The 115,343-nt window shown below is 71.4% G+C and carries 84 protein-coding genes and 6 pseudogenes (1 of these 90 cut by a window edge); 50 read left to right on the plus strand and 40 right to left on the minus strand.

Going from position 1 to position 115,343, the window contains the following annotated elements; translation table 11 throughout:
* The first annotated feature begins 359 nt into the window (after window positions 1–359).
* A complete protein-coding gene (locus ABZY12_RS03370) occupies window positions 360–899 on the plus strand; it encodes a histidine phosphatase family protein (RefSeq protein WP_356886604.1) in 540 nt (179 codons plus the stop codon).
* A 50-nt stretch (window positions 900–949) separates the two neighbouring features.
* Here ABZY12_RS03370 and ABZY12_RS03375 read toward each other — a convergent pair whose 3' ends face one another.
* The gene (locus ABZY12_RS03375) at window positions 950–1,264 is read right to left on the minus strand and encodes a helix-turn-helix domain-containing protein (RefSeq protein ID WP_356886606.1); all 315 of its coding nucleotides are present in this window, start codon (window positions 1,262–1,264) and stop codon (window positions 950–952) included.
* Window positions 1,265–1,556: 292 nt separating this feature from the next.
* On the opposite strand from ABZY12_RS03375, the gene ABZY12_RS03380 reads away from it, so the two are divergent.
* Together ABZY12_RS03380 and ABZY12_RS03385 are read left to right on the plus strand one after the other, a co-directional pair.
* Complete coding sequence (locus tag ABZY12_RS03380; RefSeq protein WP_356886608.1) at window positions 1,557–1,799, plus strand: hypothetical protein; 243 nt, start codon at window positions 1,557–1,559, stop codon at window positions 1,797–1,799.
* Between the two features lie 212 nt (window positions 1,800–2,011).
* Window positions 2,012–2,317: pseudogene (locus tag ABZY12_RS03385) on the plus strand (lipase family protein); the annotation flags it as partial.
* A 278-nt stretch (window positions 2,318–2,595) separates the two neighbouring features.
* Here ABZY12_RS03385 and ABZY12_RS03390 read toward each other — a convergent pair.
* The gene (locus ABZY12_RS03390) at window positions 2,596–3,783 is read right to left on the minus strand and encodes a helix-turn-helix domain-containing protein (RefSeq protein ID WP_356886610.1); all 1,188 of its coding nucleotides are present in this window, start codon (window positions 3,781–3,783) and stop codon (window positions 2,596–2,598) included.
* A gap of 87 nt (window positions 3,784–3,870) precedes the next feature.
* On the minus strand, window positions 3,871–4,053 hold the full coding sequence (locus ABZY12_RS03395) for a hypothetical protein (RefSeq protein ID WP_356886612.1): 183 nt from the start codon (window positions 4,051–4,053) through the stop codon (window positions 3,871–3,873).
* Between the two features lie 237 nt (window positions 4,054–4,290).
* Here ABZY12_RS03395 and ABZY12_RS03400 point away from each other — a divergent pair, with 237 nt between their 5' ends.
* The 10 genes and pseudogenes from ABZY12_RS03400 to ABZY12_RS03445 all read left to right on the plus strand — a co-directional run.
* Entirely contained in the window at window positions 4,291–5,322 is a 1,032-nt protein-coding gene (locus ABZY12_RS03400; protein ID WP_356886614.1) for a DUF3068 domain-containing protein, read from the plus strand.
* A gap of 248 nt (window positions 5,323–5,570) precedes the next feature.
* A complete protein-coding gene (locus ABZY12_RS03405; protein ID WP_356886616.1) occupies window positions 5,571–6,827 on the plus strand; it encodes a glycosyltransferase family 4 protein in 1,257 nt (418 codons plus the stop codon).
* Complete coding sequence (locus ABZY12_RS03410) at window positions 6,820–7,569, plus strand: class I SAM-dependent methyltransferase (RefSeq protein ID WP_356886618.1); 750 nt, start codon at window positions 6,820–6,822, stop codon at window positions 7,567–7,569. The genes ABZY12_RS03405 and ABZY12_RS03410 overlap by 8 nt, the downstream gene beginning before the upstream one ends.
* 22 nt (window positions 7,570–7,591) lie before the next feature.
* Complete coding sequence (locus tag ABZY12_RS03415; RefSeq protein WP_356886620.1) at window positions 7,592–11,869, plus strand: alpha-(1->3)-arabinofuranosyltransferase family protein; 4,278 nt, start codon at window positions 7,592–7,594, stop codon at window positions 11,867–11,869.
* Window positions 11,866–13,440: a condensation protein gene (locus tag ABZY12_RS03420; protein ID WP_356886622.1), complete on the plus strand. Its 1,575-nt coding sequence runs from the start codon at window positions 11,866–11,868 to the stop codon at window positions 13,438–13,440. Before ABZY12_RS03415 ends, ABZY12_RS03420 begins: the two co-directional genes overlap by 4 nt.
* Window positions 13,437–14,252: a methyltransferase domain-containing protein gene (locus tag ABZY12_RS03425; protein ID WP_356886624.1), complete on the plus strand. Its 816-nt coding sequence runs from the start codon at window positions 13,437–13,439 to the stop codon at window positions 14,250–14,252. The genes ABZY12_RS03420 and ABZY12_RS03425 overlap by 4 nt, the downstream gene beginning before the upstream one ends.
* Window positions 14,253–14,255: 3 nt before the next feature.
* Window positions 14,256–15,161 (plus strand): DMT family transporter, encoded by a 906-nt coding sequence (locus tag ABZY12_RS03430; protein ID WP_356886626.1) that lies wholly within the window; start codon window positions 14,256–14,258, stop codon window positions 15,159–15,161.
* Window positions 15,158–15,385, plus strand: a complete 228-nt coding sequence (locus tag ABZY12_RS03435) for a Trm112 family protein (protein WP_356886628.1) — start codon at window positions 15,158–15,160, stop codon at window positions 15,383–15,385. Before ABZY12_RS03430 ends, ABZY12_RS03435 begins: the two co-directional genes overlap by 4 nt.
* 84 nt (window positions 15,386–15,469) lie before the next feature.
* Window positions 15,470–16,252, plus strand: coding sequence for an SAM-dependent methyltransferase (locus tag ABZY12_RS03440; RefSeq protein WP_356886630.1), 783 nt, complete (start codon window positions 15,470–15,472; stop codon window positions 16,250–16,252).
* 30 nt (window positions 16,253–16,282) lie between these two features.
* Window positions 16,283–17,192, plus strand: a pseudogene (locus ABZY12_RS03445) (transposase); the annotation flags it as partial.
* On the opposite strand, the gene ABZY12_RS03450 reads toward ABZY12_RS03445, so the two are convergent.
* On the minus strand, window positions 17,170–18,498 hold the full coding sequence (locus ABZY12_RS03450) for a M64 family metallopeptidase (RefSeq protein WP_356886632.1): 1,329 nt from the start codon (window positions 18,496–18,498) through the stop codon (window positions 17,170–17,172). The pseudogene ABZY12_RS03445 and the gene ABZY12_RS03450 sit on opposite strands and share 23 nt — an antisense overlap.
* Window positions 18,499–18,679: 181 nt before the next feature.
* Between ABZY12_RS03450 and ABZY12_RS03455 the strand changes: the two genes are divergently transcribed.
* Window positions 18,680–20,020: a tetratricopeptide repeat protein gene (locus ABZY12_RS03455; protein WP_356886634.1), complete on the plus strand. Its 1,341-nt coding sequence runs from the start codon at window positions 18,680–18,682 to the stop codon at window positions 20,018–20,020.
* Window positions 20,021–20,071: 51 nt separating this feature from the next.
* Here ABZY12_RS03455 and ABZY12_RS03460 read toward each other — a convergent pair whose 3' ends face one another.
* On the minus strand, window positions 20,072–21,739 hold the full coding sequence (locus ABZY12_RS03460) for a tetratricopeptide repeat protein (RefSeq protein ID WP_356886636.1): 1,668 nt from the start codon (window positions 21,737–21,739) through the stop codon (window positions 20,072–20,074).
* 226 nt (window positions 21,740–21,965) lie between these two features.
* Here ABZY12_RS03460 and ABZY12_RS03465 point away from each other — a divergent pair, with 226 nt between their 5' ends.
* Together ABZY12_RS03465 and ABZY12_RS03470 are read left to right on the plus strand one after the other, a co-directional pair.
* Complete coding sequence (locus ABZY12_RS03465) at window positions 21,966–22,292, plus strand: hypothetical protein (protein ID WP_356886638.1); 327 nt, start codon at window positions 21,966–21,968, stop codon at window positions 22,290–22,292.
* 145 nt (window positions 22,293–22,437) lie between these two features.
* The gene (locus ABZY12_RS03470) at window positions 22,438–23,523 is read left to right on the plus strand and encodes a hypothetical protein (protein ID WP_356886640.1); all 1,086 of its coding nucleotides are present in this window, start codon (window positions 22,438–22,440) and stop codon (window positions 23,521–23,523) included.
* Window positions 23,524–23,557: 34 nt separating this feature from the next.
* Here the strand turns inward: ABZY12_RS03470 and ABZY12_RS03475 are convergent, their stop codons facing one another.
* From ABZY12_RS03475 to ABZY12_RS03495, 5 genes are read right to left on the minus strand one after another with little or no spacing between them, the layout of a single operon-like run.
* Window positions 23,558–25,003: a cytochrome P450 gene (locus tag ABZY12_RS03475; protein ID WP_356886642.1), complete on the minus strand. Its 1,446-nt coding sequence runs from the start codon at window positions 25,001–25,003 to the stop codon at window positions 23,558–23,560.
* Complete coding sequence (locus ABZY12_RS03480; protein WP_356886644.1) at window positions 25,000–25,623, minus strand: ATP/GTP-binding protein; 624 nt, start codon at window positions 25,621–25,623, stop codon at window positions 25,000–25,002. The genes ABZY12_RS03475 and ABZY12_RS03480 overlap by 4 nt, the downstream gene beginning before the upstream one ends.
* On the minus strand, window positions 25,604–25,969 hold the full coding sequence (locus ABZY12_RS03485; RefSeq protein ID WP_356886646.1) for a DUF742 domain-containing protein: 366 nt from the start codon (window positions 25,967–25,969) through the stop codon (window positions 25,604–25,606). The genes ABZY12_RS03480 and ABZY12_RS03485 overlap by 20 nt, the downstream gene beginning before the upstream one ends.
* The gene (locus tag ABZY12_RS03490) at window positions 25,966–26,373 is read right to left on the minus strand and encodes a roadblock/LC7 domain-containing protein (RefSeq protein ID WP_356886648.1); all 408 of its coding nucleotides are present in this window, start codon (window positions 26,371–26,373) and stop codon (window positions 25,966–25,968) included. Before ABZY12_RS03490 ends, ABZY12_RS03485 begins: the two co-directional genes overlap by 4 nt.
* Window position 26,374: 1 nt before the next feature.
* Window positions 26,375–27,775, minus strand: a complete 1,401-nt coding sequence (locus ABZY12_RS03495; protein WP_356886650.1) for an ATP-binding protein — start codon at window positions 27,773–27,775, stop codon at window positions 26,375–26,377.
* Window positions 27,776–28,319: 544 nt separating this feature from the next.
* Here ABZY12_RS03495 and ABZY12_RS03500 point away from each other — a divergent pair.
* Window positions 28,320–28,628 (plus strand): annotated as a pseudogene (locus ABZY12_RS03500) (transposase); the annotation flags it as partial.
* A gap of 12 nt (window positions 28,629–28,640) precedes the next feature.
* Here ABZY12_RS03500 and ABZY12_RS03505 read toward each other — a convergent pair.
* Window positions 28,641–28,902, minus strand: a pseudogene (locus ABZY12_RS03505) (transposase); the annotation flags it as partial.
* A gap of 199 nt (window positions 28,903–29,101) precedes the next feature.
* Complete coding sequence (locus tag ABZY12_RS03510; protein ID WP_356886652.1) at window positions 29,102–31,066, minus strand: FG-GAP-like repeat-containing protein; 1,965 nt, start codon at window positions 31,064–31,066, stop codon at window positions 29,102–29,104.
* A gap of 225 nt (window positions 31,067–31,291) precedes the next feature.
* Here ABZY12_RS03510 and ABZY12_RS03515 point away from each other — a divergent pair.
* The 4 genes and pseudogenes from ABZY12_RS03515 (at window position 31,292) to ABZY12_RS03530 (ending at window position 36,677) form a co-directional block, all read left to right on the plus strand.
* A pseudogene (locus tag ABZY12_RS03515) lies at window positions 31,292–32,099 on the plus strand (IS5 family transposase).
* Window positions 32,100–32,123: 24 nt separating this feature from the next.
* Window positions 32,124–32,621, plus strand: a pseudogene (locus tag ABZY12_RS03520) (IS5 family transposase); the annotation flags it as partial.
* 76 nt (window positions 32,622–32,697) lie between these two features.
* Entirely contained in the window at window positions 32,698–33,138 is a 441-nt protein-coding gene (locus ABZY12_RS03525; RefSeq protein ID WP_356886654.1) for a hypothetical protein, read from the plus strand.
* Complete coding sequence (locus tag ABZY12_RS03530; RefSeq protein WP_356886656.1) at window positions 33,135–36,677, plus strand: NB-ARC domain-containing protein; 3,543 nt, start codon at window positions 33,135–33,137, stop codon at window positions 36,675–36,677. Before ABZY12_RS03525 ends, ABZY12_RS03530 begins: the two co-directional genes overlap by 4 nt.
* Here the strand turns inward: ABZY12_RS03530 and ABZY12_RS03535 are convergent, their stop codons facing one another.
* Complete coding sequence (locus ABZY12_RS03535; RefSeq protein ID WP_356886658.1) at window positions 36,678–37,583, minus strand: TnsA-like heteromeric transposase endonuclease subunit; 906 nt, start codon at window positions 37,581–37,583, stop codon at window positions 36,678–36,680. It lies immediately after the preceding gene.
* Window positions 37,584–37,926: 343 nt separating this feature from the next.
* Here ABZY12_RS03535 and ABZY12_RS03540 point away from each other — a divergent pair, with 343 nt between their 5' ends.
* The 3 genes from ABZY12_RS03540 to ABZY12_RS03550 all read left to right on the plus strand — a co-directional run bounded on the left by ABZY12_RS03540 (window position 37,927) and on the right by ABZY12_RS03550 (window position 42,901).
* Window positions 37,927–39,108, plus strand: coding sequence for an aldose epimerase family protein (locus tag ABZY12_RS03540; protein WP_356886660.1), 1,182 nt, complete (start codon window positions 37,927–37,929; stop codon window positions 39,106–39,108).
* 242 nt (window positions 39,109–39,350) lie between these two features.
* The gene (locus ABZY12_RS03545) at window positions 39,351–41,339 is read left to right on the plus strand and encodes a hypothetical protein (RefSeq protein ID WP_356886662.1); all 1,989 of its coding nucleotides are present in this window, start codon (window positions 39,351–39,353) and stop codon (window positions 41,337–41,339) included.
* Window positions 41,336–42,901, plus strand: coding sequence for a hypothetical protein (locus tag ABZY12_RS03550; RefSeq protein ID WP_356886664.1), 1,566 nt, complete (start codon window positions 41,336–41,338; stop codon window positions 42,899–42,901). The genes ABZY12_RS03545 and ABZY12_RS03550 overlap by 4 nt, the downstream gene beginning before the upstream one ends.
* A 46-nt stretch (window positions 42,902–42,947) precedes the next feature.
* Here ABZY12_RS03550 and ABZY12_RS03555 read toward each other — a convergent pair whose 3' ends face one another.
* Together ABZY12_RS03555 and ABZY12_RS03560 are read right to left on the minus strand one after the other, a co-directional pair.
* Window positions 42,948–45,383 carry a polysaccharide lyase 8 family protein gene (locus ABZY12_RS03555; protein ID WP_356886666.1) on the minus strand — a complete coding sequence of 812 codons (2,436 nt, stop codon included), beginning with the start codon at window positions 45,381–45,383 and terminating at the stop codon, window positions 42,948–42,950.
* Between the two features lie 236 nt (window positions 45,384–45,619).
* Complete coding sequence (locus tag ABZY12_RS03560; RefSeq protein WP_356886668.1) at window positions 45,620–47,182, minus strand: M28 family peptidase; 1,563 nt, start codon at window positions 47,180–47,182, stop codon at window positions 45,620–45,622.
* A 1,369-nt stretch (window positions 47,183–48,551) separates the two neighbouring features.
* Here ABZY12_RS03560 and ABZY12_RS03565 point away from each other — a divergent pair.
* The 3 genes from ABZY12_RS03565 to ABZY12_RS03575 all read left to right on the plus strand — a co-directional run bounded on the left by ABZY12_RS03565 (window position 48,552) and on the right by ABZY12_RS03575 (window position 52,606).
* On the plus strand, window positions 48,552–49,523 hold the full coding sequence (locus ABZY12_RS03565) for an ATP-binding protein (protein WP_356886670.1): 972 nt from the start codon (window positions 48,552–48,554) through the stop codon (window positions 49,521–49,523).
* Window positions 49,510–50,277, plus strand: a complete 768-nt coding sequence (locus tag ABZY12_RS03570) for a response regulator transcription factor (RefSeq protein ID WP_356886672.1) — start codon at window positions 49,510–49,512, stop codon at window positions 50,275–50,277. Before ABZY12_RS03565 ends, ABZY12_RS03570 begins: the two co-directional genes overlap by 14 nt.
* Window positions 50,278–50,614: 337 nt before the next feature.
* Window positions 50,615–52,606 carry a BTAD domain-containing putative transcriptional regulator gene (locus ABZY12_RS03575; RefSeq protein ID WP_356886674.1) on the plus strand — a complete coding sequence of 664 codons (1,992 nt, stop codon included), beginning with the start codon at window positions 50,615–50,617 and terminating at the stop codon, window positions 52,604–52,606.
* 37 nt (window positions 52,607–52,643) lie between these two features.
* Here ABZY12_RS03575 and ABZY12_RS03580 read toward each other — a convergent pair whose 3' ends face one another.
* From ABZY12_RS03580 to ABZY12_RS03620, 9 genes are all read right to left on the minus strand, one after another.
* Window positions 52,644–53,963 carry an MFS transporter gene (locus ABZY12_RS03580; RefSeq protein WP_356886676.1) on the minus strand — a complete coding sequence of 440 codons (1,320 nt, stop codon included), beginning with the start codon at window positions 53,961–53,963 and terminating at the stop codon, window positions 52,644–52,646.
* On the minus strand, window positions 53,960–54,775 hold the full coding sequence (locus ABZY12_RS03585; protein ID WP_356886678.1) for an alpha/beta fold hydrolase: 816 nt from the start codon (window positions 54,773–54,775) through the stop codon (window positions 53,960–53,962). The genes ABZY12_RS03580 and ABZY12_RS03585 overlap by 4 nt, the downstream gene beginning before the upstream one ends.
* Window positions 54,772–57,192 (minus strand): amino acid adenylation domain-containing protein, encoded by a 2,421-nt coding sequence (locus ABZY12_RS03590; RefSeq protein WP_356886680.1) that lies wholly within the window; start codon window positions 57,190–57,192, stop codon window positions 54,772–54,774. Before ABZY12_RS03590 ends, ABZY12_RS03585 begins: the two co-directional genes overlap by 4 nt.
* Window positions 57,189–58,694 carry a serine hydroxymethyltransferase gene (locus ABZY12_RS03595; protein WP_356886682.1) on the minus strand — a complete coding sequence of 502 codons (1,506 nt, stop codon included), beginning with the start codon at window positions 58,692–58,694 and terminating at the stop codon, window positions 57,189–57,191. The genes ABZY12_RS03590 and ABZY12_RS03595 overlap by 4 nt, the downstream gene beginning before the upstream one ends.
* Window positions 58,687–61,866, minus strand: coding sequence for an amino acid adenylation domain-containing protein (locus ABZY12_RS03600; RefSeq protein ID WP_356886684.1), 3,180 nt, complete (start codon window positions 61,864–61,866; stop codon window positions 58,687–58,689). The genes ABZY12_RS03595 and ABZY12_RS03600 overlap by 8 nt, the downstream gene beginning before the upstream one ends.
* A 257-nt stretch (window positions 61,867–62,123) precedes the next feature.
* Window positions 62,124–63,230: a pyridoxal phosphate-dependent aminotransferase gene (locus ABZY12_RS03605; protein ID WP_356886686.1), complete on the minus strand. Its 1,107-nt coding sequence runs from the start codon at window positions 63,228–63,230 to the stop codon at window positions 62,124–62,126.
* Complete coding sequence (gene dapF / locus ABZY12_RS03610) at window positions 63,227–64,135, minus strand: diaminopimelate epimerase (RefSeq protein ID WP_356886688.1); 909 nt, start codon at window positions 64,133–64,135, stop codon at window positions 63,227–63,229. The genes ABZY12_RS03605 and dapF overlap by 4 nt, the downstream gene beginning before the upstream one ends.
* A gap of 74 nt (window positions 64,136–64,209) precedes the next feature.
* Window positions 64,210–64,896: a 2OG-Fe dioxygenase family protein gene (locus tag ABZY12_RS03615; protein WP_356886690.1), complete on the minus strand. Its 687-nt coding sequence runs from the start codon at window positions 64,894–64,896 to the stop codon at window positions 64,210–64,212.
* A 35-nt stretch (window positions 64,897–64,931) separates the two neighbouring features.
* The gene (locus ABZY12_RS03620; RefSeq protein ID WP_356886692.1) at window positions 64,932–65,909 is read right to left on the minus strand and encodes an iron-containing redox enzyme family protein; all 978 of its coding nucleotides are present in this window, start codon (window positions 65,907–65,909) and stop codon (window positions 64,932–64,934) included.
* Between the two features lie 378 nt (window positions 65,910–66,287).
* Between ABZY12_RS03620 and ABZY12_RS03625 the strand changes: the two genes are divergently transcribed.
* On the plus strand, window positions 66,288–67,118 hold the full coding sequence (locus ABZY12_RS03625) for a pyridoxamine 5'-phosphate oxidase family protein (RefSeq protein ID WP_356886694.1): 831 nt from the start codon (window positions 66,288–66,290) through the stop codon (window positions 67,116–67,118).
* Window positions 67,119–67,125: 7 nt separating this feature from the next.
* Here the strand turns inward: ABZY12_RS03625 and ABZY12_RS03630 are convergent, their stop codons facing one another.
* On the minus strand, window positions 67,126–67,860 hold the full coding sequence (locus ABZY12_RS03630) for a 4'-phosphopantetheinyl transferase superfamily protein (RefSeq protein ID WP_356886696.1): 735 nt from the start codon (window positions 67,858–67,860) through the stop codon (window positions 67,126–67,128).
* Between the two features lie 36 nt (window positions 67,861–67,896).
* Entirely contained in the window at window positions 67,897–69,096 is a 1,200-nt protein-coding gene (locus tag ABZY12_RS03635; protein WP_356886698.1) for a cysteine desulfurase-like protein, read from the minus strand.
* Between the two features lie 110 nt (window positions 69,097–69,206).
* Between ABZY12_RS03635 and ABZY12_RS03640 the strand changes: the two genes are divergently transcribed.
* A complete protein-coding gene (locus tag ABZY12_RS03640; RefSeq protein WP_356886700.1) occupies window positions 69,207–70,133 on the plus strand; it encodes a LysR family transcriptional regulator in 927 nt (308 codons plus the stop codon).
* A gap of 56 nt (window positions 70,134–70,189) precedes the next feature.
* Here the strand turns inward: ABZY12_RS03640 and ABZY12_RS03645 are convergent, their stop codons facing one another.
* Together ABZY12_RS03645 and ABZY12_RS03650 are read right to left on the minus strand one after the other, a co-directional pair.
* Window positions 70,190–71,353, minus strand: coding sequence for a DUF6596 domain-containing protein (locus ABZY12_RS03645; RefSeq protein WP_356886978.1), 1,164 nt, complete (start codon window positions 71,351–71,353; stop codon window positions 70,190–70,192).
* Window positions 71,354–71,361: 8 nt separating this feature from the next.
* Window positions 71,362–71,769: a YciI family protein gene (locus ABZY12_RS03650; RefSeq protein ID WP_356886702.1), complete on the minus strand. Its 408-nt coding sequence runs from the start codon at window positions 71,767–71,769 to the stop codon at window positions 71,362–71,364.
* A gap of 182 nt (window positions 71,770–71,951) precedes the next feature.
* Between ABZY12_RS03650 and ABZY12_RS03655 the strand changes: the two genes are divergently transcribed.
* The 6 genes from ABZY12_RS03655 to ABZY12_RS03680 all read left to right on the plus strand — a co-directional run bounded on the left by ABZY12_RS03655 (window position 71,952) and on the right by ABZY12_RS03680 (window position 78,517).
* Window positions 71,952–72,521 carry a TetR/AcrR family transcriptional regulator gene (locus ABZY12_RS03655; protein WP_356886704.1) on the plus strand — a complete coding sequence of 190 codons (570 nt, stop codon included), beginning with the start codon at window positions 71,952–71,954 and terminating at the stop codon, window positions 72,519–72,521.
* A gap of 100 nt (window positions 72,522–72,621) precedes the next feature.
* Window positions 72,622–74,145, plus strand: coding sequence for an MFS transporter (locus ABZY12_RS03660; RefSeq protein WP_356886706.1), 1,524 nt, complete (start codon window positions 72,622–72,624; stop codon window positions 74,143–74,145).
* Window positions 74,142–74,603: an SRPBCC family protein gene (locus ABZY12_RS03665; RefSeq protein WP_356886708.1), complete on the plus strand. Its 462-nt coding sequence runs from the start codon at window positions 74,142–74,144 to the stop codon at window positions 74,601–74,603. Before ABZY12_RS03660 ends, ABZY12_RS03665 begins: the two co-directional genes overlap by 4 nt.
* Before the next feature lie 80 nt (window positions 74,604–74,683).
* Window positions 74,684–76,039, plus strand: coding sequence for a carotenoid oxygenase family protein (locus tag ABZY12_RS03670; protein ID WP_356886710.1), 1,356 nt, complete (start codon window positions 74,684–74,686; stop codon window positions 76,037–76,039).
* A 250-nt stretch (window positions 76,040–76,289) separates the two neighbouring features.
* Entirely contained in the window at window positions 76,290–76,730 is a 441-nt protein-coding gene (locus tag ABZY12_RS03675; RefSeq protein ID WP_356886712.1) for a hypothetical protein, read from the plus strand.
* 251 nt (window positions 76,731–76,981) lie between these two features.
* Window positions 76,982–78,517 carry an ABC transporter substrate-binding protein gene (locus ABZY12_RS03680; protein ID WP_356886714.1) on the plus strand — a complete coding sequence of 512 codons (1,536 nt, stop codon included), beginning with the start codon at window positions 76,982–76,984 and terminating at the stop codon, window positions 78,515–78,517.
* Window positions 78,518–78,641: 124 nt separating this feature from the next.
* Here the strand turns inward: ABZY12_RS03680 and ABZY12_RS03685 are convergent, their stop codons facing one another.
* Entirely contained in the window at window positions 78,642–80,249 is a 1,608-nt protein-coding gene (locus ABZY12_RS03685) for a family 20 glycosylhydrolase (protein WP_356886716.1), read from the minus strand.
* 222 nt (window positions 80,250–80,471) lie between these two features.
* Here ABZY12_RS03685 and ABZY12_RS03690 point away from each other — a divergent pair, with 222 nt between their 5' ends.
* Both ABZY12_RS03690 and ABZY12_RS03695 read left to right on the plus strand, forming a co-directional pair.
* Window positions 80,472–81,806, plus strand: a complete 1,335-nt coding sequence (locus ABZY12_RS03690; protein WP_356886718.1) for a family 1 glycosylhydrolase — start codon at window positions 80,472–80,474, stop codon at window positions 81,804–81,806.
* A 10-nt stretch (window positions 81,807–81,816) separates the two neighbouring features.
* A complete protein-coding gene (locus ABZY12_RS03695; protein WP_356886720.1) occupies window positions 81,817–82,398 on the plus strand; it encodes a helix-turn-helix domain-containing protein in 582 nt (193 codons plus the stop codon).
* Between the two features lie 243 nt (window positions 82,399–82,641).
* Here ABZY12_RS03695 and ABZY12_RS03700 read toward each other — a convergent pair whose 3' ends face one another.
* On the minus strand, window positions 82,642–84,990 hold the full coding sequence (locus tag ABZY12_RS03700; protein ID WP_356886722.1) for a glycoside hydrolase family 3 C-terminal domain-containing protein: 2,349 nt from the start codon (window positions 84,988–84,990) through the stop codon (window positions 82,642–82,644).
* A 259-nt stretch (window positions 84,991–85,249) separates the two neighbouring features.
* Here ABZY12_RS03700 and ABZY12_RS03705 point away from each other — a divergent pair, with 259 nt between their 5' ends.
* Entirely contained in the window at window positions 85,250–86,218 is a 969-nt protein-coding gene (locus tag ABZY12_RS03705) for an SGNH/GDSL hydrolase family protein (protein ID WP_356886724.1), read from the plus strand.
* On the opposite strand, the gene ABZY12_RS03710 is transcribed toward ABZY12_RS03705, so the two are convergent.
* Window positions 86,208–86,924: a TetR/AcrR family transcriptional regulator gene (locus tag ABZY12_RS03710; RefSeq protein WP_356886726.1), complete on the minus strand. Its 717-nt coding sequence runs from the start codon at window positions 86,922–86,924 to the stop codon at window positions 86,208–86,210. The two genes, ABZY12_RS03705 and ABZY12_RS03710, sit on opposite strands and share 11 nt — an antisense overlap.
* Before the next feature lie 255 nt (window positions 86,925–87,179).
* Between ABZY12_RS03710 and ABZY12_RS03715 the strand changes: the two genes are divergently transcribed.
* The 5 genes from ABZY12_RS03715 to ABZY12_RS03735 all read left to right on the plus strand — a co-directional run bounded on the left by ABZY12_RS03715 (window position 87,180) and on the right by ABZY12_RS03735 (window position 94,087).
* Window positions 87,180–88,124, plus strand: coding sequence for an ABC transporter permease (locus ABZY12_RS03715; protein WP_356886728.1), 945 nt, complete (start codon window positions 87,180–87,182; stop codon window positions 88,122–88,124).
* Between the two features lie 83 nt (window positions 88,125–88,207).
* Window positions 88,208–89,986 (plus strand): dipeptide/oligopeptide/nickel ABC transporter permease/ATP-binding protein, encoded by a 1,779-nt coding sequence (locus tag ABZY12_RS03720; protein ID WP_356886980.1) that lies wholly within the window; start codon window positions 88,208–88,210, stop codon window positions 89,984–89,986.
* Window positions 89,983–90,894, plus strand: a complete 912-nt coding sequence (locus ABZY12_RS03725; protein ID WP_356886730.1) for an ATP-binding cassette domain-containing protein — start codon at window positions 89,983–89,985, stop codon at window positions 90,892–90,894. Before ABZY12_RS03720 ends, ABZY12_RS03725 begins: the two co-directional genes overlap by 4 nt.
* Before the next feature lie 66 nt (window positions 90,895–90,960).
* Window positions 90,961–92,220, plus strand: coding sequence for an SLC13 family permease (locus tag ABZY12_RS03730; RefSeq protein ID WP_356886732.1), 1,260 nt, complete (start codon window positions 90,961–90,963; stop codon window positions 92,218–92,220).
* Window positions 92,221–92,413: 193 nt separating this feature from the next.
* Complete coding sequence (locus ABZY12_RS03735; RefSeq protein WP_356886734.1) at window positions 92,414–94,087, plus strand: sigma-70 family RNA polymerase sigma factor; 1,674 nt, start codon at window positions 92,414–92,416, stop codon at window positions 94,085–94,087.
* A gap of 40 nt (window positions 94,088–94,127) precedes the next feature.
* Here ABZY12_RS03735 and ABZY12_RS03740 read toward each other — a convergent pair whose 3' ends face one another.
* The 3 genes from ABZY12_RS03740 to ABZY12_RS03750 all read right to left on the minus strand — a co-directional run bounded on the left by ABZY12_RS03740 (window position 94,128) and on the right by ABZY12_RS03750 (window position 97,524).
* Complete coding sequence (locus ABZY12_RS03740) at window positions 94,128–95,462, minus strand: sugar ABC transporter substrate-binding protein (protein WP_356886736.1); 1,335 nt, start codon at window positions 95,460–95,462, stop codon at window positions 94,128–94,130.
* 136 nt (window positions 95,463–95,598) lie between these two features.
* Complete coding sequence (locus ABZY12_RS03745) at window positions 95,599–96,594, minus strand: carbohydrate ABC transporter permease (protein ID WP_356886738.1); 996 nt, start codon at window positions 96,592–96,594, stop codon at window positions 95,599–95,601.
* A gap of 3 nt (window positions 96,595–96,597) precedes the next feature.
* Window positions 96,598–97,524, minus strand: a complete 927-nt coding sequence (locus ABZY12_RS03750; RefSeq protein WP_356886740.1) for a sugar ABC transporter permease — start codon at window positions 97,522–97,524, stop codon at window positions 96,598–96,600.
* Window positions 97,525–97,795: 271 nt separating this feature from the next.
* Here ABZY12_RS03750 and ABZY12_RS03755 point away from each other — a divergent pair, with 271 nt between their 5' ends.
* The gene (locus tag ABZY12_RS03755; protein ID WP_356886982.1) at window positions 97,796–98,782 is read left to right on the plus strand and encodes a LacI family DNA-binding transcriptional regulator; all 987 of its coding nucleotides are present in this window, start codon (window positions 97,796–97,798) and stop codon (window positions 98,780–98,782) included.
* Between the two features lie 133 nt (window positions 98,783–98,915).
* Here the strand turns inward: ABZY12_RS03755 and ABZY12_RS03760 are convergent, their stop codons facing one another.
* Window positions 98,916–99,914 (minus strand): LacI family DNA-binding transcriptional regulator, encoded by a 999-nt coding sequence (locus ABZY12_RS03760; protein ID WP_356886984.1) that lies wholly within the window; start codon window positions 99,912–99,914, stop codon window positions 98,916–98,918.
* Window positions 99,915–100,246: 332 nt separating this feature from the next.
* On the opposite strand from ABZY12_RS03760, the gene ABZY12_RS03765 reads away from it, so the two are divergent.
* Complete coding sequence (locus tag ABZY12_RS03765; protein WP_356886742.1) at window positions 100,247–102,712, plus strand: RICIN domain-containing protein; 2,466 nt, start codon at window positions 100,247–100,249, stop codon at window positions 102,710–102,712.
* A 122-nt stretch (window positions 102,713–102,834) separates the two neighbouring features.
* Here the strand turns inward: ABZY12_RS03765 and ABZY12_RS03770 are convergent, their stop codons facing one another.
* The gene (locus tag ABZY12_RS03770) at window positions 102,835–104,601 is read right to left on the minus strand and encodes a beta-galactosidase family protein (RefSeq protein ID WP_356886744.1); all 1,767 of its coding nucleotides are present in this window, start codon (window positions 104,599–104,601) and stop codon (window positions 102,835–102,837) included.
* 234 nt (window positions 104,602–104,835) lie between these two features.
* Here ABZY12_RS03770 and ABZY12_RS03775 point away from each other — a divergent pair, with 234 nt between their 5' ends.
* Window positions 104,836–105,573, plus strand: a complete 738-nt coding sequence (locus ABZY12_RS03775) for a helix-turn-helix transcriptional regulator (RefSeq protein WP_356886746.1) — start codon at window positions 104,836–104,838, stop codon at window positions 105,571–105,573.
* A 251-nt stretch (window positions 105,574–105,824) separates the two neighbouring features.
* On the opposite strand, the gene ABZY12_RS03780 is transcribed toward ABZY12_RS03775, so the two are convergent.
* Both ABZY12_RS03780 and ABZY12_RS03785 read right to left on the minus strand, forming a co-directional pair.
* A complete protein-coding gene (locus ABZY12_RS03780) occupies window positions 105,825–107,465 on the minus strand; it encodes an amidohydrolase (protein WP_356886748.1) in 1,641 nt (546 codons plus the stop codon).
* Between the two features lie 30 nt (window positions 107,466–107,495).
* Window positions 107,496–108,170 carry a TetR family transcriptional regulator C-terminal domain-containing protein gene (locus tag ABZY12_RS03785; RefSeq protein ID WP_356886750.1) on the minus strand — a complete coding sequence of 225 codons (675 nt, stop codon included), beginning with the start codon at window positions 108,168–108,170 and terminating at the stop codon, window positions 107,496–107,498.
* Between the two features lie 68 nt (window positions 108,171–108,238).
* On the opposite strand from ABZY12_RS03785, the gene ABZY12_RS03790 reads away from it, so the two are divergent.
* Window positions 108,239–109,759: a cytosine permease gene (locus ABZY12_RS03790; RefSeq protein ID WP_356886752.1), complete on the plus strand. Its 1,521-nt coding sequence runs from the start codon at window positions 108,239–108,241 to the stop codon at window positions 109,757–109,759.
* Here ABZY12_RS03790 and pstS read toward each other — a convergent pair.
* Window positions 109,726–110,796, minus strand: coding sequence for a phosphate ABC transporter substrate-binding protein PstS (pstS, locus tag ABZY12_RS03795; protein WP_356886754.1), 1,071 nt, complete (start codon window positions 110,794–110,796; stop codon window positions 109,726–109,728). The genes ABZY12_RS03790 and pstS overlap by 34 nt on opposite strands.
* A 295-nt stretch (window positions 110,797–111,091) precedes the next feature.
* Here pstS and ABZY12_RS03800 point away from each other — a divergent pair, with 295 nt between their 5' ends.
* The 3 genes from ABZY12_RS03800 (at window position 111,092) to ABZY12_RS03810 (ending at window position 113,221) form a co-directional block, all read left to right on the plus strand.
* Window positions 111,092–111,313 carry a hypothetical protein gene (locus ABZY12_RS03800; protein ID WP_356886756.1) on the plus strand — a complete coding sequence of 74 codons (222 nt, stop codon included), beginning with the start codon at window positions 111,092–111,094 and terminating at the stop codon, window positions 111,311–111,313.
* 96 nt (window positions 111,314–111,409) lie between these two features.
* Entirely contained in the window at window positions 111,410–111,769 is a 360-nt protein-coding gene (locus tag ABZY12_RS03805; protein WP_356886758.1) for a metalloregulator ArsR/SmtB family transcription factor, read from the plus strand.
* A 96-nt stretch (window positions 111,770–111,865) separates the two neighbouring features.
* The gene (locus ABZY12_RS03810; RefSeq protein WP_356886760.1) at window positions 111,866–113,221 is read left to right on the plus strand and encodes an MFS transporter; all 1,356 of its coding nucleotides are present in this window, start codon (window positions 111,866–111,868) and stop codon (window positions 113,219–113,221) included.
* On the opposite strand, the gene ABZY12_RS03815 is transcribed toward ABZY12_RS03810, so the two are convergent.
* Window positions 113,184–115,343: the 3' portion of a glycoside hydrolase family 38 C-terminal domain-containing protein gene (locus tag ABZY12_RS03815; protein ID WP_356886762.1), read on the minus strand. 897 nt of this gene lie beyond the right edge of the window; only the last 2,160 of its 3,057 coding nucleotides appear in the window; the start codon falls outside the window, past its right edge — the gene reads right to left on this strand; its stop codon occupies window positions 113,184–113,186. The genes ABZY12_RS03810 and ABZY12_RS03815 overlap by 38 nt on opposite strands.

Consider the following 115,343-nt stretch of genomic DNA (forward strand, 5'->3'; position numbering starts at 1 on the left):
AGTCGTCAGAGCAGAAAGGTGCATGGTCGGCGCCGCACGGACGTGCGGCCCCGAGGTCAGGAACGCTATCCGTCACTGCACGACACAGGGGACGGCCGGGTCCCAACCGCGACAGCTTCGTGAACCAATCGGGACACCACACGGGAACTGCGGCCTCAGTCGTCGTCAGCGGGATCGGCCCGCGCATGGCCGAGGTCGAAGTACGGTTGGGGTTGTCCTTGCGGAGGTTGGCGGACACCAACAAGGACAACCCGGAGCGCCAGGTTCGGTTGTCGTTCCTTGGATAGCGGTGCGTACCGCGGCGCTGTACGCGCGATGCCGGGCCGCGGCTCGGCTGTGTGACGCCTACCGTTGAGAGCGTGGAAACCGCCCGCGAAACCGCCCTCCCGCTGCGGCGACTGGTCGTTCTGCGGCACGCCAAGAGCGCATGGCCCGAGGGTGTGCCCGACCATGACCGCCCCCTCGGTCCGCGAGGTCTTCGCGACGCCCCGGCGGCCGGCCGCTGGCTGAGGAATGCCGACTGCCTGCCCGAACTCGTCCTGTGCTCCACTGCCCGCAGAGCGCGCTCGACCTGGGAGCTGGCCGCCGCCGAGATGCCCGGCACGCCGCCCACACGCCACGACCGGCGCGTCTACGCGGCGGACAGCCACAGCCTTCTCGACGTCGTACGCGAAGTGCCGGACGATGTGGGGACGTTGCTGTTGATCGGACACAACCCGGGCCTGCAAGATCTGGTCCTGCTGCTTGTCGGCGAGGCGCTCGACGACACACTTCAGCGCGCGCACGCCAAGTTCCCCACCTCGGCCATCGCCGTGCTGACACGGCGCGGCGCATGGGCCGCCTTCGCGTCCGGCACCGCACTCCTGACCGACCTCGCAGTCCCGCGCGGACAGCGGTGAGCCGGCCCGGAGGGCGGGTGCTCGCAGCGCCGGCGCCAAGGGCCACGGGTTCAGCCCTGGCGCGAGGGGCCGACGCCGGGGTTGCCGCGCCGTACCGCGTCATGGGCGGCGAGCGCGGCGTGCAGCGTGACCAGTCGGCGCCCCGGGACGTCCAGTCCGGTGAGGTCCGTCGCCTTGCGCAGGCGGTAGTCCACCGTGTTCGGGTGGACCTGGAGCCGGGCTGCGGCCTGGCGCCGGTCGAGACTGCAGGCGAGAAAGGTGCGCAGGGTGGTGAGCAGTTCCGGGCGTGTGTCCAGCGGGTGGAGCAGCGCGGCGAGCCCATCCCTGGCGGGGCTCGGACGGCTCAGCTGGGATTCGAGCAGCACATCGTCGAGCAGGTACAGCCCCGGCCCCGGCCGGAAGCCTCGGCCACCTCACGTACCTCGCCCGCCAGCCGGGCGGCGTCCGCGACGCCCCCGGTGGTGCGGCGGTCGCCGCGGCAAGCACCTCGGCGCCGCACATCCGGCCCAGCTCCACGACCAGTTGGGACAGCCGGTCCCGGTCGCCAGGGCCGAAGTCGGCGGCCGGCGCCTTGTGCGGGATGAGGACCAGCCCTCCGCCACCTGACAGCACGGAGAGCGGCACTCCCGCTGTCTGGCGCTGCAGTTCGAGGACGCCTTGTCCAGGACAGCCGTTCGTCTGATCCCCATCGCTGTCGTCACCGCGGCGGCCATGACCGCCGCGCCGGCGGCCACCGCCACCGTGTCCACGCCGGCTGCGACCAGGGCCACGGCTCCACCCATCGCGAGCGACCCGTTCTACACCTACGACGGCAGCGAACCCCTGTCGTCGTTCGCCCCGGGCGCCGTGCTGAAGACGCGGACGCTCCAGTCCACCTCGTCGGCATTCCCACGCCGCTGAAGGCGATCCAGCTGCTCCACCGCAGCACCGATGCCCAGGGACGCCCGACCGCCAACGTGACCACGGTGGTGCGCAGCCTCACGGGCGACGGAAGCAAGGCCGTGTCCTACCAGTCGTTCTACGACTCGCTGAACCCGGAGGACGGGCCGTCCCGCGCCATCGCAGGCAACCTCACCCTCGGCGGCGTGATCCCCAACGTCGAGGCCGTCTTCATGGCGCCGCTGCCGGCGAATGGCTACACCCTCGTCATCCCGGACACCCAGGGGCAGCGCGCCGCCTTCGCCGCGGGACCCGAGTACGGAACGAACACCCTGGACTCGATCCGTGCCGCGACCAGGTTCGCGGAGACGGGGCTGAGCGACAACACCAGGTTCGGTCTCATGGGCTACTCGGGCGGCGCCGTCGCCACGAACTGGGCGGCCGCGCTGGCACCGTCGTACGCGCCCGACGTGAACCGGAAGCTGGTCGGCTTCGCCGAGGGCGGCCTGCTCGTGACCCCGGCGCACAACCTGAAGTACGTGGACGGCTCCCTCTCGTGGTCGGGCGTCATTCCGATGGCCATCATCGGCGTCTCCCGCTCCTTCGGCATCGACGTCGGCTCGACGACCGCTTCGCGGGGCGGACGGCTCCGTCCGACTGCGGCCGCATCCCCGAAGGCAACTCACTGGCACCGGAGGAGCCGACGCCGCTGTCCTGACCCGCGTGTCGTCCTGCCGCGCGGATCCGCGCGGCAGGACCGGGCGAGGCAGCCGGACACGACGGCGCGCCGAGCGTCAGGCACGAGGCCTCGCCCCCTTCAATCAGGCGGCGGGACGAGATCTCCGCGCAGCCGCCTGGTACGGAGCACCAGCTCCAGCTCGAAGCGGCGGTCCGGGTCGTCCAGGTCGTCGCCCCACAACTCACGGAGCTGTCTCAGCCGGTAGCGCACGGTCTGCGGGTGGACCCCCAGCCGGGCGGCCACCTCCGGGGCACCCCCGCGCGTTTCCAGCCAGGCCAGCAGCGTCTCGGCGAGGCGGTGCGCGTGCGCCGGGCCACCGGACTCGTCCAGCTGCGCCAGCCTCCGCCGGGCAAGATCGTCGATCAACTCACTCGCGGGCAGCAGCACCAGGGCTTCGACGTGCTCGCCGCAGTGCAGCAGCCGCCCTCGCGGCAGCAGGCCCTGCTCGATCATCCCGACGGCGGCCTCCGCCCACCGCAGCGACGTGACGGCCTCCGCCACGGGAACCGACGGGCCGATCGCGCCGGACCAGCCGGCGACCGCCCGGTCCAACAACTCCGCGCGTCCGGGGGCGTCCGGCTCCGGTACGACGAGGCGCGGCCGCTCGCCCTCCATGTCGACCAGCACCTCCTCTCCCACGGCAGGGGCGACAGCCTCCGCGGCGGGGCGCAGCAGCACGGCCACCGCCACCTTCTCGGGCAGCTGCCAGCCCACGTCGGCCGCGCGGTCGGCGAGGAAGGCGGACGGATCCGAGCGGTGCTCGGCGAGCAGGAGATCGACGAGAAGACGTTGCAGACGCAGCCGCTCCCCGGCCTGGCGGGCGATGGCTTCGGCGTAGCCGCGTACCGACTGGGCCACCATCACGTCGAGGTACTCGAAAGCGGACTCGGCGAGCTCGTACATGGCCGAGGACGGAATCTCGGCCTGCTGGCCGATCTCCGCCATGCGCCGCCAGGAAAGGCGCACGCCCAGCCGGTAGATCCCCTGCAGGGAGTCCAGGCTGCGCCCGTGAGCGACCTCACCGCGACCGAAGTCCCGGAACACCTCGGGAATTTCGCTCGGCCGGTCCGAGCCCCTGGTCATCTGCTCCACGAAGAGCTCCAGCGCGTGCCGGATCGCCACCAGGGCCTTCGGCTCTCCGGACTCGTCGACGGTGAACACGAGGCCCGGGTACTCCCGCCGGATCGCGGCGAGGATGTCCTGTGCCAGCTCCGGGACCTGCTCCAGGGCCCGGTCGGCGAACTGCTGAATCCGTTCTTGTGGCACGTCGCGCCACGCTGACGAGGCTTCCAAACCACCGCTCCTGGATGTCCGTCTTCATGAGCTCGGTCAGCCGGGCCTGCAAGGCACAAACTAGCCCGCGCCGGGGCCAGGTGTGCTGGAGGGCCCTTGGGTGGGCGGGTCGGGGAATGTGACGAGCGGCACATTCTGCTGCTCGGGTGCGGCGTCGAGAGCGGCGACGATGCCGAAGGCGGCGCCTGTGGCCAGAGCGGCGGCGGCGACGCAGGTCAGGAGGGCGGCGAGCAGTCTGGACATGAGGATGATCGGCCTCTCAGTCGATGAGGTCTGTCACCCAGCGCGCCGGCCCGGTCCGGCGCGGTCAGTATGCGAGGCGCATTGACAGGCGGTCAAGCTCCACCTAGCTTCGCCGTTCACAGCAGTGTTACTACCGGGTAAGTCGCTCATCGCTCCGGCCAGGCTGTGATCCGTGCGCGCGGCCCGTCCCGCACCGCCCTGAACTCCCGCATCTCGCGTCCGTATCGGAGTACCAGAATGCGTCGTTCAATGTCACCTTTGTCCCTGATTCTGCTGGGTGCCGGTGTCTTTCTGCTGGTGTTCACCCAACTGCTCGCCTGGTACGTGGAGCCGCGCGCCAAACGCACGCCGACCGACACGGTCTCCACGACGGTCTTCGAAGGCCGGGGCCGCTACTTCGACACCGGGTCCGTTTCCACGGTGGACGACCAGACGATCACGATCACCCGCCGGGTGCTGGGGGACGTCGCCGCCGGTGAGCGCAGCGGAAACGCGGTCTGGGACGTGTCGACCCAGATCGACACGCCGAAGACGCTGCCGCTGGCCGACCCGCGGAAATCCCTACAGTGGACCACCGAACGCTGGGTGACCGACCGCCGGACGAACCTCCCGGTGCACTGCTGCGAGGAGAAGCCCGGGTTCGAGGGTGAGGCATACCTGAAGTTCCCGTTCGATGTCGAGAGGCGTACGTACACCTGGTGGGACAGCAGTCTCGGCGCCACTGTGCCGCTCGCGTTCGACAAGGCCACCAGGATCGACGGGCACGAGGGCTACCGCTTCGTCGGCGCCGTCGAGCCCACCGCGACGGGCACCCGGCTGGTGCCCGGCGTGCTGGTGGGCAGCAAGGAGCCGGGGCAGGTGCTGGCCGAGGAGTGGTACTCCAACGCGAGGATCGAGCTGACCGTGGACCCCCGAACGGGGCGGATCATGAACGCGATGATCGCGCCGACGAAGACGTTGCGGGCCCCGGGTTCGAAGAAGGACGCGGTCACCCTGCTGTCCAGCGAGCGGCTGGAGTTCACCGAGGCGACCCGGCGTGAGCAGGTGAAGCTGGCCTCCGAGGACAGCGGCCGGCTGGAGCTGCTCGGCGAGACCGCGCCGCTGGCGGGCGGGATCGCGGGAGGTCTGCTGGTCGCCGCAGGCGCGGTGCTGCTGATGCGGGGCCGCCGACAGCCGAACACTCAGGTGAGTGATGAAACAGGGTCTGTCGATCGGTTCGAACTTGTCACCGGCGTGAGTAGCGGGACGAATCGCTTGAACGAACACTGACGTTACCCCTCAGTAAGACCAGTGTTTCCCGGTGGAGCGGGCTCTGCCCCCAGGGTCTCCCGCCGTACTGGTGTCGGACAGGACACCCTCACGTCCAGGTCCGGCACCGCAGCACCCGCTGTACCCGCAACCGCTGCACCCGCACCCCGCTGTACGCGCACACCGAGCCAGCCCAGCGCTTCATCCCGGAAGCCCGGCCGTCCCCCCACCCGCCTGCGTTCCGCAGCCCCCCGAGTTGGAGCACCTCTATGCCCCAGCGCGCGTCCGCCCTGGCCTCCGGCCAGAAGGACTCCCTCTCCCTTCCCGCTCAAGCCCTTCCCGCTCAAGCCCTTCCCGCTCAAGCCCTCACCGGCAGCCCGGTCGCCGACTCGCCGGCCGCCGACCCGCACGTCGCATCCCCCCAGGCGCCTTTGCCGCGCCGGATCACCTTCCTCGCACGCCGCGACGTGGCCAACCGTGCCGCCGGTGGCTCGGAACTGCTCATCGACCGGATCGCCGACGGTCTGACCGCCGGCGGCCACGAGGTCACGCTCGTATGCGGCGGCCCTGCTGCGGCACGCGACTACCGGGTGGTCTCCGCGGGAGGTGACGCAGGCCACTTCCTGCGAGCCAGGGGGACCTTCGCCCGCGAGGTCGGCGACTGCGACCTGCTGGTCGAGGTGTGCAACGGCATGCCGTACCTGGCGCCGCTGTGGCACCGCGGACCGACGTTGTGCCTGGTCAACCACGTGCACACGGATCTTTGGCAGATGCGCTACCCGGGCCCGGCGGCACGGCTGGGACGCAGGCTGGAGCACTGGGCACTGGCAGGCACGCACCGCGACAACCTGATGGTCGCCGTCTCCGAGTCCACCGCCTCCGAGCTGCGCGGCATCGGCGTGGCCGCGGACCGCATCCGGATCGTCCACAACGGTGTCGAGGACCCCGGCCCGCCGCTCCCCGAGGCCAAGGAGCCGCTGTTCCTGGCCGTCGGCCGACTGGTCGAGTACAAGCGCATCGACCTGCTCCTCAGGCTGTGGGAGCGGGTCCGCCCCGTCACCGGCGGCCGACTCGTCATCGTGGGCGACGGCCCCGAGCGGGAGCGGCTCGAAGCCATGGCCGGCCCGGCCGTGACGTTCGCCGGGCGCGTGTCGGAGGCCGAGAAGCACCGGTTGATGTGCGAGGCGTGGCTCCTGCTGCACCCCTCCCTCGTCGAGGGCTGGGGTCTGGTCGTCACCGAGGCGGCCGCCCGGGGCACCCCGGCGATCGGTTTCGACATACCCGGCCTGTGCGACTCCATCGAGGACGGTCAGACCGGGGTGCTCGCCCGGGGCGAGAGTTCGTTCGCCGCCGCGTGGTGCGCCCTGTCCCTCAGTACCGAACGGCGCGCCGCCATGGGCCGTGCCGCCGCGGAGCGCGCCAAACGCTTCCGCTGGAGCGCGACGGTCTGTCGGTTCCAGGAGGTCGCCGCCGAGGCCGTGGCCCGCGCCGCCCTCCAGGGACGCGGCAGGAGCGGCCATGGCTGAGATCGCCGAACGTGGATTCAAGGATCCGTCGCTGAGACGGTCGGCCGCCCTCTTCCGGGCGTTCATGCGCGAACCCAGCGACCCCGAACGGTGCTACACCCTGCTGGCCCGCGACTCGGTCGCACAGGTGGCACGTCATGTGGACCTGGCCGGCAAGATCGTCGTCGACGTCGGCGGCGGCAGCGGCCACTTCACCGAGGAGTTCCGCCGCCGTGGCGCGCAGAGCTACCTCTTCGAGCCCGACCCGCGGGAGCTGAGCGCCCGCGGCCCGGTCACCGAGGACGCGGTGCTCGCCGACGGATATCTGCTGCCGCTCGCCGACGGGGCGGCGGACGTCTGTTTCTCGTCCAACGTGCTGGAGCACGTGTCGGATCCGCAGACCTTCATCAGCGAGATGGCACGGGTCACCCGCCCCGGCGGACTGATCTACCTGTCGTTCACCAACTGGCTCTCCCCCTGGGGAGGTCACGAGACCGCGCCGTGGCACTACCTCGGGGCCGACCGGGCCCGCGAACGCTACGAGCGGCGCACCGGCCGCCAGGCCAAGCACACGCTCGGCGAGAACCTCTTCCCCGTCCACATCGGCCCCACCCTTCGGCACGTCCGTGCCCGCGACGACGTGCAGGTCGTCACGGCGCGCTCCCGTTACTGGCCGTTCCTCGCGAGCACGATCACCCGGGTGCCGGGACTCCGCGAGATCGCCACCTGGAATCTGCTGCTGATTCTCAGGCGAAGCCCATGAGCATGCGAAGCGAGGAACGGTCATGACCACCACGGTCCAGGCGCCCACCCGGGTGCCGCAGCCCGGCCCGACGCCGTCGCAGGCGTCCGGCGAACCGCGCGGACGACGCCTGCTGTTCGGCTTCTGGGCCGTCGTGCTGGTGTCGTTCCTCGCGGTGTCACCGGGGAAGATGACGTTCGAGACCAAACTCGGCGTCGCCCTCGACCCCTGGCGCTTCATCGGCGACCTCGGCTCGCTGTGGAACGGCAACGTGGGCCTCGGCGGCATAGCCAACCAGTACGTCGGCTACGCCTTCCCGGCACTGCCCTACTACGCGCTCATGGACCTCCTCCAGGTGCCGGTGTGGCTGGCCGAACGGCTCTGGCTGTCGATCATCGTGACCGCCGCCTTCTGGGGCGCGCTCCGGCTCGCCGAACGTCTGGGCGTGGGGACGCCCGCGCCCCGTGTCCTCGGTGCCGTCGTCTACGCGCTGTGGCCCACCTTCACGATCGTCATCGGATCGACCTCCGCCGCCGCGCTGCCCGGTGCCCTGCTGCCGTGGGTGCTGCTGCCGCTGACATCCGCGCACGCGAGCCCCCGGACGGCCGCCGCGCGCTCGGCCCTGCTGATCCCCTTCATGGGCGGCGTGAACGCCGCCTCGACACTGGCGGCGCTGCTGCCCGTGGGCCTGTACCTGCTCAGCCGCCCGCCCGGCCGGCGCCGGCGGGCGCTGCTCGGCTGGTGGATACCGGGCGTCGTCCTGGCCACCGTGTGGTGGGTGGTGCCGCTGCTCCTGCTCGGGATGTACGGCGAGAACTTCATGCCGTACGTGGAGCAGGCCGACACCACCACCGCCACCATGTCCGCGACCGAGCTGCTGCGCGGCGCCGGCAACTGGGTGGCGTATCTGAACTTCGGTGAGGCTTGGCTGCCGGCCGGCTGGACCGTCGCGACCTCCGTCGTCACCGTTCTCGGTTCTGCGTTCGCCGCGGCCCTGGGGCTTGCGGGCCTGGCCCGGCGGGACCTGCCGGAGCGCCGCTGGCTGATGCTGACCGTCCTGGCCGTCGTCCTGGTCGCGCTCGCCGGGTACGGCGGAGCCTTCGGCGGTCCGGTTCACGGTGTCGTCCAGGACTGGCTGGACGGGCCGCTGAAGCCGTTCCGCAACATCTACAAGTTCCAGCCGGGCCTCGCCCTCGCGCTCGCCCTCGGACTGGCCCATCTGACAGCCGTGCTGTCCGAGAGCCGGGGGTCCCGCGCACTGGGCGGTCGCCGCTGGGTACCCGCGACCGTGGCGGTGCTGGTCCTGCCGGGTCTGGCGCTGCCGTACGTCAACGGCTCGATCCTGCAGCCCGGGGCGTTCACCAAGCTTCCCACCCACTGGGACAAGGCAGCCGACTGGCTCAAGGACAACGCCCCGAACAGCCGGACACTGGTCGTACCGGCGACGGCGCACGGCATCTACACCTGGGGATCCCCCATCGACCAGCCCTTCGATGTCCTGGCCGAGACCCCTTGGGCGCAGCGTGACTTCGTCCCCTTCGGTACTCCCGGCGCACGCCGCATGACGGACGCAGTCGAGCAGGCGCTGCTGTCGGGCTCCGAGGTTCCGGGCCTTCAGGCGTACCTGGCACGGGCCGGCATGCACGAGGTGGTCGTCCGCAACGACCTCGACCCCGACCAGATCGGCTACGTCCCGCCGCAGACGGTGAAGCGGACCCTGGAGTCGTCCGGCTACCGCAAGGTCACCGGGTTCGGCCCGCTGGTGACCGGCGGACGCATCGCCGCCGACACTCCGCTCCAGGTGCAGGGGCTCTACCCGCGGCTCCAGGCCGTGGAGATCTACGAGCCGCAGGACCGCGAGCGGCCCGACAGGGTCGGTCTCTCGGCCGTGGCCGACACGGCCGTGGTCAGTGGCGGACCCGAGGCGCTGCTCCGGCTGTCCGCCGATCCCTCGATGACCGAGCGGCCGGCCGTACTGGCCGGGGACAGGCTTCCCGAGGGCCTCGTCGCACCGGTGAAGGCGGTCGCGGACGGGCTGCGCCGAGCCGACACCCGGTTCGGCCTGGTCAACAACAACACCTCGTACACGTACACCGCGAACGAGCGCAATCACTCCGGCAGCCTGCAGAACCCGGGTGAGAAGCCCAAGCAGATCCTGCCGTCGGAGGGCACCGATCATCAGACGACGGCGGTGCTGCGGGGCGCCAAGACCGTGACGGCCTCCAGCAGTGGCAACTGGCTGTTCCACCTGCCGCAGTACGACCCGGTGAACGCCTTCGACGGTAATCCGGACACCGCGTGGGCCGAGGGCAGCCCGGGCGAGCCGGCCGGACAGTGGCTCAGGGTGGAGTTCTCCCGGCCGACCGCCGTCCCGGCCTCCATCCAACTCACGCCCCTGCCGGGCGACTCGATGCGCGCGGCGGCCACCCGGGTGCGGATCGAGACCGACCGTGGTTCGGCCGACAGCCCCCTCCAGACGAACGGCCTGCCGCAGACCGTCAAGGCTCCTGCCGGCGAGGCCTCCTGGATGAAGATCACCATCGTCGCCGCGCAGCAGGCGCGCCCGGGCCTCTCCGGGGCCGGGTTCTCCGAGGTGTCGATCCCGGACGTGCAGGTGACGCGCATGCTGGCGCTGCCTGCCGACGCCGAGCGCACCGACGGGGCGGCGAGCGTGTACTCCCTGCACCGCGGCACCGACGCCGGCGGCCTGTCGCCCGTATCGGCCGAGGTGGGACTGCACCGGCGGTTCAGCACCGGGGAACCGGGCGAGTACGAGGTGTCGGCGCGAGCCGTCGCCGTGCCCGGAGCGGCGCTGGACGAACTGCTCGACCGTTCCGCCCCCGGATCGAAGAACCGGGTGACGGCCAGGGTGGACTCCATCAGCCCCGACGGCGCACAACTCAGCGCCCGCAACCTGGTCGACGGTGATCTGACGACCGCGTGGATAGCGGGCGACCGGCCCGTCGTCCACTTGAACTGGCCCGAGAAGAGGAAGATCGACGAGATCATCCTCGCGCCGGCGGGCGGGGTGTCCACCCGGCCCGAGCAGGTCATGATCAGCTCGCCGCACGGCGCCGCGGTGGCCGACGTCGACGAGAACGGACGGGTCCGCTTCCCGGCGATCGAGACGAACCGGCTGGACATCACCATCAGCAGGGTCGCCCCGCTCACCGTCCACAACCCGGTGGCGAACGCGCAGTTGCAGCTGCCTGTCGGGCTGAGCGAGGTGCACGTTCCCGCACTCGCCGACCTGCGGGTGCCGCGCCCGAAGCCGTCCGCGCGCTTCTCGCTGCCGTGCGGCCAGGGCCCGGACCTCGCAGTGGGCGGTGTCCTGCACAAGACGAAGGCCTCCGGACTCGTCCGGGACCTCACCGAACGGCGCCCCGTCACCGTCGCCCTCTGCGCGGGGAAGGAGAAGGACGGCACCCTGGAACTTCCGCCCGGCGATCACGAAGTGGAGGCGGGTGACGCGGGCCCGCTGGCGATCACCGACGTCACGCTGACCCGAGGCACTCCCGCGGAACTGACCGGAGCGGCGGGTCGCGAGGCCACCGTCACCCGGTGGACCGACGACAGCCGGGCCGTGTCGGTGTCGGCCGGCTCCGGCGAGGCCACGTACCTGCGGACCTACGAGAACGCCAACGACGGCTGGAAGGCCACCCTGAACGGCACGGAGCTGAAGCCGGTACGCCTCGACGGCTGGCAGCAGGCGTGGGTGATCCCGGCCGGGACGTCCGGCACGGTGACCATGGAGTTCGAGCCCTCCGGGCCGTACCGGACAGCCCTGATCGGCGGTGCGTTCGCGCTCGTTGCCCTGCTCGCCCTGGCCTTCGTGGGCCGCCGACGTCACGACGGTGGGACCGACGAGGAGCTGTCCGAACCGTCGCCCCCGGGGATGCTGCTCGGAACGCTGGCGCTGACCGCGGTCGTCGCGGTGGCGGCGGGGCCACTGGCCCTGATCGTGCCCGTACTCGCCGTGGCGGCACGGTTCCGGCCGGCCGTGCTGGTGCCGACCGCGGCGGCGGCGATGGCCGGAGCGGGCCTTGTCGCGGCCTTCGGCGCCGGAGAGCCGGTCGCCACTGGGGCTGGCTCGTTCAGCGGCTTGGCGCAGGTGCTCGCGCTGGTGGCCCTGTCCGCCGCGCTGGTGACGGCGGTCGGGCCGGCGTCCGTGGCCGCCGGGCGTGGGCATGGCGACCCATACGAAGACGACGATTCCGACGCGCCGGAAGCCGGACCAGTGGTCACGGCCAGGCCGAGTGGCACCGGCGACGGGCACCGGCCCGCGCCGCCCCTTCGGCCGGAAGGCGGTGGCTCCTCATGACCGCGCCGTGGAATGCCGTCGGCAGGGTCCGGATTCCATTTCCGACCGTCGACGAGGTGTCGCGGCACTGCCTTAGCGACGACGAACCGGAGAGCGTACACATCGAGGTCCACCTGCCCGGACGGGTGGACCCGGCACGGCTGCGGGCCGCCTTCCGGCGGGCGCTGCTGACGCACCCCAGGGTGCTGATGCGGGAGGTGCCCGGCCGTCGGCACCGGCGGTCCTTCGCGTGGGAGCTGACCGGCGAACCGGACAGCGACCCGGTGAGCTTCGCGGGGCGGGGCCCCGACGCGTTGGCCAGGACCCGCGCCCGCGCGCTGAGCGCATGCCCGCCGCTCACCCTGTCGCCGCCGATGCGCCTGGAAGTCGTCGAGGTGGACGAGGGAGCGGTCGCCCCGGAGGTGTCGAGCGTGTCTGCCGAGACGCGGACCGTGCTGCTGCTGACGATGCATCACACGGCCCTCGACGCGCCGTCGGGGCTGCGAGTGCTCGCCACGACCGCCGAACAGTACGGCGGCGCGGACGCACTCCCGGTCACCGGGCGGGTCCGGCCGGGGCGCTCGAGTCCGGCTCCGAGCGGGACCGGCCGCGCCGTACGTGCGCGCCCCGTACGCGTCGCACCGGACTCCCGCCCCGAGCCGGTACGTGCCCGCGCCGTGGGCAACGGCATGTTGCAGGCGGATCTGCCCGTTCCGCGGCGTGTGGCGGGGGCCGGAGGCCTCCCGCCCTGGACCGTCAACGACCAACTCCTGGTCGCCGCATCACTGATGGTGGGCCGCTGGAACGTCTCGCAGGGCCGGCCGGCCGGTCCGGTACGGATCACGATGCCCGTCGACGACCGGCCGCGCGGCACGGAGATGCCGATGGGCAACGGAACCCGGCTCGTCGAGGTGGCCATGACCTCCGAGGACCCGCGCGACACGGACCTGCTGCTCGGTGAGCGGCCGGACCCGGCAGCCGTTGCCCGGTTGCTGCGCACCACCGCTCGCCGCACCCGCGCGCTGAAGTCGGCCCAGGGCGCCCCCATGGGCGCCGGGGCGAGTCTGCTGACCGCACCGCTGCTCCCCGTCGGCATCCGGGGCGTGCTCACCCGTGGCGCACGGCGGGCGGCGGCGCCCTGGACATCGACGGCACTGGTCACCAACATCGGACGCGTGCCGTACGCGCTGGACTTCGGCGACGCCGGCCGCGCGACGGCCGTGTGGTTCTCCGCACCGGCGCGGATGCCGCGCGGGCTGAGCCTGGCGGCGGCTTCCACCGGCGGGCGGCTGCATGTGACGCTGCGCTGGTCGCGGGCGCTGCTCGGTGAGGCGGCCGGTGCGGACCTGGTGGGTTTGTTCGAGGAGTCGCTCTCGACTACGTCTCTCACCTCGACCGGGGCGCATGCTCCAGGGGCGGGGCCGGGAGCCGGAATCCGGAAGGTGGACGCCACCGCCACGGACGCCGAAAGCTCTTCGGCCCGGGATCACGCACGGGGCCCGGGCGGGCCGTACCACCGCGACACACCGCGTCCGGACCCGACACCGGGTGGAGCCCGTTCCACCCAGGACAACCACAAGAGGCCGTCATGACCCTCTCCGCCAGCGGCTCCACAGAAACCGGGAAGTCACCCGAGGCGGCGGTGACTTCGCCCGAGGCTGCGGTGACCTCGCCGAGCCGGCCGGTTCCGGGGCTGCGGGACTTCTACGAGAACCCCACCGTTCCCGTCGCCTCCGGGGAAGCCCGTACGCTGCGCCAGGCCCGGATGCTGGCCGACGCGCTCGGCCCCGTCGGGCCCGGCCGCCCGGCCGCGACCGTGCTCGACGTCGGCTGCGGGGACGGCTCGGCGGGCGCGACCGCCGCCCGCGTCCTGGACGGGCACCGCATCGTGGGGATCGACTGGTCGCAGGACGCGCTGCGCCGGGCGGCGCCGCGCCTGAGCCAGGTCGTCCGCGGCGAACTGACCGGCAACGGGCTGCCGTTCGCCTCCGGCAGCGCCGACGCCGTGCTGTTCAGCGAGGTCGTCGAGCACCTCGTCGACCCCGACAGTGCCCTCGACGAACTGCGCAGGGTGCTGCGACCCGGTGGGCATCTGATGCTCTCGACGCCGAACCTCGCCGCCTGGTACAACCGCGCCCTGCTGCTCGCCGGAGTCCAGCCCGTGTTCTCCGAGGTGAGTCTGCGCCGCATCCACGGCAGACCGGGCAGGGAGGTGGTGGGCCATCTGAGGCTGTACACGGCACGCGCGTTGCGCGAGTTCGTGGCGGCGTCCGGGTTCGAGGTGGTGGCGGTCGCCGGCGCGCCGTTCCACGGAGTGCCGCGCCCGCTCCGCCCGCTGGACCGCCTGGCCTGTGGGCTGCCGTCCCTCGCCTCCATCCTCCTCGTGCATGCGCGAAAGGTGTAGCCCGTGGTGTGGGGTGTGACCGCCGCGCTGGTGGCGAACGTCCTGTACAGCACCGGCTTCGTCCTGGAGAAGCGTGCGCTGGCCGGCATGCCGCCGCTCAGTGCCGCACAGCCGGGCCAGGCCCTGATTCTGCTGGCCCGCAGGCCCCTGTGGATCTGCGGGGCTCTGGCGCTGGCCCTGGGGTTCGCCGCGCAGCTGGCCGTCTACCGCACACTGCCGATAGCCGCCGCCCAAGGCCTCTTCCTGTCCGGCCTTGTCCTCCTGCTGGTGCTCTCGTCGGTGGTGCTCGGTGAGCGCCCCTCCGGCCGTGAGCGACGCGCGGTGGCCGTCATCGGTCTGGCGCTGGTGATGGTGGTGGCCTCCCTGTACGGGACCAGCGAGGAGATCAGCCGCAGCGCGCCCACGGGCATTCTGCTGGCACTGTGCGTGCCGACACTCGCGGCCGGGCTGCTGCTCTACTCGGCCGCGGAGCGGCGCGCCCGCCGACGTCATCGGCAGCCGACCACAGGAGTGGCCTACGCGGTCGCGGTCGGTCTGATCTACGGCGTCAGCTCGCTCGCCATCAAGGGCGTCTCCGGCCGTCTGGACACCTCGGACCTCCTGGGCTCCGTGCCCGCCCTGCTCGCCTCCCCGTACCCGTATCTCCTCCTGGTCACAGGGGTCAGCGGACTGGTGCTGTCGCAGACCGCGCTCCAGCGTTGCCGGGCCTCACTGATCGTCCCGGTGTGCTCGACGGTGACCTGCGTGTTCACCATCGTGAGCGGCACGATCGCGTTCGACGAGCCGCTGCCCGACGACTTGTTGCGGCTGTTACTGCGTCTCGGCGGCGCCGTGCTCGCACTGACGGTCCTGCTCACCCTGCCGCGCCACGACGCGGACACCCCCACTTCCGAAGGAACCCGGCCATGAAGCCTGACAACCCGCTGCTGAAGATCCTCGCCTGCCCGCTCGACAAGGGGCCGCTGATCCTCGACGAGATCGGGGGCGCTCTCTACAACCCGCGCCTGCGCCGCCGCTATCCGATCGTCGACGGCATTCCGCAGTTGCTCCCCTCCTCCGGAGTGCCGGACGCCGAGGAGGAACCTGCCGCCGAGGAGGAACAGAACGCGTCCGCCGGCCGGGACCGCGCTTAGGCCCCAGCCGGCCGGTACGTGTGTGGCGGGGCAATGCACCATAGGCGTAAGGGAGTTGCTCAGACGCTGCGCTACGTTGAAGCAGTGACCGACATCGAATCGCGCATCGACACGTCCCGGCCCCACACCGCCCGGATATGGAACTACTGGACCGGCGGGAAGGACAACTACCCCGTCGACCAGGCGGCCGGCGACCGGATCCGGGAGCTGCATCCCGGGATCGGGGAGTACGCGAAGGCGGACCGGCTGTTCCTGGGGCGGGCGGTCCGGTACCTGGCCGAGCAGGAGGGCATCCGGCAATTCCTGGACATCGGGACGGGGCTGCCGAGCGCCGGCAACACTCACGAGGTCGCCCAGCGCGTCGCCCCCGACGCGCGTGTCGTCTACGTCGACAACGACCCGCTCGTCCTGGCACACGCCCGGGCGCTGCTGGTCGGCACGCCCGAGGGCCGCACCGACTACCTGGACGCCGATCTGCGGGACGTCGACACGATCCTCGCCGCCGCGGCGAAGACGCTCGACCTTTCGCAGCCGGTCGCGCTCATGCTGCTCGGGGTCGTCATCTTCGTCGAGAACGACGAGGAGTCGTACGGGATCGTGCGTCGGCTCATGGACGCGCTCGCACCCGGCAGCCACCTCGTCCTGTCCCATACCGTGGCTCATCCTGACATGCCGGATGTCGACGCGGCTGTGGCCTTCTGGAACGAGCACGGCACCCCGAAGCTCACACAACGGACCCCTGCCGCCGTCGCACGCTACTTCGACGGCCTGGAGCTGCTCGAGCCCGGCGTGGTCTCGTGCTCCGCCTGGCGACCGGAGACGCCCGCCGCCGATGTCGCGATGTACGCGGGCGTCGGCCGCAAGTGAGGGCGGGCACCGGCGGGACGGAGCACTCCGCAGGTCCGAGAGGTCGTCGAGCGCCTGGTCGCCGCCGGGCAGTGGAAGCCCGTCGACCTGGACATCCTTCTGGTCCTTGATGCCGGTTACGACGTTCAGCGGCTGTCGTTCCTGCTGACCGATCTACCGGTCGAGTTGCTGGGCATGCTGAGGTCGGACCGGGTGATGCGCCGGCCGACGCCGCAGAGGATCTACGATCCGAAGGGCGGGCGGCCGCCCAAGCACGGCGGCGAGTTCGTCTTCGGCCGGCCGGACACCTGGGGCGAACCGGGTGTTCGCACGGTCAGGAAGACGGAGCGGTACGGCACCGCGGTGGCCACCGCCTTCGAGACTGACCCGCCGGGCGGCCTGGCTCACCCACCGGGACGAGCTGCCGATCATCGAGGGCACCGTCATCCGGCTCAAGGACGACCGTCTGCCCAACGGTGCGGAGCCGAAGCCGGTCTGGCTGTGGTGGTCGGGCACCGGGGCGAGCGAGACGGGTGTCGACCGGCTCTGGCACGCGTTCCTGCGGAGATTCGATCTTGAGCACACCTTCAGAATGATCAACCAGACCCTCGGCTGGACCCGCCCGAAGCTCCGCGATCCCGAGTCCGCCGACCGCTGGACCTGGCTGATCATCGCCGCTCACACCCAACTCCGCCTTGTCCGTGGCCTGGTCACCGACCACCGCCGCCCGTGGGAACGTCCGGCTTGCCCTTGCCCGGCTGGATGCAGGTCGGGGACCGAGGAGCGCGCTGATCAGCCTGGAGGCCGCCCCGGCGCTCGCCGCGGGGGCGGCGCCGATGGTACCCGCCGGGACCGGCCCGGTCGTACGACTTCCGATCGGCCGGTCACCAGCAGGACAGCCCTCCGGCAGAGGGCCGGCCACATCATGGTCACCGGGCTCAGAGGCGGACCTTCCAGCTGACCGTGGACGTCATCGCCGCGGAGATGCCGCGGTCCCGTACCGAGGGCGAACGGTCCTGCGCGGTGATCGACAGCCGGTGTGTCCGCAGGTCCAAGAGCCGCCCGGTCAACTCGGACACCCGCACCTGCGTGCGGCCCGCGAGGAACTTCAGTTCCCGGCCGTCCAGATACCAGCGGATCGTGAGCCGGCGTCCGTCGGTTCCCGTCAGCTGGGGTACGAGCGCCTTCGCGGTGTCGCGCGCGCGAAGGGTGCGGTCGGTGGGGGTGACCGCGGTGGCGATCTGCGCCTTGCGGTAGAAGCCGGCGATCATCGCCTCGACACCGGGCAGGTTGAAGGGCTTGCCGAGGGAACGCATCAGGGAGTTCTCGGTGGGCCGACGCAGTCCGGTGACGTAGTAGCCCCCGCCCTCGTACGCGCCGACCGTACCTCCGTCCGGAGACGGTTCGCCCAGCCAGTGGTGCCACTTGGCGTGCCGTGAGGCGAGGTCGGCCGCGTCGAGTGTGGTGATGTTGGCATCGCCGGGCTCGGGACCCGTGTAGCGCTCGTAGCCGGGATGGTCGGGGTAGAAGTATTCGTCGGCGAGCTTGCCCAGCGAGTGGCCGGTCTCGTGGATGGCGACCTGGCCGGATTTCTCGTTGCCCGCCGAGGCGGTCGATATGCCCTCGTAGCCGAGGGTCGCGCTCGGCTCGTTGTAGCCCGCGCCGCCGTACTTGGCGCTGTTGGCGAGAACGAGGACCAGATCGGCCTCGGGGGCCTTCGCCACGTAGCCGTCGACCTTGTCCTGGTCGATGCAGAGCAGCCGCTCGATGTCGCCGCACCAGAAGTACGAGCCGAGTGCGGTGTCCCGGACGGTGCCGGGGCCGGGGTCGCCGGAGACGCCGGACTGGTTCGACACGGCGTCGACCGTCCAGACGTTGAAGAGGTTCCGGTAGGTCGTGTACGGCTCGACGGCCGTCAGCTCGGCCCACTTCTCCGCGGCGTCGGCGTGGAACCGGCCCTGTTCGGCGGCGGTGTAGCCGTCCCCGACGACCACGATGTCGAGCCGGTCGGTGGTGGGGCCGTTGTCGACCATCTTGGCGACCTCGCCGTCGGCGGCCGCCTCGGCCGCCGAGAGTCGGGAGGCCGGCCGGTCCTGGCCCTCTCGCGGTACGCGGGTGTGGCCGGATCCGGCCACCGTGCCGTGTTCCGGCCCGGGTATCTCGACCTCGGCGCCGGCCCCGGCGGGTGTCGCCGGGTCGGCGGCCGCACTGCCGGGCTGGGCGGCCAGTACGGCCGCGAGGACCGCGGCCACCGCGACCGCCGTCATGACTCTACGACGTGCTGGACGTACTGGATGCACTGGACGCATGAACTCATCTCCCTGACACGGAAGTTAAGTACTCTGTTAAACAGAGTGAACGGGCCGCTTAAACTAGGGGGAGGGCGGGGGCGTGCGCAATGCCTGCTTCCCTTGAATACTGGGGAGTTCAAGAGCCAGGGGGGTTGCCATGGACGAACCGGCCGAGATCGGGCGCCGCGTGCAGAAGCTGCGCAGTCAACGCGGTCTCACGCAGCGGCAGTTGGCCGAGCCCTCCTATACACCCGCGTACGTCTCGACGCTGGAGTCCGGGAAGGTCAGGCCCTCCGAGGCCGCGCTGCGCTTCCTCGCGGACCGGCTCGGCACGTCGTACGAGGAACTGGCCACCGGACGCCCCGCCCACCTCGCCACCGAGCTGCGGCTCGCCCTCACCGACGCGCACCGGCAGTTCGCGACCGGCGCCGCCGACGACGCCGCCGTCCGCTACCGGAGGGTCCTCACCGACGCGGAACACCTCGGCCTCGCCCCCGAGCAGGCCGAGGCGCTGCTCGGACTCGGTGACTGCGCCCTGGAGAGCGGCGAACTCGCCGACGCCGGCCGTCACTTCCAGGACGCCGAACGACTCCTGGCCGACGCACCGCTTCCCCGCCGCGCCCGCGCGATCCGGGGCCGCGCCGTCGCGCACCTCCTGGCCGGGGAGCTGCGCTACGCCTGCTACCTCCTGGAGTCCGCCATCGACGAGCTCGGCGCGAGCGGGCTGGTCGACCCCGAGGCACTGGTCATCCTGTACGCCGCCGTGATCGGCCCGTACATCGACCTGGGAGCCCACGCCCGCGCCGCGCATGCCGCCGAGCTCGCGCTGGCGCTGGCGCCGCAGGTCGACGACCCGGCGCTGGTGGCGGGCATGCACCGGCAGGTGGCCCGCACCTTCCTCGCCGAGGGGCGCACGGCCGACGCCGACGCCTCGCTGGCCAAGGCGCAGGAGATCTACCAGCAGCTGAGGCTGCGTACCGATCTCGCGCACTGTCACTGGATGCGTGGCTACGTCAAGGCGCAGAACGGAGAACTAGGCTTCGCCGAACGGGAGTTGCGCACTGCTCGGGACATGTTGACCGCCAAGCGCGCGACGCTGTTCACCGCGCAGGTGGAGGTGGAGCTGGCCGACGTCCTGCGGCGGCTGGGACGGTACGACGAGGCGTCGGATCTCCTCATGGCACTCCTGGACCTCGGCGACCGCCACGGCGCGGTGCACGCGGGCGGCGCGCACCGGCTGCTCGGTCTGATCGCCGAAGAGCGGGGGCAGAGCGAGACCGCCGAGGAGCACTACGTCACGGCGCTGGCCCTGCTGGAGCGCAGCGGCGCCAGCGGCGACCTCGCCGACCTGTGCCGTCTGCTGGGCGACCTGCTGCGCCGCGGCGGCCGCACCGAGGCCGCGCTGGACGTCTACCGCACGGGCCTGGGCCACCGTGCCGCCCCCGGGACGACGACGCTGGGCCCGGCCCCGACGGCGCCGGCGCTCCCGCGGCTCTGAGGGCGGCTGGAACCGTTCCGCCCGCTGCCCGGACGTGGCCGGGAGGAGCCGTCACGCGGCCGGCGCCGCCTCCACCTCCGCGAGTTCCTTCGCCGGGTCGGCCGTCCGGGCCAGCACGTCCAGGTCGTCCCTGCTGTAGCGGGCGCGCACGTCTTCGTCCCACCTCGCGGTGGCCGCCCGCAGTGGCTCGACGGCTTCCGCGAGGCGGCCCATGCGGTGCAGGACGAGTCCGTAGTACCCGGCGGCCTCCGTCCCGTGCGCAGAGCCGGTGCCCTCTTCCCAAGCCTTGCGCAGAAACGGTTCCGCCTCGGCGTACGCGCCGCGCTGGGCCTTCAGTCTGCCCGCGAGCATGGCGTTCAGCGGTGACCCGTCGTCGGCCGCGCGCACATACCAGCGCTCGGCCTCCTGGTAGTCGCGGTGGTACTCGGAGAGCCGGCCCATCTGGTTGCACGCGTCGTGGTGCCCCGCCTCGGCGGCCCTGCGGTACCAGTGGTCGCGCGACGCGGGCCCGCGCAGCGAGCCGTACAGCTCCGCGAGGTCGTACGCGGCCTCCGGGTCGCCGGCCAGTGCGGCGGGTTCGATCCACCGGATCAGGTGGCGGTCGCCCGCGCCGGCCCAGTCACCGAGGATCTTCCCGTACGCGTACGAGGCGTGGACATCGCCCGCCTCCGCGCGCTCGCGGAGCCCGGGCAGCCGGCGCAGGTCCTTGCCGGGGGCGGCGCCCGCCTCGCGGATCGCGGTGATCCGGTCGAGCTGCGCGACGACGTCCTCGTCGTCCTCCCCGACCTCACGGAACCAGCGTTCGGCCTCTTCGTACCGCCGCTGCCGCTTGCAGAGGAGGCCAAGGTTCCACTGGGCGGCCGGGTGCCCGTCGCCGGCCGCGAGGCCGTACCACTGCTCGGCGTCGGCGAGGTCGCCGCGCTGCTCGTGCAGGACTCCGAGGACGTACGCGGCGCCTTCGTAACCCTCCTCGTGGGCCTGGACCAGCAGGCGGCGGGCCTCGGGCCAGGAAGCGTCGCCTGCGGTCTCGTCCAGGAACACGGCGTGGTCCACGCGGACGGAGGCGCTGAGCGCGGAGGCCCTGCGGTAGTAGCCCGCGGCTTCGGCGGTCAGTCCCGAGTAGTCGCGGAAGTGCCGCTCCAGATCGAAGAGCGGGCGCAGCGTCTCGGCCGCGGCGTCCCCGTCCCCGGCGCCCTCGGCGGCGTCGAGGGCGGCCGCGACGCGGTCGAAGTCCTCGCGAATCGACTCGAAGAGCTTCACCCAGCGGAAGACCGCGATGTCGCCCAGGCCGATGTCGCTCATCAGGAACTTCGGCGCCTCGTCGAGCCGCCCCTCGGCCGCGAGCAGCTTGCCGAGCTCGATCTTGCAATCCAGGTTGCGGCCCTCTTCCCAGCCGCGCCGGAACCATTCGGCGGCCTCCGGGTCGCCGTTCTCCTTGAGCAGTACGCCGAGTCCGTAGGCGCATCCGGAGTGCCGGTCGGCGGCGGCACGGTAGAGCGCCTCGGCCGCCGGTCGGTCTCCTCGGATCTTCCGGTACCGGGCAAGGGTGTAGTGCGAGAAGGCGTCCCCCGCGGCCACCGCCTGCTCCCAGTACGGGATGCCTTCGTCCACGTGGTGGCCGAGCACGAAGAAGTCGGTGTGCCGGCGGGCGGTCCTCGCGTCACCGGCGCGCGCGGCGGCGACGAGCGCCTCTCCGCGGGTCTGTATGTCCTGCCTCATGATCCGCATCGTGCCAGGTGGGGCCAAGGACCGCCCAGTTGAAGACCGTTGACCGTCCGGGTCGGGTACCGGCGCCGCACCGATCGAACAAGGCGCGGGCCGGTTCCCCACCCGCCCTACGACAAAGGGAGCCTGATGGCGGTTAGTTGATCCGGTTCCGTCCGTCGGGTTGGCTGTCACTGATGCGCGCCCGTACGTCATCACCCCAGGACCCGGAGAGGGAGCCATGGCCACCGACACCCCCGCCCCGGCACCGCAAGGCCCGCCCGCCACCCCCGACCAGGCCGTCGACATCGTCCGCAGCCGCTACGCCCAGCCCAAGCTCCCCGACGGCACGCCGCTCGAACTGAACGTCCACGAGTTCGACATCGGCTACCTGGTGTACGCCACGTTTCCGTCCCGCGCCGACGCGTCGGGCGGGCACAAGCCCGCTCCGCCCGGCGGAGCCAAGATCGTGGTATCGAAGGAGACCGGTGAATCCGTCGCCGTACCCAACCACCCGACAGAGCAGGCCATCGCCCTCTATCGCAAGAACCGCGAGCGAAGGCCCTGAAAGGGTGTCGGCACTCCGGCGTGCCGGGCTCCCCAGGTGAGAGCGAGAGGGAGCGGGTTTCCTTCCCACGGGTGGTACCGCTCGCGACTATGGTCCGCACACCGACGCCGGACCAAGATTCCAAGAGAAGGAAGGGCTGATTCCTATGACAGCGCATGCCGTCACACTCCCCGATCTCTGGATGCCCTATCCCGTACGGACCAACCCGTATCTGCCGACCCTGCACGAGGCGGCCGAGACGTGGGCGCGGGAGATGGGCATGCTGGACAGCGACCAAGCGCCTCCGACCGGCCGTGCCATATGGAGTCGGTCCAGGTTCCATGCCATGACCGTCGACCGGCTGACAGCCTGGACTCTTCCCGACGCGTCACGCACCGCCCTGCTGCTCAACCACCGGTTCAACGTCTGGGCTCTGGCCTGGGACGACTACTTCGCCTCCGCATTCAAGAGGACGGACGACCTCGCCGGCGCGATGTCCTTCACCTCCCGGCTTCACGCCTTCCTGCCGCCGGAGGCCGACGCACGGTTACCCGAACCGCGGAACGCGGTGGAGCGGGGGATGGCGGCCCTCCAGCAACACCTCTTCCCTGCGGAACTGGCGCATTGGCGACTGGAGTTGAACCGCGCTCTGGCGAGCTACATCGATGCGGGAGTGCAGGAGCTGGCCAACAGCCGTGCCGGCCGTGTTCCGGACGTGATCGAGTACGCCCAGTTCCGTCGGGAAAGTTTCGCGGCCTACACGGCCCCCTACTCCGTCGAGCTTGCCACCGGCGGGCGGATCCCCGAGCGGATCCGCCACAGCCGGACCGTCCGCGCCCTGCTCGACGCCTTCATGGACTACATGGGGCTCGCCAACGACATCGCCTCCTACGAGCGGGAGGTCCATGAGGAACGCGACGTCAACAACCTCGTCGTCGTCCTCGGCGCGTCCCTCGGCATCACCCTCCATGAGGCGGTGTCTGCGGCCGTTGATCTGGTGAACGCGCGCCTGCGTCACTTCGAGCATCTCCGGCGGAGCGAACTGCCCCTGCTCGTCGAGCGAGCCGGTCTGCACGCCGGTGAGCGCCTCGAACTGGAGACGTGGCTCCGGGGGGCCTGCGGTTTCCTGTCCGGCCTCCATGCCTGGTACACCGGAGCCCCCCGGTACGCCCCGGCGAACGGCTCGTTCCCGGAGCAACGTCCTCCCTTCTCGACTCCGCTCGCCGGAGAGCGGTACGCCTCGCCGCCATGAGGCGCCCACCGTGCCCGCGTACGACCGGGAACGCCTACCGCCTCCGCAAGAGGCGTCTGACGCGCGCCCGCCACGAGGCACGGGGTTCGGGTGTGCGTGGGGACTCGGGATCGGTCGTCGGCCGCGGCGGTGCGGGAGGCGTCCCGCCGCCCCGGGTGGGCGGGGCCGGCAGCGGTGCCGGAATGTCCGGGGCCTGGGGCGACCGGGGGGCGAAGTGGACGGGCAGCGCCGTCAGATGCCGTGCCCAGGTGGAGGAGCGCCAGGTGAGATCGTCCTCGGGGACGGCCAGGGCGATGTCGGGAAGCCGGGTGAGCAGGATGTCGATGCCGGCGTCGGCGATGATGCGGCCGATGTCCTGGCCGGGGCATTCGTGGATGCCGGCGCTGAAGGACAGGTGCGCGCGGTTGTGGTGCACGGGTGTCGAGGGCTCCGGGCGGATCACCTGGTCGACGTTTCCGGCGGCCAGGCCGAGCAGGAGCATGTCTCCCGCCTTGATCTGCTGTCCACCCAGGGTGGTGTCCCCGTTGGCCCAGCGGCCCGGGCACACCATCAGCGGTGGCTCGTCCCAGAGAACCTGCTCCACGGCTTCGGGCAGGGTCATCTGGCCGCCGGCCAGCGAACCGCGGAACCGGGGGTCGGTGACCACCATGCGGAGGACGTTGGACATGAGGTTGGCGGTCGTCTCGTAGCCGGCGAGCAGGATGAGGCGCAGGTGATGCTGCACCTCCTCGTCGGTGAGGTTGGCGGGATGGGCCATCAGCGCGGATGCGATGTCGTGCCCCGGCTGGGCGCGCTTGGCGACGACGAGCTGTTCGAGGCTCTCGAGCACATAGGCATTGCTGGCGAGCGACGTTTCGGTGGCCTTGAAGAGATCACGGGCGGCGTGCACCAGCTTGGGGCCGGACTCTTCCGACATGCCGAGCAGGTGGGTGAGGGTGAGCATGGGCAGGTGCTCGGTGAACCGACTCACCAGTTCGGCCTCGCCGTCTTCGCAGAACCCGTCGATCAACTGGTGGGCGAAGCGCATGATGTGGCGGCGGATTCCGCGGTGGTCGAACTGATTGAGGCCGGCCGTGACCGCACCGCGCAGACGCTGGTGTTCTTCTCCGTCCGCGCACACGCAGTCGGGGCGCCAGCCGATCATCGGCATGAGCGGCGAGGTGGCGGGGTCGATCTCTCCGCTCGTCCAGCCGTGCCAGACCCGGGGGTCGCGGGAGAACTGGGTGGAGCGCGTGGCCACATCGCGGTTCTCGAGATACCCCAGGACGAGCCAGGCGCGTACGTCGCCGTCGAGCAGGACGGGCGCCACCGGACCGTGGGCGGCGCGCAGCTCCTCGTACAGACCCATGGGGTCCGTCGCGGCGACGGTGCCGTAGAGCCGGGTCGCTCCGCCGGCTCCCGGGGCAGTGTGGGCCGGACAGCCCGGAGGCGGGGAGAGGCCGGGCTCCGTGGCGGTGTTCTCGGCGGGTGGGACGGTCATACGGGCTCCTGGGCGGCGGTGAGGGTGCACAGGTAGACCATCAGCGAGAGCAGGGCGTCGCGGCAGGACGCCCGGTCACGTGCGTCACAGGTGACGATGGGCACGGATTCGCTGAGGGCCAGAGCGGTGCGCAGATCTGGAATCGGGTACTGCGGGGCTTCCGGGAAGGCGTTGACGGCCACGATGAAGGGGACGCGGCGGTCTTCGAGACGGGTGACGACCTCGAAACAGACTTCGATCCTTCGTGTGTCGACGAGGACAACGGCACCGAGGGCGCCTTCGAAGATGCCGTTCCACAGGAACCAGAAGCGCTCCTGTCCCGGCGTCCCGAACAGATAGAGGATCAGCTCCTGGTTGATGCTGATCCGTCCGAAGTCCATCGCGACGGTGGTGGTCTTCTTGCCTTCGGCGCCGGGATTGTGGTCGATGCCGACGCCTGCCTGGGTCATGGTCTCTTCGGTGGTCAGGGGCGGGATCTCGCTCACCGCTCCGACCATGGTCGTCTTGCCGACTCCGAAGCCGCCGACGATCACGACCTTGACTCCCCTGGCGCCGTGGGGCAGCGGCATGTCGGTGCCGCGCGGGCCGGCAACGCCTGCTTCAGAGCTTACGTAGTCCATGGATCACCGCCTCCAGAAGGCCGCGTTCGGGGTATGCCGCGACAGGCACGGGTGCGATCGCCTCCACCCGCTCGTCGTCGACGAGTTGGGAGAGCAGCACCGTGACGACGCTGAACGGAAGGCTGAGGTACGCCGACACCTCGGCCACCGACAGCGGGTACTCGCACATGGAGAGGATGGCCGCCTGCTCGGGCTGCATCGCGGGTTCGGGTGCGGACCGCGCCGCGATGAGCGTGACCAGGTTGAACGTCTTGGCCGTCCTGGCCGAGGAATCCAGGCCACCGGTGATGACGAAGAGCGGAACGGGACTGCCTTCGTCCCATGGGCCATGGTTCTCTGATGTCACATCGCCTGCCCGACGTCATCACGAGGCGGGCTGGTCATGTGCTGACCGATCCGGACCACCAGCGTCCGCATGCGGTCGCCCAGCAGTCCGGCGTCCACCTCCTCGTCGGCCAGCACCGCGAGATAGGCCCCGGGGCCGGCCGCCATCATGCAGAAGTAGCCGCCGTCGGCTTCGATCCCGACCATCCGCGTGGAGCCGTCGCCGTCCGGGAACCGCTGCGCGATGGCCCTCGCCAGGCTCTGGATACCGGAGCAGGCCGCGGCGATCGCGTCGGCGGTGTCGGGCTCGGTGTTCGTCTGCCCGATGCACAGGCCGTCCGACGACAGGACGACCACGTGTCGCACGTACGGGACGCTGCCCGCGAGCTCCTTGAGCATCCAGTCCATGTTGGGCAGTGGCTGCATGTTACTCAACCTCATCTGACGGCTCGCTGTGTGGAGTGGAAGGTGCGGCGCCCGATCTCTTCTCGCCGTTGAACGCCTCCCACATCAGACCCGGCTGGCGGCGTGTGCCGGTGGTTCGCCGGGAGGCGGCCGGAGCGGCGGGGGGCTCGGGGGTCGTGCGGACGACCGGTGTCGGGACCGGCGACTCCCGCCGCCGCTGCGGGAGCCCGTTGACGGTCTTCTTGACCTCGACGGAATCCGTCGCGGCAGGGCTCGGCGGCGTCGGTCGGGGCAGGGCCGGGCCGCCCGAGTGCCTGCGGGCGAGCTCGTGGACTCTCACGACCGGTTGCGGAACGGTGGTGATCAGGTGCCGGGGGACGAGCACGACGGCCCGCACGCCTCCGTACGCGGAGGTGCGCAGGTCGACCTCGCAGCCGTGCTCGCGGGCCAGCCTGCTGACGACCGGCAGGCCGAGCTGTGTCACGTCGCCGAGACCCGCCAGCTCGATACCGGACGACGCCGCCTGCGCCATGACGCGGTTGATGCGCTGCCGCACTTCTTCGGTGAGTCCCACCCCGCGGTCCTCGATCTCGATCGCGATGCCGGAGGGCACCTCGCTCGCGGTCACCTCCACCGGAGTCTGCGGCGGTGAGAACGTCGTGGCGTTGTCGAGCAGTTCGGCGAGAAGGTGGATCAGCGGCTCGGCCCCCGGGCCGACCACCGCCACTTCTGTCACCGCCTGCAGCTTCACGCGGGGATAGTCCACGATGCGTGACATGGCCCCCCGCAGGACGTCGTAGAGCGGAATCGCCTTCGACCACTGCCGGCCGGGCCGGGCGTCGCCCAGGACGGCGATGCTGGCCGCGAGGCGGCCGATCAGGGCGTTGCGGTGGTCGATGTCCTGCAGGCCGCGGGAGACCACGAGATCCGTACCGTGGACGATCTGCATGGTGTGGAGGTCTTTGGCGAGTTGATGCACGATCGCCTGGACCCTGCGCGCGATCGCCACGAGTGCCCGCTGCGAGGAGTCGCGTGTCTGCTCTTCGGTCTCCACGGCTTCCAGGACCGTCCGCAGAGCCGAGCGGAGCGCTTCGGTGAACTCGTCGTCGAGGTGTTTCCCGAAGGTGATGGAGCGCAGGATCTCCGAGGCGGCGTCGCCTTTGTGCAGACGGGCGACAGCCGCGGGGAGCAGCTCTTCGGCGAGCCATACGGTGGTGGCTCGCTGATCGGACAAGCGATCCATCAGCGCGGCCTCGCGTCGCGCGTAGTCCTCCTGTGCCTCGGCACTGGCCCGCGCGCGGCGGGCCGCGTCCGCCGACCGCGTCCAGCGTGCGGTCGCGACCGAGGTGATGACCGTCAGGACGACCGCGGCGAGGCCGCACCAGGCAACCGGTGTCCGTATCTGTGCAGGGGAGAAGAGCAACGCTATCGCGAGGGCTCCGGCCAGAACTCCTGGAGAAATGAGCCATACCGGAGCGACCGCGGGCGGCCGGGCTCTGGAAGTCGAACCTGCACGAACCATCAAGGAGGTCCCTTAAACAGTCTGGAATGAACGGACTGAGGTGATGCGATGCGCCGACAGAAAACGGGTCGGGCTTTTCTCGGGCGAAAACGTGCTCCGAAGAGGCCCCCGACGGGTTGCTTCGGGGTCGCGCCGATGGTCGCTTCCCTCCGCAGCCACGTGCCGTCCGCGCGCTCACAGCGTCCATGACTCGCTGTGAGCGCGGCGCAACACATGTGGGGAGCATAGTCAGTTCGGGTTCGCCGTGTGACTTTGCTGAAAGGGCGGCCTCCACTGAACAATCCGGGCCCATAAAGCGATCAATCGCCGCACCTTAAATGCTATGAATCGATCACATCGTGGCGTCTGCTCATCGTCCCGAGGCCGGCCACACCAGCGGCAAACACCTCGGCTGTCCGTTGGCGATGACGGCAGTCGGGCAGCGTCGGGTCGCCATACCGAGTCTGTGGCCCACTGGGTGGATGAGCCGCTGTTGCCCAAGGTTGAGCGTCGGATGCGGCATCCGGGGCGCAAGCGGCATCCTGACCGGCTGGTGTTCCAGGGCATCCTGTTCGTGCTGCACACCGGGATCGCCTGGGAGCAGCTGCCGCAGGAACTTGGCTTCGGCTCGGGCATGACGTGCTGGCGCCGCCTGGCCGAGTGGACCAAGGCCGGGGTGTGGCCTCGGCTGCATGAGGTCCTCCTTGCCAAGCTCCGCGGGGCGAACGCCCTGGACTTTTCCCGTGCTGCGGTGGACGGCTCCCACATCCGGGCGTTAGACGTCATCTCATTTGGTGAGTCTGCGGTAGCAGATGAGGGTGCAGGCGATGCTGGTGAAGGCGAGGAGGTGCTCGGCTTTGCGTTCGTAGCGTCGGCGAAGGCGTCGGCAGCCGGCGAGCCAGGCCATGGTGCGTTCCATGGTCCATCGGTGTCGTCCCAGCCGCTGTGAGCTCTCGATGCCTTCTGCGGGCGATACGGTGTCGGATGCCTCGGCTGGAGAGCCATTGCCGCAGGTGGCGGTAGTCGTAGCCCTTGTCGGCATGGAGCCGTTCAACGATCCCTGCCACGCTCCACAGGCTACCGAGCCAATTGAGATGGCTAGTGGGACGCCATCGCAGTGCCTGTGCAGTCGAGGCGTCTTGCCGAGACGGCAGACAGAGTCTCTCCGGCTGTGGAGCGGGCATGCGGAAAGCACCGGGCCGCGGGGGAGGCGAACTTCATCGCCTCCCCCGCGGCCCGGTGCGAACGTCAGACGCAGCGTCCGTCCATCCAGTCGGTGAGGCCCGGCGTCCACGAGGTGGCCAGACGGGTCGCATCGGCGTCCAGCGCCCGCTGCCAGGAGGCGTAGTTGCCGGAGGCCGGCGGGGGCGGCTCCTGCCAGTCGACGACGTCGTACCAGTCGGGGAGGCCGGTGAGGGCCGCGGAGAGCCCTGCGGCCCTGACCCGGCTCTGGAGCACCGGATCCAGCTGCGCGTCCGACGTATAGATCATGATCTCCTGTGACGCGATGCGCTCCGCGATCGGTGCGAGCACCTCGTTCCAGGCCGTCTCCCGGATCGACGAGTCGCTGCTGAGAAGAGACTCCTTCGTTTCCGGCTTCACCTCCACCAGCACGACCATGCCGAGGGCCTTGGCACTGTCGAGCCACTCCCGGAACGTGTACACGGTCTCACCCGTGTAAGGGCCGCGCGTGATGGTGCGTCCATCGAGCGGGTTCGGCCCGCTCGCCCACGTCAGCTCCGAGATGGAATCGGACGATCCGGTCAGCCCGAACGTGGTTCTGTTGTGCCACATCACGGCCTTGGTGCCGTTCTTGGTCAGCCGCAGATCGGCCTCCACCCCGGCCGCGCCCCAGCTCTTCTCCTGGGCGAGGCCCCTGGGGTGGTTCGCTGCACGGATCTGGTCTTCTGCCCAGCCTCCCTCCTCCTGGGGCCACCCGCCGTGCCCGAACACCGCGGGACAGTAGGGCAGCAGGGTGGGGCTGGTGTACCCCTCCATCATGTGGACCTGGCCGAAGGTCCAGTTGCCGGGCTCGGACTCCCAGCTGTGCAGGGGACTGTTGAGGTCACCGTCGGTCTTGGCGGTGAAGGTGATCGTCTTCACCCGTCCGTCGGCGTAGCCGTAGAGAGTGGCCAGGTCGTCGCGGCCGTCCCCGTTGAAGTCACCGGTGACGATCTTCATACGCGAACGGTCGTACGAGCCCGCCGGGAGGATCAACATGTCCCGCCGGGCACCGAACTTTCCGTCCGTGCCGAGACGGAAGCCGATCACCGCGTCGTGTCCGTCTGCGTAGTCGTACCAGGCAGCCAGTTCGTCACGGCCGTCACCGTCGAAGTCACCCGCGTGCAGACTGGCCTGCCGGAACGTCCAGCCCGGGGACTCCCAGCCGTGCACGGACTCGGCGAACCCGCCGTCGGTCCGCCCGGCCCAGTACATCAGCTTCACACTGCCGTCCCGGTACCCGTACAGCGCCGCGAGGTCGTCGCGGCCGTCCCCGTTGAAGTCACCGGTGGCGAACTTCATGCGGTTGACGTACCAGCCATCCCCAGGGGCCCGCTGGAAGGAGGAGAAGTGCGCGCCGAAACCGCCGTCCGGGCGGGCGAGCATCGTGAAGAGTTTGTCGCTGCCGTCTCCGTAGGCGTACCAGACGGCGACGTCGTCACGGCCGTCCCCGTTGAAGTCGCCGGCCTGGGCGGTCATGGCGTCGAAATTCCAGTTGCCCGGCGCCGCGGTCCAGGAATGGAGAGGACTCTCGAATCTGCCGTCTCCACGGCCGAGCCAGGTCAGCAGGGTGACCCGCCCGTCCTCGTAACCGTAGAAGGCCGCGAGGTCGCCCACACCGTCCCCGTTGAAGTCGCCGGTGAGGCGCTTCATGTTCTCGACCCAGTAGTTGCCCGCGGGGGTCTCCCAGCCCACCCCGGGCGCGGCGAAAGCGCCGTTCGAGCCCGCGAGGAAGGTGCGTACGGCGTCGTGCCCGTCCGCGTAGTCGTACCAGGCGGCCAGATCGCTGCGGCCGTCACCGTTGTAGTCGTGACGGGCACCGGTGCCGGCCAACCGGACACCGGTGCCCGATCCGGCCGCCTCAATGGTCGGCGCATCCGCCGTGCCGTCGAATGCCGTGGCCGTCCCTGCCGGTTGCCCAGGCGCGGCGGTCGCGCTACCGGCGCCCGTGGACAGGCCGAGCAGAGCGAAGCACAGCACGGCCGAGCCCACTGCTATGGAAGGTCTCCTCATCCAGCTCTTCACATCCCTTGCCGTCGAACGAAAAAATGCACCCCTCGGCGGGGGTGCATGGGGAGCGAGCCTCGCCCCGCCGGATCGTTCATCTCGCCACAGCCATGGCGAAGACGACGACCGACGCCTGCGGAGCCGTCGATCATTAGACCATTCAAGATCCTTCCACAGAGCCATCTCCATTGGCTCGGGAGCCCGCGGAGCGTGGCAGGGATCGTTGAACGGCTGGTGCCGGATGAGTCGTGGGAGCTGTTCCAGCGGGGCGCCGAAGGCGCCGTCACGGCCCCAAGGTGGTGGCCGGCGTCGGCATGGTGACCGTGAGGCGCTGGCCGCGATCGTGTTCGTGGCGACCTCCGGGTGCACGTGGCAGCAGCTGCCCGCCGCATCGTTCGGACCGTCCGGGGCCACGGCCCATCGTCGGTTCACGAGTGGTCGAAGGCCAGGGTCTGGGCCAAGCTGCACCGCCTGGTGCTCGACGAGCTCGGCTCCCGGGGCGAGCTGGACTGGTCGAGACGTGCGATCGACTCGGTGAACATGCGGGCTCTGAACAGGGGGACCTGACAGGTCCGAATCCTGTCGACCGGGGCAAGTACGGGTCGAAGATCCATCTGATCACCGAGCGGACCGGTCTGCCCCCGGTCCGTCCGCATCTCGGCAGCCAACCTGCACGACAGCCAGTCCCTGACCCCGCTGGTGAAGGGCATACCGCCGATCCGCTCCCGCCGCGGCCGACGCCGGCGCAAGCCCGGCAAGCTCCATGCCGACAAGGGCTACGACTACCGCCACCTGCGGCAATGGCTCTCCAGCCGAGGCATCCGACACCGTATCGCCCGCAGAAGGCATCGAGAGCTCACAGCGGCTGGGACGACACCGATGGACCATCGAACGCACCATGGCCTGGCTCGCCGGCTGCCGACGCCTTCGCCGACGCTACGAACGCAAAGCCGAGCACCTCCTCGCCTTCACCAGCATCGCCTGCACCCTCATCTGCTACCGCAGACTCACCAAATGAGATGACGTCTCAATAGGGGGAGTCAAGACCGGACGAAGCCCTGTTGATCGGGGCAGGACGGGCAGCAAGCATCACCTGATCACCGACGCCAATGGCGTCCCGCTCGCTGCTGCCCTGACCGGCGGCAACCGCAACGACGTTACCCAGCTGATCCCGCTCCTCCAGGCTGTGCCGCCGGTGCGCGGCAAGCAAGGCCGGCCCCGGCGCCACCCGAACGTGGTGCTGGGCGACCGCGGCTACGACTACGACAAGTACCGCCGACTCGTCCGGGACCTCGGCGTGAAACCACTGATAGCCCGCCGCGGCACGGAGCACGGCTCCGGCCTGGGCACCCAACGCTGGGTCGTGGAGCGCACGTTCGCCCACCTCCACTGGTTCCGCCGCCTACGCATCCGCTGGGAAATTCGCGACGACATTCGCGAAGCTCCTGCGGGGTCAACTCGTCATAGGACAGCACCTATGCAGAGTAATGATCTACTCACTCAGACGCACGCCAAGCGGGTGACCGGTTCATTCCGTTAGGAGTTCTGAGCGCAGAGCGCGTCGGCAGTCGGCGGCGTACGATCTGCGCGACGAAATGCGACGGGAGGTGTGGGCGTTGTTAGACGAGGCGATGACGGCTCTGGCGGCGGCGGGTGGAACCGCTGTGGTGCAGGCGGCGGGCACAGAGGCGTGGACCGGTCTCCGGCAGGCGATGGCCAGGTTGTTCGGTCGCGGTGACGACCAGCGAGCGAGCGCTGCACTGGAGCGCCTTGACGGGACGGCCGCTGCTGTGAGCGCGGCCGACGGCGGGAATGCCGAACAGGTGCGGTTCCATCAAGGGGTTCTGTGGCAAGGCCGGTTCGAGGGCCTGATGGAGAGTGTTGACGCGGCGGAGCGCGACTCGGTGGTCGCCGCACTGCGCGCGTTGGTCGCCGAGTACATTCCATCCGGGCGGTCCGGCGGGGGTGAGGTGTCGGGCAACACGTTCAACGGTCCCACCATCATGCAGGTCGGCAACGGTAACCGGCAGGACAACCGCTTCGGGAACGGTGCGTGACCACGAGGCCGGGCGGGGGCGGCTTCTTCGACAACACCTTCAATGGCCATGCCGCCCTGCAGATCGGCGACCACAACCAGCAGACCAACACCTTCCACTTTCACGCCACCCAGCCACCCCCTCCGCAGCCGGCCGCCCCGGAGGTGCCCGGGTGGTGGGTGGTCGATCGCGATGAGGTCGATCAAGTCATCTCCACCGTGTGCTCACCCGCCGGCGGGCCGGTGGGAATCACGACGGCGCTGGAGGGCGCGGGCGGTTTCGGGAAGACGACGCTTGCCCAGATCGTGCGCGCCAGCCCCCGGGTGCGGCAGCACTTCCGGGGAGGCGTGTACTTCTTCGTCGTCGGCCGTGACGTGGACAGCCCGCAAGCCGTCACCGGGCTGGTGCACGATGTCACACTCGCCATCACGGGCAGGGACGTATCCTTCGACAGCCCGGACAGGGCGGGCGAGTACCTTGGTCAGCTCCTGGACCAGCGCCCCGACCAGCCCACCTTGCTGATCTTTGACGACGTTTGGACGCAGGAGCAGCTCGACCCCCTTCTCGCGGGCGGCGACGGCTGTGTGCGACTGGTCACCACGCGCATCCCCGCGATCCTCCCGCCCGGCGCGAAGACAGTGCGGGTCGACGCGATGTCCCAGGACCAGGCTCTGCAGGTGCTGACCTGTGAACTGCCCAGCCTGCCTGAAGAGGTGACCAAGGACCTGGTGCAGGTCACCGGCGGGTGGCCCTTGCTGCTGCGCCTGGCCAACCGGCTGATCAACCGGAGGGTCAGGACGGGAGCCGACGCCGCCTCCGCCGCCGCGGATCTGCTGGGGAGCTTGCGGGAGCGAGGACCGGCCGCGGTGGACAAGCCCACTGCCGTACCCGACCTCGGCGACCCCAAGCAGCGCGCAACGACAGTACGGGCGACTGTCGAAGCCTCGATCGCGGACCTGTGCGCCGACAGCCAGGCGCGGTTCGCCGAACTGGGGATCTTCGCTCATGGCGAGGCCGCGCCCATCCCCGTTGTAGCCACGCTGTGGCGCGCCACAGGAAACCTCGACGAGTGGCAGACGCGGGATCTGTGCGCGGACCTGAACGACCTGTCCCTGCTCACTGTGGATGACGCGGACGGAGGGTACCTGAGCCTGCACGATGTCATCCGCGACTACCTGCGCGCCGAGCTCGGCCCCGATCGCCTCACCGAACACCATGCCGCGCTGGTGGACGCAGTCCAGGCCGGCCTGCCCCCGGCCGCCCCCCTCACCCCGACCGCGCCGCGCCCCCCTGCCGCATGGTGGGAACTGACCGACCCCTACCTGCTCGACCACGCCATCACCCATCTCCTGGCCGCACACCGCACCGCACCGGCCGAAGCCCTCGCCTGCGACCTGCGCTGGATCGAAACCCGCCTGCACCACCGGGGCCCGACCGCACCCTGGACGGACTGCGCCCAGATCCCCACGCCCACGGCCGCACAGCGAGCACGTGAACTCTCCAGCGTTGCGCACCTCCTCGGAGCGACCGAGCCGGCCCATGCACTGACCACGGTCCTGCACAGTCGACTCCAACCGCTCCCCGCTTGGCGCGATCAAGTCGTCGCCCGTGAGAGCCGATGGCCCCACCCCGCTCTCCGTAACCACTGGACACCACCCGACTTGCCTCATCCGGCTCTCCTCCGCACTCTCACCGGCCACACCGGTACGGTGCACTGCACGGCTGTCGCGCCGGACGGCACGTGGCTCGCCACCGCCAGCGAGGACAAGACGGTGCGGATCTGGGACTCGGTCAGCGGGCGGGAGACCGCTTGCCTCACCGGCCATACCGACAAGGTGAGGTGGGTGGCGATCGCACCGGACGGCACATGGCTCGCGAGCGCCGGCGACGACAAGACGGTGCGGATATGGGAGCGGGCCACCGGCCAGGAGATCAGCCGCTTCACCGGTCACTCCAGGCCGGTGCACAATGTGGAGGTAGCGCCAAACGGCTTGTGGCTCGCCAGCGCCTGCGACGACGGCACGGTACGCATCTGGGATCCGGCGACCGGCCGGGAGACCGCCCGTGTCACCGGACACAGCGGCCTGGTCTATCGAGTGGTCATCACCCCCGATTCCACTCGGCTCGTCACAACCAGCGCCGATGGGAGCGTGCAGATCTGGGATCCCGTCACCGGCCAGGTGACCGCCTGCCTCTCCGGCCACAAAGGCCCGGTGAGAGGGCTGGCGGTCGCGCCGGACGGCACGTGGCTCGCCACCGCCGGAGACGACAGGACGGTGCGGGTCTGGGACTTGGCGACCGGTCAGGAGACCGCCTGTCTGACTGGCCACACCTACGTGGGGCTCGGGACTGCGGTAGCGTCGGACGGGACCTGGTTCGCCACCACCGGCGGCAACACACTGAAAATCTGGGATCGGGCCACTGGACAGGAGACCGCCTCCCTCGCCGGCCCCTCCTTCTCGGTGAACTCGGTGGCGATCGCGCCGGACGGCGCCTGGCTCGTCACCACCGGCGGCAATACAGGGCAGATCTGGGACTCGGGCGCCGGTCAGGGCCCCGCGCCCCGCACCGGACACTCCCTTCCGGTGACAACAGTGATGGTCGCACCCAAGGGCACCTGGCTCGCCGGCGTCGGCTACGACGGCAACGTGCGGATCTGGGACTGGGGCGCCGACCGTGAGACCGCGTGCCTCACTGAACCGTGGGTGAAGGTGGGGGCGATCGCACGGGACGGTACCCGGCTCGTCACCATCCGCGGCAACAAGGTGCAGATCTGGGACTCGGCTAATGGCGAGGAGATCAACCGTCTCACCGGGCACGACAGACTGGTGAACGGGGCGGCGATCGCACCCGACGGTACCTGGCTCGCCACCACCGGTACGGACGGGACGGTGCAGATCTGGGACTCGGCCACTGGCGAGGAGATCAACCGTCTCAACGGCCACACCGATCAGGCGTCCGGGGTGACGATCGCGCCGGACGGCACCTGGCTCGCCACCACAGGCATGGACGGGACGGTGCGGATCTGGGACCGGGCCACCGGCCGGGAGACCGCCCGGTTCCCTGGCGCCACCCGCTACCCGGGCCGGGTGACGATCGCGCCGGACGGCACCTGGCTCGCCACCATCAGCGACAGCGGTACAGTGCGGGTCTGGGACCAACCCACCGGCCGGGAGATCGTTCGCGTCACGGGACACGCCGGCTTGGTGGAGGTCGCGGCGGTCGCGCCGGACGGCACGTGGTTCGCCACCACGGGCGGCTACAACGCGACGGTATGGATCTGGGACCGGGGCACTGGCCAGGAGATCGCCCGCCTCATCGGACACACCGGCCGGGTCACCAGGGTGGCGGTCTCACCGGACGGCGCCTGGCTCGCCACCGCCAGCGACGACGGCACGGTGCGGGTCTGGGACCCGAGGTCGGGACGAGCGGTCACCATGATGCGCACTGACGGGATCTTGTACGCCTGCGCCTGGACTCCCGACGGTCTCGGCGTCGTCGTCGGCGGTACACGGGGCGTGTACGTCTACGAGTTCCACTGCGGTCATCCCGACGGGTGATCACGCCTTCGAGGTCTGCGACGCAATGGATCGCGGCCCGCACGCAGGACTCGGGCTGGTCAGGGTCCCTTGGGGAGCATCCGGCGGCAGCCCGTGCAGCACCTCCAGAATGTGACTCTCCCACCAACGGGCCTGGTGGGCGGCCCTATTGGGGAACTCTGCAATCCGGGCAGTCGGCGGAACCCGTCGCCCCTCCTCCCTCATCCGGCACCCCACCAGCCAGGCGCACGACCGTGCGCGGCCCCAGCAGATCGACCGCCATCCCCTCGGGCGGACAATTCCTGCCTCCACAACAGGTGGAACAACACGGGCAGCGCCGCGAGACGGTCGCCAGCCGCATCGGCCCCGGGCACCAGCGGTCCCGGCTGCGAGAAGACCTCCATCAGCCGGGCATCGACCGGAGCCTGTCGGCAGCGGGGGTGACGGTAGCGCGACAGCCACCGCACGTTCGCCAGTAGCACTGCCTCCGGCACTCCCACCCGCGATGCCCCACCCGGCCGCTTTGCGGGCCAGGCGCGTCACTTCGAACGATTCGGCATCGCGCGGCGCGATCCAATCGTCGGGGCGGACGTCGACGACCACGGCCGAGCCATCCGCGCGGCGCACGAAGAAGTCCGGGGCATGCCGGCGCTCCCGCGAACCGTCGTGCCAGTGCGGCCAGAACGGCTGGGAGGCGATTCGCATCGCGGCGGGATCGAACTCCATGAGCGCGAGATGGTCCCGCTCCAGCCACGACTCGAAGCCGACGTGCTGCCCGGTCGTCGTCGACCAGTACCAGCCCGGGAAATGGCGCGAACCCGGCGACCACCGAAACGGCCGTACCGGAACCACATCCTCGAACCTGGCCGTCGCGCAGTCCGGCAGGGGACGCCGACGACGATTGCCTGCAGCGTCCACGCACGACACCTCGACCTACGGCACGGCCTCGGCCGTCCCAGCCGGTACGGCCACACACCACCCCAGCGTGCTCACTCCTCACGACTGGGTTTGCTGTCAGAGAAGCCGAAACGGCTGGGTTCGCTGTCAAACGACTCGACTGGATGACAAGGGACATCGGCGCGCCACGGCTGTCTTCGGCGACGTTCGAGGGATGGCGACACCGGAGACGTCACGTCAACACCCGGACGGCGGACGGAAATGAGCCGTGCGCGAACCGTTGACACGGCGCGCGTCACGTCATTACGGTCGCGCCACCATTTCGAACGCATGACGAAATATCGAACATCAGAGATCGAGGAGCTGTGACGACATGACCCTCAGCAGACGTACGGTGATGGCGGCGGGCACCGCCGCCATGGCAGCGGCGGCGACCGCCGCCGGGAGCGGCCAGGCCGTCGCAGCGAACCGCTACGACGGCGCGGGCGGCGGGGGCGGAGGCCCGGTGAGGGAGCGCTTCGGAACCCTGGCCGACGGCACCCGCGTGGACCGCTGGACCGTGGCCGCGGGGGGCACCCGGCTGCGCGTGCTGTCCTACGGCGGCATCGTCCAGTCCCTCGAAGTCCCCGACCGGCACGGGCGGTACGCGAACGTGTCACTGGGCTTCGAACGGCTCGAGGACTACGTCTCCCACAGCCCGTACTTCGGCGCGATCATCGGCCGCTACGGCAATCGCATCGCGGGCGGCACCTTCACCCTCGACGGCACCGAGCACCACCTGCCCCGCAACGACGGCCCGAACAGCCTGCACGGCGGGGACAAAGGCTTCGACAAGAGGGTGTGGAACGTCGAGCCGTACGCCGAAGGGCCCGACACCGGTCTCACGCTGCGCCACGTCAGCGCGGACGGCGACATGGGGTACCCCGGCACGCTGCGGGTCCGGGTCGACTACGTCCTCACACCGCGCGGCGACTTCCGCATCCAGTACGAGGCCACGACGGACAGGGCCACCGTCGTGAACCTGACCAACCACACGTACTTCAACCTGGCGGGGGAGGGCGATGGCGGCATCCTCGACCACACCCTGAGGATCGCCGCGTCCCGCTACACCCCGGTCGACTCCACCCTCATCCCGACCGGCGAACTCGCCAAGGTGGCCCACACCCCGTTCGACTTCCGCACGGCCAAGCCCATCGGCCGGGACATCCGCGAAGCCCACCCGCAGGTCCTCGCCGGCAACGGCTACGACCACAACTTCGTCCTCGACAAGGGCCTCACCGGCACCCCGCAGCACGCGGTCACCCTGGCGGAACCGGTCACCGGCCGCGTCATGAAGATCGCGACCACGGAGCCGGGCGTCCAGTTCTACAGCGGCAACTTCCTCGACGGCACCCTGGCGGGCACCTCCGGCACGGTCTACCGCCAGAGCGACGGCCTCTGCCTGGAGACACAGCACTTCCCCGACTCACCCAACCACCCGTCCTTCCCGTCGACGGTGCTACGCCCCGGACAGACCTACCGCTCGACGACCGTGCACTCCTTCACCGCCCGCTGACGACGACGGCGACCCCTGGGTGGTGGACGGCAACCGAAGCGGGGGCCTCGACCACCCGGGAGTCGCCGAGCCGGAACGGAACATGGAGGCAGTCCGGCGCGACGGTGACCGAGAGGGCACGGCACCGGGACGCCGTTCGTCCACAACCCTCTGCCTTGCAGGCGTCCGTCAGGTAAGTTCCCTCTGTGCACGACGAGTTGATCTCATGATGCGCGGCTGGCAGGGGAAGGCGGGGGAGCGCCATGGGCGGGAGACTCTACGGTCAGCAGGCCCTGCAGGAGAGCTTCGTCCCCCGGCTGGTGGGGCTGCACCACCAGGACGGGTATCACGTCCCCCTCGCCTACCCCAAGGGCGCGCCCGTGGTGCGGATCGTCGGTGGACGCGGGAGCGGCAAGACCGCCCTGCTGGGCGCCGTCCATGACGCGTACAACGGGCGGGTGCCGCTCGCGCGGGTCGATCTCGGGGCTCCGGGATTCGGCGAGCCCGGTGTCGCCGACGGCGACACCGACGTCCCCAACGCCTCCCGCATCACCCACCTCCTGTATCTGCTCGCCTACAAACTAGGGCTCGACGTACGGCACTTCGGCAGGCCGATGGCCTTCCCGCGGCTGTCGCTCGGCCTCCTCGTCGTCACCGCCTGGCGCCCGCTGAACAGCGACGAGACCGATGTGCGGCCGCCCGACCTGCGCCGGGCGGAGGCCGATCTGCGTACCCTCATCACCGCCGACGACCCCGACGTACGCCGCCGCAAGGAGAGCCTCGGCCGTTGGTTCGACGTCGTCACGAGCAACCTTCCGCAGGTCCTGTCCGCCGTCCCCGGCCTCGACTCCATCGCCGGGATCGTCCTCGACACCGCCCGGGCGCAGCTCGTCAGGAGCGAACCGGACAAGGGCGCGCTCGCCTGGTGGGGCGGCCGGCTGCACCGCTCGCAGGGCTACCAGGGCGACTCGCTGCAGCGGCTCTTCCAGTTCGTCCGAGTCTTCCGCAGGCTCGACGACCGCAGACGCACCGCCGAGGAACATCTCGTCGCCGCGCTCCTCGACGACATCGACGGCAACTACGGCAGACTGCGCCGGCTCGACAAGAAACCCAGACCGCTGCTCCTCCTCGACAACGCCCACGCCGACGTCGGCAGCGCCCTTCTCGACCTGCTCGACGCCGGACACGGTGCACCGGGCAGGGCCCCGACGCGGCCGGCCGTTCTCGCCACCCTGCTCGGGACGGGACACGGGCACCCACCGCTGAGCGAGGTCGGTGGCGACGCCGCGCCGCGGGACCGGCCCCTGGTGCTGAGCATCCCCGCCATCGAACCGGCCGACATCTCGGAGATGCTCAGCCCCGTCGACTACCCCGACCATCTGCCCCGCGTCGTCGCCCGTTACTGCGGTGGCCGTGCGGCGAGCGCCCGCACCCTGGCGGACGCGGCCGTGCGCCGTGTCGAGGAGGCGGGCACGATACGCACCGGGGAACTCCTCGATGGAGCCGCACCCGCGCTCCTCGCCAAATTGCTGCCGGATCCCGTGATGCGCGAGCGCCTGGTGCTGCTGTCCGCCGCGGTCGACGCGGGCACTCGGCGCGCCCTGTGGACCTTCGCCCACCCCGAGGACCACTCCGAGGAACTGGTCGCTGCTCGCGTCCGCGAAGCCGACGACTACCGCGAGCGCTCCTGCCTCGACGGCGACCGGGCCCTCGATCTGCTGCTGCGGCACCGGCTGGCCGCCACCACCCCCCACGAGCGCTGGCGCGACACCCAGCTGCGCCTGCGCTCCCTGTGCGACCCGCGCGGTGACACCTACCTGCACCACACGCTGGCGCTGGGCCGGGTCGAGGAGGTCGTCAGCGTCCTGCACCACCGGTTCACCGTCGTCCCGCCCCACGCGTGGCTGACCACGCTCAACCGGATCTGCGCCGCCCCCCATCCGCGCGAGGGCTACGCACCCCCGGCCGGGGGCCCCACCCTGTCGTGCACGGCCTGCGGCAGCGATGTCCCGGGCCCCCACCACGATGCCGTCGCCTCCCTGGTGCCCCTGCTGTGGCGGCTGTCCGACCCGCTCACCCTCGCCCCGCGCGAGGACGAGCTGACCACCGTCCGCATCGCGCTGGAGACGCTGTACGGCAACAAGCCCGCGCACGCCGCCTACCGCGACGCGTCCGCCGCCTGGCCGGCCTGTCTGCGGGCCGGAACACAGGCACCCGACCTGCCCGTCCTCCCGGAAGGCGCCGCGTCATGACGTCGTTCATCGCAAGACTCCCCGGCGGGCCGATCACCAAGGCGGCCGCGCTGGTCGTCGCCCTGGCCGTGCTCGGCGCCGCCGTGTGGACCGGCATCGTCGTCTTCGGACCGGATCCGGCCTGCGGAAAGGGCATCGAGGAACGCGGCCCCGAAGGCGCCAGGGAATGCACCGGCGTCACCGACGGCAGCTTCGTCTTCGCCCCCAACCTCAAGGAGGTCAGCGCGCGGATCAAGGCGGAGAACGAGCGGATCGAGAACGAACCGCACGTCTCCGTCGCCGTGGTGCTGCCGATGGCACCGGCGCAGGCCTTCGAACAGCGGAAGACGCTGCACCAGGTGCAGGGCGCCTACCTCGCGCAGTACCGGGCCAACCACGAGTCCAACAGCAAGAAGCCGGCGATTCGGCTCCTGCTCGCCAACCCCGGCCGCAGCCACGCCCACTGGCGGCCCGTCGCCGAGCAGCTCGGCACCATGTCCCAGTCCACGAACGACAACCTCCGGGCGGTGATCGGCTTCGACGTCTCCACCGCCACCACCCAGGCCGCCATCGGCCATCTCACCCGGGAGCGCGGGATTCCCGTCGTCGGCGGTCCCATCACCGCCGACGACTCCGGCAACAGTGCCCAGAGGCCCGACGCGTACCCGGGCCTCGCCCGGGTCGTACCCACCACCACCGACCAGGCCAAGGCCCTGTCCCACTTCAACAAGGGCATCGACCCCCGGCACACCCTGGTCGTCGAGGACATCCGCACCGGCGACAACTACGTCGACGCGCTCAAGCGGGCCTTCGCCGAACGGACCGTCGGGTCGCCCCGCGCACCCGAGCAGTACCGCGCGCCCGAGGAGTTCCACGAGGAGGGCACCACCGCCAACGCCTTCGACCAGATGGTCGACACCATCTGCACCTCCGCCGCCAAGGTCATCTACTTCGCCGGACGGCCCGTCCAGCTACGGCAGTTCGTCAACGAACTGGGCAACCGGGGATGCACGGAGAAGAAGTACACCGTCATCACCGGCTCCGGCGCATCCACCCTCTCCTCGGACAAGCTCCTCGACTGGGACGCCTTCCGGAAGGGCGTGACCCTCCAGTACGCCGCCGTCGCCCACCCTGAGGCCTGGACCGGCCCCAAGGCGCCCGCCACCGGCGGTTCCGCCGCCGCCTTCCGCACCCTGGCCGAGCTGGCGACCGGCGAAGAGATCGGGAACATCGGCCCGGTGGAGCTCACCGACTCCCGCACCATCACGTTCTACGACGCCGGCCTCACCGCGATCACCGCCATCCGGATGCGCGACGACGGCGACCCCGTCATCCCCACCCTCAGCCGCATCCGCGACGCCTGGCTGCGGCTGCACGGCATGGGCAAGGTCGACGGGGCCAGCGGCTGGATCTGCCTGGACAACTACGGCAACCCGTACAACAAGGCGGTCTCCGTGGTGGAACTCGCGCCCGACGCACCCGGCCGCATCCGCTTCGTCGGCCTCGCCTGGCCGACCGGCCGGCCCACGCCCGCGGACTGCACCGCGAGCCGCACGGAGGCCGGCGCGTCAGCGAGCCGCTGAACCGTCGCGCAGCGGATGCGTGCGGACGGGCGCGGGGGCGAGGCCGTCAGCCGAGGCCGACCACCGCCTTGTGCGTGGCGGCGAGTGTTCCCGGAGTGATCCGCAGCCGGAGCGCGGAGCCCGTGGCCAGCACCTGGACCGTCGGGTCCTTGGTCACCACCGCCGGGACGGGGCGGTTCCACGTGAGGTCGATCGTCGCCCCGTCGCGCAGCGGCCCGGAGACGCAGACGGTCGCCGTGCTCCCGGTCTCGCGGATCATCACGGAGGCGGGGGCACTGGCCGAGACGTCGCCGACCGTGCCGCCGAGCCAGAAGTTGACGCCGGTGAAGCCCAGCGCGGGGACCCGTACGCCCTGCTGCTCGTTGGCGTTGGCGAGGACGGTGAGCCAGCCCGTGTCGGCGGCGCGGGCGGCCGTCTGCGCCTGGCTCGCGCCCGGCATCAGGACGTAGGAGTACGCGGCCCACGTCGGATCGGTCCCGTGGTCGAACCAGAGGGTGAGGTACCGGCGGGTGACCGGATCGGACACGGCGCCCTTGTTGATGTCCGACCAGGCGCCGGTGCGCGCCTGGCGCAGGGCCTTCAACGAGGTGGCGCCGCCGGGGAAGACGTACCCCGCGTGTCCGGCGAGATGCGCCCACCGAGCGCCGGTGAGGGTGCCGGTCCAGCCGAGGGTGGTGGGCTGGGCCGTGCCGTCGACGGTGAAGGCGTGGACCCCGCTACCCCCGAGGTTGCGGTTCTCCACGACCGATTCCACGCCCGTGCCGTCCCGGCCGTGGATTCCGGCGCCCAGGCAGACGACCGCGTCGTCCAGGAAGAACCACGATTTCTTGGCCAGAAGCGTGGAGGACAGCCCCTTGAGGTACTGCCCGACGGCCGCGTACGTACCGTCGGTCGTCCCGCCGACCCAGCGCACGTCGGGCCGGGCCGCGCCCCAGACGCCACCCTCGCCGTCGGCGAGCGGCTTGCGGGAGGCGGTGGTGCCGGGCAGCCGGTAGGGATCGACCGTCGGCCAGAAGTCGTCGCTGTACTGCCCGTTGGCGAAGTCGCCGCCCCACCAGTAGAGCATTCCCGATCCGCTGTGCCAGGCACGCAGGTTCTCGCCGTTGCCGTTCTCGTAGTACGTGATCCGGTTCGACGCCATGGACAGGCCGGCCGCCCAGCCTGGCCGGCGGTGCACGGCCCGGTCCATGCCGGGGAAGAGACGGTGCCCCGACGGCTCGGGGCTCGCCGTGGCCGTACCGTCGTCGACGGTCTTGAGGCGGGCGAGCGCGGAGACGCCGAGAGCGGGACTGGCGAGCAGCGGGCTGTAGTGGTCGCGGGCGATCCAGCCCTTGACCATGCCGTCCCAGCGGGTCTTCTCCGCGGTCGACGCGCTCTGCGAGAGCAGCGCGACGCAGGCGATGATCGCGTGGCCGCGCAGATGGTCGTTCTGACGGATGCCCCGGGTGTCCGACCTCTGCACTCCCCGGCTGATCGCCCGTCCCGAGACGGCGTCCATGGCCAGGCCGTTGAAGAGGAAGGGCGCGTACGCCTTCTCGACGGAGTCGAACACGACCTGCCGGCCGCTGTCGGTGACCTCCCACGTCGAGCCCTTCAGCAGCGCGAACAGCATCGAGAGACCGCCGAGCATGACGGCGCCGTACGAGCCCGCGTAGGGGACGTAGGTGTGCTGGATGAAACTGCCGTCGGCGTAGAGCCCGTCGCCGGACGTGACGTACGGGAAGACCGGCGAGAGCGCGTCGCGGGCGAGGGCCAGCTTCGCCGCCGACGTGCCGATGACGCCGCGCAGCGCGAGCACACGGCAGAGGTCGACCCGGTTGGCGCCGGTGGAGGTGCCGGTGTAGTTCGCGACCGCGCTGTCCGGCACGAAGTGGTCGACGGCGGCGCAGTGCTCGGTGACGCGGGCCGCGCCGAGGAACTCGTACAGGAGGGCGTCGATGTCGAGCAGCGCCTGCGGGATGCCGATCTGCCAGTTGTACCAATTGCCGTAGCGGGCCTGGCCCGCGTTGTACGCCTGGTCGTGGAGATGGTCGAGACCGGCGAGGATGTCGGCGCGCAGAGCCGCGTCACCGGTGAGGCCCGTGCCGGGCTGGCAGTACGCCTCGGTGAGGGTACGCAGTCGGTTGTAACTGGTGTTGAGGTTGCCGGAGTACGTGTACGACTCGGCGTCGGTGTCCGGCTCGGGATCCGCGTAGGGCAGGTCCGGCCAGAGGGAGCCGTTCGCCGGGGCCATGGAGGAGCGCAGATCGCGGGCGGTGGCGCCGAGCGCGGCGAGTTTCGAGGCGAAGGGCTCGGCGGCCGGGTCGAAGCCCGTGCCGAGGAGCAGGTCCCGCCACTTCAGCCGAAGCGTGTCGTAGGCGTCGGCGGCGTACGCGGGTGTCGCGATGACGGGGATCACGAGTGGTGCGCCGGCGGCGGCGCCCAGGGCCGCGCGCAGCAAGCCGCGTCGGGACAGCAGGGAGGCGGGGACGGAAGAGTGCATGGCAGGGCTGACCTCCTGGGGGGCGAGCGCCTGGGGTGGGCGTTCTGGCGGACAGCATGCCGAGGACAGAAAGCGATTGCTACCCCTGGGAGGGGAGAAGGTGGGGGCCGTCGGCGGCGGACCGGAAGGAGTCGCTCCACGGCCCCTCCCGAAGGGCCCGTCCTGTTCGGCTTGCGCCCTCGGTGGGCCGGCGCCCGGGTGGCAGGTGGGGCGCCGGCCCCGAGGGCTGAGCAGGACTACTCGGTCGTGTTCGACCCGCGGTCCGTGCGCGTGCCGCCGGCGGCGCCGTGGCCGCCGTCCGTCCGGGCGGTGGCGGCAGGCTTCCTCAGGGAGCCGAGGTCGTGCGCGTAGGTGCCCACCGCGTGGGCGATGACGTCGATGTTGATGTCGAAGGCCGCCATGTTGACGTTCTGGATGGTGTCGCCGGCCGCGTGGTAGTTCACGTCGAACGCGAGCCCCGCCGTGCCGCCGAACTTCGCGGCCTCGGCAGGCGACTTGATCGCCTCCGCGCCGCTGAACGTGCCGCCGGAGGGGATGCCGGCGTCGACGAACGGGCCGTAGTCGAAGCGGCCGACGAAGGGCGTGCCAGCGTGCTGAAGGCCCCGCCGGCCGAGGAACCCGGCGATGTCCCGCTCGAGTCGGTCCGACCCCGCCGGGGCGGCCTGGGTGTTGGCGCCGTCCGAGTTGTCGCCGTCGAAGACGAACAGGCCGTAGTTCGGCGAGGCGATCATCTCGAAGTTGAGGTAGAGCTTGATCTCCTGCTTCGCGAGCGGCGTGAGGTTCGCGACGTAGTGATGCGAGCCGATCAGGCCGCTCTCGGCGGCCGACCACCAGGCGAAGCGCACCTTGTTGCGCGGGTTCTTCTCCTTCTCGGCCAGCTTCAGGGCGACGTCGAGCAGCCCGGCGGAGCCGGAGCCGTTGTCGTTGATGCTCGGACCGGTCGGCACCGAGTCCAGGTGCGCGCCGAGCATCACGGTCTCGGCGGCGTCGCCGCCCGGTGTCTCGGCGATGACGTTGTTGGTGGAACGCCTCTCCTGGAGCTGGCGGATCTCGAAGGAGAGGTTCACCGGCCCCTTCGCGAGGTCGGCCGCGAGCCTCTCGCCCTCGGCCTTGCTGATCCCGCCGGTGGGGATCCTGGCGGCGGCCGGGTCGCCGAGGGTGCCGGAGAGCGGGCCGTAGCCGGCGTCGATGTTGTTGTAGATGAGGGCGCCGATCGCGCCCGCGGCGGCGGCCTGCGCCTGCTTGACGGCGAAGCTGCAGCCGCCGCGCTTGATCAGCGCGATCTTGCCGGTGAAGACGCCCGCGGCGTAGTCACCGGGCTCGCAGCCGGTGGTGCCGTCGGCGTCGACCGGGGCGGCGGCCAGATCGGCCCTGACGCCGCCGACCGGCGTCGACCTGGTGTACGTCAAGGCCCTGATCTCGATGTCGTGCGGTGCGGGCGTGACGGCGGAGAGCTTCTCGGCCAGCGTCTCGGTGTAGACGAAGTCGAACCTCTGGTACGAGACGTCGTAGCCGGCCTTCTTCAGCTGCTGGTACACGTAGGCGGCCGAGGCGTCGTGCCCCAGCGAGCCGGCGACGCGGTGACCGCCCGCCGAGTCGGCTATCGCCTGGAACTTCCGCAAGTGCTTGTGGGCGTCCTTCGCGGACGCTTCGCGAACGAGCGCCTTCGCGAGCTTGGCGGCGTCCTTGCCCGGCCCGTCCTTGCGGGCCGAGGCGGGCGGGGCGGAGGCCAGCAGGAGCGGGGTCGCGAGTGCGGCTGCGGCCAGGGTGGCCACGGCTCTGCGAGGGGATGCGTGCACAGAGGTCCTTCCCGGTGCGAACAAGTTATGGGGAAGCTAGCGATCTCGGGGGGGTTCTGTGAACAGATTCGCCACAACTCGCCTGTCATGGCGCCACGTTGGTACCGTCCGCACGAGGAACGCCCGGCCTCCAGTGCCGCCCGCCCGACGGTCGGGTGATCAGGGCGCCGGCGCAACGCGACATCGCCGAGTGCGGTGACGGTCACCACGCTTGTGGCGGCGCTTTCGAGTTCGGGATGTTCGCCCACGCTTTGCATGTCCAGCCGGGCAATCCGCTTCAGATGTCCGGCATAGGCGGGGAGCAGCCGTGGAATGTCGCGGGGGCCGAGCGATTCGCAGGCGATGACGACCTGGCCGAGCGTCTGCCACGCCGGGTTGTCGGGGCTCGCCCGCCGGCCCCACTCCTTGATCATGGTGGCCACCTCGGCCTGAGCCCATTCTCTCTCCCGATCGGGTGACGCGGAACCGGGTGAGGCCAAGGCGCACTGAATGATGCGCAGCAGTTCGTTCGCCGGTGGCCGGGCCTATTCCACATGCCGTATGACCGTGCGCACTCCCGAGTGCGGAAGCCCCTGATATCCGGAAGTTCCTTTACCAGTGCAACCCTGCGCACATGCGACTCGTCATTACATAATCAACCGGCTTTCAGGCGCATATTGGCGAGGGTGTGCTTCATGAAGGGCTGAGCGATTCGAAGTCGCGGCGACCCTGGGTGGCGTGAATACGGCGACACAAGGCATCGCGGTCGTTCCTCTGCGGGAGATGGCTCGAAGGGGAAGTCGCTGTGCCCCATGGGTGCGGGCTTCTCCGCAGGACGTTCCGGCGCCGGCGGCCGGCGGCGCGCTCGCGACATGCGACGGCGCCGAAAGGGCTGTTGACGCTCGTACCGGAACGACGGACGGGTGGAGATCTGTGTGGAGGGGTGAACACCGCTACCGCGCTGCGGTGTTGGTCGGGCGTCGGCCTGCCGCTCGACCGTGGTCGGCGATCTTCGGTGTGGACCAGAAGTCGATATGCCGGACGTTCGTGGCCGTCCGAGTTCTTTCGGGGGATTTGTATCGCCGGGCCCGGGTGCCGAGCGGCGCGGATAGCGGAGGCGAGCCACTTGACGTCCTTTAGGCGGTACGGCATGATCATGCCGATCTCCGGCCTTTCTCTCCGTTTTGCACCTTCTGTGTGACGAGAGAGTCGGTCACGGGGATGGGCGGGAGGGGGAGGGGGAGATGTGTCCGACACATCGGCGCGGGGAAATTCATCGCAAGATCGTTGTGTCGAGGACGAAAGACTGGCGGCGGAATTGCTGGCTTGTGAGTCCGAGTTGCTCGACGCCTATCGGAGCAGGCTCATCGAGCAGCGAAATCCGCTCGGTATGAGTGCCGATGCCTGGGATTCCTGCCGCGACCAGGCCCGCGCAGTCCTCTCCGAATGCCGTGACGCGCTGGTGAACGGCGCTGGGACGCCGCGCGATCAGCGTCCCGCACTGCACACCGGTCCTCCGGGCGGAGTCCGGATCGCCCAGGGCTCCGTGCCGGTCCACGCCGTGCGCGCGGGGTCCTTGCTCGTCCAGGTCGTGGCCGAGTTCCTGGGACGATCCGTCCCACCTCGGCCGTACGGCTCCCTGAGCCCGATGAGGCTGGTGGTGATGGTTCAGGAGGCTGTCACCCGCTGCCTGGAGGACGGCGCGAACGCGGACGACCAGCGCCTGCTCGATGTCGTACGGGACTCCACCAGACAGAGCCGCGACGCGATGGCACGGGAGATCCACGACCGCATCGGCAGCGCGGCCGGCCTCGCCCTGCGCCGGCTGGAGCTCTACGAACTCACCCGGAACGTCTCGTCGGCGACGGACCCCCGGCTGCACGGCCTGAAGCAGGCGATCCTGGAGACGATGCACTGCACCCGGGGCATCGTGACCGAACTGCGCACCCGTACGCACTCCGTCGGTTCGCTGAGAGTGGCGCTGTCCGCCTTCGTCGCCGCCATGGCGGTCGACAGACCCGTGGTGGAGATCCGGATCGAGGACGTGGACGACCCTCTGCCGGACACCATCGGCGACGAACTCTTCCTCGTCCTGCGCGAATGTCTGCGCAACGCCCTGGCGCACGCCCGCGCCTCCCGCGTGACCCTCGACGTGTGGAGCGAGGCACGACGATTACAGGCGTCCGTCAGCGATGACGGAGTCGGTCTCCCTCAGGAGCGCACGGTCGGCAACGGCATCGCCTCCATGACGGAACGGATCCGGTCGCTGGGCGGCCGGTTGGAGATCAAGAGCGCACCCGGGGGCGGCACGACCATCGAGCTCTCGGTGCCCATGCGGGAGGAGTGGCATGCGGACGGATGACGGGCGGAGACCCTGGAGACCGGGCGAGCCGATTCGTATCATCGCGGTCGACGACCACTCGCTGTTGCGCGGCGCCCTCTGCCAGCTTCTCGACGCGGAGGACGACCTGCGCGTCGTGGCGGAGGCCGACACGTCCCGAGGGCTCGGTGAACTGGTGGAGAGCACCGGAGCACACGTCGTCCTGCTCGACGTGGAGATGCCCGATCACCACGCGCCCGCTGTGGTCAGTGAACTGACCGCGCGCTTCCCGGGGCTGCGTGTGCTGATGCTGTCGATGCACGACGACCGCCCGCTCGTGGACGAACTGCTCGCCCGCGGAGCCCATGGCTATCTGCACAAGAGCGCCCCTCGCGCCTCGTTGCTGTGCGCCCTGCGCGGCGCCATGGCGCACAACCCGCAGGTCATGATCGCCCTTCCGTGCAGCACGGCTCCGGAGAGCGCCTTCCGCGGCGCCGGGCAGTCCCTCTCGCCTCGCGAACGGGAGGTCCTCGCTCATGTCGCCGGTGCGCTGAGCAACCGCCGGATCGCCGGCGAACTGGGCATCACCGAGGCGACGGTGAAGCGACACCTCCGGAACATCTTCGAGAAGCTCGGCGCCGCCTCCCGTATCGAGGCCGTCAACATGGCCGTGAGGGCACGGCTCATCGAGCCGGCCGGGAAGGGTGCGTACCCTCCGCTGATCACCGAGACGGCGTTCCGCCCGCGTGGTGTGACGGAACTCGGCCGGGAAGCGCGCCGCCGCACGGCCCCATGACCGGCCGCACCCTCGCGAGGGACTCGTACGCCTTTCGGAGTATGCCCGATGCTCCCTGCAGGGCATGGTGCCGCCCCGGTCTCCGGATTACATTCGCCGCCATGCCTCGAGTGACGCCCTGCGAGACGCACCAGCACGGCAACGGGACTCCCGGCGCGCGGTCCGGATCTTCTTCCCGGCGCGCGCCCTGGTGACCCGCCCGGGGCATTGACCCATCGCCGAGACGCCGCCGGCCGCCGCCGGCCGGACGCACCGGCTCTTCATGGACGCACGATACGCGGCGCGACCCGCCGCCTTCGCGAACCCCGGGGCCGAACGGCCACCACCGGGACCCGACATGAACAGCACGCGAGCCCGAGGGGTGAACGGGAACATGACCGGCACGGGGGAACCTCTGCGCATCCAGCTCTTGGGACCGATACGTGCCTGGCGGCACGGTGAGGAGGTGGTGCTGGGCTCGCCCAAACAGCGTGCGGTCCTGAGCCTGCTCGCCAGCCGGGCGGGTGAGGTGGTGAGCGGGGAGACCATCACTCGTGCCCTCTGGGGCAGCGACACCCCGCAGACGGCGGTCAACGGCGTCCACACCTATGTGGCCCGGCTGCGCCGAGCGCTGGAGCCCGGGCGCGGCACCAGAGCGGCCAGTACGCTCCTCTCCTCCGAGCCCGGGGGCTACTGTCTGCGCGTGGACCCGGCGGAGGTGGACGCCGCGCTCTTCGTCGAGCGGCACGGCCACGCGCGCAGGTCACGCGACGGCGGCAGCGCGGAAACGACACTGCGGCTGTACGAGGACGCTCTGGCACTGTGGCGGGGTGAGGCGTACTCCGGGATCCCGGGGCCCTTCGCCGCCATGGAAGGTGTCCGCCTGCGGGACCTGAGACTGACCGCGGTCGAGGAGTGGGCCGCCGTCATGCTGGAGGCCGGCCGGTACGCCGAAGCGGTCGACGCGCTCTCGCGCGCCGTGGCGGAGGAACCGCTGCGCGAGAAGCTCCGCTGGCTGCTGATGCTGGCGCTCTACCACGCGGGCCGCCAGGCCCACGCCCTCGCCGTGTACACCGAGACCCGACGACTGTTGCGCCGGGAACTGGGCATCGAGCCGGGGACCGATCTCCAGGACCTCCACCGGCGGATCCTCGCCGGGCAGCGCGAGTTGCGGCCCATCGGCGGGCACATGGCCCCCCGACCCCGGCAGGGCCCCGGCTCAGGCGTCCCCAAGCCGGCTCAACTCCCCTCGACAGCATGGGGGTTCACCGGACGCGACCGGGAGCTGAGACAGCTGGAGGGCCTCCTGGCCGACGCGTCCGCACAGCGGAGCACCCCGGTGATCGTGGCCCATGGCCCCGCCGGCGTCGGCAAGACGGCCCTCGTGCTGGAACTGGCGTACCGGCTCGCGCCGCGCTTCCCCGACGGTCAGCTCTATGTGGACCTCTGTGGCAACGGGCTGCGCGGCAGGCCGCTGAGCGCCTCCGACGCGCTGCTGCACCTGCTCACCAGCCTCGGAGCCGACAGCGCGCGGATACCCCGGGACGTGGCGGGCCGCGCCACGCTCTACCGCAGCCTGATGTACGGCAAACGGATGCTGGTGGTGCTCGACGACGCCCTGAGCGCGGATCAGCTCAGGCCCTTGATCCCGCGCGGCGCGTCGTGCGTCGTGGCGACGAGCCGTCAGCGGTTCAGCGGACTGGCCGCACGGGACGGGGCACGTACGGTCACCGTCGAACCGCTCGCCGACGAGGAGGCGGCACACCTGCTCACCACCCTGTGCGGAGGACGGCTCGCGGGGGACGAGAAGGCCGCGAGGCGGCTTGCGGCGCTGTGCGGTGGACTGCCGCTGGCGTTACGCATCACCGCGGAGGGGATCACGGCGAACCCCGGTGTCCCGCTGCCAACGCTCGTGGAGCGGTTCGCGGCGGAGAGCGGCCGACTCGACCGCCTCACCGTGGAGGACGATGCCCTGGCCAGCCTCCGCGACGCGTTCGAGACCTCGTACCAGTCGCTGTCCGCCGAAGCGGCGAGGATGTTCCGCCTGCTGGGGCTGTGCAAGGACGAGCCGATCACGGTCTCCGCCGCGGCGGCGCTGGCGGACACGGACCGCGACACCGCCCGCCGGCTGCTCGAAATGCTGGTCGCCGGCCATCTCCTGGAGGAGCACGGGCACCGGTACCGCCTCCACGACCTCCTGGGGATCTACGCGGCCGAGTGCGCGAAGCGGGAACCGATGCTGAACCGGAGGGCGGCTCTGGCGCGGCTGGCCGAAGCGAGTCCGGGCGCTCCGCACGTGGAGGCGGCGGTCGAGGACCGGGGCGAGGCCCTCGCGGTCGCGCCGGCGTGACACCGCGGCGATCCGGCCCTGGGCCCGCCGAGCGCTCTCACCGCGCGGTGAGGGCGCTGTCCTCGGGCCCCGTCGGCATCGCGCGCAGCCTGCCGACGGGGGACAGGAAGATCGGGACCAGCATCGCGGCCGAGACCAGGCCCGCGATCCACAGCGCGCCGTGGAGACCCACCATCACCGCGAGCAGGCCGCCGACCGGTCCGCCCAGCGCACCTCCGCCGTACAACAGCATCCGCATCGCGGCCGTCATCCGGCCCATCAGGTGCTGCGGAGTGATGGTCTGCCGCAGACTCACGATGAGGACGTTGGAGACGCTGCTGCCGAAGTACTCCAGGAAGAACGAGGCCACGAACAGGCCCAGGAGCAGCCAGCGCGGACCGCCCGCCACGGGAATCAGCAGAGGGCCCAGGAAGATGATCGAGACCGACACCCGATAGGCGGTGCCCACGGACAGCCGGCGCACCACCATGCCGGAGACCAGCGCGCCCAGCAGACCTCCCACCGCGGCCGCTCCCATGACGAAGCCGACCGCCGCGGCGGACAGTTCCTTGTCGCGCACGGCGTACAGCAGGAACAGCGTCTGCACCAAGGTGAGGAGGAAGTTGCAGGAGCAGCCGACCAGTCCCATCGCACGCAGCCAGCGGTTGCCGAACACCCAGCGCAGGCCCTCGGCGAGTTCGGCGCGCAGCCGGCGTTCGGCCCGGGGCGCCTCCGGGGCGGGTTCCGGCTTCCTGATGAGGATCAGCGACAGCACCGACAGGGCGTACGAGAAGGCGTTGGCGGTCATGGCGAAGGGCGCCGAGAAGGCGCTCACCAGCGTGCCGGCCAGTCCCGGACCGGCGATGTCCGCCGACGACAGCGTGGCGTTGAGCTTGGTGTTGGCCTCCAGCAGGCTGCGCCGGTCCTTCACGAGCACCGGAACGTACGACATCCAGCTGACGTCGAAGAGGACCGACGCCACACCGATTCCGAGCGCCAGGGCGTACAGCAAGGGGAGCGTCAGCAGGTCGAAGTGGTGGAGGAGGGGCACCAGGCCGATCAGCACCATCCGGACCAGGTTGGCGCCCAGCATCACCGGCCGCTTGCGCATCCGGTCCACCCATACGCCGAAGAGCAGGGCGAGCCCGAGAAAGGGAACCAGTTGGGCGAAGCGCAGCAGGCCCAGCTCCTCGGCCCCCACCTGGAAGACCAGTACCGCCGTGAGAGGCAGCGCGAGATGGGTGATCTGGGTGCCGTACAGGGAGAGTGCCTCGCCCGCCCAGAACACCATGAAGTCCCTGTTGCGCCAGAGCGACCGAGGGGGGCCCGCCGCCTCGGCCTCGGCGGCCGGTGCGGTGGGCGTTCCGTGCTCCGTCATGCGGGAGTCGCCTCTCGTAGGGCTTGGTCGACGATGGCGCTGATGGCGCTCAGCCCCGGACCGTGCCACACCGAGTGGTGGTCACCGGGCGCGGTGTGTTCGGTGAGACGGCTGACATAGGGACTCCAGTCCAGCAGCCTCTCCGTCGACTCCGTGGCCTTGATCAGGATCGCGGAGCCCTGGTGCACCGCGTCCAGCCGGTGCTCTCGCATGGCCCGGACGTGCGTGCGGAACAGGGCGTAGCGCTCCAGCAGGAACTCCGCGTCGAACTCCTCGGGTACGGCCCCGTCGCGCTCCACCGCGGCGAAGATCTCGGCGGGTTCCGCCTCCGGCCCCATGCCGGCCAGCGCCTTGTCGACGGCCGGCGCGCGGTTCCGGGTCACGCCGAGGAAGTCGTACAGGAAGTAGCGGGCCAGTTGGTCCTCGGGCGGCACCGCCTGCGTACCGGGCAGCGCCGCGTCGACGATGACGAGCAGGGGCACCTCCTCTCCCGCGGCGGCCAGCAGCCGCGCCATCTCGTAGGCGACGACCCCGCCGAGCGACCAGCCGAGCAGCTGGTAGGGGCCGTGCGGGCGGGCCGCTCTGAGCGAGGCCGTGTGCAGCTCGGCCAGCTCCTGGATCGACGTGGCGGGCTCGGAGACGCCGTCGAAGCCGGGCGCCTCGAACCCGAACACGGGCCGCCCCGCCGGGAGTCGGTGGGCCATCGGTGAATAGCAGTACGGCGATCCGGAGACCGGATGGACGCAGTGCAGCGGGAGCAGGTCGCCCCCCGCGCGGAGGGGGACGAGACTGTCGACGGAGGGTTCGATCACGGTGCCGGTGCTCCCTTCGGGGCCGGTGCGGGCTGCGCGAGCCGCTGGTCGATGACGGAGGCGATGTCGCTGACGGTGCTCCCGCCGTACAGGAGACGGACGTTCACCCTGATGCCGAAGTGCTTGTTCAGCCGGGTGACGGCCCGCATCGCCTGCAGGGAGTTGCCGCCGACCGCGAAGAAGCCGCTGTCCGCGCCGATCCTGGGCACTCCGAGCACGGCCGCGAAGATCTCGGCCACTTTCCGCTCGGTCGCCGTGGCCGGTGCGACCTGGCTCCCCCGGGGCTCGCGGATGTCGTCGGGCGGTGCCGGCAGTGCCTTGCGGTCGACCTTGCCGTTGGGCGTCAGCGGCAGCTCCTCCAGGACGACGACGGTGCTCGGCACCATGAAACCGGGGAGTGACCGGGCAGCGTGCTCGCCGAGCGCCCCCGGCTCCACGGTCCGGCCCGCCTCGGCGACGACGTAGGCGACCAGCCGCCGGTCGCCCGTCCCGTCGGGGTGCGCGGTGACGACCGACTCACGGACGGTGTCGTGGGAGCGCAGTACGGCCTCGATCTCGCCGAGTTCGATCCGCAAGCCGTGCAGTTTGACCTGGAAGTCGGCCCTGCCCAGCAACTCGATCAGCCCGTCGGGACCGTAGCGGGCCACATCGCCCGTCCGGTAGAGCCGCTCGCCCGACACCTCGCCGCAGGACCACTCGAAGAACCGCTCCGCGGTCTGTTCCGGCCGGCCGAGATACTCCCGGGCGAGCCCGATCCCCGCCAGATGGAGCTCGCCGGGAACACCCGGCGGCACAGGCCGGCGGAACTCGTCGAGGATGTAGGTGCGCTGGTTCGCCATGGGGCGCCCGTACGGGATGCTCGTCCAGCGGGAGTCGGTCTTCACGACTTCGTAGAGGGTGGAGTGGATGGACGACTCGGTGGCCCCGCCGAGGGCGACGAAGCGCAGGGCGGGGGCGATCGCCCGTGCCCGGTCGGGGAGCGACACGGGGATCCAGTCGCCGCCGAGCAGGGCCAGACGCAGGTCGCCGAGCGGCTGCGCACCGGTGCTGTCCAGGTGGTCCACGACCATGTCGAGCAGGGCGGGAGCCGAGTTCCAGACGGTGACCCGGTGGGCGGCCAGCAGCTCCGCCCAGTGCTCGGGGTCCTTGGCCCGCTCCGGCTCCGGCAGGACCACCGTGCCGCCCGCGGCCGTCAGCCCGAGGAACTCGTACACGGACATGTCGAAGCTGGGCGACGACAGCGCGAGGACCCGGTCGCCGGCGTCCACCCCGAAGCGGGTGTTGAGGTCCGCGATGTTGTTCATCACCCCGCGGTGGCGCAGGGCGATCGGCTTGGGCGCGCCGGTGGAACCCGAGGTGTGGATGATGTACGCGAGATCGTCCGGTGTGGCGCCGCCCGCCGGCTTGTGCGCCGGGCGCTCGGAGAGGAGCGCCTCGTCCCGGTCGAGGAGCACCACCGGAGTGCCCGGCCCGATGTCCGGGAGGCTCGCGGCCGGGCCGTTCCGGCTGACCACCACCGCGCAGTCGGTGCCGGTCACCATCGTGGCGAGACGCCGGCGCGGGTAGGCGGGGTCGAGCGGCACATACGCGCCGCCCGCCTTGAGCACCCCGAGGATGGCGATCAACAGCTCGGCGGACCGGTCCAGGCAGATGCCGACCCGCCGGTCGGGGCCGACGCCCAGGTCCCGCAGATGGTGGGCGAGACGGTTCGCCGCCTCGTCGACCTCGCGGTACGTCCGCGTCCCGCCACCGCCCACCAGGGCGACGGCGTCGGGCGACGCGACGGCACGGGCCTCGAACGCGGTGTGCAGGCACATGTCGTGCGGAAGGTCCGCCTCGGTGTCGTTCCACTCGACGAGCATTCGGTGCAGCTCGTCCTCCGGAAGCAGGCGCAGCCGAGACACCGGCTTGTCCGGGTCGGCGAGCCCGTCCTCCAGCAGCGTGCGGTAGCCGGCGAGAAGACGCGACACGGTGGCCCGGTCGAAGAGTTCGGGGGCGTACCGCAGCTCCGCGGTCGGCAGGCCCTCGTCGTCCTCGCCCGGCGGACGCAGCACCAGCTCGAACTCGTCCGGCCGCGTCGTCCCCGCGACCGGCCCCCGCCCGGCGACCGTGTCGTCGGAGCGGGCCAGCTCGGCCAGGGTCGCCGTGCCGGTGACGGTCCGGTTCAGCCGGACGGCACCCGACGCGGGAGTCCGTACGACGAAGCCGAACGCGGACTGTCCGGTCCAGCGGTGGAGCAGCGCGGTGAACCCGGCCAGCAGCATCTCTTCCGTGGCGGTCCCGGCCGAGGGGCCGAGCCGGACCCGGACGCCGGCGGTACGTTCCGGAGTGGTTCCGGGCCTTCGTGGCCGGTCGGCCGGCAGCAGCGCGGGCGGCGCCGGTACGGGCGGCCTCAGGGGGGCGGTGTTCCGGCTCAAGACCTCTCTCCCGGCTCGCGGTCGGAGACTTCGGCGGTGCCGATGGCAGCGCCGAAGGGCAGGGGGTGGGTGCGGCACAGGGCGGCCACCTCGGCCGCGACGCGCTCGCGGACCTCGGGATCGGTGCGGAACTCGGTGTCGCCGAGCACGGTGGTGGCGGCGAGCACCTCGTGGAGCAGACCGGCGCAGAGCCGCATCTCGTCGGGGCCCATGCCCCGTTGCGCCGGCACGTTCGTGCCCAGGCGCAGACCGCCGGCGACGAGAGGGGGCTTGGTGTCCTTGGGGATGCGGTTGCGGTTGGTGAGGATTCCGCAGTCCTCCAGGGCGCGCTCGGCGACCACACCGGTGATGCCGCGGTCGAGCATGTCAAGGAGCACCATGTGGTTCTCGGTGCCGCCGGTGAGGACCCGGTGACCGAGCCCGGCCAGGGCGTCGGCGAGTGCCGTGGCATCGTCGACGACCAGCCGCATGGTCGCCTTGAACGCCGGTTCCGCCACCAGCTTGAGCGCGTGGGCCTTGGCGGCGATCGACGCCGGGTTCGGCGTTCCCTGCGACTGGGGGAAGACCGCGCGCTGCATCAGCCGGGCGAGCGGCGTGCCGCGGCCGTCCGGGCCGGGCGTCCGGTGCTCCTGGCCGATGAGGATCAGCCCCCCGCGCGGCCCGCCCAGCTGCTTGTACGTACTGGTGGTCGTGATGTGGGCCAGATCGATGGGGCTGGGGTGTTCCCCCGCGGCCACCAGACCGGCGATGTGCGAGATGTCGGCCACCAGATAGGCCCCGACCGAGTCCGCGATCGCCCGGAACCGGGCGAAGTCCAGCGTCCGCGGATAGGCGCTGGCCCCCGCGATGAGCACCTTGGGGCGATGGGCCCGGGCCAGCTCGGCCACCTGGTCGTAGTCGATGAACCCCTCGTCGTCGAGGCCGTAGTGGACCGCCTGGTAGTGGCGCCCGGTCACGGAGGCGGCGGATCCATGGGTGAGATGGCCGCCGGAGTCCAGGTCGAGGGCGAGCAGGACGCCGCCCGGGGGCAGCAGCGCGGCCAGTACGGCCTGGTTGGCCGAGGAGCAGGAATGCGGCTGCACATTGGCGTAACGGGCGCCGAAGGCCTGTCTGGCCCGGTCGACGGCCAGCCGCTCCGCCGCGTCGAACCGCGCCGCGCCGGGGTGGTAGCGGGCCCCCGGATAGCCCTCGGCCGTCACGTTCGACAGGGCGGCGCCGCCGGCCGCCAGGACCGCCGGGTTCGCGACGCTGGCGGACGCCACCATGGCCAGGGTGCAGGCCTGCTCCTCCACCTCACGGTCGAGGACCCGGGCCAGTTCGGGATCGGTCCGGCTCAGCAGCGTCGCTCCCCGGTGCAGGAGCAGGGCCTGCGCGGAGTCGAAGCCGGAGCCTGAGGCCGAGTCGAAGCTGGGGTCGGAGGTGGTGCCGGAGCGGGACCCGGAGCGGGGGCCGTTCGGCCCGGGGTGCTGGGACGGGATGGGTACCCGTGGGGCCTCAAGCACGGTTGCCCGACGCCTCCTTGGACGCCGTCAGCGCGTCGATGGCCGTCGCGACCGTGGCGACCGTGGCACCGCCGTACAGCAGACGGACATTGACCTTGACGCCGAAGTGCTTGTTGAGCCGGCTCACCACCCGCATCGCCTGGAGCGAATTGCCGCCCAGCTCGAAGAAGTTGCCGTCGGCGCTGATGTGCGGCACGGACAGGACCGCACCGAAGACCTCGGCCACCTTCTCCTCGGTCGCGGTCACCGGGGCGACGAAGCTCGCCGTCCCGTCACCCGAACCGGACACGGGGGCGGGGAGCTTGGCGCGGTCGATCTTGCGCGCCGCGGTCAGCGGGAACTCCGACAGCTCCACCCAGGCCGTCGGCACCATGTACTCGGGCATCGTGCGGCCCAGATGCTCACGGAGTTCGGCCACGGTCGGCGAGGTGTCGCCCAGAACGGTGTAGTACGCGACGAGCTGCTTCTCCCCGTAGTCCTCGCGCAGCAGCACCAGGGCCATGCGCACCTTCGGGTGGGTCAGCAGTCCCGACTCGATCTCACCGAGCTCGATCCGCAGCCCGCGCAGCTTCACCTGGTTGTCGAGCCGCCCGATGAAGTCGATCTGCAGATCGCGGGTCCAGCGCACCAGGTCCCCGGTGCGGTAGACCCGACCCTCGCCCAGGAACGGGTCGGGGACGAACTTCTCGTCCGTCAGCTCCGGCAGGTTGAGATAGCCGCGGGCCAGACCCTCGTCACCGCCGATCAGCAACTCGCCCGGGACGCCGACGGGCACCAGGTTGAACTGCTTGTCCACGATGTAGTGCAGGCGGCTGAACTCGGGCCTGCCGATGGGCGGCGAGGACAGCCATTCCTTGTGCTCGCACAGGTACTCGGTGGTCGCCACCGACGCCTCGGTCGGGCCGTAGAGGTTCAGGAACATGCGCCCCGGCAGGTTCCACTTGTTGACCAGCTCGGCCGGCAGCGCCTCCGCGCCGCCCATGATGTACTTCAGATCCGGGTACGGCCCCGCCTCCACCACGGACAGGATCGCGGGGGACAGACCGGCGTAGGTCACCCGCTGGCCGCGGATCAGGGCGCCGAGGGCCTCGGGCGACGAGGCGTCCTCCGGCGCCACCAGCACCATGGCCGATCCGCTGATCAGCCCGGCGAAGATCTCGCCCTGGGACATGTCGAAGGTCAGCGCCGGCAGCTGCAGGAGCCGGTCCTCGCTGGTCCACTCGCCGAAGCTGCGCCGATACGCCTCGATGAACATGCGCAGGCCCCGCTGCTCGATCATCACGCCCTTGGGGCGCCCGGTCGACCCCGAGGTGTAGAGGACGTAGACCAGGGACTCCGGCCGCGCCCACTCCTCCAGCGGTTCGTCGTCCGGCTGCTCCTCGATGAGCTCCCAGTCGGCGTCGATGCGGACGCTCTCCCAGCCGCACGATTCCGGCAGGTCGCCCTCCGCGGCGGCCCGGGTGATGACCAGCGGGCTCTTGGTGTCCCGCAGCATGTGGTCCAGACGGGCGTTGGGGTGCGAGGGGTCGATGATCGTGTAGGCGGCGCCGGACACCATGACCCCCAGGATCGCCACCAGGGCGTCCAGATCACGGTCCATCGCGATGGCCACGACCTCTTCCTGCCGGACCCCCCGGGAGCGGATGTACCGGGCGAGCTTGCCGGCCCGGCGCATCAGCTCGCCGTACGTCATCTCCACGCCCCGGCAGACCGCCGCGACCAGCTCCGGGTTGTCCCGGGCGATCCGCGCGATCGTCGCGTGCACCGGCTCCGTCGGGTAGTCGAAGTCCTCCCCGCGGCCCACCTCGAGCAGCTCGCGGCGCTCCTCCTCGGACAGCAGCGGCAGCGCGGAGACCGGGGTGTCCGGGGCGTCCGCCGCGGCGGCGAGCACGTTCCGGAAGTGTCCGACCATGGCCTCGACGCGCCAGCGGTCGTACAGGTCGGTCGCGAACTCGACGATCAGACGGAGCCGTTCGGCCCCCTCCACGAAGCTGAAGGAGAGGTCGAACCGCGAGCGGGAGGTGGCCAGCGTGATCGACTCGGACGTCAGCCCCGCCAGCTCCAGCGCGTCTCCGGTGCTCGACTCGCCGAGCAGCTGGCAGGCGATCTGGAACAGCGGGTTGCGCCCGGCGTCGCGTGTCGTCTGCACCCGGTCCACGACGTGGTCGAACGGCACGTCCTGGTTGTCGTACATGTCGAGGTTCGCGTCGGCGATGCGCTCGAGGAGTTCGGTGAAGGTGACCCCGCCGGACAGGTCGCAACGCAGCACGGTCATGTTGATGAACAGACCGACGACGTCTTCGAGGTCGGGGTCGGTGCGGCCGAGCATGGGGACCCCGAGCGCGATGTCGTCCTGGCCGCTGTAGCGGCTCAGTACGACGTTGAGCGCCGCGGCGACCACCATGTAGAGGGACGCGCCCTGCTCATGGGCGAGGGTGCGGGCCTTCGCGAGCAGGTCGGCCGGGAAGTCGACCACGAAGGTCTCGCCGTTCTGCGTGGGCTCCGCCGGCCGGAGCCGGTCGGCGGGCAGTTCGAGCGCCTCGAGGCCGGCCAGGCGCTCCTCCCAGAACTTCAGTTCCTCCTCCCAGACGCCGTCGGCCCGCTGCTTGCGCTGCCGCTTGATGTGGTCGGCGTAGCCGACGGTCAGTTCAGGCAGCGAGGGTGTCCGGCCGGCGGCCAGATCCGTGTAGCCCTGGGAGATCTCACGACTGATCACACCGCCGGACCAGCCGTCGGTGACGATGTGGTGGAAGCTCAGACTGAGCACGTGGTCGTCCGGGGCCATCCGGAACAGCTGGAACCGGAAGATCGGCCCCGCGGCCAGGTCGAAGGGGGTGTCAGCCTCGGTCTGCAGCGCCTGGTGCAGCGCGCTCTCGGCGTCCTCGGGCGACAGGCCGGAGAGGTCCCGGACGGGCAGCGGCCGGTCCTCCGCCGGTGACACGACCTGATAGGGGACGCCGTCCGCCGAGTGGAAGGTCACCCGCAGCTGCTCGTGGCGCTTCGCCAGGAGGTTGAGCGCGCCTTCCAGGGCGGGTGTGTCGAGCGGGCCGCGCAGGCGGTAGGCCACGGGGACGTTGTAGGTGGTCTCACCGGGACTCATCTGGTCCAGGAACCACAACTGTTCCTGCCCGAAGGACAGTTGGATGCGCGAATCGGCGGTGTGCATGCTCATCGTCACAGGACTCCATTCGGCTGTTCAGGTGGGTGCCCAGGGGGCGCGGGAGCAGCCCGGCTTGGCGCACCGGGGCGGCGGGAAGCGAGCCCCCGGGGCGGCAGCGAGCAGGGGAGAGAAGATGAAGAGCGGGAAGAGAGCCGGTACCTCGGCGGACCGGGCGGCCGCCCCGGGAGCAGCGAGGTGGGACGGCAGCCCCGGGGCGGCGGAGCGGGACGGCAGCCCCGGGGGAGAGGAGCGGGACGGCGGTCCCGGGATCAGCGGGCCGGGACGGAGCCGGCCGCGGGAGAAGAGGGCCTGAGCACACGCTCCACGCGGCCCAGTCCCTCGGCCACCGCCTCGGGGGAGCGCGCGAAGCAGACACGGAAGCCGTCACTGGCACCGAGCGTCTCGCCGGGCATGAGCAGCACGCCCCGGTCCAGCGCCCTGCGGCACATCGCCAGCGGCTCCTCGCCGGTGGTCAGCCAGAGCCAGGCGAACGGAGTGTCCTCGGGTTCCACGAGGGTCACCGCGTCCGCGTTGCGCCGGGCGAAGTCCCGGACGAGGGCCAGACCCCGGCGGGTGAGCTCGTGGTAGGAGCGCAGATGCCGCTCGCGGTGGGCCAGGACGTCGCAGGCCAGCGTCTCGCACAGCACCGAGTTGGAGATGGTGGACAGGAACTTGCGCCGGGCACAGCGCTCCACGACGTCCGGTGGACCGTAGAGCCAGCCGACCCGCAGTCCGGGGAAGCCGTACACCTTGGAGAGACTGGACACGGAGATCACCCGGTCGCTGCCGACGGCGGCGGAGCGCGAGAGGTCGAGCGCGTACTCCTCGTCGAGCAGCAGATGGGCCCCCGTACGCGACGCCAGCGCCACCAGTCCGTGCAGGTCCTTCTCCGCGATGCGCCGACCGGTCGGATTGCACGGGCTGTTGGCGACGATCAGCCGTACGTCCGGCCCGGCCACCGCCTCGGCCGCCTCGACGTCGAAGCTGAGGTCGGGGCGGAACCCGACGAGTTCCACATGGCAGCCCAGCTCGGGGGGCACGTCCCAGGACTGCTGCCAGCCGGGCCGGAAGGCGATCACCCGGGACCCGGGGGTCAGCAGCGCCGCGTACACGAGGTAGAGCGCCTGCTGGGCACCCTGGGTGACGAGGACCGAGTCCGCCGCCCCGCCGTACAGGCCGGCGACCGCCTCGCGCAGGGCGCCGAGGCCCCGGTCGTGACCGTAGTCGAGCTCCAGATCGGCCGGTACGTCGAGGGCGTCGAGGCGTCCGGGGACCATGTTGCTGTCGCCGAGATCGATGTCGAAACGGCCCACGGCGTCCTCGAACACCCACCGCTGGATCGGATAGTCGCGCGCCTGGGGCGAGGAGAGGGTCACCGTACGCTCCTCGCCGACGCCATCCGGTCGAGCCGCGCGCGCAGGGCGGGCGCGAACGACCCGGCGGCCACCTGCTCGGCGTCGCCGGTCATGGTGACCCGGCCGTCCTCGGCGACGGTGATCTCCACACCGCCCCCGGGCATCCTCACCTCGACCCGGTCGTCGCACAGCCCGAGCTCGCGGGCCGCGGACACCGCGGCACAGGCACCGGCGCCGGACGCCGTCACGTACCCGGCGCCGCGCTCGAACACCTCCAGCTCCATCACGGCCCGGTTCACCATGCGCGCGAACTGCACATTGGTGGCACGGGGGAACCGGACGTGCTGGGCTATCCCCGGGCCGAGCCGCCGGGCCAGCTGGGGGGACGGGGCGTCCACCAGCACCACGGTGTGCGGATTGCCGTTGTACACGCAGGTGACGGTCAGCTTCTCGTCGTCCACGGACAGCGGTACGCGCACCGCACGGCCGATGTACGGGGACCCGTCCACGTGGAGCAGGGGCAGATCGGCGGCGTCGAAGCTGGGACGCCCCATCCCGACCTCCACCCGTCCCTGGCCCGCGTCGAGAACCCGTACCGCGGTGTCGCCCACCGCCGTACGAAGGGTGAACTCGCGGCCGTCGGCCCAGGCGCCGGCCTCCTGCTCGGCGAGGTGCAGAGCGAACATCCGCAAACCGTTGCCGCTCCTGCCGCAGTCGGACCCGTCGGAGTTGTACAGGTCGAGCGTGACCGGGACACCGGGGCGGGGCGGCTCCAGCGGCCCGTGGAGGACTCCGTCCGCCCCGACACCCCGGTGCCGGTCGCAGACCAGACGGATCGCTTCAGGGGTCACGGGGAAGTCGGTGTGGCGGGGGTCGATCACCAAATAGTCGTTGCCTGCGGCCTGGTACTTGAAGAAGTCGGTCACGGATGATCTCCCTTGGCTGAGGGGCGCGGCGCCGCCCCGAGGCGTCGTGCCTCACCCCGGGGCGGCGCCCCGGATCACTGCTCGGCGAGAGCGGCGGCGTCGTGGTCGTCGCCGTACCACTTCTCCGCCCACCGGGAGAACGCGACGATGACGATGTCCCGGTGGCCCGGGCCGCCGTCCGCGGACAGCACGTCCGTGACGTCATGGGCGAGCGCCCGGTCGTCCAGCAGGACGGCCTGTCCCGCTTCGAGCGTGCCGGTCCAGAAAGGCTCGTCGGCCCCGGGGTTCCACAGGCGGGTGGTGCCGCCCGCGACGTTCACCTTGTTGAGGACGGCGATCATCACGAACTCGTGCCCGTCGTGGTGGACCCCCTCCGGAGTGAGGGGGCCCGGCTTGCCGCCCTCGGCGCGGGTCCTGTTCTGGTGCACGTTGATCTGCCAGTCCTCGGATCTGTCGAGGCCGAGTTCACCGATGCCCACCCTGATCAGCGGCGTGAAGTCCACCTTGATCGGTTCGTAGACGCGGCGGATGCCGCCGCCGACCGAGTTGAACTTCTTGTACGTCGTGTAGTCGCGGTGCGGGAGACGCGCGAACGACCACTCGTCGCCACCCTGAGGGGTGAGGCGGTACTGCGAGAACCGCTTGAAGCGGGTGCCGTTGCCCATGTACTCGTCGACCGGGCAGTCCTCGTAACTGGGCAGGATGTCGGGCGAGACATCCGGCAGATCGATGATGGCGAACCGTTCGCTGCCGAGGGGCATGGTCTCTCCTTCAGAAGTGAGGGTCTCGTCGGACGTCAGGAGGCGACGGAAGGCATGCGCTCGTCGAGGTAGGCGGCGGAGGAGTTGAGCCGCCACAGGATTCCGCGTGCGATGGCACGGCGCATGTGCGCCGATTCGGCGGCGGGGAGCACCACGTTGTGGAACCAGCCCTGGGCGTGCTGGGAGTCGATGGTGATGTGCAGCCGGTGGTAGGTGATCCCCACCTCCGGCAGGCCCAGGCGCTCCCAGGCGTGCACGACCTGGACGAACCTGTCCGGCGCCATCCACTCGGTCATGCCCAGGAAGCCCACGGCCTCCGGGTACATGGAGCGGTGCCGGCACAGCATGACCGCGAGATTGCCGTTGAGCAGCGACGTGGCGGTGAGGGAGCGGTCGAGCTCGTCCTCCGAGATCTCGAAGACCTCGTAGATCTTGTTGAAGAGATGGGTGTGGACCTGGGCGTGATCGCCGTTGCCCATCTCGTCCCAGAAGTTGGCGGCGATCTCCATCTTGGCCGCGCCGGCGGTGCCCACCTGCATCATGGCGAGCAGGTCGTCGAAGCGGCCGTCCACGACCGACTCCTGCATCACGTAGTTCCGCAGGTCGCTCTCGGTGGCCGTGTTGCGGATGAACTCGTGGTAGTAGGGGTGCTTGTACACCCGGTGGGTGCGAGCGGTGTTCTTGAGCCAGGAGAGGTACTCTCGCGGCTCCGTGGGCGCTTCTTCGAGCAGCCCCGGCTCGATCAGCCGGTCCTGGGCGGCGGCGGTGGCGGTCTCCAGGAGCCGGGCTATCTCGTACACGACGACGGATCCTTCGGCGCTCTGCTGCCGCGGGATCTTCGTGTACAGCTGGTAGATGCGGTCGAGCAGATACTGCTGCGCGTACAGGGCGCCGCTGTCGCCCGCGGCCGCGGCGGCGTTGATGTCGGCCACCTCGCCCAGGACGCGACTCCGCTCGCTGCCCGACAGCGCGGAGTCGACCTTCTCGGGTGCGGAACCGAGACATGCGCACACCCTGTCCACGGTGGACAGAAGTGGGTCACCGGATACAGTCAGACCCTTGGAGCCGCCGACTTCTGGCATGTGTTTCCCCTTGGATTCACTGGATGAATCAGATTTCCGACACGAAGTCTCTGCACCGTCGTCCGGATCGACGACGGAGGATAGGTCTCGCGCCCAACGGTTTTCGGCAGCGGGTCATGAAGTCTCATGGCACGGGTTTCGAACTCCCTTCCCCCGTCTGTTTCGGCACGCTGTGAACGAAACCCCGGCCGGCCGTCCCCGATTTGGAGAGCAGAATTTCCATGGGGGAGGCGGCCGTTGCCATTCTGCGGGGGGCTCACTGGACGGATGATGTACACCGTCTGTACGACCGAGGGAGGCGCGGCCGGCGTGGGTTACCACCGAGGTGAACGTGAGATCCAGGAGCGAACGGGACGCTCGGTCGAGGCCGACCGAGCGTCCCGGGTGATCCGGACCGGCTTGACGGAGGTCCTCGCCGCCTTCGTCGGACTGCAGCGTGCCGTGGTGATCGGCTCAGCCGATTCCGACAGCGCGATGTGGGCCTCGATGGTGACCGGCCCTCCCGGATTCGCGAGGGCCACCGGTCCGCGTTCGCTCTCCCTGACCCTGGACGCGGCGCGATCCCCCTCAGCCGAACGCCCCTTTCCCGACGAGCCGTTCGAGATCGGTCTGCTCTTCCCCGACCGGCGCACGCGGCTGAGGCTGAGGATCAACGGCATCGCCCGGCGTACCGCACGAGGGCTCGCGATCGACACGGTCCAGGTCTTCACCAACTGCCCCGGGCGACTCCGTCGCCGGAACGGTCCCGACCTGGCTCCGATCGCCTCGGGACCGACCTCGTCGAGCGAGACGCTCAGCTCGGACCAGCGGAGGTGGATCAGCCGCGCGGACACCTTCTTCATCGCCACGGCCTCGGACACCGGCGCCGCCGACGCCAGTCACCGCGGTGGGGAGCCGGGGTTCGTCGAGGTGGTGTCACCGTCCGAGCTGACCTGGACGGAATGCCCCGGGAACTCGATGTTCACGACGCTCGGCAACCTCGTCCTCGACTCCCGTGCCGGAATGCTCTTCGTCGAGGAGGACGGGGGCGCGACGCTGCGACTCACCGGCACCGCCCGAGTACGGCTCACCGGCGAGGAACCGACCGTTCACTTCACGATCGCACGCGTCCTCGGGACGGGGCCGTCGGACGGACCTTGATAGCCGGTCATCCGTCATCCGAAGGGTCGGCCAGGGCCACGGCGGCGTGGTGGCCCTCCGGGGCGAGGACGTCGTACAGAGTCCAGCCCGGGGGCGAGGCGGGGACGGGACCTGCACCGACGTAGTCGGCGGCCGGGTCGGCGGAGAGACCGACGCCCGTCCCCTTGAGGTACGCCTCCTTGCGGGTCCACACCCGGGCGAAGGCCGACGGGCGCACGGCGGCCGGCAGGCCGGCGAGTTCGGCTGCCTCCCGAGGGTGCAGCACATCGGCCACCTCGGCGACGGCCGCCGCGTCGGGGACCGGCTCCACGTCCACGCCCACGGGCGTGGTCGCGAAGGCGAGCAGGCTCAGGCCCTCGCAGTGCGACAGCGAGAAGTGCGGGGTGCCTCCGGGCACCACGGGTCTGCCGTGCGGCTCGTCGCAGTGCGCGCACGGGGCCCGCTCGACGACCACCTCACGAGCCGCCACACCCAGGTACGCGCCCAGCAGCAGGCGCAGCGCCACATGGGCGCACTCGTACGCGTCCCGGTCGGCGGTTCGTACGAACCGCGCGGCGTGGGCGAGCTCTTGGGCGTCGAGGATGCCGGGGGCGTGCCGGGAGGCGTACCCCCGGTACTCGGCGGTGTCCACCAGCCACAGTGCCGGAACGGCGGGTTGCGGTGCGGCGGGTGTGGCGAGGCCGGGACCGGAGCCGGAAAGCCGGCGGGGGACCAGCAGCCGTCCGGTGTCGGTCGCGGCCATGCGGTGCCTCCGGTTCGGGTGGTCGGGGCCGCGCCGTCAGAGAAAGGCGGTGAGGCCGTCGAGGAGCCTGTCCACGTCCTCGGCCGTGTTGTAGGGCGCCAGGCCCGCCCGCAGGGCGGGGCCCTCCACCTTCAGCGCGGCGAAGGGTTCGTACGCGTAGAACTGTCCGGCCGGGGCCAGGACGCCGAGCCCGGCCAGATGCACCTGTGCCTCGCGCGCGTCGCGGCCTTCGAGGGTCATCAGGAGCGTCGGGGTGCGGTCATGGGCCTTCGAGAGCAGCGTGACGACGTCGCCGAGGGCCCGCAGCCCCTCCTCCAGCCTCCCGCGCAGCGTCAGCTCGTGCTCGTGGACCGAGCCCAGGGACCGCGTCAGCCGCTCCCTGCGCGAGGCTCCCGTCCCCGGGTCCAGCGCCGCGAGGAAGTCCACCGCGGCGGTGGCGCCCGCCAGGATCTCGTAGGGGAGCGTGCCGAACTCGAAGCGCTCCGGCACGGTGTCGGGGGAGGGCAGGAGCTTGTCCGGGCGGAGGGTCTCGAGGAGTTCGGGCGCTGCGGCGAGCACCCCGCAGTGGGGCCCGAGGAATTTGTACGGCGAGCACACGAACAGGTCCGCCCCCGACGCCGGCACGTCCACCAGGTGGTGCGCCGCGTAGTGCACCCCGTCCACGTACACCAGGGCGCCGACCTCGTGGGCCAGGTCGGCGATCCGGCGGACGGGCGGCTTGGTGCCCAGCACGTTGGAGGCCGCCGTGACCGCGACCAGCCGGGTCCGGGGCGAGAGGGCCCGCTCGTACGAGTCGAGGTCCAGCTCCGTCGTCCCCGCGTCGATCTCGATCCAGCGGACCGTCACTCCGGCCCGCTCGGCGGCCTGGACCCAGGGGCGGACGTTGGAGTCGTGGTCCAGCCGGCTGACGATGATCTCGTCGCCCGCGTTCCATTCCTTGGCCAGGTGGCGGGAGAAGTCGTACGTCAGCTGCGTGGCGCTGCGCCCGTGGACGATGCCGTTCGCGGGCACGTGGAGCAGGTCGGCGTAGGCGGCGCGGAAGTCCGCGACGGCCCGCTCGGCGTTGAGCTCGGAGGGACTGACGGTTCCTCGGTTGGAGAGGGGCCCGGTCAGCGTCGTGGCGATGGCGTCGGCGACGGGGCGGGGGGTCTGTGTGCCGCCCGGCCCGTCGAAGAAGGCGAGGCCGTGATCGAGCGAGGGGAAGTTCGCCCGGAGGGCGGTGACGTCGATGGCCATGGCCTCGGCTTTCTGTCGGGGCGGGGCGCCCGGGGGCGGGGCGCCTAGACTCTGGCACCCGGCGTCGGATCACGTAAAGCGATGAATCGCGAAAAGGAAGTTCACGGTCCATGAAGTCCCAGCCCGATCTGAAGCTTCTGGCCACCTTCCTGGCCGTGGTGCGCCATGGGTCGATGGCCGAGGCCGCGGCGGCGCTCGGCTATGTGCCGTCGGCGGTGTCCCAGCACATCGCCGCGCTGGAGCGCGACATGGGAGTCGAACTGCTCGTCCGCCGCCCCGGCAGCCGGCTCGTCCTCACCGCGGCGGGCCGCTCCCTGGCGCAGGCGACCGAGACGCTCTTCGACGCGACCGCGCGCTTCCAGGACGCCGCCAACGGTATCGCCGACCGCGAGATCGCCGAACTGCGCGTCGGGACCTACCCCAGCGCGATGAGCCATCTGCTCCCGAAGGTGCTGCCCGCGCTGAAGGCTCGTGGCCTCGGCTCCCGGATCCGCCTCATCGACGTGGAGACGCACGAGGGGCTGCCGAAGGTGAAGTCGGGGGACATGGACCTGCTCATCGCCTACCGCTATCTGCCCGAGGACCCGCCGACCCCGTCCCGGGCGTGGACCGTCACCGCCCTGGGGCGCGAGCCACTGGTCCTGGTCACGGCGGCCGAGCCGGACCGCCGCCGCCCGGTGGAGCTGGCCGAATGCCTGGAACGGGAGTGGATCTCGGGCCACGCCCACAACGCCGACCGGCGACTGCTGCACCGCTGGGCCGGAGAGCTCGGGATCTCGCCCCGGGTGACGCTGGAGACCGAGGACCTCCACAGCATGCTCGCCATGATCCGAGCCGGCCTGGCGGTGGGTCTGGTCCCGGCCACACTCCTCGGCGGAGGAAGCGACGAGTCCGGGGTCGAGCGGGTGGTCCTTCCGCCCGGGGTCGCACCGCTCCACCGAGAGATACTCGCCGTCAGCAGGACCGGCGCCCTTCCTCCGATCCTCGACGCTCTCGTCACGCTGCTGACCGGAGCCGTGCGGAGCGTCCGGTCGTAGCGCCGGCGGCGGTCGGTGAACCGCCGACCGGACGACGCGATCCGGAGCGCGACCCGTCAGCGAGGCCGGCGGGCGTTGAGCCGGGCGGCCTGGCGCGTCAGGTAATCACGCTCGGCGAGGTTCGGTGCCTTCCGGGCCGCCTCGGCGTACAGCCGTGCCGCCGTCACCAGGTCGCCGTCGCGCTCGTGGAGGTACGCCGCCACCGCGGCGTGGCGGGGGATGCTCGAAGAGGTTGCGGAGGAGTCGTCCAGCGCCGCGAGCGCCGCCAGGCCGGCGCGCGGTCCGTCGGCCTCGCCGACGGCCACCGCGCGGTTGAGCCGGACGACCTGGCTGTCGGTCAGGCGCGCCAACTCGTCGTACCACTCGACGATCTGCACCCAGTCGGTCTCCTCGACGGTGGGGGCGTCGGCGTGGAGCGCCGCGATGGCGGCCTGGGCCTGGAACTCGCCCAGCCGGTCGCGGGCGAGGGCCGCCTGCAGGATCGCGACGCCCTCGGCGATCGACGCGGTGTCCCACCGGCCGCGGTCCTGCTCGGCGAGCGGCACCAGGCTGCCGTCGGGCGCGGTCCGGGAGGCGCGCCGGGCGTGGTGGAGCAGCATGAGGGCGAGCAGCCCCGCCACCTCGGGGTGGTCGATCGCGGCCGCCAGTTGCCGGGTGAGCCGGATGGCCTCGGCGGCGAGGTCGACATCGCCGGAGTAGCCCTCGTTGAACACCAGGTAGAGGACGCGCAGCACGGTGGCGACGTCGCCCGGCTGGTCGAACCGCACGCCGGAGACGGTGCGCTTGGCCCGGCTGATGCGCTGCGCCATGGTCGCCTCGGGCACCAGGTAGGCCTGGGCGATCTGGCGGGTGGTGAGGCCGCCGACGGCGCGCAGCGTGAGCGCGACCGCGGACGACGGCGTCAACGAGGGGTGGGCGCACAGGAAGTAGAGCTGGAGCGTGTCGTCCACCTGGGGCGTGGGCCCGGGCGCCGGCTCCTCGTCGACGAGGTCCTCACGCCGGCGACGGGCGGTGTCCGACCGGGTCGCGTCGAGGAACTTGCGCCAGGCCACGGTGACCAGCCAGCCTTTCGGGTCCCGTGGGGGGTCGGCCGGCCAGACGCGGACCGCCTCGACCAGCGCGTCCTGGACGGCGTCCTCGGCCGCCGCGAAGTCGGCTCCGCGGCGGACGAGGATTCCGAGCACGCTCGGCGTGAGGCTCCGGAGCAGTGCCTCGTTCATCGGTGAGGTCACTCCGTGATGGTGGGCGGCGCGGCCAGGAACGGGCGCAGCTCCAGCCACTCGTGGATCGGCTTCCCGCCGGCTCCGGGGGCGGCCGACAGCTCCCCGGCCAGTTCGACCGCGCGGTCGTAGCTGTCGACGTCGATCACCATCCAGCCGGCGATGAGGTCCTTGGTCTCGGCGAACGGACCGTCGGTGACCGGCGGGCGCCCCTCACCGTCGTACCGGACCCAGGCCCCCTCGGGGGCGAGTGCCTGACCGTCGACGAACTCGCCGGTCTCCTCGAGCCGGGTCGCGAAGTCGCGCATGTACTCCACGTGCGCCGAGATCTCCTCCGGCGTCCACTGGTCCATGGGTACGTCGTTCACCGGAGTCGGGGCGCCGCGGTAGTGCTTGAGCAGCAGGTACTTGGCCATCGTGTCTCTCCTCGGTGCTGATGGGGCCATTCTGGTCCCGTTCATCGCTGGGACGGAGCCGGTGACGGGTTCTCGACATCGCCGTACGAAATTTTTCCGGCTCTCGTGGAGGAGCGCCCCGGTCGAGGGCTGATCGGCGGCACGGCGTTGACTCCCCGAAGTGTGAGTGGTTAAGTACTCACATGAACACAGAGCACCGCCCACGCCGGTTGTCCACGGCGGACGAGCGTCGGGATACGGTCCTGCGGACCGCGATCGGCGCCTTCGCGGCCCGGGGGTACTTCGGCACCACGACGACCGAGGTCGCCAAGGCGGCCGGGATCTCCCAGGCGTACGTGTACCGGCTCTTCCCCAACAAGGAGGCACTTTTCGCGGCGGTCGTGGAGCACTGCTTCGTCCGGGTGCGGGCCGCCCTGGAGCGGGGTGCCGCCGAGGCCGAGGGGAGTTCTCCGGAGGTGGTGCTCGCTTCGATGGGCGACGCCTACGCCCGCCTCATCAGCGACAACGACCTGATGCTCGTGCAGTTGCACGCCCAGGCGGCGGCCGTGTCCGAGCCGGCGATCCGGGAGTCCGTGCGGGCGGGGTACGCCCGGACGGTCGAGTACGTCCGTGGTGCCTCCGGGGGCGACGAGCGCCAGGTGCAGGAGTTCTTCGCCGTGGGCATGCTGTGCCACCTGCTGGTCTCGATCGACGCCGAGGCGGTCGACGCGCCCTGGACGCGGACCCTCGCGGCCGGGATCACGCACTACTGACCGACGCGCGGCGGAGGGTGAGGGACGGTTCCGTCGGGGACCGGTCTCACCCTTCTCTTCGGCCGCGAGAGTGAGTGGTCAACCACACATAGGAGGGGTTGTGTACCGAAGAGCGGCCGTCGCGGCCGGAGCACTGGCCGGGGCCCAGTTCGTGGTCACGCTGAGCACGTCGATCGTCAACGTCGCGCTCCCTGTCGTCGGAGCCGGCCTCGGCCTCACCGGCAGTGGCCTGTCCTGGGTGGTGAACGCCTACGGTCTCGCCTTCGGGGCGCTGCTTCTGCTCGGCGGTCGGGCCGCCGATCTGTTCGGCGCCGGCAGGGTCCTGAAGTTCGGACTCCGGCTCTTCGCCGCCGCCTCCTTCGCGGCCGGCCTGGCCCAAGGGCCGGAGACCCTGGTGGCCGCGCGTGCGCTGCAGGGCATGGCGGCGGCCGCCGTGGCGCCGGCGGCGCTCGCCCTCCTCATGGAGCTCTTCCCACCGGGGGCGCGGCGGGCGCGGGCCCTGGGTCTGTGGGGCGCGATGACCGGTGCCGGCGGCGCGGCCGGTGTCCTGGCGGGAGGCGTGCTCACCGAGACCCTGGGATGGCCATGGGTCTTTCACGCCTCCGGGCTGGCCGCCGCCGCGGTGCTCATCGCGGTCCGTACCGTGCCGCCACCGGGTCCAGGGGCGCGCGCCATGCGGCGGCGTCTTGACGTCGGTGGCGCGCTCGCCGTCACGGCCGGGCTGGTCGTCCTCGTGCACGGTCTCACGGTCGCGGGGGACCGCGGATGGTCGGATCCGCAGACCCTGGGCCGGCTCGCGGCGGCCATGGTCCTCATCGCCGTGTTCGCGCTGATCGAGCGGTTTCATCCGGCACCGCTCCTGCCCCGGCGGATCGTCTCGCGCGGCACGCTCACCGCCAACGTGCTCACGGCCCTGCTCGGGGCGGTCTGGCTTGGCCTGTTCTTCTTCCTCCCGCTCTATCAGCAGCGGGTCCTGGGCATGGGTCCGTTCGAGACCGGCGTCCTCCAACTCCCCCTGGCGGCGGCCAACATGCTCGGCGCCTGGCTGGCGCCCCGCCTGGCCCGCACGCTCGGCCCCCGTGCCGCCCTCGCCGCCGGTCTGGCGGTTCAGACCGCCGGTCTCGTATGGCTCTCCCGCGCCCCCGCCGACGGCGGCTTCCTTCACGACGTCCTCGGACCGATCGTGCTGATCGGCCTCGGCCTGGGCATCGCCTTCGTCCAGCTCACCGCCGCCGCGATGAGCGGCGCCCCCGCCGGTGACACCGGCCTGGCCGGCGGCCTCGTCAACACCTCCCGCCAGATCGGCGGCGCCATGGGTCTCGCGGTCCTCGGCTCCCTCGCCACCGCGGCGGCCACCGCGGCGACCACCGTCCACGGGCAGCGGGCGGAGGCGGCGGCCCTCACCGAGGGCTACCGGACGGCCTTCCTCGCCGCGGCCGCCATCGCCGCCGCCGCAACCGCTCTCGTACCGCTGCTGCCCCGCCTGCCGCACCCGCCCCGCCTTCCACGGCCTCAGGCACCCGCCGTCCCCGCCGCCTCGGGCCCGCCCCGCGGCGGAACCACCAGCCGAACCACCAGCCAGACAGCCAGGACCGTCACCACCCCTCAGGGAGAATCCGCATGAGCCTCATCACCTCCGGCCCGGCCCTCGACATCGACCCGCACGCACCGGTCGTCGTCCGCCTGGCCGTCACCGTCGACGCCCCGCTCGACACCGTCTGGGCGGTGCACACCGACATCGGTGCCTGGCCGCGGTGGAACACCGATGTCGAGTCCACCCGGTTCACCGGCCCGCTCGCCGCCGGAGCCCGCTTCCGGTGGCGCACGCACGGCCTCGACATCGCCTCCACCGTCCACCACGTGGTCGCCGGCGAGCGGATCGTCTGGGGCGGCCCCGCGAACGGCATCGACGGCATCCACGTGTGGACCTTCGAGGAGACCGACGGTGTCGTCACCGTCCGCACCGCGGAGTCCTGGAGCGGAGCCGTCGTCGAGGAACAGCCCGCCGCCCTGGAACAGGCGCTGCGTCAGTCCCTGGAGAACTGGCTGCTGCGACTCAAGACCGAGGCCGAGCGCCGATGACCGCGGTCGAGCGCGCGGTGGATCCGTTCCGCCCCTCGCCGCCCTGACTTCCCGCCCCGCACCCCGAGGAGCACGCCGCCATGACCACGAACAAGCCCTACCTCACCGGCCACTACACCCCCGTCGCCGACGAGATCACCGCCACCGGACTCACCGTCGAGGGCACGTTGCCCCCCGAGCTCACCGGCCGTCTGATCCGCAACAGTCACAACCCCAAGCCCGGCATCACCCCCACCCACTGGTTCAAGGGCAGTGGCATGGTCCACGGCATCCGCCTGCGTGACGGCCGCGCCGAGTGGTACCGCAACCGCTGGGTACGCACGCCCGCCCTCGACGGTGCCCCCTACATGACCGAGCGGGGCCCTGACCTCACCGCCAGCACCGCCGGCACCCATGTCATCGAGCACGCCGGCCGTCTGCTCGCCCTGTGCGAGTCGAACCTTCCCTTCGAGCTGACCCCCGAGCTGGAGACCGTCGGCGCCTACGACTTCGGCGGCAAGCTGACCTCGGCGATGACCGCCCACCCCAAGCAGGACCCGGTCACCGGCGAACTCCACTTCTTCGCCTCCTCGCCCTTCCCGCCGTACCTCGTCCACCATGTCGCCTCGGCCGACGGTCACGTCCTGGACAGCCAGGAGGTCCCGGGCGCCACCGCCGCCCTCAAGCACGACTTCGCGCTCACCGAGCACCATGTCGTCTTCCTCGAAGGCTCGGTCAGCTTCGCCCCCTCCGAGCACTCCGGCATCCCCTACGCCTGGAACGACGGGCAGCCCACCCGTATCGGCGTCATGCCGAGGGGTACGGCCGGCGCGCGGAAGATCCGCTGGTTCGAGGTCGCCCAGGGCTACGCCATGCACCTCGCCAACGCGTACGAAGACGCCCACGGGCGCATCGTCGTCGAAGGCCCGGCCGTCGGACGCGACGGCTGGCAGCGCTCCTGGAACTGGTGGGTCGGCGCGCCCGACCGCGGCGCCGAGCCGAATTCGGGGTCCCGAAGCCGCCGCTGGACCGTCGATCCGACGGCGGGGAAGGTGACGGAGGAGCAGACCGACGATCTGACCGTGGAATTCCCCACCATCAACGACGATTTCCTCGGCCGCGAGCATCGCTACCAGTACGCGCTGTCCTTCCCCGACGACCTCGGCGTCGGTCATCACACCCTCGTGAAGTACGACCGGACAACCGGCACCCGCCAGCTCCTCCCCTTCGGCACGGGGCAGCTCCCCAGCGAGGCGGTCTTCGTCCCCGCCGCCGGCGCCACTGGCGAGGACGCCGGCTATCTCCTCACCGTCGTCAGTGACCTCGACGCCGACGCCTCCCGGCTGCTGGTCCTCGACGCGAGCGACCTCACGCTCCCGCCGACCGCCACCGTCCACCTGCCCCGCCGCGTCCCCGCCATGATCCACGGCTCCTGGATCCCCGACACCGCCGTGTGAACCGACAACGCGGGACCCAGAAGGCCCTGGCCGTGCCCGGTCAGGGCCTCGACGGTCGAACTTCCGACGACGAACCACCCACCCCGAATCGCCCGGGAGAATGCGTCAACGCGCGGTGATTCTGACACCGCCTGACAAGTAACAGGAATGATTCCGGCGAATTCGCCAATGTACGCCACCCTTTGAAGGTCGCGACCGGTCGGGAATAGTCGGCGATTCATCGGACCCTTGCGTGATGAGGCGGTGTGGCATGAACGCTCACTCCCAGGCTGCTCATTGGCTGGCCTCGGCGGCCGACGACCCCAGGGGGTGTCTGCGTGAATGGCGAATGGGCCAGCGCGGCGTCGTCCTCCTTCCCGCCGGCCGGCGGTGGGACGCCCTCTCCCTGCCCGAGCGGGTGGGGCACGGCCTTCTCTCGGCCCTCACCCGCGGAGCCGCCAGGCGGCGAACGGGTCCCGTCCTCCTCGACCACAGAAGCCGGCGGCTGGTGCTTCTCCTCGCCGCGGGCAGCCCCGCACCGGAACTCGCGCGGGGCGCCCGCCACCTGTCGAGCGGTACCTGGCTCGCCGTACCGGCGCTCGACCGGCCCATCTCCGGCCTGCGCTGGCTGATCCGCCCGGACGGACGCGGGACCTTGTTCGCGCCCGCGGACATCTATCGAGCGCTGGTCGCGCGGGGGCCGGCTCGGTGAGCGGCCCGGGAAGCCGAGGCCCGCTCCCACCCCGGCCGTAGGACGCGCGACGCGCCCTCGGCGCCCCCGGAGCCGACTCGTCAACCGCCCCGATCCGCCTCCGTCCCGGCATTGACGCACAGAAACCGATCACATTACGGTTTTCGTGGTCGCAGGGGTGCGAGCCGTTCAGGCGCCCCCTGTCCGGCCTGCCCTCGGGCACCACATCCCGCCGGCGATGCGTTGCCGGCCCTCCAGACGGAGAGAACACCATGAGGTATTCCGCTCGAAGCAGTGCTCTCGCGGCCGGCGTGGCCGTGGCCTCACTGGTCCTCGCGGGTTGCGGAGGAGGCGGCGGCGCCGCGAAGGGCGCTGCGGCCACGCTCGACATCGCCACCCTCACCAGTGCCCGCAGCCTCGATCCCGCGGACGCGATCGGCAGCGCGCTGCCGTACTTCCAAGCGGTCTACGACACCTTGATCCAGCGGGCGCCGGACGGTGCGTACCGGCCGATGCTCGCCACCGAGTGGGCCTATGACAAGAACCGGACGCGACTGTCGCTCACCCTGCGCCAAGGGGTGAAGTTCAGCGACGGCACCGTGTTCGACGCCCACGCGGTCAAGGCCAACATGGAGCACTTCAAGAAGGGCGGCGGCGGCGCGGCGAAGCACCTCGACACACTGAGGGGCGTCACGGTCGAGGACGCCACCCACGTCACGCTGGAGCTGACGGCGCCCGACCCCGCGATGCTCTTCCATCTGAGCGACGCGGCCGGCCTGATGGCGAGCCCGGCGAAGCTCGCGGACGGCTCCCTCAAGACCACCCCGGTGGGCACCGGCCCGTACACCCTCGACAAGGCCAGGACGGCCGTCGGCAACAAGTACGTCTTCGAGCGCAAGCGGGACTACTGGGGGCAGGCGCTCCCCTACAAGACGCTGACGATCAGCGTCTTCGACAACGAGACGGCCGTCGTCAACGGTCTCAAGACCGGCCAGATCGACAGCGCCGTGCTCCAGGACGCCAACCAGCAGGCCGCGCTGGAGTCCGACACGCGCCTGAAGAAGGAGGCGTACACCTTCGACTTCCAGGGGCTCCTGCTGTTCGACCGCGCAGGTGTGCACACCCCCGCCCTGCGCGAGGCCAAGGTGAGGCAGGCGCTCAACCACGCCCTGGACCGCAAGACGATGCTCGCCCAGATCCGGCAGGGGCGCGGCGAGAGCACCGACCAGGTCTACGGCCCGGAGACCAAGGGGTACGACAAGGCTCTCGACACGTACTACGCGCACGATCCGGCGAAGGCCAGGCAACTGCTGGCGCAGGCCGGATACGCGAAGGGCTTCACCCTGAAGCTCCCGCGGATATCCGCCATCGTCGGCGACGCGCTCGCCTCGTCGATCCAGGCGGATCTCGAGGCGGTGGGCGTCACCGTGGTCTGGGACCAGCTCGACGGCGGCAGCGCGTTGCAGAAGGTCTTCCGTGAGCGCGCGTACTCGGCCATGGTCATGAACATCGGACAGTCCCCGAACGACTGGGTGACCACACAGGAGTTGGTGGCCCCCGGCACCTTCAACATGTTCGGCTCGACGGACCCGACCGTTCAGAGCCTGCTGCCGCAGGTCCGGACGGGTTCGGACCAGCAGGCCGCCGACGCCGCGCGCGCCCTCAACAAGCACCTGGTGGAGGAGGGCTGGTTCGTGCCCTTCTACCGGATGACGTACCAGCTCGTCTCCAGCGCCGACGTGAAGGCGCTGCGGCAGTCCGGCATGGCGGTGCCCTCGATCTACAACTACAGCCCGGCCGCTTCCTGATCGGCGACGGGCCGGTGCGGGGCCTGCGGTGAGCGAGCGAAACGAGCGCGGCGGAAACGAACGCAGCGAAGGAGACGAACGGGCCGGGGGCCGCTGAGCCCCCGGCCCTTCCGCGTGCTCCGGTTCACTGCCAGGGGATGTCCGCGGCGGGGAAGTGGACCAGGCCCCTCTCCCGCCACAGCCGCGCGTGCCGGGCGGTACGGGCGCGGTGCTCGCTCCACTCCGGCGGCCGGCCGGACCAGGCGGTCTCGGCGATCGAGCCGAGCCGGGGCAGGAGCATCACGGTCAGATCGTCGAGCCCGCCCAGGGTTTCGCCGAACAAGGTGGCCTCCACGCCGGCGATCCGGTCGTCGGGGATGCCGTGCGAGGCGGGGTCCCAGGAGGCCGTGTACCGGACGCCGCGGGGCCGGTACGCGGGAAAGCCGAGGCGGGCCGCGTCCTCCGCGGCGGCCGGAGGCGTGACGTGGGCGGCGTAACGCCGGTCGAGATAGAGATGGGACTGGGGCGACAGAAGCACCTTCCCGCCGCCCGCCAGGACCCGCTCGACGTCGTGGTCGCAGGGGGCGAAGAACTTCCGGAGCGCCTGGACCAGCTCCATGGTGTGTCCCGCGGCGAGCAGTTCGGGGCGCGCGGCCAGCTCCTCGGCCGTTTCGGGCAGGTCCATCATCGGCACGTCCACCCAGAACTGCGCGATGTCGTCCGGCGTCACCCCGGCCCGCGCGGACTCCTGCCAGGCCAGTGGGCGCTTGCCGAAGCCCCTGACCAGGGAGCGCAGTTCCCGGACGGCCGTCGCGAAGCTCTCGTCGGTGATGCCCACCGCCTCGTCGCCGCCGATGTGGACGAACGGTCCCGTGGTCAGGGCGCACACGTCGGCCAGTACGGCGCGTACCGTGGTGAGGGTGTCCGGGTCGGCGAGGTCGAGGGGCGGCACGTACGGGAAGCGGCCCGCCAGTCCTTCGGGCGCGGGTGCCGGAGGGAGCCCCGGCAGGGCGGCCCGGAGCGCCGCGCAATGTCCCGGCAGATCGATCTCGGGGACGAGAGTGACGTGACGGCGCGCCGCGTACGCCTGGAGCTCTCGGTACTCGGCCGCTGAGTAGAAGGTGTTCCGGTCCACGACCCGTTGGCGGGCGGTCAGGGCCGGCAGCGAGGGCACCTCGATCCGCCAGCCCTCGTTGTCGGTGAGGTGCAGGTGCAGCACGTTGAACTTGTACAGGGCGGCGAGGTCGACGACGCGGCGCACTTCGTCGGGCGTGACGAAGGAGCGAGCCGGGTCGATCATGAGGCCGCGCCAGGCGTAGTGCGGGGCGTCCGACATCTTCTGGAGGTCGAGGACCCCGGACGGGCCCGCCACGGCCAGCAGTTGGAGAGCCGTGGTGGCTGCGCGGAACACGCCCACGGCGGTACGGGCGCGGCAGGTGATGCCGTCGGTTCCGACGCTCAGGCCGTACGACTCGTCGGCGGGCGCGGTGCCGCCGTCCGGTGCGACTCCGGTGGTGGAGCGGGGCGGCGGGGGCGGGGCGTCGAAGGTCAGGAGCAGGACGGGCCCAGGCTCGTCCGACGCGTCCTGGGGGAGCAGCCGTTCGCCCAGGTGCGGCTCCAGGAGGGCTCGTACGGTCTCGGCGACCGTTCCCAGCGCCGGGTCGGCCCGCAGGTGCCACGGTCCGGCGGCCGGCAGGGTCCCTCCCGGTCGGCGGGCGGTTCGCGTCGCCGGGGCGGGGATGGCGGCGTTCATGATTCCTCCGCCGGTCGCTCCGGGGCCCAGGGACCCGAACGCCGGTGTCAGGTGAGGCAGTCGGGCCCCTGGGCGATCGAACCGGTCCCGGTCGTGACATCCCCCCAGGAGCCCCTTCCTCCCGGACCGGAACCGCCTGTACGCTAACACGAAAACCGATCAATGAACGTTTTTTGTGGTGCCGTCCCTCCGCTCGGCATCGCGGGCGAAAGGAGCACCCTCATGGCACCCTCGGTCGGGCCCCGACTCCCGTTGCCGGACGGCTTTCTGATGGGAGCCGCCACCTCCGCCCACCAGGTCGAGGGGAACAACGTCTCCAGCGACTGGTGGGCCCTGGAACACGGGCCGGACACCTTCGTCGCCGTGCCGAGCGGGGACGCCGCCGACAGCTTCCACCGCTGGCCCGAGGACATGGACCTGCTGCGCGAACTGGGCTTCAACTCCTACCGGTTCAGCATCGAATGGGCTCGCGTCGAGCCGGAGCGGGGGCGCGTCTCGCGTGCCGCCGTCGCCCACTACCGCGCCATGGTGCGCGGAGCGGTCGAGCGCGGCCTGACGCCGGTGGTGACGCTGCACCACTTCACCTCGCCCCGCTGGTTCAGCGCACGGGGCGGCTGGCTCGCACCCGACGCGGCGGAACTGTTCGCCGCGTACGCCCGTACGGCCGTCGAGGTGCTGAGGGAAGGCGTACGTCATGTCGCCACGATCAACGAGCCCAACATGCTGGCCCTGATGTACGCCCTGCGCCGGCTGGCCACCGAGCACGGCTGGTCCTCCCTCGCCGAAGGAGGGGACGCGGGCGGCGCCGCATTCGACCCCTCGGCCGTCGAGCCCGACCCGGAGGTCACGCGGGCGCTGGTGACGGCGCACCGGGCCGCGTACACCGCCCTCAAGGAGGCCGATCCCGGCCTCCAGGTCGGCTGGACCGTCGCCAACCAGGTCTACCAGGCCGAGCCGGGGGCCGAGGCGGTCGCGGCGGCGTACGCGCGGCCGCGCGAGGACGTCTTCCTGGAGGCCGCGCGCGAGGACGACTGGATCGGTGTGCAGGCGTACACCCGGCACCGCATCGGCCCCGACGGGCCGCTGCCCGTGCCCGAGGGCGCCGAGACCACGCTGACGGGCTGGGAGTTCTACCCCGAGGCACTCGGCGAAGCGGTCCGGCACACCGTAGGGGTGGTCGGGGCGCACATACCGGTCGTCGTCACCGAGAACGGCATCGCGACCGCCGACGACGAGCGGCGCATCGCGTACACGGCACGGGCGCTCGCCGGCCTCGCCCGGGCGATGCGGGACGGCGCCGACGTACGCGGGTACTTCCACTGGAGCGCCCTCGACAACTACGAATGGGGCACCTACCGCCCGACGTTCGGGCTGATGGCCGTCGACCCGGACACCTTCGCCCGTACGCCCAAGGAGTCCGCCCGCTGGCTCGGCTCACTCGCGCGTGCCGGTCACCTCCCGTACGACGACGACCTTCCGGGCGGGGGCAGCGGCGGCGACCGGCCGCACGGCACGGCTTCGGCTCCGGCTCCGGACGTCACGTCCACCGCACGTTAGGGTGATCCGCATGGCGAAACGGGGCCCGTACGAGAAGGGCGAGGCGAAGCGCGGCGAGATCCTGCACGCGGCACTGGAGATCTTCGCGGCGGAGGGTTACCGAGGTACCTCGCTGAGGAAGGTCGCGGCCCGGTGCAGTCTCAGCCTGCCGGGCCTCATGCACTACTTCGACTCCAAGGAGGACCTCCTCACCCAGGTCCTGCGGATGAGGGACGAGACCGCTCGGGCACGGCACCGGGAGCTCACCGGGCCCGAGAGCTACCGCGAGATCATCCGGGAGGGCTCGCGCACGCCCGGGCTCGTGGAGCTGTTCGTCTCGATGGCCGCCGCCGCGAGTGACCCGGGGCACCCGGCCCACGAGCACTTCGCCGAACGCTATCCCGCGATCCGCGAGCGGATCGCCGCCTACCTGCGCCGAAGGATGGACGAGGGAGCGATCCGGTCGGACATCCCGGCGGAGCGGCTCGCGGTGCTCCTGGTCGCGATCGCGGACGGCGTCCAGCTCCAGTGGCTGATCGACCGGTCCACGGACATGGAGCAGCCGGTCGACGACATGATGCGGCTCCTGGCGCTGCGGCCCGACACGACCTGAGGGCCACACGCCGGCGACAGCGGGCGCGGCGGCCGCCAGGCTGACGGCCGATGACGCGCCGACGGGCAGCCCGGACCGCCGGCGGGGGAGGCGTGGACCGGCCGCTCGGCCGGCGACGACGCGCCGCCCGGCCACACGGCAGACGACCGACGTGCCGACGGGCCGCCGCCGGGATTCCGGTGGCGGCCCGTCGGGCTCTCCGCACGTACGATCCGGCGGTCCCGGTTGTCGCGTGCCCGGTGCTCAGTCCTGTCCGGACTCGGGCGCGCTCGCGGCGGGAGCGGCGGCCTCCGCCGCCCGTTCCGCCAGCGCCTCGACGTCCTTCGGCGACACCGGGCTCTGCGGGAATTCGGAGATCACGTCCAGCGGCATGCCGGCGAGGAACCGGCGCATCACGGGGTCGGCCGGCGCGCCCGCACCCGTATGCGGGTCGCGCCGGCTCGCGAACGCGTCGAACAGCAACGGACCGCCCACGGGATGCGCCAGCCACTCCGCCAGCGTGTTCCGTCCGGTCAGACGCAGCCGTGAGGCGTCCCCTTCCACCGGCAGCGGTACGGAACGCCGGATGTCCCGGGAGGACGCCCCGACCTCGATGCGGTACGTACCGCCCTCCACACGCCAGCCGCCCTCCCGCTCGCTGTAGTACGCGAGGTCGGCCCGGTCCAACTCCAGGTGCACCTCGCGGCTCTCGCCGGCCTCCAGTTCGACCGTGGTGAAGGCGCGCAGTTCGCGCACCGGACGGGAGACGCGGGAATCCTCGGGGCCCCGGCTGTAGACCTGCACCACCTCGCGCCCGGCCCGGTCGCCTGTGTTGGCGACGGTGACCCGCAGCTCGAAACGCCTGCCGTCGGCGCGGGGAGCGACCGACAGGCCGGTGTACTCGAAGGTGGTGTACGACAGTCCGTGACCGAAGGGGAACGCGACCTCGTCGCCGCGCGCGTCGTGCCCTCGATAGCCGACGAACACGCCCTCGCCGTAGCGGACATGGCCCTCCTCGCCGGGGAAGGACAGGTGGGACGGACTGTCCTCCAGGCGCAGAGGGATGGTTTCGGCGAGCCGGCCCGAAGGGGCGACCGCGCCGAACAGGATGCGAGCGAGCGCCGCGCCTCCGGCCTGGCCGAGGAGCCACCCTTCGACGAGCGACGGCACGCGTGCGTGCCAGGGGGCTGTGCGCACCACGCCGCCGTTCGAAAGGATGACGGCGACCTTCGGATTGACCGTGCGGATCCGCTCCAGGAGGAGGGTCTGCGTCTCCGGCAGATCGATGTGGTCGCGGTCGAAGCCCTCGGACTCGTCCTGGGCGGGGAGGCCGAGGAAGAGCAGCACGGTGTCGCTGCGGGCGGCGAGCCGTTCCGCCTGCGCCGCCAGATCCTCCCGCTCGGCGGTGTGACCCTCGCCGTCCGGCAGCGCGTAACCCGGCGCGAACTCCACGCGGGCACCGGCCGCCTCCTCGCGCAGGCTCTCCAGCGCGGTGTCCAGGCGGGTCGGGGTCACCTGCGAGCTGCCGGCGCCCTGGAACCGAGGCGTACGGGCCAGTTCGCCGATCACGGCGACGCTGCCCGTCGCCGGGTCCAGGGGCAGCAGCTTCGTGTCGTTCTTGAGCAGGACCACACAGCGTTCCGCCGTCTCCCGCGCCAGCCGGTGGTGCTCGTCGTACGAGACCGGTGCGGCGGACCCCCGCGCCGTGGCCGCTCTGGTGGTCGCACGCCGGGCGAGGAGCGCGAGCCGTTCCACCGACCGGTCGAGGACGCGGGCGTCCAGTTCACCGCTCTCGACCGCGGCCACGACCTCGCGGTCCGTCCTCCCGCCGGTGCCCGGCATCTGAAGATCCAGCCCGGCCCGCAGGGCGGCGACACGGTCGCGCACCGCACCCCAGTCGGACACCACGACGCCGTCGAAGCCCCACTCGCTCCGCAGGACATCGGTGAGCAGGCGACGGTTCTCGCTGAGCGGCACGCCGTTGAGCGCGTTGTAGGCGGCCATGACGGACCAGGGGCGGTCGCGGCGGACGATGCGCTCGAAGGCGCGGAGATAGATCTCGCGCAGCGGACGCTCGTCGACGTCCGCGCTGACCCGCATCCGGTCCGTCTCCTGGTTGTTGGCCGCGTAGTGCTTCAACGCGGCCCCCACACCCGCCTCCTGCAGTCCGCGCACCATGGCGCCGCCCAGTTCGGCGGTGAGGAGCGGGTCTTCGGAGAAGTACTCGAAGTTGCGTCCGCACAGTGGCGAGCGCTTGATGTTGATGCCGGGGCCGAGGACCACGTGGACGCCGTGGGCGCGGGCCTCGGCGGCGATCGCGGCGGCGACGCGGCGAGCTGGCTCCGGGTCCCAACTGCTGCCGAGCGCGACGGCGGGAGGGAAGCAGGTGGCCGGCGCGGCGCTGTGCAGGTCGACCTGGCCGCCGTCGCCGTTCTCCTTGGGCAGGCGCAGACCGTGCGGCCCGTCGGAGAGTGACAGCGCCGGTACGTCATCGACGGATTCGGTGACGAAGTCGCCCGCGCCGCTGGTGAGTGACGCCTTCTGGGGGAGTGTCAGACCGCGTCCCGTGGTCGGGGAGCCGGAGGAGGGGACGTGCGGAGCCTGCTGGGTCATGGATCCTGCCAGGTCGGTCGGCGCGGCGGCGCTCTGCCACCCGCGCTGAAAACCGTAAGTTGATCGGTTTTTGCTGTCAAGGTGCCCGACGGTGGCGTGCGGTCGGTGGGGCTGACGGGCCGTCTGCGGTGTTTTTCTCTCCTGCGCGATGCATTGACGGTGAGAAACCGATCGATCTACGGTTTTCGCGCTCGGCCGGCTCCCTCCCGTGGAGCCGTGTCTCCCCAGGCTCCGGCCACTCACGAGAAGAGGTACGGCGATGCCGCTGCGCCCTGCCCAGAATCCCCCGGCTCCTCCCGGAGTTCCGTCCGCACGGGTAGGCCGCCCGCGTCGGCGCGCCGCGCTGGTCGTGGTCGTCGCCGGGGTGATGGCCCTGGCCCTGGCCCAGCCCGCGACGGCCGGCCCGGCCGCTGGGCATCGCGCGCAGGCGGCAGACGGCATCCATGACCACGCGCGCTCGGCACCGGTCGGGCACTACGCGGCCCTCGGTGACTCCTACAGCTCCGGTCTGGGCATCCCCGCCGAGACGAACGTCAACTGCGGCCGTTCGGACCACAACTACCCCACGATGGTCGCCGCCGCCGTGCGCGCCTCCCAGGTCACCGATGTGACCTGCGCCGGTGCGGACACCACGCACATGACCGGACGGCAGGACTCCGCGCCACCCCAACTCGACGCCCTGCGCGCGGACACGGCCCTGGTCACCCTGGGCATCGGCGGCAACGACCTCGACCTGCCCGGCGTCATCACCCGCTGCGTCCTGCTCGGGTACGTGAACTCCCAGGGCGCCCCGTGCAAGTCCAGTTACACGCTGCTCGGCACGGACGAGATCCGCTCGCGCATCAACGCCACCGCGCCGAAGATCGCGGCGGTGCTCCAGGAGATCCGCGCCCGATCGCCGCAGGCGAAGGTCCTGCTCGTGGGCTACCCGGTGATCTTCCCCGACGACGGCTCGGCCTGTCGCGAGACGATCCCCCTGGCCGTGGGCGACTTCGCCTGGCTGCGGGACAAGACCAGGCAGTTCAACGCGATGCTGGCCCAGCAGGCCGCCGTCCACGGTGCCACGTACATCGACACCTACGGCCCGTCGGTGGGCCATGACGCGTGCAAGCCCGCGGGTGTGCGATGGATCGAGCCCGAGGACACGGCGAGCGCGGCGGGGTTCCATCCCAACGAGGCCGGACACCGCGGCACGGCCGACGCGGTGCTCGCGGCCGTCAACCGCTGACCGGTTCCCGCCCCTGACCCCGCTCCGCGTCCGGGTCCCGCTCCGCGTCCGCGTCCGGGTCCCGGTCCATGTCGTCGACCGCTCCCGCGTCCAGGCCGTACCGGGCGAGGAACTCCCGTACGCGGTCCTCCATCGACACCTCCGCGGGCTCCAGCAGCCACTGCGTCTGCAGGCCGTCCATCAGGGCCAGGAGCTGCTGGGCCACGGAGTCGGGGGAGGTCGTCGCCGGGGTGGCGGCCGCGGAGAACAACTCGCCGAGGAGCGCGCCGATTTCGGCGCGCAGGAGGCGGTAGCGCCGCACGAAGTAGGAGTGAGCCGGATGGCCGGGTTCCGACGCCTCGACGGACAGCTTCGCGTAGAGGGCCACCAGCCCGGGCGTCCGGCTGTTGCGGCCCACCACACCGACGAGCCGGCGCAGCCGCTCGGACGCGGACGGCTCAGGTGTCGCGGAATCGGCCGTCCCTCCGTCGAGCAGGCCGGGGAAGAGCCAGGCGGCGTCCGCCCGGTCGCGCCGGCTCAACACCTCCAGGAGGAGCTGTTCCTTGCCGGGGAAGTGGTGCAGGACTCCGGCGTGGGTGAGGCCCGCGTGCGCCGCGATCTCCCGCAGGGACACGGAGTTGTACCCCGAGCGGGAGAACAGTTCGGTCGCGGAGTCGAGGATGCGTGCGCGCGTGCGCTCACCCTTCGTCCGGGGGGCCTGGCTCAACGGGGTTCTCCTCGGGGAGGCGAGGTCGTCCGCGCGCTGGCGTGCGGACGGTGCGCCGCAGAACCTACCAGCCGGTCAATTCCTCACGAGAAAACCTACCAACTGGTTACTTTCGTGAGTAGGGTGGCCTCCGTTCCCGCCCGGCGAGATGTCGGGGGACGTTCCTCCACGCCCTGTGCGGCCCCGACTTCGCGGGGAGCCCCCGGCGCGGCTTGTGCCGGCCGATCCGGCCACCGGTCACGGATACCGAGACTCATGCTGAACTTCATCGCCCGCAGAATCGGCGCGGGAGCCGTGCTCCTGCTCGTCATCTCCCTGCTCTCCTATCTCCTGCTGTCGATCCCGGACATGGACGTCGGGCGCCAACTCCTGGGCCAGAGCGCGCCCCAGAGCGATGTCGACGCCAAGAACGCCGCGCTCGGCCTGGACCGGCCGGTCCTCGCCCAGTACGCCGACTGGCTCTCCGGCGCCGTCCGCGGCGACCTCGGCACCTCCTGGTTCTCCAGCGAGGACGTCACCCTGGCCGTCGCCACCCGGCTGCCCGTCACGCTGAGCCTGATGCTGGGGGTCACGCTCGTGACGGCCGTCGTGTCGTTCCTCCTCGGGGTATGGGCGGGCGTGCGGCGCGGTGCCGTCGACCGCTTCGTCCAAGTGCTCGGGGTGGTCGGCTACGCACTGCCCGGATTCCTGGTGACCCTGGTTCTCGTCCTGGTCTTCGCGGTCCGGCTGAACTGGTTTCCCGCCATCGGGTACACGCCGTTCACCGAGTCGCCCGGAGGCTGGCTGGCGACCGTGACCCTGCCTGTGGCCTCACTGTCGATCGCCTCCGTCGCGGGCGTCTCGCAGCAGGTGCGCGGTGCCGTCATCGACGTACTGCGCCAGGACTACGTCCGTACGCTGCGGGCCCGCGGGCTGTCCGGCACCCGGATCGTGTTCAAGCACGTCCTGCGCAACGCCTCCGCGCCCGCGCTCTCCGTGCTCGGCATGCAGTTCGTCGGGCTCCTCGGCGGCGCGGTGCTCGTGGAGCAGATCTTCGGCCTCCCGGGCATCGGCAGCATGACCGTCAGCTACACCACGCGCGGCGACATTCCCGTGATCATGGCGCTCGTCATGCTCACCGTGGTCGGTGTGGTCCTGATCAACCTCCTGGTCGACGTCCTGATCGGCTGGCTGAACCCGAAGGCGAGGCTCGCGAGATGAGCGACAACGTGCCGGTCGCCCCGAAGCCGGCGGAGAGTATGCCGACCGACAACGTGCCGACCACCCCGAAGCCGGCGGAGCCGATGGACAGCGAACCGACCGCCCCGTCCGTGGCCGCCCGTTCCCGCGGCACCGTGGCGCGTCTCGTACGCAACCCCCTCGGCACCGTCTCCCTCGCCGTCCTCCTCCTCCTGGTGACGGCGGCGCTCCTGGCTCCGGTCCTCGCTCCCCAGGGGCCGGGGGACTCCTCGCTCGCCGCCGCCTTCGCCGGACCGAGCACCGCCCACCCGCTCGGCATGGACTCCGCCGGGCGCGACGTCCTCTCGCGCCTCCTGTACGGCGGCCGCAACACCCTGGGCGGCGCCGTCATCGCCCTCGCCATAGCCCTTGTCCTGGGCGTGCCGTCCGGGCTGTACGCCGGGTACCGCGGAGGCTGGTTCGACTCCGCGGCCAACTGGACGGTCGACCTCGTCATGGCGCTGCCCGCCATGGTCGTCCTGCTCGCCTCGCGCGCCATCCTCGGCCCCGACGTCTGGGTGCTGATGGCCGTCCTCGGAGTGCTCGCCGCCCCCAGCTTCTTCCGCCTGGTGCGCGGCATCGTCGCGAACGTCCGCGGCGAGCTCTACGTCGACGCCGCGCGGGTCTCCGGACTGTCCGACGTCCGCATCGTGTCCCGGCACGTCCTCACCGTCGTCCGCGGCCCGATCATCATCCAGACCGCCCTCGTCGCGGGCATCGCCATCGCCCTCCAGGCCGGGCTCGAGTTCCTCGGAGTCGGCAGCGGGTCCTCCGCCACCTGGGGCGCCATGCTCAACGAGGCGTTCCAGAACATCCAGCGCGCACCCGGCCTGCTCCTCTGGCCCGGACTCGCCCTCGGCCTCACCAACGCCGCCCTCGTCCTGCTCGCCACCGCCCTGCGGGACGTCCTGGAGGACCGGACCGGCGATTTTGCCGGCCGCTCCAGGGCACGGACGGCCGCTCCGCCCCCGCCCGCCGGCCTCGGCACGGACGAGCGCGCCGAACTCCTGTCCATCCGGGGGCTGACCGTCGCGTACACCCGGCCGGACGGCGAAGACAAGGAGGTCGTCCACGGCGTCGACCTCGACGTCCGCCCCGGCGAGATCGTCGGTCTGGTCGGCGAATCGGGCTCCGGCAAGACCCAGACCGCGTTCTCGGTGCTCGGCATCCTTCCCGAAGGGGGCCGGATCAGCCGCGGCAGCGTCCTGGTGGCGGGCAGGGAAGTCGTCGGCATGCCCGAGCGCGCACACCGCGCCCTGCGCGGCACCACCGTCGCGTACGTCCCGCAGGAACCGATGAGCAACCTCGACCCGGCCTTCACGATCGGCAGCCAGTTGACCGAGGTGATGCGTCACGTCCTCGGCCTCTCCCGCAAGGAGGCGGCCGCCCGCGCCGTCGAACTGCTCCGCCTGGTCGAGATCCCCGCGCCCGAACAGGTCATGCGCCGCTACCCGCACGAGATCTCCGGCGGAATGGCCCAGCGCGTCCTCATCGCCGGCGCCATGTCCTGCGACCCGGCGCTGCTCATCGCCGACGAGCCCACGACCGCCCTCGACGTCCGCGTCCAGGCGGAAGTGCTCGACCTGCTGCGCCGCCTCCAGAAGGAGCGCGGTCTGGGGGTGCTGCTCGTCACCCACAACCTGGGCGTCGTCGCCGACCTGTGCGACCGGGTCGCCGTCATGAACCAGGGCCGCATCGTCGAGACCGGCACCACCGAGCAGGTACTCCGCGATCCGCGGGACCCCTACACCCGCACCCTGCTCGACGCCGTCCTCGACACGGCCCCCGCACGGGAGCCCTGGCAGCCCTGGCAGCCCCGCGAGGCAAGGAGCACCATCGCATGACCACGTCCACGTCCACGTCCACGACCACGTCCACGACCGCGCTCCAAGCCCTGCTGTCCGTACGGGACCTGCGGGTCTCCTTCCCCGGCAAGGGCTGGCGCGCCCCGCGTACCGACGTACTCCACGGGGTCGACCTCGACATACGGCCCGGCGAGACCCTCGGCCTGGTGGGCGAATCGGGCTCCGGCAAGACCACCATCGGCCGCGCGATCCTCGGCCTGGTCCCCGTCACCTCCGGCAGCGTCACCTTCGCCGGGGAACGCATCGACACGGCGACCACCGCCCGCCGACGGGCCCTCAGCCGTGACCTCCAGGTCATCTTCCAGGACCCCTACACCTCGCTGAACCCGTCGATGACCATCGGCGACACCCTCACCGAACCCCTCCTCGGCCAGGGCATGAACAGCCGGGACGCCCGCGCCCGCGTCGGCGACCTGCTGAACCGCGTCCATCTGCCGACGGACGCCGGCTCCCGCCTGCCGCGCGAGTTCTCCGGCGGCCAGCGCCAACGCGTCGCCATCGCCCGGGCCCTCGCCCTGCGCCCCCGTCTGATCGTCTGCGACGAACCCGTATCGGCCCTCGACCTCACCACTCAGCGCACCGTCCTCGATCTCCTCCTGGAGATCCAGCGGGAGACGGGCGTGTCCTGTCTCTTCATCTCCCACGACCTCTCGGTGGTCCGCCGCATGAGCCACCGGGTCACCGTGATCCACCGGGGCACCCTCGTGGAGACCGCCGACGCGGACCGCATCACCCGCACACCCGAACACCCCTACACCCGCAGCCTGCTCCTCGCCGCCCCGGTCGCCGACGTCGCCGAGCAGCGCCGCCGCAGGGAGCAACGCACCGCCACCCGGACACCCGACAGCTCCTCTCTCCTCGGGCGCACGGAGGAAGGATCGTCCTGACGACGCGTGCCGACCCCCGGACCGCGGCAGGGCAGGGGGGAGCCGGGCAGCGCGGCGGCGTGTTGGATGATCGAGGACGTGCTGTTCACCTCCTTGTCGGTCGCCCTGCTGATCGTGGTCCTGACCTGCGCCGTCGTCCGCCCCTTCGGGCGGTCGGAGGCGGTCTTCGCGATACCCGCCGCCGCCCTCCTGGTCGCCGTCGGCGCCGTACCGCTGGATCACGTACGGGACGAGGCGACGCGCCTCGGGCCGGTGATCGGCTTCCTGGCGGCCGCTCTGGTGCTGGCCAAGCTCTGCGACGACGAAGGGCTGTTCCACGCCTGCGGCACCTGGATGGCCCGCTGGGCCCGGCGTCGCCCCCAACGGCTCCTCGGTGCGGTCTTCGCGCTCGCCTCGCTGATCACCGCCGCTCTGAGTCTCGACGCCACCGTCGTCCTGCTCACCCCGGTGGTCTTCGCCACGGCCGCCCGCATGGGAACGCCCGCCGGCCCGCACGCCTACGCCAGCGCCCATCTGTCGAACACCGCCTCCCTGCTGCTCCCGGTGTCCAACCTCACCAACCTGCTCGCCTTCACCGCCACCGGCCTGACCTTCACGCGCTTCGCGCTGCTGATGCTGCTGCCGTGGCTGGCGGCCATCGCCGTCGAGTACGCCGTCCTCCGCCGCTTCTTCGGCGCGGACCTCGCCGCCCCGTGCGGGTCGGACGAGGAAGCCGAGCCCGTCGAGGTTCCGCTGTTCCCGCTGCTCACCGTGGGCGGAACGCTCGCCGGCTTCGCCGCGGCCTCGGCGCTGGACGTCGACCCGGCCTGGGCAGCGGCGGCCGGTGCGGCGGTGCTGGCCGTACGCGCCCTGGCCCGACGCCACACCACCCCCGCCGCGCTCGTGCGCGCCGCGGCCCTGCCCTTCCTCGCCTTCGTCCTGGCCCTCGGGATCGTCGTCCGCGCCGTCGTCGACAACGGCCTCGGCGCGGTCCTCGGCGGCCTCCTCCCGGACGGCGCCTCCCTGCCCGCCCTGCTCGGCACCGCCGCCCTCGCCGCACTCCTCGCGAACCTGATCAACAACCTCCCGGCCGTCCTCGCCCTCGCCCCGCTCGCCGCCCCCTCCGGCCCCGGGGCGGTTCTCGCGGTCCTCATCGGCGTGAACATCGGACCCAACCTGACCTACGCCGGATCCCTGGCCACCCTTCTGTGGCGCCGCGTGTCCCACCGACACGGCTACGACGTCGCGTTGAAGGAGTTCACCCTCCTCGGCGCCCTCACGGTCCCCGCCAGTCTTCTCGCCGCCACCGTCGCCCTGTGGCTCTCCCTGGCGCTCCTCGGCCCATAGCCGGGGCGGCGCGGCCGACCTGCGGCCCGTCGGCTCGCCCGGGCACAGGTGCGGGCGCCCTCCAGACCGTTTCGCGAGGAGTTCTCAGCGCGACCGCGGAAACTTCGCCGATTTCCGTTATCGAGCGGACGCCCCGCGGTCTCCCAAGTGCTGGGCATCGACAACAGGCGGGACAGGCAGGGTGAATCAAGGCGTGAGCACACAGAACGGTACTGACCTGGTCAGGGCGGCGCAGGGTGGAGGCCGGTGGGCGCAGGATCAGCTCATCGCCGCCTATCTGCCCCTGGTCTACAACATCGTGGGCCGGGCGCTGAACGGTCACCATGACGTCGACGACGTCGTGCAGGAGACGATGCTGCGAGCGCTCGACGGGCTCGGCGGCCTGCGCTCCCCGGAGAGCTTCCGGTCCTGGCTGGTGGCCATCGCCATGAACCGTGTCCGCAGCCACCAGCGGACACAGCGGTCCGGCCTCCGCACCGATGGCCTCGACGAAGCTCGTGAACTCCCCCATCCCGAGGCCGACTTCGTGGACCTGACACTGGTCCGGCTGAACCTGTCCGGTCAGCGGCGCGAGACCGCCGAGGCGACCCGCTGGATGGAGCCGGACGACAGCGCCCTGCTGTCCCTGTGGTGGCTGGAGTGCGCCGGGGAGCTGACCCGGCACGAGGTGGCCGCCGCCCTTCAGCTGTCCACGGAGCACACCGCGGTCCGGATACAGCGGATGAAGGCGCAACTGGAAGCCGCCCGGGTGGTCGTACGGGCCCTGTCGGAGAACCCGCTGTGCCCCACCCTCCGGTCGGGGCTCGGCATGTGGGACGGCCGCCCCTCCGCGCTGTGGCGCAAGCGCATAGCCCGGCACGCACGCGACTGCGCGCACTGCGCGGGCCTGTGGAGCGGCCTCGTCCCGGCGGAGGGACTGCTCGCCGGACTGCTCCTCGTTCCCCCGGCGGCACCGCTGCTCGCGAGCGTCCGCGAGAGCGCCGGCTTCGAGCTCGCGGCCGCGTCCGCCCCGACTCCGGCGTCGCGGCACGAGAGCAGTGGCTCCCACGAGCGGGGCGGGCCGGCGGCTCCCGGTGCGCCGTACGGCGCCCAAGGCACCGGTCGCGCTGCCGGGCCGGGCCCCCGGAGCGCCCGCCGTCGGCAGCAGCGGCGCGCCCGCCGCCGGGCCGTCGTGGCCGCGGGCTTCGCGGTCGTGGCGGTCACCGGCGGTTCCTTCTCCCTGATCACCGGTCCCGAGGGAGACGTGGAGGCCGTCGACGCGACACGCGTGGCGGCTCCGGGGACAGCCCTGCCCACCCGTCCGGAGCCGACCACGGCCTCACCCTCGGCCACCCCTTCGCCGTCGGCGCCGGCCGGCCCCGCCAAGAGCCCGTCCGCCACCACCGCGAGCCGCCCCCCGAAGCCCCAGCCCCCGAAGCCCCCCGCCACGCGCACCTCGTCGCCCGCGCCCCGGCCGAAAGCCGCGAGCACGACGGAGGAGTCCGCTGCGGACCCCGCCGCTCAGCAGGTGATCGACCTGGCCAACTCCGAGCGCGCCGAGGCGGGTTGCGGTCCACTGACCGCGAACCCCCTGCTGGCCCAGGCCGCTCGGAGGCACTCCGAGGACATGGCGGCGCGGGACTTCTTCGACCACACCGACCCCGACGGCGACGGCCCGGGCGAGCGCGTGACGGCCGCCGGGTACCGCTGGACGACGTACGGCGAGAACATCGCGAAGGGGCAGCGCACACCGGCGCAGGTGATGGACTCCTGGATGAACAGTCCCGGTCACCGGGCGAACATCCTGAACTGCTCCTTCGAAGAGATCGGGATCGGCGTCCACGACGACGGCGGCCCGTACTGGACTCAGGTCTTCGGCGCACGCTGAGCCGGGGCGCCCCCGCCGCGCGGCAACACCAGGGCTGCGGCTACTTGTTGACGTCGAAGCCCTGGTCGGTGCCGTACGTGACGCTGGCCCGCTGCCAGTCCTCCAGACCCTTGGAGAGCGGGGTCGAGGAGACGTACGCCTTGCCCACGGTGTCGTTGAAGACGGAGTTCGCGTACACCTGGTACGGCAGGTACGACCAGCCGGTGCCGACCGTGGCGGCCGACTCGGCGAAGATCTTGTTGGCCTGCTGGCCGCCGAAGTACGGGAACGCGGTCTCGAGGAACTTCTTCGACTCCAGGTCCGCCGTGGTGGCCGGGAAGGCGCCCTCGGCGACGCGGGCCGAGGCGCCGGCACCGGTGGTCGCGTACTCGATGAAGGCGTAGGCCAGTTCCTTGTTCTTCGCGGCCTTCGGTACGGCGAGGGAGCTGCCGCCGTTCTCGGCGCTGGCACGGGCGCCCGCGCTCCACTGCGGAAGCGGTGCCACGCGCCAGTCACCGGACGCGGAGGCGACGCCCGAGGTGAAGTTGGCGGGCATCCACGCGCCTATCGCCAGCGTGGCGATACTGCCGTCGGCCAGCCCCTTGTACCACTCGTCGCTCCACGAGGTGATCGGTGCGACCAGATCCTCGTCGAGCAGCTTCTGCCACGTGCTGGTGTACGTCTTGGTGCCGGCGTCCCCGAAGTCGATGGACACATCGGTGCCGGACGTCTTGTAGGGGCGTCCCCCGGCCTGCCAGATGAGACTGGTGGTGGCACCCGCGTCGCCCGTGTCGTTGGTGATGAAGATCTTGGGGTCGGCCTTGTGCAGGGTGCGTGCCGCCTCCACGTACTCGTCCCACGTGGCCGGGACGGCGACGCCGTGCTTGTCGAAGACCTTCTTGTTGTAGAAGAGGGCCATGGGGCCCGAGTCCATGGGCAGGGCGAAGACGGACCGGTCGTACTTCACCGCGTTCCACGGGCCGGGGCTGAACGTCTTGTCGAACGCGGCCGCGCCGTAACCCGAGAGGTCCTCCACCGACTTGGCGATGGCGAACTGGCCCAGGGCGTAGTACTCGACCTGCGCCACGTCGGGAGCGCCCGAACCGGCGGCGATGGCGTTCTGCAGCGCGGTGTACTGCTTGTCGCCGGTGCCGGCGTTGACCAGGTCGATGTCGACCTGGGGGTACTTCTTCTCGAAGTCCGCGGCCGCCTTCTTCAGCGTGGGTTCCCAGGCCCACACCGTCACCTTGCCGCCCTTCTCCAGAGCGGACTTCACGTCCTTCGGGCCGCCGGCGTCGGCGGCCGGGTCGGACGATCCGCAGGCGGTCGCGCCGAGGGCCATCACACAGGCCGTGGCGACGGCACCGAGAAGTCGGCGGGTGCTGTTCGTTCTCATGGGTGGTGCTCCTGGTTCGGTGTGCGGGCGGGTGAAGGGACGGGCGCGGAGGAATGGACGAGGGGGACAGGACGAGGTGTTGCGGGGCGCGGTGAGGGCAGGCGCGTGGGGACCCGGTGGGGGCGACGGGGCGCGGCTACTCCTTGACGCTGCCGGCGGCCAGGCCGGACTGCCAGTACCGCTGGAGCAGCAGGAAGATCGCGACGATCGGCACGATCGTGAGCAGAGAGCCCATGATGATGAGGTCGAAGACGGCCTCGCCGCCCGCTGTCTGCGCCTGGGCGTTCCAGGCGTTGAGCCCGAGAGTGAGCGGGTACCAGTCGGGGTCCTTGATCATGATCAGCGGCAGGAAGTAGTTGTTCCACGTCGCGACCATGGAGAAGAGCAGCACGGTCACGGTGCCCGGCATCAGCAGGGGCAGCGCGATGCGGACGAAGGTGCGCAGCTCGCCGGACCCGTCGATGCGGGCCGCTTCGAGCAGTTCGGCCGGCACGGCCTCGTTGGCGAACACCCACATCAGGTACAGGCCGAAGGGGGAGATGAGGGAGGGGATGATGACGGCCCACGGGGTGTTGGTGAGCCCCATGTTGCTGAACATCAGGAAGGTGGGGACCGCCAGGGCCGTGCCCGGTATGGCCACCGCTCCGATGACGACGGCGAACACGGCGCGGCGCCCGGGGAAGTCGTACGTGGCGAGCGCGTAGCCGCCGAGGACGGCGAGGATCGTGGCGCCTCCGGCGCCCGCGGCGACGTACAGCAGGGTGTTGAGGAGCCAGCGTACGAACACGCCGTCGTCATAGGTCAGCGTGCGGGAGAGGTTGCTCCAGAGGTCGAAGTCCTCGCCGAACCACAGGCCGAAGGAGTTGAGCAGGCCCTCCTGGTCCTTCGTGGAGTTGATGACCAGCCAGACGAGGGGAAGCAGGGTGTAGACCAGCACCAGCCCGGTCAGGAGGGTCAGCGGGACGCTGCGGCGGGGGTCGAGCGGGGTGTGCGGGCGCCGTCGTCGGGTGACCGGTCGGTCGCCGGTACGGGAGGAGGTGCGGGGGGTGCGAGCGGTGTCGGCCGTGGCGGTCGGAGCGGGATCGGGATCTTCCGCGGCGTTCGCCCGGGTGTCGTCGAGGTCGGTGGTCATGGCTCAGCCCTTCCGCATGCCGCGCAGCTGGACGGTGTAGGCGATGACCGCGGTGATGACACCCATCACGATCGCCACGGTCGCCGCGTAGTTGTGCTGCCGGCCGGAGAAGGACAGCGAGTAGGTGTACAGGTTGGGGGTGAAGTCGCTGGTGATCGCGTTCGGGGCGAGCTTCTGCAGGATGCTCGGCTCGTTGAAGAGCTGGAAGCTGCCGATGATCGAGAAGATCGTCGCGATGACCAGGGCGCTGCGGATGGCCGGCAGCTTGACCGAGGTCACGATCCGCCATTCTCCGGCGCCGTCGATCGCGGCCGCTTCGTAGAGCGAGCGGGGCACGACCTTGAGTGCCGAGTAGAAGATCAGCATGTTGTAGCCGACGAACTCCCAGGTCACGATGTTGCCGATGGAGGCCAGTACGAGCGAGGGGGAGAGCGGGTCGGGCAGGGAGACGCCGAACGCGTCGTTGATGTTGCCGACCAGGCCGAACCGGGTGCCGTAGATGAACCCCCACATGAGGCTGGCGACGACGGCGGGCACGGCGTACGGCAGGAAGACCGCGATACGGAAGAAGCCCTTGCCGTACAGCCGGCCGCTGTCGATCGCGAGCGCGACCAGCAGGGCGATGCCCAGCATGACCGGCACCTGCACCGCGAGGAAGAGGCCGACCCTGGCCAGACCCTCCCAGAACTTCGGGTCGGTCAGCGCCTGGCCGTAGTTGTCCAGGCCCACGAAGGACGTCCCGCCGATGAGCCGGTCGCGGAAGAGGCTGAGGTAGAGCGCGTACCCGATCGGCGCCAGGAAGACGAGCCCGAAGACCGCGACGAACGGGCCGGCGAAGCCCCACCCGGCGAGCGCTTGCGTACCGGGGCGGAACCGCGCGCGTCGACGGGGTGGTGATACCGCCTTCGCGGACGTCGGCAGGAGCGTCATGGTGGGGTCCTTGTGTCGGTGACCGACCGGTCCGGGCGGGGAGGGAGAGGGCCCTCAGGGCCGGAAAGGGCCGGATCGGGGGCTGCCCCGATGAGAAATGTTTACGTAATCATCGGTAGCGTGATGGTGACACTCCCACTGGGGGGCGTCAAGCACGAAGCAGTGGTGAATGGAAGGGATTCCGGTGGCGGAGAAGGATGCGCCCGCACGTGCGGGGACGGGCGGCGGCGGGGGCCGGACGGCCGCGAAAGGGCGGCAGCGCCGCGTCTCGATGGCGGACGTCGCACGGGTCGCGGGCGTCTCGTCGCAGACGGTCTCCCGGGTCTCCAACGGAGACCCCGCGGTGATCGAGAAGACGCGGCAGAAGGTGCTCGACGCCATGAAGCAGCTCGGTTACCGGCCCAACAGCGCCGCCCGCGCCCTCAAGCGCGGCGAGTTCAGGACCATCGGCGTCATCACCATGAGCCTCTCCAGCACCGGCAACGTGCGGACCCTGGAGGCCATCGCGAGCTGCGCGTCCCGCGCGGGGTACGCGGTCACGCTGATCCCGCTCGACGCCCCGACCCAGGACAACGTCAAGGGCGCCTTCACTCGCCTCGACGAGCTCGCGGTGGACGCGGTCGTCCTCATCATGGAGGTGCATCTGCTCGACACGACGTCGCTGACCCTGCCGCCCCATGTGACCGTCGTCGTCGTGGACTCCGACGCCGGCGACCGGTTCCATGTGGTGGACACCGACCAGCACCAGGGCGCGCGGACGGCGGTACGGCACCTGCTGGAGCTCGGTCACCGCACGGTCTGGCACCTCGCCGGGCCCGAGGAGTCCTTCGCGGCGGGCCGTCGCGAGGCGGCGTGGGAGGCGGCGCTGCGTGAGGAGGGGCGCGAGGTGCCCCCGCTCCTTCGCGGTGACTGGACCTCGGAATCCGGATACGAGGCGGGTCTCCGGCTGGCGGAGGAGGACGGCTGCACAGCGGTGTTCGTGGCGAACGACCAGATGGCCCTCGGGGTCTTGCGGGCGCTGCACGAGCGCGGCAGACGGGTGCCGGAGGAGGTCAGCGTGGTCGGGTTCGACGACGTGGCGGAGGCGGGCTCGTTCATCCCGCCGCTGACCACGGTCCACCAGGACTTCGCCAGGGTGGGGGAGCTGTGTGTCGACGCCGTCCTGCGGGAGTTGGGCGGCGGGACGCTGGAGCGGGGCACGACGCTCGTACCGACCCGGCTCGTCGTCCGCGGAAGCACCGCCCCGAGCCCGACCTGACCGACCGGCCGCCCCGATGTGACCGACCGCCCCGATGTGACCGACCGGCCCGACCGGCCCGACCGGCGCGAAGGCGGGGAGGTCCGGGCCGGGGCCGCGGTCCGAGCGGGCGGTGGTCGTCGTGGTCGAGAGGTCAGGTTCCGCGGCGGCCCGGGGCCGGCGGTGCGGTACTGGCGCGCACCACGAGAGCCGGTTCCACCGCCATCCTGCGCGGACCCTCCGCCCTGCCGTCGATCTGGTCGAGCAGCAGCGCGACGCAGTGCCGGCCCACCAGGTCGAAGTCCTGGCGCACCGTCGTCAGGGGTGGGTGGAAGTAGGCCGCCTCCGCGGTGTCGTCGAAGCCGATCACGCTGACGTCCCCGGGCACGTCGCGCCCGGCTTCGTGCAGGGCGCGCATCAGCCCGAGCGCCATCTGGTCGTTGGCGGCGAAGACGGCGGTCACCTCCGGGCGCCCGGCCAGTTCCCGGCCGGCCCGGTACCCGGATTCCGCGGTCCACTCTCCGTACAGCGCAGGGGGGATCGGGGCCCCGGCCGCGGCGAGCGTGGTCTGCCAGGACTCCGCGCGCCGTCGGGCGGCGAAGGAGTCGCGAGGGCCGGCCACGTGCCAGACCGTGCGGTGGCCGAGGCCCAGGAGATGGGTGACCGCGCTGTGGGCGCCGAGGGCCTGGTCGAAGTCGACGTGGGGGTGGCGGTGTCCGGCGTCGCCGTCGGCCACGACGACCGGCATGGCGGCCGGCAGACGCAGGGACGGCGTGTCCAGTATCTGCGACTCGACCAGCACGATGCCGTCGACGGACTGGAGCATCAGATGCTGGAACGCCCGCTGCACGGCCGCCTCGGTCTGAGCCCGTACGCCCATGAAGTTCACGGAGAAGTCGGCCTCGCGCGCGGCGTCGGCGATGGCGCCGAGCGTCCTCGCGTTCCCATGGGCGCTCACGTCGAAGCTGATGATGCCCAACGCCCCGAACCTTCCGGTGACCAGGGCGCGCGCCGCCGTGTTGGGGCGGTAGCCGAGCGTCCGCATCGCCGCCAGGACCTTCTCGCGGGTCGTGGAGTCGACGTTCTCCCGGTTGTTGGACACGCGGGAGACCGTCTGCGAGGACACGCCGGCCAGGGCTGCGACGTCCGCCATGGAGGGCCACTGCCGCGCGGGCCGGGCGCGTGGCGTCCTGGTTCTCTTCTCGGTCGTCATCGGCCCGCCCCTCCGCCCGCCCCGAACTCCTGGAAGCCCTGGAAAGGGCGCTGCGCGGCCCATGGGACCGCAGCCGCATGTTGACGCAAACACCTCTCATGGTCAAACCGGTACCCGTTGCTGCCGGGAGCCTTGACACGCCCCGAGGGCGCTTCCAGACTCTCCCCACACCGTGAGTGTTTACGCAAACATGCTCCGATGGGTCTCGCCGGGTCGACATGACGGCCGGGCCGCGCCCCGCACGCACCGCCCCACACACCAGGGAGTCGCACGTGTCTGCCACCCGTACGCGATCAGTGCCCCGACGCCGACCTCGCGCCCGGCCGCGAACCGGGCCGCGGACCCGCCGCCCGGTCGCGGCCCTCGCCGCCGCCTGCGCCGTGGCCTCCCTCGCCGCGACCGGAGTCACCGGAGTCACCACGCCCCCGGCGACGGCGGCCGAGGCTGCGGGAACGCTGACGGTCCGCCTCGATCCCAGCTATCAGCAGCCGTCGTTCCAGGGGTGGGGGACCGCCCTCGCCTGGTTCGCCAACGTCACCGGCGGCTGGCCCGACGCCCAGCGGAACCGGCTGGCGGACGACCTGTACGGCGCGAACGGGCTCGGCTTCACCATCGCCCGGTACAACATCGGCGGCGGCGACAGCCCGGAGACCGCGCCCTACATGCGCGCGGGAGCGGCGGTGCCCGGCTACTGGAACCGTCCGGGACCCGAGTCCCCCGACTGGTGGGATCCCGCCAGGGCCGACCACTGGAACCCGAACGCCGACGCCAACCAGCGATGGTGGCTCACCGCGGCCAAGGCGCGCGGCGCCCAGACCTTCGAGGCGTTCTCCAATTCCGCCCCGTACTTCATGACCAACAGCGGGCTCGTCTCGGGCGCCACGGACCCCGCCAAGGACAACCTCCGCTCCGACCAGTACGAACGGTTCGCCGCCTACCTCTCCGGCGCCCTCCAGCGCGCGCAGGACTCCACCGGCGTACGGTTCGACTCGCTCTCCCCGGTCAACGAGCCGAACACCGGATACTGGCGTGCCGGCGGCCGCCAGGAGGGCTCGCACTGGGACCCGGCCTCGCAGGCCCGCATGATCTCCACCCTTCGCGCCACGCTCGACGCCAAGGGGGTCGCCACCCCGATCGCGGCGATGGACGAGACCAACTCCGGCCTGTTCCGTACCAACTGGGAGTCGTACGTCCCCGCCGTACGCGCCGCCGTCGGCCGGCTCAACACCCATACATACGGCACCAACGGCCGCACCGGCGTGCGGGACATCGCCAAGGGTGAGGCCACCCCGCTGTGGATGTCCGAGGTGGACGTCGGCGGCAGCGTCCCGCAGTCCTTCACCGACATGAGCCCCGCCCTCGATCTGGCCCGTCGCATCAACGACGACATCAAGGAGCTGGAGCCCCGGGCCTGGGTGCTGTGGCAGGCCGTCGAGGACTACGAGAACATGACCCCGGACCACGAGAACTCCAACTGGGGCCTGATCCAGACCGACTTCACCCCGGCCGACGCGGCGACCGAACCGATCCGCAAGAACAAGAAGTACTGGGCGATGGCCCAGTACAGCCGCTTCGTCCGCCCGGGCGCCCGCGTCGTCAACACCGACGACTCCCATACCCTGGCCGCCCTGCGTCCCGGTGGGCAGGGAGCCGTCGTCGTCCACACCAACGCCACCACCGCGAACCGGGAGATCACCCTCGACCTGAACGGGTTCCAGAGCGTGAGCGGCGCCCCCGTCCAGCGCTACACCACCGACGCCACCAGGAACCTCCAGCGCGAGGGCGACGTGACCACCGTGGGCAAGACCCTCAAGGTCACCGTGGGGCCCGGGTCCGTCACGACCTTCGTCCTGCCGGGCGTCTCCGGCGTGAACACGGCCGCCACCACGGCGCCCGTAGGCGCACCCCGCCAACTCGTCAACGACCACAGCGGCATGGCGCTCGCCGTCGCGACCGTCGACGGCGCGAGCGTGCCGGTGCAGCGCGTCTCCGACCCGGTCGACCCCGCCCAGCAGTGGACCTTCACCAAGCTGTCCTCGGCCGACTGGGGCAACACCGCCACCTACCGCGTCACCCACGTCAGGACCGGAAAGGCCCTTTCCGTCTCCGGGGGAGCCCTGACCCTGGCGACGCCCGGATCCTCGACCGGGCAGCAGTGGATGCGCTCCACCACCGGCAACGGCCGCACCACGCTGATCAACACCGCCACCGGCAGACTCCTCGACGTGACGGGTGCTTCGACGAGCGACGGCGCTCCCGTCGGCGTCTACCAGCCCACGACCGGCGGCAACCAGTCCTGGACCCTCCCCGTCGCCGCCGCCGACGCGGCGAAGCCCCTGGTCGCCCGCCACAGCGCCAAGTGCCTCGACCTCAGCGGCGGTTCCACGGCCGACGGCGCGTCCGTGTTCCAGTACACCTGCAACGGCGGTACGCATCAACAGTGGTCCCTGCGCTCCACCGCCACCGGCCACGTGAACGTCGTCGCCCGGCACAGCGGCAAGTGCCTGGACGTCAGCGGAGCCTCCACGGCCGACGGCGCGGCGGTCTTCCAGTACGGCTGCAACGGCGGCGGCAACCAGGAGTGGACGGTGCGTGACACCGACGGCGGCCATTTCACCCTGACGGCCCGTCATAGCGGCAAGTGCCTCGACGTCAGCGGCGGTTCCACGGCCGACGGCGCGTCCGTGTTCCAGTACGCCTGCAACGGCGGAACGAACCAGCAGTTCAGTCGGGGATGACCCCTGGCGGCCTGGCGCCGAACCTCCCCGGTCGGTGCCAGGCCGTTGCCGTGCCCGTGGTACCCGTGTGGCCGTGCGTCCCGCCGCCGTGTTCCCGTGGGTCGTCGCCGCCGTTCCCGGTCCTACTCCTCGGTGGGGCCGAGGTCGTGCGTCTCCCTGAAGTCGACCGTGCGCGGGCGGTGGGCTGCGTGGAGCTCCAGCAGGACGACTTCGTTGGTGCCCCGGCGCAGCACGGGTCCCGGAACGTAGAGGGACCGCTGGGGCCCTCGGGACCAGTACCGGCCGAGCGGGAAGCCGTTGATCCACGCGTTGCCCTTGGTCCATCCGTCGAGGTGGAGGAAGGTGTCCGCGAGGGGCCGGGAGGCCGTGTCGCCGAGTTCGAAGGTGCCGCGGTGGAACGCCGGACCGACCGGGGTGGCGGTGGTCGGGGCGAAGTCCAGGGCGTCGAGGGAGGTCAGCGGCAGCGGCCGGTTGGTCCAGCCGGCGAGTTCCGTACCGTCCAGCGTCACCGTGCCGGGCAGTCCCTTGCGGTCATGGATGCCGGGCCCGTAGTTGACGCGTCCCTGGTTCTCCACGAGCAGGCCGAGGACGGAACCGGCGCGAGGCACGGTGAAGGCGATCGCGTGCTCGTGGTTCTCCCGTTCCAGGACTCCGACGGGCCGCCCGTCGAGGAAGACCTGGGCGCGGTCGCGCACCTGCTCCAGTTCGAGCAGGACGGGCCCGGCGGCCGGCAGGGCCGTCTCGTACAGGACGAATCCGAAGTCCTGCCCGAGCTCCTCCATCGTCAGCGGATGGCGGGAGGCCACGCTGTCGCCGAGCGCCGGAGCGCACGCCAGCAGGCCGGCGCTCTCGGTCAACTCCACCGCGCCCAGCGCGAGTTTCCTCGCGCGCGCGGGGACCGGCTCCGCCGGGACCGAGGCGTACTTCGCGATCACCTCGCGGAAGGCGGTGAACTTCTCGGTCGGGTCCCCGGCTTCGTCGAGAGGCGCGTCGTAGTCGTAGGAGGTGACGGTGGGCCGGTAGGTGTGCTTGTCGTTGGCGCCGTTGGTGAAACCGAAGTTCGTGCCGCCGTGGAACATGTAGAAGTTCACCGACGCGCCGGTGGCGAGGAGTTCGTCGAGCTCGCGCGCCGCCGGGTCCGGGTCGCGGACCACGTGGTGGCCGCCCCAGCGGTCGAACCAGCCGATCCAGAACTCCGAGGACAGCAGCGGCCCGGCCGGCCGGTGGGCACGCAGGGCGGCGAGGTTCTCGGCGGAGCGGCTCCCGAAGTTGGCCGTCGCGAGAACCCCCGGCAGGCCGCCCCGCTCCAGGTCGGCGGGCTGGTCGCAGGTGAACAGGGGGACGTCCACACCGATGCGGCGGAGCGAGGCGGCGAGATGCTCCAGGTAGGCGGTGTCGTCGCCGTACGCCCCGTACTCGTTCTCCACCTGCACGGCGAGTACCGGTCCGCCGCGCGTGGCGAGGTAGGGCACGAGCGGGGTGAGGAGCCGCTCGAAGTAGTCGTCGACCGCGGTGAGGAAGCGGGGATCGCGGGTGCGCAACCGGATGCCGGGCTCGGCCAGCAGCCAGGACGGCAGACCCCCGCCCTCCCATTCGGCGCAGATGTAGGGGCCGGGGCGGAGCAGGACGTGGAGCCCCTCGGCGGAGGCGAGGTCGAGGAAGGCGGGCAGGTCGAGCGCGCCGTCCATGTGGAACCGGTCCGGTCGCGGCTGGTGCAGATTCCAGGGGACGTACGTCTCGACGGTGTTGAGGCCCATGAGGCGGGCTTTGCGCAGGCGGTCGGCCCATTGGGCGGGGTGGACCCGGAAGTAGTGCAGGCCGCCGGACAGGAGCCGGAAGGGTTCGCCGTCGAGTCGGAATCCGTCGTCGTCGATCTGAAGAACGGGCATGTGCTGCTGCTCCTGTGCTGGAGGGGAGGCGCGACGGTTGACGCGTCGGCGCGGGCAGCCCTGCTGCCATCCCTTCCATGTTTACGTAAACATGCAGGGGATGGCAAGCCCTCGGCAGCGGCTCCCACGGGCACCCCGCGCCGGGCGACCGCCCTGCCCGTCACCCGCCCGTACGGGAGGACGGTCGTACGATGCTCCTGACCGACCATGACCGGATCGGGCCCGGAGGACAGCGTGGACCTACTCCCCGTCGTGGACGTCGACCGGCTGCTCGCCGTAGTCGCCGACTGCCACTCCGCGCGTACGCTGCCGGAACTCGGCGGCCTGCTCACCGAATCGCTGGCCGGACGCCTGGATCTCCGGCACGCCGCCGTACTCAGCGGGGACACCCGCCCCCGTCTCTTCCGCGACGCCACGGCGCAGGCCTCCGGGCTCGCGGTGCCGACCATGGACGCGTACCGGGAACGCTTCCACCGGCTCGACCCCATCGCCCTCGCCGCCTCGCGGGTGACGGGCCGTGAGTCCGCGCGGCCCCTGACCCTGCTCGACGTGGAGCATCTGATCGAGGGGGAACGGCGTTCCTACGTCGACGACTTCCTGAGGCCGGCCGGCATCGGCGCGGTCATGGCCAAGTCGTGGTCGTCGCCCGACGCGGGCCTGCTCTTCGGCGTGGCGCTCTTCGACGAGGCGGAGAGGGCCTTCGGCGCCCGGGAGCTCACCCTGCTCGGGTCGCTCGGCCCGGCGGTCCTGCGGATCGCGGCCGGGCTGCTCGACGCGCGGCCGCCCTGGGCGTCGCTGCTCACGCCGCGCGAGACGGAGGCTGTCGCGCTGCTCAGCGAGGGCCTGACCGACGAACAGATCGCCCACCGCATGGTCGTGGACGTGGGGACGGCGAAGAAGCACCTCGCCGCGGCGCGCCGCAAATCCGGCTGCCCCAACCGCGTCGCCCTCGCGCGGGCCTGGGCGGGCTGACCGGACCCCGGCGACGGCGGACGCCTCGCCCTGCCTCGTCAGCACCCGTCGCCCCGATCCCCGCCGGCTCGGCCACGAGCCGCGGCCGCCCCCCCTCGGGCGCCGCTCCACCGTGCCGGTCCGGCCCCCCGCTCCGGACCGGCACAAGAGGAAGGCTGGCTTCCTCTCGTGCGGCCCTCAGGATCGCCCATAACGCGGACACCTGCCATGGGCCGAAAGGAGAAGATCCCCGCACCGGGCGGCGGTCGGGGTCACAGATGGGTAGCCCGGTGCGTCGGGCGGCCGTCGAGGACCGTGAGCAGGACCGGCAGGTCCGGCAGGTCCGTGGCCGGGGTGGTGAGGGGGCTGTCCGCGAAGACCGTGAGGTCGGCCCGGTGGCCGACGGCGAGCCGGCCCGCCTCGTGCTCCTCGCCCGCCGCGTGGGCGGCGTTCACCGTCATGCCCCGGAGTGCCTCCAGGGCGGTGAGCGCCTGCTCGGGGCCGTGCGGCGGAAGGGTCAGATCGCGGCTCGGCCTGCGGTGCCGGGCCCCCGCCATGACACCCAGCGGCGGGTAGGGGGCGATGGGCCAGTCCGAGCCGAGGACGACGGTGGCGCCGGAGTCCCACAGGTCGCGGCAGCGCCACGCGCGGGAAGCCCGCTCTTCGCCGAGGCGGCGCGACCAGTTGTCGCTGTGGTCCGCGCGGGTGAAGTCGCAGCAGTGGGTGGGTTGCATGGAGGCGACGACGTCGAGTGCGGCGAAGCGGCGCAGGGTGTCGTCGGGCACCGTCTCGATGTGCTCGACCCGGTGCCTGACCGGGCGGCCGGTGCCCCCTCCGACCCCGGTGGCCAAAGCCTTCTCGACGGAGTCGAGAACATGGCGGACGGCGGCGTCACCGATGGCGTGGGTGGCGGTGGGCACGGCGGCCCGGTGGAGTTCACCGACGATGTGGGTGTACTCCGCGGGGTCCGGCCAGAAGGCGTGGGTGGACTCGCCGTGGCGGTCGGGGCGTTCGAGCCAGGCGGTGCCGTTGTCGATGGTGCCGTCCATGAAGAGCTTCACGCCCTCGGTGCGCCACAGCGCGCCGCCGGCGCCCTGCTGCTCGACGAGCGCGCGCAGCCCGTCGGCGTCGGTGCCGGGCTGGCACCAGGGAGCCACCCGTAGCCGCAACGGCAGTTCTCCGGCCGCGTCGAGTTCGGCGTAGAGCGCGAGACTGTCCCCGTTGGCGTCCATGGCGTGCCCGCCGGTGAGTCCCGCGGCGGCCATGCCGCGCAGGGCGGCCGCCAGCCGGTCGCGGCGCTCCTCACGGGTCGGCTGCGGCGCGACGCGTTCCACCAGCTCGCACGCGGCGTCCTCCAGGAGCAGCCCGGTGGGCCTGCCCTCGGCATCGCAGACCACCGCGGCCGAGGCCTGGTCGAAGACGCGCGGCCCGTCGACGCCGGCCAGCTCGAGGGCGCGTCGGCTGGCGAGCATGGAGTGGGCGTCGAACAGCAGCAGGAGGGCCGGCACGCCGTCGAGCACGGCTTCGAAGGGGGCGAACTCGACCGGCCGGTCCCCGAAGACGTTCGGGTCGAGGCCCCAGCCGTGCAGCCACGCACCGGGCGGGAGGGTCCGCGCCTCCCGGGCCAGCGCCTCGCGCACCGCGTCCAGGTCGGCGCAGCCCGACAGGTCGAGGCCGTGGGTGAGTTCGGCGCCCGACACAGGATGGACGTGCCCGTCGACCAGGCCGGGGGTGACGACGGCCCCCTTGAGGTCGATCACCGTCGTCGAGGAGCCGGCGAGGGCCCGTATCCCGCCGTCGTCGCCCAGGGCGGAGATCCGGCCGCCGGACACGGCCAGGGCGGTCTCCGGCAGGAACGTGCCGGAGACCGGGTCGAGCAGGCGGGCGGAGAGCAGGACGAGACGGGGGTGCACAGCGGCTCCTTGAAGGCTTTTCCGGGCAGGTCAGTCGGTGGGGGCGGCGGAATCGGCGGGCGCGTCGGCCCGGGTGGGGACCGGTGCGAGCGTCCCGTCGCGCAGGCCCAGTTCGCGCTCCGCGGTGGTGACGGCCATACGCGTCACCGCGGCCGGCCGGCCGGTGGTGTCCGTGTTGGCGTGGGCGCCGAGGCCGTCGACGACGACCAGGATCTGAATGGTGGTCACGTACGGGTCGTCCGTACGGAACTCCCCGCGCTCGACGCCCTCGCGGATCAGGCTCTCGAGGCGCCCGCGCCACGCCGCCTCCTGCGCCCCGACCCGGTCGCGCAGGACGGGCCGGTAGCGGCTCAGGTGCCGGGCGTTGATCCAGAGCCGGCTGATGTCGTCGTACGCCTCTCCCGTCGCGTGTGCGAAGAAGCGCGCGAGGTGGTCCGTCGGGGACCCCTCCGGGCGGTCCGGCGGGATGAGGCGGTCCAGTTCGGCGGTCGCGGCGCTGCCGAACGCCTCGGCCACCAGGTCCTCCACCGCGGGGAAGTAGTGGCTGATCAACCCGGGGCGGACATCGAGCTGTTCGGCGATCCGCCGCAGGGTGATGGACTCCAGCCCCTCGGTCAGGGCGACGGTGGCGGCCGCGTCGACGATCTCCGCACGTCGGTCGGCCGGTGACTTCCGAATTCGCTTGCGCTGAACGCTTGACGACATACCCGGGATGCTATTGAGTGTGCGACCAATAAGCAAGCAGGTGGTACGACGAGCACCCGGAGGGCCGCATGGCTTCCACGATTCCCGACCCGCGCCAGGGCCCCCGTGACGCTTCCGACGCTCCCGACGCGCGTGACGTGCCCCAAGCCTCCGAAGCCCCCGACGATCTCGGTGTTTCCGGATCGCCGTCGACCTCGGAGCGGGCGGTTCTCGTCGAGCGGCACGGCATTGACCACATTCCCGACCGGGAACGCCACGGCCGTCCCCGGGACCTGTTCGCCGTCTGGGCGGCGGCCAACGTCAACTACCTGAGCCTGGTGATCGGCGGTGCCCTGGTCCTCATGGGCCTGAGCCTGTGGCAGGCCGTCGGGGTGATCGTGGCCGGAAACCTCTTCTGGGTGCTGACGGGACTGCTCGCCGTCTCCGGCCCGGCCTCGGGGACGCCCAGTGAAGTGATCACACGGGCGCTGTACGGCGTCCGCGGCAACCGGGTGAACAACGCCGTCGTCGGCTGGGCGATCTCCGTCTGCTACTTCGCCCTCAACCTCGCCGCCGCCGCGGTCGCCGCCTTCTCCCTCGTCGAGAGGGCCGGGGTCCCGGCCGGCGACGGCGTCAAGGTCGCCGTCGTGGTGGCCATCGCCGCGCTCACCCTGACCATCAGCGTCTTCGGGCACGCCGTGATCGTGAAGCTCTACCTCCCGATCACGCTGGCCCTGACCGCCGCCTTCGCCGTCGTCGCCGTCGGCGTCCTCGGGCACGCCGACTTCGGGTACACGCCCGCCGAGCCGCTGACCGGCATCGATCTCTGGGCGACCCTGGTCGCCGGGGTCACCCTGATCGCCGCCGGGCCGCTCTCGTACACCACCAGCGCCGACTTCTCCCGCTATCTGCCCCGTACGGCAGCGCCGAGGGCGGTCCTCGGGTGGACCGCCCTCGGCGGCTTCCTGCCCAGCGTCGTCGTCTGCTCCCTGGGCGCGTTCGCCGCGACCGCGGTCGACATGAGCGATCCGCAGACCGCGCTGGAGGAGATCCTGCCCAGCTGGTTCACGCCCCTGTTCCCGCTCTCCCTGGTGGTGGGCACGATCTCCCTCAACGCCCTGACCGCCTACAGCGCCGGCCTGGCCCTCCAGGCCGTCGGCATCCGCATCCGCCGCACCCTCAGCGTCCTGGTCGACGGCGTCGTGGCCGTCTCCCTCACCCTCTACGCCCTGCTCGTCTCCGACTTCCTGGACACCGTCAGCAGCGTCCTCCAGCTGACGGTCGTCCTGCTCGGCCCCAGCATGGCCGTCTACGCCACCGACATCCTGCTGCGCCGCAACCGCTACGACGGGCCCGCGCTCACGGACGAGACGCCCGGCAGCCGCTTCTGGTACAGCGCCGGTGTCCACTGGGCCGGTGCCGTCGCCGTCGTGGCGGGCGCGACCGCCGCCGCCCTCTGTGTGGACACCCTCTACACCGGCCCGGTCGCGAGTGCCCTGGGCGGGGTCGACCTGTCCCTGCCGGCGGGCATCGCCGTCGCGTCCGCCACGTACGCGATCCTCGCGCGCTTCCCCGCTCAGGACAGCGTGCTGACGACCTCTCGGACCTGAGCCGCCACGGAGTCGGGCAGCGGCGCGTGGTGGATCGAGGGAAGCAGCCGCTGCCCGTCCTCGCCGGCGGTGTAGGAGAGGAAGGACTTCAACGCGGGAAGCGTCTCCGGATCGTTGCCGGTGTCGCAGACGATCTCGTACGTCACCAGCACGATCGGGTACGCGCCTTCGGCCGAGGTCCTGTAGTCCAGGTTCAGGGCCAGGTCCCCGCCCTCACCGGCGACTTCGGCCTCGGCGATGCCCGCCGAGGCGCTCTCGGTGCTCGGTGCGACGGGTTCGGACGCGCCCGTGGCGATGCGTACGGTGTCGATCCCCCGCTTGACGGCGAAGGACAGCTCGAAGTAGCCGATCGCGCCCTCGGTCTGGGCCACCGTGCCGGCGACGCCGTCCGAACCGGTCCCCGACTGACCGCCCCTGGCCTGCCACTTCTTGCCCGCCGGGTACGGCCAGGACTTCCGGGCCGCGGCCTTGAGATACGCGGTGAGGTTCTGGGTGGTGCCGGAGTCGTCGGCGCGGTGGACCGGGACCACGGGCAGATCCGGCAACGCCGTCCCCGGGTTGAGGCGTTGGATCGACGGATGGTTCCAGCGGGTGATCCGGGCGTCGAAGAGGCGGGCGAGGGTCGGGGCGTCGAGCACCAGGCCGCTCACCCCCGGCACATTGTGGCCGATGGCGATCGGGCCGCCGGTCATGGGCAGGTCGATCGCCCGCCCGCCGTCGCAGACGCCCTTGCTCTCCTCCACGTCCTGGCGGCTCAGCGCCTCGTCCGTGCCGCCGAACGCGGTGGCGCCGCGCTGGAACTGGGCGACGCCCGCTCCCGATCCGAGCGGGTTGTAGGCGACCTCCACCCCCGCGCACGCCCGCTGGTACTGCTGGATCCACCGCTTCATCGCGTTCTGCTGCGCCGAGGACCCGGAGCCGCGCACCTTGCCGGACGCGGCGCACTCGATGTCCGGTACGGCTTCCGCGGCCGAGGGCCTGCCGTCGCCGTCGGAGCCGCCCGCGCCACAGGCCGCGACCAGCAGTGTTCCGGCCACGGCGGTCGCCACCCTCCTCCAGCGGTTGGCCCGTCCCCTGCCTCGGAGCTGCACCGTGTCCCCCTGGGGTGTACGCGCGTGATCCCGTGCGGACCGACGCGGATGAACGGCCGCGGCGCACACCGGCGGCCCGGTGCAAGGATGATCACCGAGAGCGCGGAGCACGAGATGGAGCCGAGGTGAACGCGAGTCGTCCTCCGGACGACCTTCAGGCGGCGGACTGCGCGGCCAGGTGCATCGGTCGAGCGTTCGAGACTGTTCCTCGGTGGCCCCGGCGGCGCATACTGGCCTCACGATGACAAACCGATCCGCGCCCCGGCGCCACCTGCCCACCAGCCCCTTTGCGGCCCCTTCCGACCCCGTGATCAAGGATTTCTCCGTCGGCGACCGCGTGTCCCATGATCGTCACGGTCTGGGGACGGTTATCGGCCAGGAGACGACGGGTGCTCTGCTCGTCGACTTCGGTGCCAGCCGGCTCCGCATCCTGAGCCCCTACAAGGGCATGCACAAGCTCTGAGCGTGTCCTTGAGCCCCGCCCCCCGGTGCGCAGTGCCAGGGGGCGGGGCTTTCGCGTGCGGCGGACGCCCCCTTGGGCCGCGCCTACGATGGGCGCATGTCCGAACCCGAGGGATCCCCGACCGCCACCGGTGCGCACCAGCGCACCCCCGGCGCCCCGGAGCTCGCCGCCGCGGCCGGGGTGTTCGCGCTGCTCGCGGACCCGACCCGGCTGCATCTGGTGTGGCTGCTGACCCGGGGGGAGTCGGATGTCACCGCCCTCGCCGCGGCGTGCGGCGCGGCGCGCCCAGCCGTCAGTCAGCATCTGGCCAAGCTGAGGCTCGGCGGCCTCGTCCAGCACCGCAAGGACGGGCGGCGGGTGGTCTACACGCTGCCGGACGGACACATGCGGCGGCTGGTGGTCGAGGCGATCAGTCACGCGGACCATCAGGTGACCGGGGAGCCCTGGCACGACTGACGCCCTCCCGCGTCGACCCAGGTATCTACATGTGCGCAAGCGTGCACATGTCGGCTACGGTGGTGAGCATCCCGTAGCCGAGCGAGGGGCGGGCCCATGCCGACCGTGTTGCGCCACCGTACGTACCGGCGTCTCCTCACCGCCCAGGTCGTCGCCCTGGCCGGCACCGGCCTCGCGACGGTCGCGCTCAGCCTGCTCGCCCATGACCTCGCGGGCGCCGACGCCTCCGCGGTACTCGGCACCGCCCTGGCCCTCAAGATGACCGCGTACGTCGGCATCGCACCCGTGATCGGCGCGCTCGCCGACCGCGTACCCCGGCGGGCGCTCCTCGTCTCGACGGACCTGATCCGCGCGGCGGCCGCCCTCACCCTGCCGTTCGTCACCCAGGTGTGGCAGATCTACGCCCTGATCCTGCTGCTCCAGGCCGCGTCCGCCGCCTTCACCCCCACCTTCCAGGCCACCCTTCCCGACGTCCTGCCCGACGAGCGCGACTACACCCGCGCCCTGTCGCTCTCACGGCTCGCCCACGACCTGGAGAACGTCCTCAGTCCGGCCCTGGCCGCCGCCCTGCTGACCTGGTTCGCCTACGACTGGCTCTTCGCGGGAACGGCCCTCGGCTTCCTCGCCTCGGGCGCCCTCGTCCTCTCCGTCCTGCTCCCGAGACCGGGACCCGTCGAGCGCACCGGCGGCCTGTACGCCAGAGCCTCCTTCGGCACCCGGCTCTTCCTCGCCACCCCGCGGCTGCGCGCTCTCCTCGCACTCGACCTGGTCGTCGCCGCCGGCGGGGCGATGGTCCTCGTCAACACCGTCGTCCTGGTACGCGACACCCTCGGACGCTCCGCCGCCGACGTCTCCCTCGCCCTGGGCGCGTACGGCGCGGGCTCCATGATCGTGGCGCTGCTGGTACCCCGCGCCCTGGACCGGATCGCCGAGCGGAGCCTCATGCTGCCCGCCGCCTTCGTCCAGACGGCCGTCCTCGCCCTCCTCCCGCTCGGCCTGCGCCGGAGCGACGCCGCCTGGTCCTGGCCCGCCCTGCCGGCCGCCTGGCTGATCCTCGGGGCCGCTGCCTCGGCCGTCCTCACCCCCGGCGGACGTCTGCTGCGCCGCTCGGCGCGCGCGGCCGACCTTCCCGCCCTGTTCGCCGCCCGGTTCTCCCTCACGCACGCCTGCTGGCTGCTCACCTATCCGCTCGCCGGGTGGACGGCCGCGCGTGCCGGCCTGCCGGCCTCGGCCGCCGTGCTCACCGCGGTCGCCCTCGCCGGGGCCGTCGCCGCCGTACGACTCTGGCCGCACACGGACCGGGGCGAGCGGGAGCACGTCCTTGCCGAACCGGCGCCGGACCACCCGCACCCGGCGGGTGGCGGCCGGCGCCGGGCTCATGACGTCCGGTTCGACTCCCCGCACCCGCCCGGGGTCACCGCGCGGCCGCCGAGCGGGCGAAACGCAGAGTGAGGAGCTCGAAGGGGCGCAGCCGCAGCTCCACGGCGCCGTCCACGACCCGCGCGCCCTCCCCGGCCGGGTCGGCGAGCGGGCGCTCCAGGAGGTCGCAGACCTCCACGCCGTCGAATCCGGGGAGCGCGGTGGTGAGCCGGGCCCGCGCGCGCCCGCCCCGGGACTCGTAGAGACGGACGACCAGATCCCCGCTGCGGTCGTCGGCGAGCTTCACGGCGCTGACCACCACGGCGTCGTCGTCCAGGGCGACGAGCGGGACGACATCGGCGTCACCGGGCACCCGCCGCTCGGGCAGGTTGACGCGGTAGCCCTCGCGGACGGCGTCGCCGATGGCCGCGCCGGGGACCAGCGCGTGACGGAAACGGTGCACACCCTGGTCCGTGTGCGGGTCGGGGAAGCGCGGGGCGCGCAGCAGGGAGATCCGTACGGTCGTCGTGGTGCCCCGGTCCTCGGGCCGCACGGTCCGGGTGACGTCGTGGCCGTAGGTGGAGGCGGTGACGAGCGCGACTCCCCAGCCCGGCTCCTCCAGATGGACGAAACGGTGGTTGCAGGCCTCGAACTTGGCCGCCTCCCAGCTGGTGTTGGTGTGGGTGGGGCGGTGCAGATGGCCGAACTGGGTCTCGGCGGCGTAGCGGTCGGTGTGGAGGTCGAGCGGGAACGCGGCCTTGAGGAACTTCTCCGTCTCGTGCCAGTCCACCTCGGTGTCCAGGTCGAGCCGCTTGGCCCCGGCGGTGAGCGTGAGCGTCTGCACCGCCCGCGAGGCGCCGAAGGAACGGGTCACGCGGACCGACACCGACCCCGGGGTGTCGGCGACGACCGTCACCTCGTCGGCCTCGGTCAGATCCGTGACCGTGTTGCGATAGAACTGGTCGACGTCCCAGGCATCCCACATGTTCGGGAAGTCCGGGTGGATCTGCAGCAGGTTCGCGGCCGCGCCGGGCGGGATCGTCTCCCGCCCGTCGGCGAGGTCGACCACCGACACCACCAGACCCCGCGCGTCCACGCCGACCCGCAGCAGCCCGTTGGAGAGCACGTGCCCGCCGTCCGGCGCCGACTCCACGGTGCAGTCGCCGGGCGCCTCGACGGCCCTGCGGGCCCCACCTGCCGGAACCCCGGAGCGCTCGTGCGGGGCCGCGTTGAAGACCACCTCGCCACCCGCCCCGCCGTCGCCGGCGAGCGCCCGCTGGGCGCGCTCCACGATGCCGGTCAGCTCCTCGGCGACCGCCGCGTACGTCCGCTCCGCCTCACGGTGCACCCAGGCGATCGAGGAGCCCGGCAGGATGTCGTGGAACTGGTGCAGCAGCACCGTCTTCCAGATCCGGTCCAACTCCTCGTACGGGTAGGGGAAGCCGGCCCGCAGGGCGGCGGTGGCGGCCCACAGTTCGGCCTCCCGTAGCAGGTTCTCGCTCGCCCGGTTGCCCTGCTTGGTCCTCGCCTGGCTGGTCAGCGTCGCCCGGTGCAGCTCCAGATACAACTCGCCCACCCACACCGGGGCGTCGGGGTACTCCGCCTCCGCCTTGGCGAAGAACTCGGCCGGCCGCTCCCAGCGCACCCGCGCCGAGCCCTCCAGATCCCTCAGCCGCGCGGCCTTCGCGATCATCTCCCGTGTCGTGCCGCCGCCCCCGTCCCCCCAGCCGGTCGGGGCGATCGAGTGCCGGGCCCGCCCCTTGTCCTTGAAGTTGCGGGCGGCGTGCGCGATCTCCTTGCCCCGCATCGAGCAGTTGTACGTGTCGATCGGCGGGAAGTGCGTGAAGATCCGCGTCCCGTCGATGCCCTCCCACCAGAAGGTGTGGTGCGGGAAGGTGTTGACCTGACTCCACGAGATCTTCTGCGTGAGCAGCCACTTGGAGCCCGCCGCCTTGATGATCTGCGGCAGGCCGCCGGCGAAGCCGAAGGTGTCGGGCAGCCACGCCTCCTCGTTCTCGACCCCGAACTCCTCCAGGAAGAACCGCTTGCCGTGCACGAACTGACGGGCCATCGCCTCCGAGCCGGGCATGTTCGTGTCCGACTCGACCCACATCCCGCCGGCCGGGACGAACCGGCCGTCCGCGACCGCCTTCTTCACCCGCGCGTACACCTCGGGCCGGTGCTCCTTGATCCACGCGTACTGCTGGGCCTGCGA

It is taken from the genome of Streptomyces sp. NPDC006551, from assembly GCF_040611675.1.
Classification (GTDB): Bacteria; Actinomycetota; Actinomycetes; order Streptomycetales; family Streptomycetaceae; genus Streptomyces.

What these genes read in the sequence shown, in the direction of transcription:
- ABZY12_RS03395 (WP_356886612.1), bottom strand. Translation starts at nt 4,053, where the DNA reads ATGTCCAGACTGCTCGCCGCCCTCCTGACCTGCGTCGCCGCCGCCGCT.
- ABZY12_RS03400 (WP_356886614.1), top strand. Translation starts at nt 4,291, where the DNA reads ATGCGTCGTTCAATGTCACCTTTGTCCCTGATTCTGCTGGGTGCCGGT.
- ABZY12_RS03405 (WP_356886616.1), top strand. Translation starts at nt 5,571, where the DNA reads ATGCCCCAGCGCGCGTCCGCCCTGGCCTCCGGCCAGAAGGACTCCCTC.
- ABZY12_RS03410 (WP_356886618.1), top strand. Translation starts at nt 6,820, where the DNA reads ATGGCTGAGATCGCCGAACGTGGATTCAAGGATCCGTCGCTGAGACGG.
- ABZY12_RS03415 (WP_356886620.1), top strand. Translation starts at nt 7,592, where the DNA reads ATGACCACCACGGTCCAGGCGCCCACCCGGGTGCCGCAGCCCGGCCCG.
- ABZY12_RS03420 (WP_356886622.1), top strand. Translation starts at nt 11,866, where the DNA reads ATGACCGCGCCGTGGAATGCCGTCGGCAGGGTCCGGATTCCATTTCCG.
- ABZY12_RS03425 (WP_356886624.1), top strand. Translation starts at nt 13,437, where the DNA reads ATGACCCTCTCCGCCAGCGGCTCCACAGAAACCGGGAAGTCACCCGAG.
- ABZY12_RS03435 (WP_356886628.1), top strand. Translation starts at nt 15,158, where the DNA reads ATGAAGCCTGACAACCCGCTGCTGAAGATCCTCGCCTGCCCGCTCGAC.
- ABZY12_RS03450 (WP_356886632.1), bottom strand. Translation starts at nt 18,498, where the DNA reads ATGACGGCGGTCGCGGTGGCCGCGGTCCTCGCGGCCGTACTGGCCGCC.
- ABZY12_RS03455 (WP_356886634.1), top strand. Translation starts at nt 18,680, where the DNA reads ATGGACGAACCGGCCGAGATCGGGCGCCGCGTGCAGAAGCTGCGCAGT.
- ABZY12_RS03460 (WP_356886636.1), bottom strand. Translation starts at nt 21,739, where the DNA reads ATGAGGCAGGACATACAGACCCGCGGAGAGGCGCTCGTCGCCGCCGCG.
- ABZY12_RS03465 (WP_356886638.1), top strand. Translation starts at nt 21,966, where the DNA reads ATGGCCACCGACACCCCCGCCCCGGCACCGCAAGGCCCGCCCGCCACC.
- ABZY12_RS03470 (WP_356886640.1), top strand. Translation starts at nt 22,438, where the DNA reads ATGACAGCGCATGCCGTCACACTCCCCGATCTCTGGATGCCCTATCCC.
- ABZY12_RS03475 (WP_356886642.1), bottom strand. Translation starts at nt 25,003, where the DNA reads ATGACCGTCCCACCCGCCGAGAACACCGCCACGGAGCCCGGCCTCTCC.
- ABZY12_RS03480 (WP_356886644.1), bottom strand. Translation starts at nt 25,623, where the DNA reads ATGGACTACGTAAGCTCTGAAGCAGGCGTTGCCGGCCCGCGCGGCACC.
- ABZY12_RS03490 (WP_356886648.1), bottom strand. Translation starts at nt 26,373, where the DNA reads ATGCAGCCACTGCCCAACATGGACTGGATGCTCAAGGAGCTCGCGGGC.
- ABZY12_RS03540 (WP_356886660.1), top strand. Translation starts at nt 37,927, where the DNA reads ATGACCCTCAGCAGACGTACGGTGATGGCGGCGGGCACCGCCGCCATG.
- ABZY12_RS03545 (WP_356886662.1), top strand. Translation starts at nt 39,351, where the DNA reads ATGGGCGGGAGACTCTACGGTCAGCAGGCCCTGCAGGAGAGCTTCGTC.
- ABZY12_RS03550 (WP_356886664.1), top strand. Translation starts at nt 41,336, where the DNA reads ATGACGTCGTTCATCGCAAGACTCCCCGGCGGGCCGATCACCAAGGCG.
- ABZY12_RS03555 (WP_356886666.1), bottom strand. Translation starts at nt 45,383, where the DNA reads ATGCACTCTTCCGTCCCCGCCTCCCTGCTGTCCCGACGCGGCTTGCTG.
- ABZY12_RS03565 (WP_356886670.1), top strand. Translation starts at nt 48,552, where the DNA reads ATGAGTGCCGATGCCTGGGATTCCTGCCGCGACCAGGCCCGCGCAGTC.
- ABZY12_RS03570 (WP_356886672.1), top strand. Translation starts at nt 49,510, where the DNA reads ATGCGGACGGATGACGGGCGGAGACCCTGGAGACCGGGCGAGCCGATT.
- ABZY12_RS03575 (WP_356886674.1), top strand. Translation starts at nt 50,615, where the DNA reads ATGAACAGCACGCGAGCCCGAGGGGTGAACGGGAACATGACCGGCACG.
- ABZY12_RS03580 (WP_356886676.1), bottom strand. Translation starts at nt 53,963, where the DNA reads ATGACGGAGCACGGAACGCCCACCGCACCGGCCGCCGAGGCCGAGGCG.
- ABZY12_RS03600 (WP_356886684.1), bottom strand. Translation starts at nt 61,866, where the DNA reads ATGAGCATGCACACCGCCGATTCGCGCATCCAACTGTCCTTCGGGCAG.
- ABZY12_RS03615 (WP_356886690.1), bottom strand. Translation starts at nt 64,896, where the DNA reads ATGCCCCTCGGCAGCGAACGGTTCGCCATCATCGATCTGCCGGATGTC.
- ABZY12_RS03630 (WP_356886696.1), bottom strand. Translation starts at nt 67,860, where the DNA reads ATGGCCGCGACCGACACCGGACGGCTGCTGGTCCCCCGCCGGCTTTCC.
- ABZY12_RS03635 (WP_356886698.1), bottom strand. Translation starts at nt 69,096, where the DNA reads ATGGCCATCGACGTCACCGCCCTCCGGGCGAACTTCCCCTCGCTCGAT.
- ABZY12_RS03640 (WP_356886700.1), top strand. Translation starts at nt 69,207, where the DNA reads ATGAAGTCCCAGCCCGATCTGAAGCTTCTGGCCACCTTCCTGGCCGTG.
- ABZY12_RS03645 (WP_356886978.1), bottom strand. Translation starts at nt 71,353, where the DNA reads ATGAACGAGGCACTGCTCCGGAGCCTCACGCCGAGCGTGCTCGGAATC.
- ABZY12_RS03650 (WP_356886702.1), bottom strand. Translation starts at nt 71,769, where the DNA reads ATGGCCAAGTACCTGCTGCTCAAGCACTACCGCGGCGCCCCGACTCCG.
- ABZY12_RS03655 (WP_356886704.1), top strand. Translation starts at nt 71,952, where the DNA reads ATGAACACAGAGCACCGCCCACGCCGGTTGTCCACGGCGGACGAGCGT.
- ABZY12_RS03665 (WP_356886708.1), top strand. Translation starts at nt 74,142, where the DNA reads ATGAGCCTCATCACCTCCGGCCCGGCCCTCGACATCGACCCGCACGCA.
- ABZY12_RS03670 (WP_356886710.1), top strand. Translation starts at nt 74,684, where the DNA reads ATGACCACGAACAAGCCCTACCTCACCGGCCACTACACCCCCGTCGCC.
- ABZY12_RS03675 (WP_356886712.1), top strand. Translation starts at nt 76,290, where the DNA reads ATGAACGCTCACTCCCAGGCTGCTCATTGGCTGGCCTCGGCGGCCGAC.
- ABZY12_RS03680 (WP_356886714.1), top strand. Translation starts at nt 76,982, where the DNA reads ATGAGGTATTCCGCTCGAAGCAGTGCTCTCGCGGCCGGCGTGGCCGTG.
- ABZY12_RS03685 (WP_356886716.1), bottom strand. Translation starts at nt 80,249, where the DNA reads ATGAACGCCGCCATCCCCGCCCCGGCGACGCGAACCGCCCGCCGACCG.
- ABZY12_RS03690 (WP_356886718.1), top strand. Translation starts at nt 80,472, where the DNA reads ATGGCACCCTCGGTCGGGCCCCGACTCCCGTTGCCGGACGGCTTTCTG.
- ABZY12_RS03695 (WP_356886720.1), top strand. Translation starts at nt 81,817, where the DNA reads ATGGCGAAACGGGGCCCGTACGAGAAGGGCGAGGCGAAGCGCGGCGAG.
- ABZY12_RS03700 (WP_356886722.1), bottom strand. Translation starts at nt 84,990, where the DNA reads ATGACCCAGCAGGCTCCGCACGTCCCCTCCTCCGGCTCCCCGACCACG.
- ABZY12_RS03705 (WP_356886724.1), top strand. Translation starts at nt 85,250, where the DNA reads ATGCCGCTGCGCCCTGCCCAGAATCCCCCGGCTCCTCCCGGAGTTCCG.
- ABZY12_RS03715 (WP_356886728.1), top strand. Translation starts at nt 87,180, where the DNA reads ATGCTGAACTTCATCGCCCGCAGAATCGGCGCGGGAGCCGTGCTCCTG.
- ABZY12_RS03720 (WP_356886980.1), top strand. Translation starts at nt 88,208, where the DNA reads ATGGACAGCGAACCGACCGCCCCGTCCGTGGCCGCCCGTTCCCGCGGC.
- ABZY12_RS03725 (WP_356886730.1), top strand. Translation starts at nt 89,983, where the DNA reads ATGACCACGTCCACGTCCACGTCCACGACCACGTCCACGACCGCGCTC.
- ABZY12_RS03730 (WP_356886732.1), top strand. Translation starts at nt 90,961, where the DNA reads ATGATCGAGGACGTGCTGTTCACCTCCTTGTCGGTCGCCCTGCTGATC.
- ABZY12_RS03740 (WP_356886736.1), bottom strand. Translation starts at nt 95,462, where the DNA reads ATGAGAACGAACAGCACCCGCCGACTTCTCGGTGCCGTCGCCACGGCC.
- ABZY12_RS03745 (WP_356886738.1), bottom strand. Translation starts at nt 96,594, where the DNA reads ATGACCACCGACCTCGACGACACCCGGGCGAACGCCGCGGAAGATCCC.
- ABZY12_RS03750 (WP_356886740.1), bottom strand. Translation starts at nt 97,524, where the DNA reads ATGACGCTCCTGCCGACGTCCGCGAAGGCGGTATCACCACCCCGTCGA.
- ABZY12_RS03755 (WP_356886982.1), top strand. Translation starts at nt 97,796, where the DNA reads ATGGCGGACGTCGCACGGGTCGCGGGCGTCTCGTCGCAGACGGTCTCC.
- ABZY12_RS03760 (WP_356886984.1), bottom strand. Translation starts at nt 99,914, where the DNA reads ATGGCGGACGTCGCAGCCCTGGCCGGCGTGTCCTCGCAGACGGTCTCC.
- ABZY12_RS03770 (WP_356886744.1), bottom strand. Translation starts at nt 104,601, where the DNA reads ATGCCCGTTCTTCAGATCGACGACGACGGATTCCGACTCGACGGCGAA.
- ABZY12_RS03785 (WP_356886750.1), bottom strand. Translation starts at nt 108,170, where the DNA reads ATGTCGTCAAGCGTTCAGCGCAAGCGAATTCGGAAGTCACCGGCCGAC.
- ABZY12_RS03790 (WP_356886752.1), top strand. Translation starts at nt 108,239, where the DNA reads ATGGCTTCCACGATTCCCGACCCGCGCCAGGGCCCCCGTGACGCTTCC.
- ABZY12_RS03800 (WP_356886756.1), top strand. Translation starts at nt 111,092, where the DNA reads ATGACAAACCGATCCGCGCCCCGGCGCCACCTGCCCACCAGCCCCTTT.
- ABZY12_RS03805 (WP_356886758.1), top strand. Translation starts at nt 111,410, where the DNA reads ATGTCCGAACCCGAGGGATCCCCGACCGCCACCGGTGCGCACCAGCGC.
- ABZY12_RS03810 (WP_356886760.1), top strand. Translation starts at nt 111,866, where the DNA reads ATGCCGACCGTGTTGCGCCACCGTACGTACCGGCGTCTCCTCACCGCC.